Origin of the sequence: Streptomyces sp. VTCC 41912, assembly GCF_045799175.1 — a bacterium.
Classification (GTDB): Bacteria; Actinomycetota; Actinomycetes; order Streptomycetales; family Streptomycetaceae; genus Streptomyces; species Streptomyces albulus_C.
In genome coordinates, this window is sequence record NZ_JBJMAB010000020.1 from 1 (window position 1) to 113,004 (window position 113,004).

The window sequence follows — 113,004 nt, forward strand, 5'->3', positions numbered from 1 at the left end:
CATGTTCAGCCGCGGGAACGCCACGTCCGGCGCGCCGATCTGCAGCGGCATGATCCAGTTCGCGAACCCGGCGAACAGCGGCGTCGCGAACATCAGCAGCATGATCGTGCCGTGCATCGTGAACGCCTGGTTGAACTGTTCGTTCGACATCAACTGGTGCCCTGGCCGGGCGAGTTCGGCGCGCATCAGCAGCGCCAGCAGGCCGCCCACGCAGAAGAAGGCGAAGGCGGTCACCAGGTAGAGCGTGCCGATGGTCTTGTGGTCGGTGGTCGTCAGCCACTTCACCGGGTTCCGCGGCGCGGCGGACCGCGCCGCGCCGTGCGGTCGCGCCGCGGACCCGGCCGCCGGTGACGACAGTGCGGGGAGCTTCATGCCCCGTTGGTGTCCGGCTCGCCGTGGGGCGTCACTCCGGGCGGGCCGCCACCGGGGTGTGAAGGGTCACCCCGGTGGGGTGTGAAGATCCAGACGTTGCCGGACACAGGGGTTCCATGAGCACGGACGACGCCTTCGCCGAGGCCTATCGCGCGCACTACTGGGCGGTCAGCCGCTTCGTGGCGCGCCGGCTGGACGCCCCGGCACACGAGGTCGAGGAGGTGGTGGCGGACGTCTTCTCCATAGCGTGGCGGCGCCGGGCCGAGCTCCCCGACCCGCCGCTGCCCTGGCTGTACGGAGTGGCCCGCAACTGCCTGGCCAATACGGTCCGCGGGATCGGGCGCTACCGGCGACTGCTGCACCGGATCGGCAACCACGAGGCGGCGCACGGCCGGCAGACCGTGCAGAGCCCCGACGCCGAGCGGCCCGGCTCCTGGGTGCACGAGGCACTGGACCGGCTCCCCGCCGGCGACCGGGAGGTGCTGCGGCTGACCGCCTGGGAGGAACTGACCGTCGAGGAACTGGCGGTGGCCCTCGGCTGCGGCCGGAGCGCGGCGGCCATGCGGCTGCACCGGGCCCGGCGCCGCCTGCGCACGGAGATCGACCGCACCCGGACCACCGTGTCCGCACGAGCAGGAGGCGACGGCAATGCGTGACGAACTGGAGCTGCTGCGCGCGGCCAACCCGGTGCCGGCCGACGAAGGCCGCTGGCGGGACCGCCCGTTGGACGCCACCGCCGAACGCGGTCTGAACCGCCTGCTGCACCAGAGCCGCACCCGACGGGCCCGCCGCCGCCTGGTGCTGCGCGCCGAGGCGGCGGTGCTGGCGCTGGTCGCGGTGCTCGCCTTCACCCTCACCGACGCGGGCAGCAGCCCGGCCGTCGCGGCGCCCGCCGCCCTGGTGCCGCACGCCGCCGCTGCCGAGCCCTCGCTGGCCGGGCTCGCCCGCATCGCCCGGGCGCGGGCCCGGACGGCCGGCCCGGCCGACGGTCCGCGGCGCGGCAGCCACCTGCAGAGCTGGACCCTGTCCATGGGGACCGGCCCGGACACCGCGTCCCCGGTGACCGTCCCCGAGGAGCGCATCACCCGGTGGAACGCCGACGGCAGCGGCTCCGAACTGGTCGTCGCCACCGACCCGCAGCACCCGGGCCGCCCGATCATCCACGATGCCGACGGCCGCTGGCGGACCGTCAGCGACGGCAAGGTGCTGCACCGCGCGACGTATCCGCCAGGGTCGGGCGCACCGCACGGTGGCCTCGCCGCCCGGACGAGGCCACCCACCGACCCCGCGGCGCTGCGCGCGCTGCTGACCTCCCTCTACGGGGCGGCGAACGACGACGGGGCGGCGACCGTCCCGCAACTGCTGATGGCGCTCTCGTCGTTCCGCCAGGAGTGGACGCCGGGCCCGCGGGAGACCGCGGCGATCGTGGAACTGCTGGCGGACACCGGGGGGCTGCGGCCGGCCGGTGCGGTCACCGACCGACTGGGCCGGCGCGGGCAGGCGTTCGTCCACGACGGGCCCGACGGCGCGATGGACGCCACCCGCCAGATGGTGATCCTCGATCCGCGCACCGGCCAACTGCTGGGCACGGAGATCACCTTCACCAAGGACCTGCCCGACTTCCGGATCACCGCGGGCGAGGTGATGTCGTACGAGGCGTGGATGCCGTGAGGCGGGCGCTTCGCGGGGAGGGGCGGCGGCCCGAGTGGCGGGACGCCCGCCCCTGGCCGATCCTGGAGGAACGCGACGATCCTTCGGCGCGGTGGTGCGCGACGCACCGCCGCGCCGTTTCCGTGGGCTCCGCGGGGCCGCCCCCGAGAGCGAATCGTCGCGCTCCGCATCCTCACGTGCCGTTTCCGTATGCGAACGCGCACCCTCCCCCACCCCCGCTCGCGCGTGACGCGGACCACAATCCACCTGCGGTTGCAGCCAATCCCCGCGAGATGGATCACAAACGACACCCCGGCGAGAAAGTTCGCGGATGCACGTTTGCCCAGCGAGGAGAGGGTAGACGAGCGACTGTGCAGCCATCCGCACACTGTCCGTGATGACCTGGTCTGCCCCTATGGTCGTCCTTTGCCCCTCCACGCCATGGCGGGAGCATGCCCTTGTAGTCGTCCCAGAGAGCGCAGGCGAGCGAACACGTGCCGACGCAGTCCCCCCTCGCACCCGGGTCCCGTAAGGGCGTCGGCAAAGACTCCGACGCCGCCCCCGAGCCGCGGCAGACGGCCTCCCAGCAGCAGACACCGGGCGAGGTGACCGTCGTCGACCCCGCGATGGTGAAGCGCGCGGTGTCGGCGGCCGCCCTCGGCAATGCGATGGAGTGGTTCGACTTCGGCGTCTACAGCTACATCGCGGTCACCCTCGGCCACGTCTTCTTCCCGTCCGGGAACCCGACCGCGCAGCTGCTGTCGACCTTCGGCACCTTCGCCGCGGCCTTCCTGGTGCGCCCGCTCGGCGGGATGTTCTTCGGCCCGCTCGGCGACCGCATCGGCCGCCAGAAGGTCCTCGCCATCACCATGATCATGATGGCCGCCGGCACCTTCGCCATCGGCCTGATCCCGTCCTACGCCATGATCGGCGTCGGCGCACCGATCCTGCTGCTCCTCGCCCGCCTGGTCCAGGGCTTCTCCACCGGCGGTGAGTACGGCGGCGCCTCCACCTTCATCGCCGAGTACGCGCCCGACAAGAAGCGCGGGTTCCTCGGCAGCTGGCTGGAGTTCGGCACCCTCGCCGGCTACGTCGGCGGCGCCGGCCTGGTCACCCTGATGACCGCGCTGCTGTCCACCGAGGACCTGCACTCGTGGGGTTGGCGGATCCCGTTCCTGATCGCGGGACCGATGGGCATCATCGGCCTCTACCTGCGGATGCGGCTCGAGGAGACCCCGGCCTTCGCCCGGTTGGAGAAGGAGGCGCGCGCCAAGGAGAAGGCGCGCCGCGAGGTCGAGAAGCGGATCGGGCTGCGCGAGATGATCTTCGGCCAGTGGCGCGCCATGCTGCTCTGCGTCGGCCTGGTCCTGGTCTTCAACGTCACCGACTACATGCTGCTGTCGTACCTGCCGAGCTACCTCACCTCGGAGCTGAAGTACGACGAGACGCACGGCCTGATGGTCATCCTCGTCGTCATGGTCGCGATGATGTGCGTCCAGCCGTTCGTGGGCAAGCTCTCCGACCGCTTCGGCCGCCGCCCGATCATCGCCACCGGCTGCGTGGGCTTCCTGGTGCTGTCGGTGCCGGCGCTGCTGCTGATCCGTCAGGGTTCGCTGGCCGCCGTCGCGGTGGGCACCGGCATCCTGGGCCTGCTGCTGGTGTGCTTCACCGCCGCGATGCCCTCCGCGCTGCCCGCGCTCTTCCCGACCAAGGTGCGCTACGGCTCGCTGTCCATCGGCTTCAACATCTCGGTGTCGCTCTTCGGCGGCACCACCCCGCTGGTGGTCACCGCCCTGATCGGCGCGACCGGCAACACGATGGTGCCGGCCTACTACATGATGGCGGCCGCCGTGATCGGTGGCATCGCGGTCCTGCTGATGTCGGAGACCGCCCGCAAGCCGCTGCCCGGCTCCCCGCCTGCGGTGGAGACCGAGGCCGAGGCCCGCGAGCTGACCGCGGCGGCCGCGGCCCGCTGAGCTCGCCCGCACCGTACGACGGCCGGTCGCCGGACCCCACCGAGGGTCCGGCGACCGGCCGTTCGTCATACGGCGCCACCGCGTCCGGGTGACACCGGACGGACAAGGGGAACCAGTGACACCGCTGCGCCCGTCTGTGACCCTGGCGATCGTGCGGATCGCCGGGCGCGGAACGGGAGGCCACCATGGCCGTGGCGACGGGCGGAACGACGGGGGCGGCGGGCACGGCGGCGCGCCGACGGGCGCTGTGCCTGGTCCTGGTGCTGCTGGCCGTGCAGGTGGGGTGGCTCGCCCGGCCCGCGTACGCCTGTGGCTGCGGGGCGGTGGTGCACGGCCCGGACACCACGGTGGCGGTGCACCACGAGACGTCGGTGGTGCAGTGGGACGGCGGCACCGAACGGATCGCCATGAGCCTCACCGTCGACGGCACCGCCCCGGACGCCGCCTGGATCATGCCGGTCCCGCACCGCGCCACCGTACGGCTGGGCGACCCCGAACTCCCCGACGAACTCGGCGAGATCACCGCCCCGGCCGTCGAACTCCGGCACCACTTCTGGCCGCGCGGCGGCGACTGGCCTTTCGAGGCGGACTTCGGCGGCTCGGTCTCCGCCGCCCCGCCGCCCGCGGACCCGTCGGTCGGCGTCGTCGGCCGCGAACGGCTGGGCCCGTTCGACGTCGCCCGCCTGACCGCCGCCGACCCCGGCGCGCTGCGCGGTTGGCTCACCGCCCACGGCTTCCGCCTGCCCCCCGCGCTGGCCGAGGCGCTCCGCCCGTACGTGGCGCAGCGCTGGGAGTACGTGGCGGTCCGGCTCGCCCCCGCCGACCAAGGCACCCCCCTCACCGGCACCCTGGACCCGCTCGTGCTGTCCTTCGCCTCCGACCGCCTCGTCTACCCGATGCGGCTGTCCCGCCTCGCCACCACCCCGCAAGCGCTGAGCCTGTACCTCCTGGCCCCGCACCGGATGGCCCCGCGCAGCGCCATCGGCGGCGCACCGGCCCGCGTCGTCTACGCGGGCCGGATCCGACCGCAGGACGTCGTCCGCGACTTCGCCGGCCCCGCCCCCGTCTTCCTGACCGCCCTCGACCAGGACTTCCCGCAGCCGCACCGCATCAGCGGCGACCACGAGTTCCGCCGCACCGCCGCGGACACCCCGTACCGGCGGGTGCGCCAGGTCGACACCCTGCTGACCGTCGGCGGCATCCCCCTCTGGATCCCCACCGCGGGCGCGGCCCTGCTCCTGCTGATGGCGGCCACCGCCGCGCTGACCGCCGGCCGCCGTCGCCGCGGTCCGGCGGTCCCCACGGTGCGGCCCCCGATGCCGCCGGGCTGACCGACCCGCCGTGGGCGGCGGCGCGGCTACAGGGCCCGGTCGAGGACCTCCGCGATCACCGTGTACGACACGATGTGCGCCCGGGTCGGGTCCCCGAGGGGCGGGAACGGCGTCTGCCGCCCGTCCTCGTCGTGCCAGACGCGCCCCGCCACCAGTTCCGCCGCCATCTGCCGCGCGTAGTCCCGCGCCGCCTCCAGCCGTGCCCTCGGGGCGTCCTCCGCCCCGTCAGCGCCTTCCGTGTTCCCCGCGCGTGCCTCGGCCACGTTCCGCTCCTCCCTGTCGCGTCCCTGTCACGTCCGTGTGCGGGCCCCGGACCTCCTTCGAGGGGCGGGCGGTACCTGTCCGGCCGGGCCGCCCGGTAACCGTCACAAATCAGCCGACCCGTCCGACGCCCCCGCTGGCGGACCGTCGACCGGCCCGCGCCCGTGCGGATCCGCGAGCACGCTTCGATAGGGTCTTCTGACCGCTGTTACTGACCACCGTTGAAAGGATCTGACATGGGTGTGACCAGGGAAGTCATCAAGGCCGGGGACGGCAAGAATTTCCCGAAGGCCGGTGACTCGATCACCATGCACTACACCGGAACGCTGGAGAACGGGCAGAAGTTCGACTCCAGCCGCGACCGGAACGAGCCGTTCGTCTGCGACATCGGCGTCGGCCAGCTGATCCAGGGCTGGGACGAGGGCGTTCCGCAGATGTCGCTGGGGGAGCGCGCGAAGCTCGTCATCACCGCGGACTACGGCTACGGCCCGCGCGGCGTCCCCGGCGTCATCCCGCCGAACGCCACCCTCGTCTTCGACGTGGAGCTGCTCGCGATCAATTGATCGACCGGCGGCCGGTGGGGGCGGGCCGTGGGCCGGGGAGCGGTGACCCCCTGGTCGACGGCCCCACCGGCCGGCTCCGCGCCGAGAACCACACGGGAAGCCGCGCCAGACGCGCCTGGGTCTTGCGCACCCCGTTGGGCCGTGCTTTGGTAACCCGCCCCGGGAAACCGAACGTGCCTGGAATCGCGGGGCGGAAACCCCGGCCACCTGAGGCGGGGGGCTGACTCACGCCTCATGACTCATGGCTCACCCCTCAGCTACCATCTTCCGCTTCGGCGTGCTCGGCGGCCGCCTTTTCGCGGAATGCCTGGAGTTCGTCCATGAGGGCATCGACGTTCCGCGTCACCTCCTTGGCTTCGTCGATGGTCAGGAAGCCGACGTCGAGCCGGTATGTGAAGTCCCGACCGTTCACCTGCACGACGCCGATGTTGGGGAAGTCGACGGCGAGACGAAGAAAGGCGTTGACGAAGTCGGCACCGACTTCCATCGCCGCTCTGTGATCGGCCATTTCGAAGTAATCGGTACCCACCTGGCTCACGAGGGCGCGGGATACCGGCGGCGTGTTCATCATGGTGACCTTCCTGTACGAGTTCATACCGGGGGGGATCTTGTACGCGAGAGCTACCGGGGTCGCTCCCTCGTGGGGGCCTTCACATTTCGGGTTCGCCAGACAGAAATAGGCGTTCCCGCCGCAGGGCCGGCACCCTGATCCGAGCAGCACCGTCACGGTCACGCCGGAAAGGGAGGGGTTCACCCGAAGGATCCGGCCCGTCACTTTTCCCCGACCGCCACACCCGCGGCATTGCAGATGAGGGCCGGGGCGGGTCATCGAACGAGGAGGAGGGACACGGCGGGCACCGCCGCGACTCCCATCACCAGCGCGAACACGCTCCCACCGATCCGTCCGCCGGGTGCACGGCGCGTTCCGTGGCGAGTCATCGTCCGCACCTCCGGCGGGCGTTGTCGTCGCGCACACGGGGCCGGAGGTCACGCAGGACGCGGGAGTCCCGGTGGCCGTCGGGCCGCTGGCGCCGCGACTCGTCACCGTCAACCGTGCGCGTCGCCTCGGGGCAGGTCGCACCGCCGCAGCGACAAGGGGGGTAGTTCAGCACGGACTGGATCAGCACCTCGCCGGGCTCGGAGAAGACGTCAGGCATGGTTCACCGGCCGTCGCGACCGTGCCTCAACACCCCTCAAAGTAGGGCGGGTTGGAACGGTGCACGCCCCGCGCGGAACGTCAAGCGGCAGGCGCGCCCACTTGCTGAACCAGACGGCTGCCGGCGGGGGTTGAGCGGTGTAGGCACTTACAGGCATGACCACTCCTCTCCGTAGCGATTCCACTACTGGGAGGTTCAGCGTGGAGCAAGCCTGGGCATCCTTCAACTTGCTGGAAGAGAACGAAGGACGGTGAACAGGTCTTGAATAAGAGGACGTTGAACCCGGATGCGTCCCTTCAAGCGGCCTACGGAGCGCGTTTACGCAGCATGCGGGAAGCGCGAGGGTGGACCCAAGAGGAGCTAGCCGACCGCACGGAATATTCCGCAGTGCATATTTCGGCAGTCGAAACTGGACGGAAGCCTCCGACTCTTCGCTTTTCGCGTAGTACAGACAGGGCGTTTGGCCTTGTAGGCACAGCCGATACGTTCGAGCGCCAGTTCCGCGAAATCACGAACGGCAACCTGCTGGAGGGCTTCCCGGAGTACGTCAAGTACGAGGGCCGGGCAGCAGAGATCCGACTGTACGAAATCGGGATCGTCCCCGGACTGCTTCAGACGCCGGAGTATGCACGGGTACTGGCAGACAGCGCCCTGCGGCGGGGAACCATCACAGCCGAACAGGCGGAAGAACGAGTCGCGTTCCTGGCGGAGCGGCAGGCAGCTCTGGAGCGGCCCCGCCTCCCCACGATGCTGGTGGTGATGGATGAGAGCTGCGTCCGCAGACAGGTCGGCGGCCCCGAGGTCATGCGCGCTCAACTTGACCAACTGGTGCAGTTCGCCGAGCTGCCGAACATCGTGCTTCAGATCGCCCCGTACGCCATAGGGGAGCGTCGCACCTTTGACCTTCCAATGAACTTGCTGACGATGTCGGACCTGTCTGTCGTCGCGTACGCGGAATCCCAGTTGCGGGGGCACCTTGAGCGCGATACGGCTGCCGTGCTGCCCCTGCTGACGGCCTACCATCAGTTGCAGGCCGAAGCCCTGCCCCAGGCGGCATCGGTGGCCATGATCAATGAGGCACGAAAGGGCACCCTGTGACGACCGACTCCCCCCGCTGGTTCAAGTCCTCCTACAGCAACAACGGCGGTAACTGCGTCGAGATCGCCGCCAACGTCCCCGGCATCGTCCCCGTCCGCGACAGCAAGGACCCGCACGGCCCGCAGCTCTCGCTCACTCCGCAGGCGTTCGCCGACCTGATCGCCTTCGCCAAGACGCACGGCTGAGCCACCACCAGGCCACCCCGCTGCTCCCGCCACTCCGGAGTAGCGGGGTCGCGCTGCGGAACGAGGCACCCCTCCACAACGCTGTACCCACGCTTCGAAAGGGCACCCCGTGACGACCGACCCTCCTCGCTGGTTCAAGTCCTCCTACAGCAACAACGGCGGTTCCTGCATCGAGTGGGCCCCGGAGCACGCCTGGCGAACTGGTGACTTCCTGGTCCGTGACAGCAAGGACCCGCACGGCCCGCACCTGACTCTGACCGCCGACGCCTTCGCCGACCTGATCGCCTTCGCCAAGACGCACGGCTGAGCCACCACCAGGCCACCCCGCTGCTCCCGCCACTCCGGAGTAGCGGGGTCGCTGCTCTCGCGCGCGGGCCGGAACGACCCGCCGCGGCCTTCACACCGCTTTGACCGGCCCGTGTAGGAGACTGCACGCAACTGGTCAAGGTTGTGCGGCCAGTCAGCGTCCGTCTGGTGAGAGGTGCCTTGTGCCCAGCGTGGTAAAGATCAACGTCCTGACCGTCCCGGCCGAGCAGCGGGAGACGCTGGAGCAGCGCTTCGCCTCCCGTGCGCACGCGGTGGAGAGCTCGGACGGCTTCGAGTGGTTCGAACTCCTGCGCCCCGTCGAGGGCACCGACAACTACCTGGTGTACACCCGGTGGCGGGACGAGGAGTCGTTCCAGGCGTGGATGGAGGGGCCGATGAAGGCCGCTCACCAGGGCGGCGGCGACCGGCCGAAGCCGGCCGCCAGCGGGTCCTCGGTCTGGTCGTTCGAGGTCGTCCAGCAGGCCGCGCCGAAGGCCGAGTAGGCCCGCGCCGAACGGCCCGGCGGGGACGGCCCGCGGCGGCGCACCGCCCGTGCGGCGGGCGGTCGCCCCCCGGGCCGGCAAAACCGGTTGCGCCGGGCGTCGCCGCGGCGTGACATGACCGTCATGAGCGATGCCGCCGCCCCGTCCTGGACCGTCAGCACCGAACCGCCCGCATCGCCGGTGGCGGTGGCCCTGTTGCGCGCGTACTACGCCGATGTCGCCGACCGGTACTACGTGTTGCACGAGGGGCGCCGCTCCACGCCGCAGGAGATCGACGAGGGCGTGGCCGCGTACCCGAGCGACGCGCTGCTGCCGCCGCACGGGGTGTTGCTGGTGGCGCGGGACGGAGGCGATGAGCCCGTGGGGTGCGCCGGGGTGCGGCTGTGGGACGCCCGGACCGCGGAGTTGAAGCAGGTGTTCGTCCGGCCCGCCCGGCGGGGGCGGGGCGTGGCCGGGCGGCTGCTGGAGGCCGCGGAGGCCGCCGCGGTCCGGCTGGGCGCGGAGCGGATCCGGCTGGACACCCGGCTTGACCTGACGGAGGCCGTCGCCCTCTACCGGCGCCGCGGCTACGTCGAGATCGCCCCGTACCACGACGACCGCTACGCGGAGATCTTCTTCGAGAAGCGGCTGGTGGGGGCGGGTACGCACGCCGCGGGGTGACCTCCAACCACCCCGCCGCGGCCGGTCACTTGGTGAGGTCCGGCGGGCGCGGCGGGGCGGCGGCCGGGGTGCGGGGCAGCGGTGGGCGGGCGTCGCCGTCGTGCGGTTCCTCGTCGTCCGAGCCGCACAGCTCCGACGTCAACTCCCGGACGAGGTCGGTGAGGTCGGTGGGTCGGTCGGTGGTCCACCAGTCGCCGAGCAGCTCCGCCAGCGACGCCTGACGGGCCTCGGAGAGCCGTCCGGCGGCGGCCCGGCCGTCGTCGGTGAGCAGCAGCGTCAGCCCCTCGCGCCGGGCCAGGCCGCGTTCCTCGATCTGCCGGACGCCCTCGGTGATCACGCCCAGCGGCACCCGGCTGCGCTCCGCCAGCAGCGCCGGTTCCACCGAGCCGCAACGGAGGATGCGCAGCACCAGCCAACTGGCCGCCGGTTTCAGGTCGAGGCCGGCGCGGGCGGTGATCTTCTCGTAGATGTCCTTGCGGCCCGCCGCGCTGCCCAGTTTGGACAGTGCCCGGGCGACCTCCTCTCGGGAGGACCGCTCGACGGGGTTGGAACACAGGACCTCGCTGGTGTCGGGGGCCATGACGCTGCCGCGCAGCGGCTCCTCCTTGAGGAACCAGGCCAGGGCGAAGGCGACCAGGACGACGGGGACGGCGTAGAGGAAGACGTCGGTGATGGAGGAGGAGTAGGCGCCGAGGACGCCGGCGGCCTGCCCGGGCGGCAGTTTGGTGATCGTCCGCGGGTCCTGGGCGATCGCCGTCGGGGAGACGCCGGGCGGCAGGGGCTGCCCGGCGAGGACGTCGGCGATCCGCGGGCCGAGCCGGTTGGCGAAGAGCGTGCCGAAGATCGAGACCCCGAACGAGGCGCCGATGGAGCGGAAGAAGGTGGCACCCGACGTGGCCACCCCGAGGTCCTCGTAGGGCACGGCGTTCTGCACGATGAGGACCAGGACCTGCATGACCAGGCCCAGCCCGAAGCCGAAGACGAAGAAGTAGGTGCTCATCAGCGCGACGCCGCTGGTCGGGTCGAGTTGGTGCAGGAGCAGCAGGCCGAGCGCGACCACCGCGGTGCCCGCGATGGGGAAGACCTTGTAGTGGCCGGTGCGGGAGACGATCTGCCCGGAGGCGGTCGAGGACAGCAGCATGCCGAACACCATCGGCAGCATGTGCACGCCGGACATCGTCGGCGAGACCCGCTGCACGACCTGGAGGAACGTCGGCAGGTACGTCATCGAGCCGAACATCGCGAAGCCGATCACGAAGCCGATGACCGCGCAGAGGGTGAAGGTGCGCGAGGTGAACAGGCGCAGCGGGATGACCGGTTCCGCGGCCCGGCGTTCGACGACGACGAACGCGGCGAGCAGCACCACGCCGAGCCCGGCGAGCAGGGCGGTCTGCCAGGATCCCCACGGGTAGCTGACGCCGCCGAGCGAGGTCATCAGGACGAGGCAGGCGGCGACCGCGGCGATCAGGGCGGTGCCCAGGTAGTCGATCCGGTGCGGGGTCCGGCGTGCCGGGATGTGCAGCACGGCGGCGATGACGGCGAGCGCGACGATGCCGATGGGGACGTTGATGTAGAAGACCCAGCGCCAGCTGAGGTGGTCCACGAACAGCCCGCCGAGCAGCGGTCCCAGGACGCTGGTGCCGCCGAACACGGCGCCGAACAGCCCCTGGTACTTGCCGCGTTCGCGGGGCGGCACGATGTCCCCGACGATCGCCATGGACAGCACGATCAGACCGCCGCCGCCCAGGCCCTGCAGGGCTCGGAAGCCGATCAGCTCCCCCATGTTCCGGGCGAGGCCGCAGAGCACCGAGCCGATCAGGAAGATCACGATGGCGGCCTGGAACAGCTTCTTGCGGCCGTACTGGTCGCCGAGCTTGCCCCACAGCGGCGTCGCGGCCGTGGACGCCAGCAGGTAGGCGGTGACCACCCAGGAGAGGTGGTCCAGTCCGCCGAGGTCGCTGACGATGGTGGGCAGCGCGGTGGCGACGATGGTCTGGTCGAGTGCCGCGATGAGCAGCCCGAGCAGCAGCGCGCCGATCGCGACCAGGACCGTGCGTCGCGAGCGGTCCTCGCCGGGAACGGCAGGAGCAGCGGTGTCCTGCGCCATGAGCGTCGTCTCCCTCGTCTCCGGCCCAACTGCCGGCGCCGGCGCACCCGCCCACGGGCGGGACGGGGCGCGCGGCGGGCCGGGCCGTCGTCTGGCGTCCTTCGCTTTCTGCACTTCCTTCGTTTTCCTTCACTCCATCGTGGGCGTTTCCGCGCGAAACGGCCCGCTGAGCGCCCGCCGGCCGGCCGCCGCCCCCGGGGCGGCGCGACGGACCGCGGGCGGGCAGACGGGGCCCGGAGCGGGGGACGGGACGGGCCGGACCGGGCGATGCCGGGCGGACGGCGCCGGAAGAGGTCGCGCGGATGTCGTGGAGCGCCTGCGGGCGGGGGTGGGCGCTCTGCATAATCGGCTGCCGGTTCGCGCCTCCAGAGAGGGGACCCTTCGTGACGGCAGCAGCCACCTGCCCGCACTGCTTCGCCCCGGTACGCGGCGACAGGCGGCCGACCTGCCTGTGTGCGGCGGCCGAGGCGGAGGACTTCGACCCGCTGCGCTTACGGCCGTACGTCTCGTTGCCGGACCAGGACGGCGCCGGGCCGGACGGGGCGGCGGGCGGCGCCCCGCCCGGCGACGCCGGAGCCGGTTCCGGCCTCGGTGACTGGGGGCGGCCGGACGCCTTGGAGGACTTACCCGGCGTGGACGCCGCGGTCCACCGGGCGTCCCGCCCCGCCGGCCCCGCGTCCCAGACGTTCCGGGCGTCCGGACCGGGCCCCGCCGATCCGCCGGTCGCCCCCCTCGCCCCGGAGCGCGCCGCCGGGCCGCCCGCCCCCACGGGGCGGCGCCGCGGCCGGCCGGCCCTTCTGGCCGTCACCGGTGCCGCGGTGGCCGCCGCGGCGATCGCGCTCGGCACCGGGGTGCTCCACGGCGGCGACCGCGACCGGGCGGCGCCCCCGGACGGCGGCGCGATCGCCCCCACCGCGGCCCTCCCGACCACCGCCGGGCCCACCCGTTCCGCGCCGGCCCCCGAGCGTCCCGCGCCCGCCACCTCGCGTTCCCGGCACCCCGGGGCGACCGTTGCCCCGCCCCGCCCGCCGACCCCGCCGCCGTCCCCGGTGCGGGCGTCCGGCAGCGTCGCGGTGCCGACGGGCGACGTCGCCCCCAGCGCGCCGCCGAGCGGACCGATCGTGCTCCGCGAGGGCTCCAGCGGCCCGGAGGTGGTCGAGCTCCAGGGGCGGCTGCGGCAGGTGGCGCTCTATACGGGGGCGGCGGACGGCCAGTACGGCGCGGCGGTGCGGGACGCGGTGGCGCGGTACCAGCGGACCTACGGGGTGCACGGGGATCCGGACGGCGTCTACGGGTCCGCGACCCGTGCGTCCTTGGAGGCGCGCACCCCGCAGCCGTGACCGATCGGTGGGCCCGGCGGGCCTGGTGGACGCGCCCGGTTCGGCGTCCGCGTCCGTGCGGCGCGCGCCGTCGGAGGGCTCCTCGAAGGGCGACATGTCCCCCGGGCCGTGACGAATCCCATGCCGTTCGGAGGCGAGAGCGGTTGGCGGTGGCCCACTCCTCTTTGTATCGTGAGAAAACAAAGTGGTTCCGCCCGCACTCCCTGACCGGCGGGCGGGACCGCTTGTGTCCTTCCGCCCCCTGACAGCGCAGCTGCCAGCCCCACCGCGCCCAGGAGCCCGCCGATGCCGGCCACCACCACGCTCATAACCCGCGCCCTGCTGCTGGACATGGACTCGACCATCGTGAACTCCGAGGCCGTCGTGGAGCGCTGTTGGCGGCGCTGGGCGGTCGAACAGGGACTGCCGGCCGAGGACGTGCTCCAGGTCGTCCACGGGCGCCAGGGCTGGGCCACCATGGCGGCGCTGCTGCCGGACCGCCCGATGGAGCAGAACCTGGCCGACAACCGGCGGATGCTGGAGCAGGAGACCGCCGACGTCGAGGGCGTGGTGCCGGTGCCCGGCGCCCCCGCCTTCATGGCCGCCCTCGCCCGGCTGCCGCACGCCCTGGTGACCTCCGCCGACATCGCGCTGGCCGAGGCCCGCATGGGCGCGGCCGCACTGCCCATGCCGCAGGTGCGGATCACCGCGGAGTCGGTGAGCGCCAGCAAGCCGGACCCGGAGGGCTTCCTCAAGGGCGCCGCCGAGCTGGGCTTCGCACCCGAGGACTGCCTGGTCTTCGAGGACTCCGAGGCGGGCATCGAGGCCGGCCGGGCCGCCGGCATGCGGGTCGTCGGGGTCGGCGAGCGGGCCGCCCGGTTCGCCCCCACCGCGCACGTCCGCGACCTCACCCAGATCCGCGTCGAGGCGCTGGTGGACGGCGGGATCGCGGTCCGCATCAGCGCCTGAGGCCCGCACCGGCGCCCCTGTCCGGCCCGGACGGCCGCAAGCCGCCGGGCCGTCGGCGTGCCCGGGGTCGGGGCCGGGAAGCGCCGGCGGCGTCAGCGCCCCGTCGGCACGCGGTGGATCCGTCCGCGGGCGATCAGCTCCAGCACCACCGCGCACGCGACCGCCTGCACGGCCAGGAGCGCGACCAGGACGAAGAGTTGGACCGCGCCGGCCTGCACGGGCGAGGCGCCGCCCAGCAGCATGCCGACGAACGCCCCGGGGAGGGTGACCAGCCCGACCGTCCGGGTCTGGTCGAGGCCCGGCAGCAGGGCGTCCGACGCGGCGGGCCGGGCCACCTCCATCCGCGCCTCCCGGTCCAGTAGCCCGAGGGCCAGTCCGGCCTCGAACTCCCCGCGCCGCAGCTCCAGTTGGTCCAGCGCACGACGCCCGGCGAGGACGGTCGCGGTCAGCGCGCCGCCGATCAGGATGCCCGCGACCGGGATCACGGCGAGCCCGCGCGGCGGCAGCAGGCCGGTGAGCAGCAGCACCCCGACGACGGGAAGGACGCCCGCGGCGATCGGCGCCGCGGCCCACCACCAGGTGCGGTTGGCGGTGATCCGCCGGCCCGCCGTGCGGACCGCCACCGCGCACATCAGGAGCAGGAAGCACAGCAACGCGGGCAGGACGTGCACGACCCAGCCGATGAGGAAGGAGACGGCGGCGAGTTGCACCGCCGCGCGCACGCCGGCGAGGGCGATGGCCCGGGCGTGGCCGAGTCGGGCCAGCGCGGCGACGGCCACCGCGGCGAGCAGGAGGACGCCGAGGACGACGCCGAGGACGGGATTGACCGGCAGCAGCACCCGACCACTGTAGGCGGGGGGGGACGCCCGAACCCTTGAAGTGACGTGCACATGTCGCCACGCTGTCACCCGGAGCCCATGCGCCGGCAACCCCACGCGCCCACCATGGGCCCGAGCGCACGTCAACTTCCCCCCATCCCAAGGGAGTTCCGATGCCACTGGGCTACGCGCGTCGCGTGTCCTTCATCGCGGCCACGACCGCCGCCCTGACCTGCACCCTCATCCTGAGCGGACCGCCCGCCCAGGCCGCCCCGCCCGCTCCGCCGAGTGCCGCCACCGCGCGGACCTACCTCGGGCAGCTCAAGGAGCAGGCCGAGGGCCCCCAGGACGGCTACAGCCGCGACAAGTTCCCGCACTGGATCGACCAGGGCAACAGCTGCAACACCCGCGAGGTGGTGCTCAAGCGCGACGGCAGGAACGTCCAGCAGGACGGCAGCTGCGCCGCGGTGAGCGGCACCTGGGTCTCCGCCTACGACGGGGCGACCTGGACCCAGGCGTCCGATCTGGACATCGACCACGTCGTCCCGCTGTCGGAGGCGTGGAAGTCCGGCGCCGCCCAGTGGACCACCGCGCGCCGCCAGGAGTTCGCCAACGACCTGGCGCACTCCCAACTGATCGCCGTCACCGACGACGTCAACCAGGCCAAGGGCGACAAGGACCCGGCCGAGTGGCTGCCGCCTAAGGCGTCGTACCACTGCGAGTACGCCCGGATGTGGGTGTGGGTCAAGCACACCTACGGGCTGACCGCGGACCAGGCGGAGAAGGCCGCGCTGAAGAAGATCCTGGACGGCTGCTGAGCCGTCGGGCGGGGCACCGGGCACGGCGCCTCGGACGGTTGCGGAGGGTTTTGGGCGGGTTCCCGGCCCGATGCGTCCGTTGCCGGTGAAGCGCCGATGCGGTGCGGTTCGCCGCCACCGGCGCCCCGCCCGCCTGGGATTCCGGCCGAATCTTTTGCGCACCCGGGTGCCGTGGCGGCGCCTCGGACGGTGATGATGGGGCGCACATTTGCCGTCGTCCGCCCTTCGACGGCCGGAGCGCTGTCCCGCGCGCCGGTCGTCCGCCGCCCCAGGGAGAGCCGCTCGTGGCCGCCGCCCACCCCGCCGACCGTCCCCCCGCCCGCCTCGCCGTCGTCGGGGCGGGTCCGCGCGGGACGAGTGTCCTGGAGCGGATCTGCGCCTCGGCCGCCGAGCTGGCGCCGGGCACCCGGCTGACCGTCCACGTCATCGACCCGGCCCCGCCCGGCGCCGGCCAGGTGTGGCGTTCCGACCAGCCCGCCGACCTGTTGATGAACACCGTGGCCTCACAGGTCACCCTCTTCACCGACGCCAGCGTGGAGTGCGCGGGGCCGATCCGCACCGGGCCGAGCCTGCACGACTGGGACGGGTGCGACGTCGGACCGGACGACTATCCGGGGCGCGCGCTGTACGGCCGCTACCTGGAGTGGGTCTTCCGGCACACGGTGCGCACCGCCCCCGACGGGGTGCGGGTCGTGGCGCACCGGGCCCGCGCGGTGCGCCTGGCCGAGGCCGCCGACGGCACCCAGGCGCTCACCCTCGACGACGGTCGGACGCTGTCCGGACTGGGCGCCGTGGTGCTGGCCCAGGGCCACCTGCCGACCCGCCCGGACGCCGGCCAGCGGGGCCTGGCCGACCACGCCGCCACCCACGGCCTGCACTACCTGCCGCCCGCCAACCCCGCCGACCTCACCGCCGAGTTGGCGGCGCTGCCCGCGGGCCGCCCGGTGCTGCTGCGCGGCCTCGGGCTGAACTTCTTCGACCACCTGGCGCTGCTGACCGCCGGCCGCGGCGGCCGGTTCACCACCGGTCCCGACGGCGCCCTGGCCTACCGGCCGTCGGGGCGCGAGCCCCGGTTGTACGCCGGCTCGCGGCGCGGCGTGCCGTACCACGCGCGCGGTGACAACGCGAAGGGCGCGCACGGCCGGCACCTGCCGCTGCTGCTCACCGCGGACGTGATCGCGGCGTTCCGCAAGCGGGCGGACGCCGGCGACCCACCGGACTTCCTGACGGAGGTCTGGCCGCTGGTGGCCAAGGAGGTGGAGGCGGTCTACTACGAGGCGCTGCTGGCGCGCCGCGCCACCGGCCGCGGCGGCCTGCCCGACGCCGAACGGGACCGCTTCCGGGAACGCTTCCTGGGCAGCGCGCACCGCGACCCCGGCGAGGCCGCGGTGCTCGACGCCTTCGGCCTGGCGCCCGCCGACCGCTGGGACTGGGACCGGACCACCCGGCCGTGCCCGACGGGGCCGTTCGCCGACCGGGCCGCGTTCCGCGCCTGGCTGCTGGAGCGCCTGCGGGCCGACGTCGCGCACGCCCGGCAGGGCAACGTGGCCGGCCCGGTGAAGGCGGCCCTGGACGTGCTGCGGGACCTGCGCAACGAGCTGCGGCTGATCGTCGACCACGGCGGCCTGGCGGGCGCCTCCCGCCGCGACCACCTGGACCGCTGGTACACCCCGCTGAACGCCTTCCTGTCGATCGGGCCGCCGCGCCGCCGGATAGCGGAGATGACGGCCCTCGTCGAGGCGGGGGTGCTGGAGGTCGTCGGCCCCGGCATGGAGGTCCGGGCGACCGGCGCGGACGGGACCGCGCCCGGTTTCACGGCCCACTCCCCGGCCGTCCCGGGCTCGCGCGTCACCGCCGGGGCCCTGATAGAGGCCCGGCTGCCGGAGCCGGACCTGCGGCGGACCGGGGATGTGCTGCTGGCCGGGCTGCTGGCGGACGGCGGCTGCCGGCCGCACGCCGCGGACGGCTACGAGACCGGCGGCCTGGACGTGTCGCCGAGCCCGTACCACCTCATCGGGGCGGACGGCCGGCCGCATCCGCGGCGGTTCGCGGTCGGGGTACCGACGGAGGGCGTGCACTGGGTGACGGCGGCGGGGGCGCGCCCGGGGGTGGGTTCGGTCACGCTGGCCGACACCGACGCGGTGGCGCGGGCGGCACTGCGTGCCGCAAAGACCGCCTCAAATCTCATTGGTTCGGACCAATAGCTCCCGCTTTCACGCGGAATGTTGAACTTGCAAGCATTAGTTAGGTGCGCCTAATCTACAGGACCCCGTGGGCGCGACGTCCCCCGCGCCCGCACACGTCCCCGAAGTCCTAGGAGTCACCTCATGTCCGCTCCCCTGAACTCCTTCACCCAGAAATCGACGCCGCACGCCCTGGCGCTCTTCCGCATCGTCGTCGGGCTGCTCTTCACCTGCCACGGCGCGGCGTCGCTCTTCGGCGTCCTAGGCGGCGCGATGGGCACCGGACACGCCGCGCCGACCGGCACCTGGCCCGGCTGGTACGCCGCGGTCATCCAGCTGGCCGGCGGCCTCCTGGTGCTGCTGGGCCTGGGCACCCGGGCGGCGGCGTTCGTCAGCTCCGGCTCGATGGCGTACGCCTACTTCACGATGCACCAGCCGCACGCGCTGTGGCCGCTCCAGAACGGCGGCGAGGCGGCCGCGATGTTCTGCTGGGCCTTCCTGCTGATCGTCTTCACCGGCCCCGGCTCCTGGGCGCTGGACCGGCTCTTCTCCAACGGCTCGGCGCAGGAGCCGGCGCCGGTCGCCGAGCGCGCCGCGAGCACCGTCTGACGTCCGCACCGACGACCGGGCCCGGGCCGGGGCGGGACCGCTTTCCCGCCCCGGCCCGGGCGCACTTTTCGGCCAGGCGTACGCTGTATGGCTGTAGTGCCGCCCCTGCCGCGCCGAGCGACGTCGCGGCGGGGTCCGGACCGGGAGCAAGACGTTGGTGGAGAGCCTGGGGTCGCTGAGCGGCACCCCCTGGGTGTACGTGATCGTCGGCCTCTCGGTCGTCCTCGACGTCTTCGTCCCGATCCTGCCGAGCGGGGTCCTGGTGGTCACCGCGGCCACCACGGCCGCCGGCTACGGCCCCGCCGCCGATGTCGCCGCCTCCGTCCCGCACGGCAACCACCTGGCCGAAATGGCCTCCCTGGTGCTCTGCGCGGCGTCCGCCTCGGTCCTCGGCGACCTGGTCGCCTACCGGCTGGCCTGGCGCGGCGGCGACCGCTTCGACCGCGCCATCGGGCGCTCCCGCCGCTTGGCCGCCGCCCAGCAGCGCCTGGGCACGGCGCTCACCCGGGGTGGCGGCGGCATCGTCGTACTGGCCCGCTTCGCGCCCGCCGGACGCTCCGTGGTCAGCCTGGGCGCCGGCGTGGCGCACCGGACGATCCGCGAGTTCCTCCCCTGGTCGGCACTGGCCGGCCTGGCCTGGGCCGCGTACAGCGTCAGCCTGGGCTACTTCGGCGGCCACTGGCTCGGCGCGTCCTGGATGAGCACCGCCCTCTCCGTCCTGGCGCTCTTCATAGCGGGCTCGGTCGCCGTGTACCTCATGCGGCGCCCGGAGCGCGAGACCGCCACGCACTGACCGCCGGCCGACACCCCGGGAGCGACCTACCCGCCGCCGCCCTCCGTGTCGGCGTCGTCCGCCGGGGTCTCCGGCACCACCGCGACCGGACAGACCGCGTGCAGCAGCACCGCGTGCGCCACCGACCCCAGCCGCGGGCCGACCGGCAACCGGCGCCGGTGCCGGGCCACCACCACCAGATCGCTCCGCACGGACGCGGCCACCAACTGCCCCGCGGCGTCCTCGGCCCGCAACTGCACCGCCACCTCCACCCCGGGGTGGCGCGCCCGGTGCGGGGCGAGCGCGTCCGCCAGTTGGAGGGCGAGCGCGTCCTCGTACTCCGGCTGCGTGGACTCGTAGACCGCCGCGTACTCGAAGGCGGGCGGCAGCAGCATCGGCCAGGTGTAGCCCGAGACGACCCGGAGGCGGGCGCCCCGGCGCTCGGCCTCGGCGAACGCGAAGCCGATCGCCGCGGGCTCGTCGGAGGCGGCGTCCACCCCCAGGGTCACCTGTCGGTCGGCCGGCGGCACCGCCTCGCCGTCCGGCCCCCGCTCGGTGCCGGCGCGGTCCGGGCGCGGCACCACCACGACCGGGCAGGCGGACCGGGCGGCGCAGGCCAGGCCGTTGGAGCCGAGCAGCAGGCTGGCGAACCCGCCGCGGCCGCGCGAGCCCAGCACGAGCAGCTGCCCCTCGGCGCCGAGCGCGGGCAGCAGGGTGTCGGCCAGTCCACTGAGCGCCCGGAACTCCACCTCCGGCAGCGCGGTCAGGAACGGCCGGTCCGCGAGACCGGCCAGCACCGCGTCGCCGCCCCGTTCACCGGCCGCGGCCCGCTCGGCGGTGGCGTACGGCCACACGTGGACGACGCGCAGCGGCGCCGACCGCGCCCGGGCCGCGTCCGCCGCCCAGCGCAACGCCCGCTCGCTGTCCGGGGATCCGTCCACACCGACGATGACCGGCGAGGTGCCCATACATGCCTCCACCCATGAACCGTTGAGGACCGCGTACGTCTTGTTATGCCTCGGTGCGCGGGGCTAAGCATCGGTACGTACGAGTACACCCGAGTGCGTCCGCTTACGCCGCCGTACGACCCATCCTGCCCCGGCGCCGACGGAGCGCACAGGGACGAAGGTCCCGGCGCCGGCACCGAGTAGAGTCGAACGTCCCCACCCCGCCCCTCCCCGCTCCCGGCGCGGATCCGAACCACTGACACGAGGCACTCGCGGTGAACCACCCCCCGGTCGTCGAATGGACCGAGGACGACCAGGTCCGTACCGCCCGTTGGCGTTCCGAGAACGGCGCCCGGCCACCCCGCCGGATCGTCATCGCGGACGACCGCACCCGGGCCGACGAGGCGTACCGGCTCGCCTGCGAGGGCACCGCGCTGCTGTGGCGCGGCGACTTCCACAACGCCCGCCAGCTCCTGACCGCGCTGGCCCGCCGGGTCGACCGCCGGCCGCGCAAGGCGCCGCCCGCCGACGCCACCCAGGCGTTCCACCTGCACCGCGCCGCCCAGAACCAGCGCGCCCGCGTCCTCGGCATGCTGCTGGTCCCCCTGGACGCGGAGCTGGCCGTGCCGCTGCACCGCGCCCCCGACGTCCGCGAGGCGTGCGCCCGGGCCTTCGGCCCGCCGCAGGAGGTGGCCGGGCCGCCCGCCGACGCCCCCACCGACACCGCCGGCACCGCCGGCACCGCCGTCCTGGTGTCCCTGCGGGAGCTGCTCGGCGTGATCGGCGCCAACGAATGGCGCCGCAAGGGCGTGGAGATCCCGGCCCTCGGCGGCGACCGGATCCACCCCCACTACGGCGTCTTCTCCCCGGCCCGCGGCGAGTACGTCGACCTGGTCGCCGAGGCCCCGCTGCCCGGCCGGGAGCTGGCCTTCGACATCGGCACCGGCACCGGCGTGCTGGCCTCGGTGCTGGCGCGCCGCGGCGTGCGGCGGGTGATCGCCACCGACCAGGACCCGCGCGCCCTGGCCTGCGCCCGGGAGAACACCGCCCGGTTGGGCGTCGCGGACCAGGTGGAGATCGTCGAGGCCGACCTCTTCCCGGCCGGCCGCGCCCCGCTCGTCGTGTGCAACCCCCCGTGGGTCCCCGCCAAGCCGACCTCCCCCGTGGAGCACGCGGTCTACGACCCCGGCAACCGGATGCTGCACGGCTTCCTGGGCGGGCTCGCCGACCACCTGACCCCGGGCGGCGAGGGCTGGCTGATCCTCTCCGACCTCGCCGAACACCTCGGTCTGCGGCCGCACGCCGAACTCCTCGACGCGTTCGCCGAGGGCGGCCTGACCGTCCTGGACCGGCTCGACATCGCCCCCCGCCACCCGCGCGCCCAGGACGCCGCCGACCCGCTCCACGTGGCCCGGGCCGCGGAGGTCACCTCCTTGTGGCGGCTGGGCGCGGCGGACTGACGGGGTAGCGCCCACAGGGGCGCCCACCCCGCGGAACCGGGCCCGACCGCGCCCGAACTCCGCCCCTCCCGGCCGCCGTTGTTGCCCGACGGCCAGCGGGGCCCGGACCCCGGACGGCGGCGCGGACGCGCTCGACGTCGGCCGGCGGACGCCGTCGTGGGCGGGCCGGGGAGGCGGGCAGGGGAGGCAGGCCGGGGGCGAAGAGGGGCACACCGGCGATGCCGCCGGCCGCACACCGGGCGGAATCGGACGCCGGCCGCCCGGCCTCCCCGACCACCGGGCGAGCACCCCCGCCCATCAGGCACGATGGACCCATCATGAACCTCGACGACCTCGTGGCCCGGGCCCGCCGGCTCGCCGCTTCGGCGACGCCCGGCCGGCGCCGGCTGCTCGGCATAGCCGGGCCGCCGGGCGCCGGAAAGTCCACCCTCGCCGTCCGACTCGCGGCGGAGCTGACCGGCCAGGCCGTGCTCGTGCCGATGGACGGCTTCCACCTCGCCGAGGCGGAGTTGCGCCGCCTGGACCGCACGGACCGCAAGGGCGCGCCGGACACCTTCGACCCGGCCGGCTACGCCGCCCTGCTGACCCGGCTGCGCTCCCCGGAACCCGGCACGCCCGTCTACGCGCCGGCCTTCGACCGCCGCATCGAGGAGCCGGTCGCCGGCAGCATCCCGGTCGCGCCGCACATCCCGCTCGTCATCACCGAGGGCAACTACCTCCTGCTGCACTCCGACCCCTGGGCACGGATCCGCGAACTGCTCGACGAGGCGTGGTACATCGAACTGGACGCCCAGGAGCGGGTGCACCGGCTGATCGACCGGCACGAGCGGTTCGGCCGCCTGCGGGTCGACGCCGAGGACTTCGTCCGCACCTCCGACGAGGCCAACGCCCGCCTGGTGGCGGCCACCCGCCCCCGCGCCGACCTCGTCGTCTCCTTCACCGACGACGAGGCGCCGCCCCCGCTGGACGACTGACCCCGCCCGACTCCGCCCCGCCACACGGCACTTCACCGACCGACGCCGGCGCCTCAACACCCCTTCCGAAATGACATCGCGGATGTCATCATGACAGCAAGGGTGTCATCGGGGTGAAGGGGAACGGGACATGAAGGGGGCTGAGGGGACCATGGGGCGAGACGCGAGGCGGGACACCACGGCGGCCGTAGCAGGAGCTGCTGAAGAAGCCGGAGAAGCCGGAGAGACCGAAAAGGCCGAAGCAGCCCAGGAAGTCGGAGAAGAAAGCGGGGATTCCGCAGGGGAAGCCGCACAGGGGGATGTAGGCGGGGGTGCGCACGGGGGTGCGCACGGGGCTGCGGAGACCGCCGAGGAGCTGCTGTACGACGTCATCCGGCGGCTGCGGCCGCTGCAACGGACGATCGTGCGCGCGGCGGAGCGCACGCTGGACGGCACCGGCCTGACCGCCGGCGAACGCACCCTCCTCGACGCGCTGCGCGCCCACGGGCCGCGCACCGTGCCGCAGTTGGCGCGCTCCCTCGACCTGGACCGCCAGCCGGTGCAGCGCTGGGTGAACCACGCGGCGGAGCTGGGCCTGGTCGTGACGACCGCCAACCCCGCGCACCGCCGCTCGTCGCTGATCCGGCTCACCGACGAGGGCACGGCGATGATGCGCGGGGTCCAGGAGGCCGAGGCGGGGAAACTCCGCCGCGGGCTCGCCGACCTGTCCGCCGGGGAGGTCCGCACGGCGCTGCGGGTGCTGGACCGGATCGGTGAGGAATTCCGGCACTTGGCGGACGGCTCGCGCGTTCCCCCGGAGGAAAGCGGCGATCCCGAAGAGCGGGACACCGCCGCCCCGGTCACCGCACAGGTCCCCATACCGTCTCGAACGGGTCACCGACCAGCGGTGCCCACCCGTCCGACCGACCGCCCCACGCGCACAGAACGGCCCGCAGAATGACCCACGACTTCCAGGCATGGTCCGAGATCGACAACGACACCGTGCCGGTCGACGACGGCGAGCTGTTCTACGAGTCGGCCGGCTCCGGCCCCGCGGTGGTGCTCCTGCACGACGGGATGCTCGACCAGCACATGTGGGACGAGCAGTTCGCCTGGTTGGTCAACTCCGGGCTGCGGGTGGTCCGCTACGACTTCCGCGGCCACGGCCTGTCCTCCACGGTGGCCGGCGACTGGGCCAACCACGACGACCTGGTGACCCTGCTGGACGCACTCGACATACCGAGCGCCGTCCTCGTCGGCCTCTCGCACGGCGCCCGGGTGGCACTGGACACCGCGCTCGCCCACCCCGACCGGGTCACGGCCCTCTTCCTCGCCTCCCCCGGCATCAGCGGTCGCGCCTTCACCGACCCCTTCCTGCTGGAGCACATCCGGGAGCAGGTCGCCGCGATCGACGCACCGGACGGCGTCGAGCGGTTCGTGGAGCACTTCCTGCGGATGTGGGTGGACGGGCCGCACCGCACGCCGTCCGTCGTGCACCCCGGCTTCCGGGAGCGGATGCGCGCCTCCGCGTCCGCCAATGTCGAGGTGCATGCCGACGGTGCGGGCGCCGGCATGCCCCTGGAGGTCGGCGCCTTCGACCGCCTGGGCGAGATCCGGGTGCCGACCACCGTCCTCGACGGCGACCTCGACTCCTCCGACATCTCGGCGAACGCCCACGCCATAGCGCTCGCGGTCCCCGGCGCCCGCCGGATACGCGTGCCCGCCGCAGGCCACATGGTCAACTTGGAGAACACCCCGCTCTTCGACCACGAACTGCACACGTTCCTCTCCGCCCTGGCCCTGTGATCCGAGCCGCCGGCACCCGGTGGCGGCCCGCACCGGCCACCGGGCGTGGCCGGTTCTCACCGGTGCCCGCTACAGTGACCGGGCCGTGGTGCTCGGGAAGACCGGTGCTGGACCTCGTGTCCGAAGCCGGCGCGGCCCTCGCCACTGTGATCGGGGAGTTTCCGCCCCTCTGCGTGCGCGCCCAGCGCGCGCACGGCGCCACTGACCGCAGCCTGCGGCCGGGAAGGCGGGGCGGACGCGGGCACCCGTAAGCCAGGAGACCGGCCACGGCATCTCACGAAATCATCCACGAGGTGCTGGAGCGTGATGGCCGGATGGCCCTGTCCACTGATACCCCGGACGATTCCCCTTCGTCCCGCAAGTCCCCCCTCCTCGGCATACCCGGCTCCCCCGGGTCGTTCCGCTGGCAACGTCGCGACACGGTCCGCACCGCGGGTCTGATGGCCGTGATCGCGGCACTGCACGTCGTCGCCTTCGGCGTGCTCTTCCTCCTGGTCGTGCCGGGCCACTACACCGTCGGCAGCCAGGTGTTCGGTGCCGGGCTCGGCATCACCGCCTACACCCTGGGCATGCGGCACGCCTTCGACGCCGACCACATCGCGGCGATCGACAACACCACCCGCAAGCTGATGGCCGACGGCAAGCGGCCCGTCTCGGTGGGCTTCTGGTTCGCCCTCGGCCACTCCAGCGTGGTGGTCGTGATGGCCGCGCTGGTGGCGGGCGGCGCCCAACTCGCCGGCACGCTGATGAGCGACGGCTCCCGCGCGCACCAGACGCTCGGCCTCGTCGGCACGACCGTCTCCGGCACCTTCCTGTACCTCATCGCGGCCCTCAACCTGGTCGCCCTGCTCGGCATCCTGAAGGTGTTCCGGGCGATGCGGGCCGGCACGTACGACGAGCGGGAGCTGGAAGCCCAGTTGGATTCCCGCGGCTTCATGAACCGCATCCTGGGGCGGCTCACCAAGTCCATCAGCCGCCCCGGCCAGATGTACCCGCTGGGCTTCCTCTTCGGGATCGGCTTCGACACCGCGACCGAGGTGACGCTGATGGTGATGGCGGGCAGCGGCGCCGCGGCGGGCCTGCCCTGGTACGCGATCCTCTGCCTGCCGCTGCTGTTCGCCGCCGGGATGAGCCTGTTCGACACCCTCGACGGCACGTTCATGAACTTCGCGTACCAGTGGGCGTTCGCCAACCCGGTGCGCAAGGTCTACTACAACCTCACCATCACCGGGCTGTCGATCGCGGTCGCGTTCCTCATCGGCACCATCGAGCTGGTGACCGTCCTGCACGACAAGCTCGGCCTCGACGACCCGCTGACCGGCGGGATCTCCTCGCTCGACCTGAACAACGTGGGCTTCGTCATCGTCGGCCTGTTCGTCGTGGTGTGGGCGGCGGCGCTGGCGTACTGGCGGCTGGGCGGCGTCGAGAAGCGCTGGGTCGCCCGCGCCGAGGACCCGCCGGCCACCGCGGACGCCCTCCCGGCGCCCCGCACGCAGGGGCCCGACGCCCCCTAGTCCCGGCCCCCGCACCCGCACCCGCACCCGCACCCGCGGAACGCCACGACCGCGTGGCGCGGCCGTCCCCACTGCCCGTGGGGAACGGTCGCGCCACGCGGTCGGTGCGCGTGCGGGCCGCGCCTCAGGTGGCCGAGCCGGCCGCCGCGCCGGTCAGCAGGTCCGGGCCCCAGCGCTCCAGCGCCGCCGCCAGGTCGAGCGGCCGCAGCCGGTCCGCCTCGTCCGCGCCCGGCCAGTCCGCCCGGGGCACCCGCCACATCACCTCGAACTCGTTGCCGTCCGGGTCCCGGGCGTAGAGCGACTTCGAGACCAGGTGGTCGGTGGCGCCGACCAGCGCGCCCCGCTCCCGCAGCCGCGCCGCGATCGCCGCGAGGTCACCGAGGGTCCCGACCTCCCAGGCCAGGTGGTAGAGCCCGATCCGGCCGTTTTCCGGCCCCGGGGCATCGGGGCCCACCGCGAACAGGCCCAGGTCGTGGTCGTTGTCCGAACCGGGCGCGCTCAGGAAGGCCGCCCGCCCCGGAATCTCCACGTCCACCGTGAACCCCAGCACCTCGGTGTAGAACGCCACCGACCGTGCCACCTCGCGGATGTACAACACCGCATGGTTCAGCCGCCGAACCGCCATCACGCCTCCACTCTTCCGTCACGCCGCACGTCGCTCCCCCGCCGTTCCCCCGTCGTTGCCCGCCGCCACGGCCCGGACCGCGCCCGTGCCCCGGCGGCCCCCGGCGTCACTTCCGGATCAGCAGCGTGGCCGCCGCGAGCACCACGCTCAGGACGAGCGCTCCCACCCCGTAGGCCAGCCGGTGCGCGCGCAGGCCCGGCAGGAAGCGGTCGACGGCGTAGCGGCCGGGCCCGGTCAGCGCCAGCGCGGCCGCGCCGGTGGCGAGCAGCAGTTCGTACTCCACGCCCTCGGGCGCGAAGAAGCCGCCGCCCCACTTCACCGCCAACGCGTTGATCATCGTGCCGACCACCGCCGCGCCGGCGAGCGGCGTCAGCAGGCCGAGCACCAGCCCGAGCCCGCCCAGCGTCTCGGTGAGCCCGGCGCACACGGCCATCGCCTTGCCCGCCGGGTAGCCGCTCGCCTCGAAGAACTTGCCGGTCCCGTCGAGCCCCGGACCGCCGAACCAGCCGAACAGCTTCTGGCTGCCGTGCGCCGCCATGGTCAGCCCGAGGACCAGCCGCAGCAGGAGCAGGCCGACGGCGTAGCCGTGCGGAGAGGGGGCGTTCCGCACCGCGCCGCCGAGCCGATCGAGACCGGACATGCTGTGGGGGGTTGTCATGACAAAAACTCATTCCTCTATGTCGCGTGCCGGAGCGACCGCACCGCGCGACGCATCCACTGCACCGCGCGACGGACCGGCCGATCGCATCGCCGGCCGAGCACTCCTCAACAATTTACTTGAAAGTTCAAGTCATTCCCACCCTACACATCCCCCCAGAAACACCAAAGGCCCCCGATCGGTACGGATCGGGGGCCGAGGAAAGCGGCCGCTGCCCACCACAGCGGCCCGCCGGGCTGCTCAACCGGCCAGGAGAAACCCGGCGAAACCACCGTCGGTCCGGTGGACGAGGTGCACCACGCCCTGGGCCTTCAGCGGAGCCTTGAGGTCGGGGCCGGACCGGCCACGGGAAACACCGGTACGGCCATCGGCGCCGACAAACGCTCACGGCCGGCTCCCCCTCCGCCGCACTGCGCCGCCATGTGCGCCGACATGCCCCCGGACCCGCCCAGGTCGAGCAGCATCACGTCATGGAGGTCGGCGCCCGTTCCCCACGGCCGCGCCTCGCCGGCCTTGCGGTACCCCCACGCCCGGTAGGCGGCCGTCGCCGCTTCGCTGCCCGGGTGGACGTTCAGCAGCACCCGCTCGGCCCGAATGCCGTCGAGCAGCGTGGCGTGCAGACGCCGCGCGATGCCCTGCCCGCGCCACGGTCCGCGCGCGGCGAGTTCCATCAGCCCGAAGGTGCGGCACCCGTCCTCCCGTCGCACTCCTCGGGCACCGGCTCGGTCAGCTCGTCCCACCAGCCCGTGTCGGCGGCGAGCGGGTGACCGTACGCCATGCCGACCGGCTCGCCGCCCCCGCCGCGCGCCAAGGCGGCGCGGAACGCGGGCTTGCGTACCTGGGAGGGGAAACGGCGGAAGGCGGCGGCGACGTCGTCCTCGGACTCGCCGTAGGGAGGCTCGGCGAACGCTTCGCCATAGATCACCCTGAACGCGAACTCGGCCCGCCCCGCGGCCGATCCGTCCACGCCCTCCACCACGACGGCCCCCTGCTGCGCCATGTGATGCCCCCTCCGACACCCCCCTCGCCGCGTCCGCCATCCTCCCCGGCGGCGACGCTCCGGGACCGGACCGCGTCACACGGAAAACCACTTCGGCGTGCTGCTCGGAGTCGACTGGGGTGGCGGAAATCGGCCCAGGCGGTGCGCAGTTGCTCGTACTCGGCTTGCTCCTCGGGCCGGAGCGCACGTCCGGCGCGGGCGGCCATGAACGCGGGGTACGGCGACGGCGCCCCGAACGACGAGGCCGAGGAATGCCTCGCCGCTTCCCCACCCCACGACAGAGGCTTCCTCCTGCTGTTGCCAACCGGCGCCGGGTCAGCTCTGGATGGCGATGACCAGTTGTGGCAGCACCCTGCCGGCGATGGAGCCAGAGCGGGTGGTTCCGATACGCGTTGCGCCCATCGCGCGGTAGAAGGGCTCGGCATTGGGGTCGGCGTCGATCGTGAGTCGGGCGAACCCCAGCTCACGTCCGGCGGCGACGGTCCGTTCAAACAGCAGGCGGCCGATTCCCTGGCCGATGGCCTGGGGCTCGACGAACATCATGCCCAGCGTGCCGGTGGGCGGCTCTCCCTCAAGAGTCGTGAATCCCAGGACGTGACCGTCCCTGTCAGCCACCATGGCGCGCCTCCGTGCGACCTCCCCCGCATCAACAGTGAGTTCGTCCTTGCACGCGTCCAGGAACTCGGCGTCGTAACCCCAATGTGCCTTGGACCGCAGCGCCAGGTCACTGAGGATCTTGGCCTCCGCCGCCCTCGCCGGCCTGATCAGCACGCTCATCCACGTCCCCCGATCAAAGGTGAGTCCCGATCTTCGCACCCGGCAGGCGTGCGGAAGAAGTACGCGACGGTCCGCGGCTCGACGGGGCGGGCGTTCGCCCCCACGACCAGGCGGCCGCCGATGCCCCACGGCTGCGCCACCCTGCTCATCGCCCGCCGATGTCCCGCCGCGCGTCGTGAGGGAGATCCTGGGGCACTCGCAGATCGCGGTGACCATGAACGTGTACACCCACGTTTCGGAGGACTCGCGACGGGAGGCGGTGGGGCACCTGGACCGGCTCCCGCGGCGTCGGCGGGGGGCGGGGGCGTCCGGAGAGTGGGGACTGCCGTCGAGTTCCACCGTCAACGCCCCCGTGGAGAGGTCTCCGCGGGGGCGTTTTGGCTGGTGGGCACAGACGGATTTGAACCGCCGACATCTGCTTTGTAAGAGCAGCGCTCTACCGCTGAGCTATGCGCCCCGGTCGAGCCGACAGACTACCTTGCCGTGGGGCCGGGACCGCAAACCCGTGATCAAGGGGTGGAACCGGGGCGGTGGGGCGTTCGCGGGTGGGTGGTCGTGGGGTGGTGGGGTGCGCGTGAACTCACCGGTCGGGATGTTCGTTGGGGTGGGTGGGAGAATGACAGCCGGTCCTGGGGCGATCCGATCGGGAGAGGGATGTGACGGCGACACACATGCAGCCGCAGCCGCGGCCGTCCGGGCGGGGGATCCGCCGTCGCACCCGCGGGGGCCAGGCGCGCCGGGCGGTCCGGGACGTGGTGGGGCTGGTCCTGCTGCCGTTGCCGCTGCTGGTGGCGGTGGCGCCGATGGCGTTCGCCGGGGGCGGGACCCGGCGCTGGTTCGGGCGCGGGGAGAACCAGCGGGCCGATGCGCAGGCCGCCAAGGACGCCGCGGCGGCGGCGTTCTACGAGCTCGACAGCACCCACCGGGACCTGCGGATCTCGGTGGAGACGATCACCGCGGTCGACGACTCCCAGCGGGCCCGGCAGGCCGCCGTGGAGTACGAGAGCTTCGGACAGCGGATCGACCAGGTCAGCCAGGGGTACATCACGGCGGTCGACTCCCATGACCTCGACCGCGACGACGTCGACGGTGCCGCGCTGGCGCGGGCCCGGGCCGACCTGACCCGGGCGCGGGAGGAGCTGGAACGGGTCCGCGGGGAGCTGGACTGGTTCGCGCAGAGCCTCACGCCGTTGCTGCAGAACGCCGAGACGCAGCTGGCGCGGGTGGCTCCGGCCGTGGAGCAGGCCCGGCAGGCGCTGCTGGCGGCGAGCAACGCGCTGGACGCGGTGCGGGGGCAGGGCTTGCGGGCGGACGACCTCGCGGCCCGGCTGGCGGCGCTCGGTCCTGAGCTGACCAAGTTGAACCAGGGGGCCGGGCAGCACGGCGTGCCGGCCACCATCCAGCGCGCGGAGGAGGTGCAGCGGCAGGCCGGGGCGATCCGGTCGGAGGCGGAGCGGCTGCCGGCGACCGCCGCGGAGATCGACAAGCGGCTGGTGTCGCTGCGCACCCGCGCGGAGGCCATCACCACCCGTGCCCAGCAGGTCGCCCCGGTCCTCAGCGAGCTGCGGCGGCGGTACAGCGCGGCCTGCTGGCAGGACCTCCAGAACGTGCCGGAGCAGGCGGTGGAATCGGTCGGGCGGGCGCGGGCCGCGCTCCAGGAGGCCGGGCAGGCCCGCACGGAACAGCGCTGGGCGGACGCCACCAGTCGGTTGGCGACGGTGCGGGCGCTGCTCAACACCACCGACGAGGCGGTGTCGGCGGCCGGGGACCGCCTGCGGCGGCTGGACGCGGTGGCGGCCGACCGGCAGCAGGAGGTCGAGCGGACCCGCTTCGCCGTCCGGGACGCGCAGCGGCTGGCGATGTCCGGGCGCAGCACGCCCGACCCCCGGCACGCCGGGCCGTTGGACGAGGCGGTGGCCCGGTTGGACCGCGCGGTCCAGGGGCTGGAGGGCCGGCATCCCGACTGGTGGCACTTCCTGACCGAGACCGAGGCGGTGCGGGAGACGGCGGCCCGGGTGGTGCAGGAGATCCGGGACGAGCGGGGCGGGACGACGACCAGCGGTCGCTGAGGCGGCGGGAAAGCCGAGGCAGGCGGGGCGGCGGGAAAGCCGAGGCAGGTGGGGCGGGGCGCCGGACCGTCTCCCGGGCGGCGCCGGGGGGCGCCGGGACGCCGGTCACGGCGGGTGGTCGGCCCGTCCCCGCAATGGCATGAAAGGCCCACGTGTCGGATGCTGGAGTCCTGAGTGAGTACGGCCCAGGCGGCTCATCTGCGCGAAGGAGGCCGGACATGGCTGCTACCGGTGCACCTGGCCACGTGCTGCACAAGCCCGCGAACCCCCTCCGCCGGTTCAGGAGGCGGCGTGCCCAGATCAACGAGCACCTGCCCGTCGACCACCGGCTGAGCCGGGTCTACCGCATCGGCGCGGGCGTGATGGGGCTGGTGCTGGTGGCGTTCGGCATCCTCGGCCTGACCCACCACATCGGGTTCTTCGACACCGGCGGTGCGACCGCGGCCGGGTTGAACACCAACGGTTCGCTCAGCGTGCTCTCGATCGTCGTCGGTGCGCTGCTCATCGCCGGCATGGTGATCGGCGGGAACTTCGCCTCCACCCTCAACATCGTGCTCGGCGGGCTGTTCCTGCTGAGCGGGTTCGTGAACCTCGGGCTGTTGCAGACCGACGCGAACTTCCTCGCCTTCAAGATCCAGAACGTGCTCTTCAGCTTCGTGGTGGGGCTGTTGCTGCTGGTGTTCGGGATGTACGGACGGGTCAGCGGCGGTCTGTCGCACGACAACCCCTACTGGCGCGCCCGGCACCCGGAGGAGGCCGAACGCTTCGAGCGCGGGGAGTTGCACCCGGTGTCCGGGATGACGGCCGGACGGCAGTCGGCGCGGGTGCGGATGCAGGGCGCCTGGCACGGCGGGCAGGGCTCGCTCGGCCCCGGCACCAGCCGCACCGGCCCGCACCCCCGGCACACCGGTGCGCAGTCCGAGGCGAGCCCGGCGGCGGGCGCCGGCGCGGCAAGCGCCGGGAAGCCGGGCGGCGCGCCCCCGGCCGGTAGCTCCGAGGAGTTGTGAGGCGGGCCGCTCGTCGACGGACCGCCGGCCGGGCCGGCGGCCCAGGGCGTACGGGGCGCACCGCGGGGCGGACAGCCGCGCGGTGCGCCCCGGCGGTTGCCGGGGCGGGCGGCCGACGCGGGGAGCAAGAAGGGGGTAGGAGGAAGAGGGCGGGGAGCCAGGGCGTACGGGGCACCGGGGAGTGACCATGGAGCAGTTGGGGAATTCCGCTTCGCCCGCGGATCACGGGCGGCACGGCTCGGCCGTCGAGGCGCTCGCCAAGCGGATCTGCGAGGGCAACTACGGCGAGGGCGACGTCCTCACCGCGCCGGAGCTGATGGCGGAACTGGACGTCAGCCAGACCGTGCTGCGCGAGGCGGTCAAGGTGCTGACCGGCAAGGGGCTGCTCGCCACCCGGCAGAACCACGGCACCTACGTCCGCCCCCGGGAGGAGTGGAACCTCCTCGACTCCGACGTGCTGCGCTGGAAGCTGGCGGCCGGCGCCTCGTCCGACTTCTTCGCCGACGTGCTCGAACTGCGCCGGTCCATCGAGCCGGCCGCCTCGGCGCTGGCCGCGGAGCGCCGCACCGACGACGACCTGGAGGCCCTCGGCGCCGCGCTGAGCGCGATGGCCGCGACCGAGGACGACCCGGTGCTGCTCATCCGCGCCGACGCCTCCTTCCACACCGCGATGCTGCTCGCCTCCAACAACCGCTTCTACGCGCAGATGCACCGGGTGATCGTGCCGGTGATCATCCAGCGCGGCCGGGACGTGTACGCCTCCGGCGGCTCCTTCACGCATCCGCACGCCGTGCACGCGGCGGTCGCCGAGGCCGTGCGGGACCGGGACGTGGACGGGGCGTACATGGCGATGCTGGAGCTGCTCGACAAGTCGGCGCGCGAGCACCCGTAGGCCGCCGCCGGTCCCGTCCGGTGGGCCGGGCCGGGCGACCAGGCCCTAATCTGTGGCCATGCCCCGTTACGAATACCGCTGCCGCCCCTGCGGGACCACCTTCGAGCTCGACCGGCCGATGGCCGAGTCGTCCGCGCCGGCCGTCTGCCCGGACGGCCACCAGGACACCGTGAAGCTGCTGTCCGCCGTCGCCGTCGGGGGGACCGCGGCCGCCCCCGGCCCGTCGGGCGGCGGGGGCGGCGGCTGCTGCGGGGGCGGCTGCTGCGGCTGATCGCGGCGCCGGCCCGCGGGCTAGCGCTTGCGGGCCAGCGTCACGCCGTCCGCGACGGCGAGCAGCACCGCGTCCGTGCGCGCGTCCTCCAGGACGTGGTCGTTGAACTCCCGGATGGCCAGGGCCGGTCCGGTCACCGCGGGGTCGGTGACCTCGCCGTGGTAGAGGACGTTGTCCGCGACGAGCAGGCCGCCGGGCCGCAGGCGCGGCACCAGTTCCTCCCAGTAGGCGATGTAGCCGCCCTTGTCGGCGTCGAGGTAGACCAGGTCGAGGTGCGGTTCGGTGGGCATCGCCCGGAGGGTCTCCAGGGCGGGCGCGATCCGCAGCCGGATCCGGTCCGCGACGCCGGCCTTCGCCCACGCGTCGCGACCGTAGGCGGTCCACTCCTCGGAGACGTCGCAGGCGGTCAGCGTGCCGTCGGCGGGCAGCGCCCGGGCCATGGCGAGGGTGGCGAAACCGGTGAACGTGCCCACCTCGACCACCTGCCGGGCCCCGATCAGGCGGACCAGGAAGGCCAGCAGTGCCGCCTGCTCCGGAGCCGACAGCATCCCGGCCGCGTCCGGGAAGCGCTCTCTGGTGACGTCCGCCAGCTCCTGCAGCGCGGGTTCCAGGGGTGGGTTGTGCGCCAACACGTAGTCGTACAGCTCCGCTGTGAGCGGGGCGCTCTTGGGCTCGGCCACGGGGTCTCCTCCCAGTCGCCGGCAGCCTATTGCCGGCGACCGGGCGGCGTCATCAGGCACGCCCCGGGTCCGTGACGCCGGCCAGGAAGGCGCGGGCGATCAACTCGCCGGCGGCCACCCCGCGCTCGCGCAGCGCCGTGACGTGCGGGGCCCGCCAGCCGGTGTCGGCCAGTTCGCCGTGGCCCGGTCGCCAGCCGCGGTCGGCGGCCAGCAGCAGGTCGGTGTCGAGCAGCGAGTCGCCGGCCGCGAGGATGCCGGTGGCGCCGGTGCGGCGGGCCACCTCGGCCACCGCGGCGCTCTTGGTGAGCGGCTGGGGAACGGCGTAGAGCTTGCGGCCCTGGAGGGAGATCGTCCAGCCGCGCGGCTCCGCCCACGCGGCGAGGTCCTTCACCCAGCTCTCCGGCAGCAGCGACCGCTCCACCACGAGGTAGGCGAAGAGGTCCTCGGCGGTGCGTGCCGTGCGCAGCCAGGCCGGGTCGGCGGTGCGGACCAGGTGGGCGCGGACCTCGTCCAGCGGCGCGCACCGGGCGGCGAGCCGGGCGGCGACGGTGCGCTGCCAGTCCGGGTCGGACTCGCCCCGGACGAGCAGGTGTCCGCCGTTGGCGCAGACCGCGAACTCCGGGGGCGGGCCCGGGAGGTGGATGCGCCGGTACTGCTCGCGGGTGCGGGTGGTGGCCGGCACGAAGGTGGTGCGCTCGGCGAGCTCGGTGAGCAGCGCGGCGGCCGTCTCCGTCAGGTAGGACAGCGGCCGGCCCTCGTAGACCTCGACGCAGAGCAGCCGGGGGGCCGCCGCGTCCTCGCCGGTGAGGTACAGCGCGGCGGCCGAGTAGATCAGGGTGCGGTCGAGGTCGCTGGCGACCAGCGGTGCGGGGACGGTCATCAGCAGGCCACCGCCTTGCCGTCGGCGCCGGTGGCGCCGCGGGTGAAGCGGGGGTGGATCAACCCGACGCAGGTGTAGGGGAGTTCGTCGACCTCTTCGACGGGGACGCCGCGTTGCTCGGCCAGCAGGCGGACGTGGTCGAGGTCGCTGCCGGCGCCGCGCCGGGCGAGGATCCGCCACGGGACCCGGCGGAGCAGGACCCGGGTGGTCTCGCCGACGCCGGGTTTGACGAGGTTGACGTCGTGGATGCCGTACTCCTCACTGATGCGTTCGACGGCCGCCCAACCCTCCCAGGTCGGGGTGCGGTCGGTGGCCGCCAGCGCCCGGACGTCGGCCGCGACCGCGTCGGCGACCTCGTCGAACCGGGCGGCAACGGTGTCCAGGAACGTCGCCGACAGGTCGCCGTCGGCCAGTTCGCGGTAGAACTTGGCGCCGTGGAAGTCGTCCGGCCCGACCAGGTCGGTGCGGAGCACGGTGCGTGAGATCAGCCCGGAGACCGTGGAGTTGAGGCAGGCCGACGGGATGAGGAAGTCGTCGCGGGTGCCGTAGGTCGTCACGCAGCCGCCGGGGTCGGCGAGGACCGCGATCCGCGGGTCGAAGCCGGGCAGGTCCGACAGGCCGGCCAGCGTCCCGGCGAGCTCCCGGGTGATGGCGCCCTTGCCCGTCCAGCCGTCCACGAAGACCACGTCCGCCGGGTCGTGGTGGGCGGCGAGCCAGCGCAGGGCGGTGGTGTCGATGCCCCGGCCGCGGACGATGGAGACGGCGTAGTGCGGCAGGTCCAGGCCGTGCGCGTGCGCGGCCCAGCGGCGCATCAGGACGCCGACGGGGGTACCGGCCCGGGCCAGCGAGACCAGGACCGGGCGCGGGCCCCGCTCGGCGAGGACGGTCTCGGTGACCGTCCCGACCGCGCGGGCGATCCGGCCGGCGGAGGTGCGCAGCGCGGCGTGGAACAGCTCCTGGTACTGGACGCTGGGCTGGTACTCGACCGGCAGCGACTCCGCGTAGTGGGCGCCGCCGCGCTGGATCGCCTCCTCGCGCTCCTCGGTCGGCGCCTCCAGCGTGACGTCGGACAGGTCCTGGAGCAGCCAGCCCACCTCGTCGGGGGCGTAGGAGGAGAAGGCGGGGCCGCGCAGCGGGCCGGGCAGCGGGCCGGGCAGCGCGCCGCGCGGGGTGCGGGACGGCACGACGGCCAGCAGCAGCCGGTCGGTGTGGCCGGCGAGCCGGTCCAGGAGGCCGCCGGGGGCGTGGAGTTCGGGGCGGTCGCCGGCCGAGTCGACGACCGCGACGACGGCGTCGAAGCGGCGCTCCGGGTCGCTGCCGGGGGCGACGTTGTACGCGTAGCGCTCTCCGGGGCCGTCGGCCGGGTCGTCGTGGGCGGGGAACGCGAGGCAGGTGCGGATGGCGTAGCCGGGGTCGTCCACGGCGAGCACCGGGGAGCGGGTGGTGGTGGAGAAGTGGACGGTCGCGCCGTGCTCGGCGAGCAGCGCGTCCAGGGCGCCGGCCAGCCGCAGCGGGGCGTACATCAGCTCCTCGTTGCCGAGGACGAGGACGCGGCGGGCGTCGCCGAGCTGCGCCGCGATGCGGGCGGCCATGGCGGGGAGCCGGTCCTCCAGGAGCGCGCGGTGGGCCGGGGTGAAGCCGTGGCGTCCGCCGTCGGGCAGTCCGGCGGGCCAGCCGAGGTCGACGCGCACCGGGCGCGGGGGCGCGGACCGGGCGTCGCCGGGGGGCGCGGGCGGCTCCCCGTGGGCGGCGACCAGTTCCCGACCGCGGTCCAGGACGTCGTCGGGCAGGTGGACGCCGCCGCCGGCCAGGGCGACGAGGTCGACGCGGGCGCCGAGTTCGGCGGCGAACTGGGCCAGCCGCGCGCGGTCCGCGGCGGAGCGCATGTCCACCAGGGCGACGACGACGTACCGCCGCCGCGGATGGCGGGCGTGCAGGGCGCGGAGGGTGTTGAGGACCGTGCGCCCGGTGGAGAACTCGTCGTCGACGAGGACCAGGGGGCCGTCGCCGGCGAGCAGGGCGCCGTCCTCGGGCAGCAGCAGGTGCGCGGTGGCGTGGCTGTGCTCCTCCTCGAAGCCGGCGGCGTGCGGCACACCGGGGACCGGGCGGCGGGTGGAGTGCAGGTACGGCGCGAGCGCCAGCCCGTCGGCGACCGAGTGGCCGAGCCCGGTGGCGGTCTCGGCGTAGCCCAGGACGACGGCGCGGGCGGCGTCCTCGTCGCCGAGCAGGGCGCGGACCCGCCGGCCCAGCCCGACCCCGGCGCCGTGCACCACGTCCGGGCGCTGCGGCACGTGCTTGCCGAGCACCTTGGAGACCAGCAGGTGGGCCCGCTTGGGGTTGCGCCGCAGCGCCAGCCCGAGCAGGTCCGGCAGCTCGTCCCCGCCGTGCAGCGCGACGCCGAGCCGTTCGGCGACCCACTCTCCCGTCCACACCACGTGCCGTGTCTCCTGCGTCATCGCGTCCGTGTCGTCGTTCATGCCGTTGCTCTTGCCGTTGGTCGTTCGGTGGTCATGTCGTTGGTCGTGCGGTGATCGTGCGGTGGTCGTGCGGTCGTCTTCGCCGGGGTCGGGCGCGCCGCTCGGTCCGGTGGGCCGCCGCGCTCAGGCGGCGGGCACGCTCGCGGTCAGCAGCTCCACGAAGCCGACGTCCTCGCGGGCCACGCCGAACGCCTCGGCGCGCAGCAGCGTCCGCTCGGCCCAGGCCCGGTGCGGCTTCACCTCGTTCATCTTGTTGGTGTACGAGGAGCGCAGCACCCCGCCGTCGCCGCGCTCCGGCCGCAGGATGTCGGTGGCGTCGCAGTACTCCTCGTGGCTGACGACGGACAGGGCGTGCACCGGGGCGACGTGCGAGGGGTGGATGCAGGTCTTGCCGGTCAGGCCGTTGGCGCGGTCCAGCTCGATCTCGCGCAGCAGGCCGTCCATGTCGTGCTCGATCAGGGTGGTGCGCAGCTCCTCGGCCTGCCCCAGGAACGGGCTGCGGCGCAGTTGCGGCTTGAACATCCGCTCGTGCAGCCGGAAGTACTCCCACACCGGCCCGGTGACGGTGAAGCCGGTGCCGTCCGCACGGCCGAGGACGTTGACCACGTCGGCGATGACGGAGGCGACGATCTGCACGTCGTAGGCGGTCATGTCGGGGGCCCGGCGCAGCCCGTAGGCGGAGCAGAAGTCGGTGACGCCGAGCCGCAGGGCGAGGACCCGGTCGCGGTGGTCGTCGACGGTGCGGGCGATGCCGGCGAGGGTCGCGGCACGGCTCTCCAGGTGGAGCAGTTGCGGGGACTCCAGCACCGGCATGGCGAACAGCCGCCGTCCGCAGGCGGTTTCGGCGTCGGCCAGCGCCTCCAGGAAGGGCGCGCCGCGCTCCGCCGTGAACTTGGGAAGTACGAATCCGGACAGTCTGCGCACGGCCGGGCCCAGGCGGCCCACCAGGTCCGGTATTTGGCCGGGTTCGCGGACCCGGATGAAGAGCAGCGGAAGGTCCTCGCCGCCGTCGGCCGCCGCGTCGAGCAGGGCGAACTGCCGGACGAGGTTCCGCTCGCCGGCCGCCACGTCGCCGTCGCCTATGGAGTCCTCCAGGCACAGCACCATGGACGTGACGCCGCGGGCGACCTGCTTGCGGACGTCGGCGGCGAGGTGGGGGCGGGTGGCGGGGCTGTAGAGCGTGGCACCGAGGGCGACCGCGAGCGTGCGGGCCGGGGAGTCGGCGGTGAACTCCACCGGCTCCCTGTGGAACAGCGTCTTGCGGATGTCGGGCGCAAGATGCCCAAAGTGACGCATGCAACTCCCCGTCTAGAAGCGGGACCCGGGCGCCCCCGCCGCATCTCGCTGTCTGGATCCAGCCGGTAATCGTACGTGTGTGGGGGTCCGGAAAGTTCCCGCGGACGTGAAAATCTCGCCACCGTCCCGCCCCCGCGACGTGACCGCCGGGTGTCCGGGAAGCGCCGTGCCCGGCCCCCGCGTTGTGGCCGCCACCGGAGGGAAGGCAGGATTGCGGCATGACGCACGCGATGCTGAAAGGGTCGAACGTACCCCTCGACGCCACGGCCGTGAGAGCCGTGTTGCGCTGGACGCCGGGCGCCGGCGTCCCCGACGTCGACGCCTCGGCCCTCCTCGTGGGAGCGGACGGGCGCGTGCGCTCCGACGAGGACTTCGTCTTCTACAACCAGCCGCGACACCCCAGCGGCCTGGTCCGGCACCTGCCCAAGTCCCGGCTGTCCGAGTCCCTGACCGACACCATCGAGGCGGAGCTGACGCCGCTCGACGCGTCGGTGGCCCGGGTGGTGCTGGCCGCATCCTCGGACGGCGGCCCGTTCGCCGGCGTGACGGACCTGCGGGTGCTGCTGTACGACGCGACGACGGACGGCACGGAACCCCTGGCGGTCTTCGACGTGATGCCCGAGACGGGCGAGGAGACCGCGCTGATCTGCGGGGAGTTGTACCGCCGCGGCGACAGCTGGAAGTTCCGGGCGCTGGGCCAGGGCTACGAGAGCGGGCTGATCGGCCTGGCCACGGAATTCGGCATCTCGGTGGACGAGAACGACCCGCCCACCAGTCGGACGGCCCGCGCGGCGCAGGAGGCGTCCACCGCCCACCCGCCGACCGCCGACGCGCCCTCCCCCGAGGCGTCCAGCGCCCACCCGCAGGGCGAGGACCCCACCGCGGCCGTCGAACGCCCCGCCACCCCGCCGGGCCCCGCCCCGTCCGGCCCGGTCTCGCCGCCGCCCGGCGCCTGGCCCGAGGAGGCCGGCGGCCCCCGGTCGGATCCGGAGGCGGTCACCCAGCACGTGCCGGACGGGATGCCGGAGCCGTTCTCCGCCGCCCCGCTGCCGCCGGCCCCGACCGGCGGCTACGGCTACCCGGCCAACGTCCCGCCCCCGCCGTCACAGCCCCCCGCCCAGACCGGCGCCCACGGCTACGGCTATCCGGGCCCGCCGCCGCAACAGCCGCCGTACGCGCCGCAGCAACCGCCCGCCTACGGCTATCCGCAGCAGCCGGTCCCGGCGTACGGCTACCCGGCGCAGCCGCCGCAGCCGTTCGTGCCCGACCCGGCGTTCGTCCTGCCGCCCCAGGGGCCGCAGTTCCAGCGCCGCTGACGCACCGGAAACGGCCGGGGCGCCGGGCCCGCACACACGTCCCGACGCACCGGCCGCACCGAACGTCCCCCGAGCCCCTCGGTCCGTCTCAGACCTTCGACTTGTAGCCGCGGCCCCACTGGAGACCCCAGCCGTACATCCGGTCCAGCTCGGCCTGGAAGCCGTAGACGTACTTCACCTCGCGGCGCACGGTCAGCCCGTCCTTGCCGTTCTCCAACATGAAGATGGCGCAGGACCGGGCCTGCGGCGCCCGCTCGTCCAGCTTGACCTCGACCCGCGGCCCGCTGCTCGGGTAGAGCGTCACCACCGCGTGCGTGCGGTCGAACGCCGGGGTCCCGTCGTAGATGTAGACGAAGATCAGCAGCCGCTTGATCTCGTCGCGGTGGTCCAGGTTGACGTACAGCGTCTCGCCGGAACCGGAACCGAACCGGTCGTCGCCGCTGAGCTTGACGAACGGCGCGGCGTTGAGGTCGCCGAGGAAGTCGCCCAGCGGCTGCACCACGCCCTTGCTGCCGTCCGCGAGCTCGTACATGCAGGCCAGGTCGAGGTCGACGTTGACCACGGCCGGGCCCTGGGCCTGCACGATCTCGGGCCGGAAGAGCTTGCTCGGGTTGCGCAGCAGACTGCCCGAGCGCTGCCCCCGCTCACCGAAGTCCGAGGTCCTCATCTGCCAGCTCAGGTTGACCCGCAGATGGCCGTTGGCCGCCCCCTGCTTCGTCAGCGAGACGACCGGATTGCGCTTCGTCAGCTCGACGACGTACGACGCGCCACCGCCGTCGAACTTCGGCGCGTTGCCGCGCCACATGTTCCCCAGGAACGACACTGTGCCCACCCCCTCGTTGTGGCCCCTACCGGTGCGGGGCGGCCAGTGGGTGTGTGTCCCGTGGCCGCCCCGCAGAAAAGCGTTCCTCAATCAGAGGTCCGTCACACTCCGGACGTCACTTCCGACTGCGCCGACGACTCGGCCCCCGGCTTGCCCTCGCGCCGGTTGCGCAGCACCGACGAGCCGAAGGACAGCCCGATCAGGACGATGCCGACCAGGCCGGTGATGACCTCGTTGATCTCGTAGCGGATCGTGACGAGCAGGATGACGCCCAGCGCGCCGATGGCGTAGTGCGCACCGTGCTCCAGGTAGACGTAGTCGTCCAGGGTCCCCTTGCGGACCAGGAAGACGGTCAGCGAGCGGATGTACATCGCGCCGATGCCCAGACCCAGGGCCATCTCGAAGATGTCGTTGGTGATGGCGAACGCGCCGATGACACCGTCGAAGGAGAACGAGGCGTCGATGACCTCCAGGTAGAGGAACATGAAGAACGCGGCCTTGCCGGCCAGGCCCACCGCCGCGCCGGTCCCGCCGCCCTTCTTCTCCACCGCGGCCGGCTCGGCGCCGTCCTCGGCCGCCTCGTCTTCGTCCTCGTCCTCCAGTCGGCCTTCGAAGTAGCCGGAGATCCCGCCGACGACGAGGTAGGTGATCAGGCCCGCGATGCCGGAGAGCAGGACCGTGGTGGTCTTGTCCCCGCCGCCGTGCGCGGCGTGCGGCGCCACCGTCATGGCGCTGACCAGCAGGACCACCAGCGCGACGATGATGGAGAGGGTGTCGAGCTTGCCGATCCGGGCGAGCGGCTTCTCGATCCACGACAGCCACTTGTAGTCGCGGTCCTCGAAGATGAAGTCGAGGAAGATCATCAGCAGGAAGACGCCGCCGAAGGCCGCGATGGCCGGGTGGGCGCTGGTGACCAGTTCCTCGTAGTGCGCCTTGTTGTTGACGGCGAGCTGGACCGCCTCGATCGGCCCCATCTTCGCGGTGATCGCGACGATGACCACCGGGAAGACCAGCCGCATGCCGAACACCGCGACGAGGATGCCGACGGTGAGGAAGATCTTCTGCCAGAAGGCGTTCATCTTGCGCAGGATGCCGGCGTTGATGACCGCGTTGTCGAAGGACAGCGAGATCTCCAGGATGGACAGGATCCCGACGATCGCGAGCCCCTGCCACCCCCAGAGGACGCCGGCCAGGCCGAGGCCGAGCACCGTGATGGCGAACGACCAGCCAAAGGTTTTCAGGAGCACTGCCTACCCAATCCTTCGCTGTGTGGGTCCCCCGCGCGCAGTGCGCGGCGCTTTACGAAACGTTGACCCCGAAGTGTAGAGCGATGACTTTCCCGCCGGCGCGCTCGGCCCCTGCCCGTTCACGGAGCCGCAGGTCCGGCCCGCGTGCGACGTCTTCGACGGCGGCGGGGCGGCGGATGGGCCACCCGCCGCCCCGCCGAGCACCGAGCGCGGGCGGCTGGCCCTCTTTGTCCCCGCACCGCCGACCGAGCGGCGCCGTCGACCGGCTACGAGACGTTGACCCCGAAGTCCAGGGCGATGCCGCGCAGGCCGGACGCGTACCCCTGGCCCACCGCCCGGAACTTCCATTCGCCGTTGCGGCGGTAGACCTCCCCGAAGATCATCGCGGTTTCGCCGGCGGCGTCCTCGCTGAGGTCGTAGCGGGCGAGTTCGCTGCCGTCGGCCTGGTTGAGGATCCGGATGAAGGCGTTGCTGACCTGCCCGAAGCTCTGGCCCCGCAGATCGGCCTCGTGGATCGAGACCGGGAAGACGATCGTCTCCACGTGCTCGGGGACCTGGGTGAGGTCGACGAGGATCGTCTCGTCGTCCCCGTCCCCTTCACCGGTGAGGTTGTCACCGGTGTGCTCCACGGAGCCCTCGGGACTCTTGAGGTTGTTGTAGAAGACGAAGTACTCGTCCCCCAGCACCCGGCCCGACGCGCACAGCAGCGCGCTGGCGTCGAGGTCGAACGCGGCTCCGGTCGTGGACCGCGCGTCCCAGCCGAGACCGACCGTGATCTGCGCGAGGTTCGGAGCCGCCTTGGAAAGGGAGACGTTGCCCCCCTTGGCGAGCGTGACGCCCATGGTGTTCGCTTCCTCCCCGGTATCGGTGCGGGGCGCGGCGCACGCCCCGGAAACGCACCCGGCGCCGCACTCCCCGGACGGGGGCGTACGGCGCCGGACGCGGTCGCGCCGTGCGCTCAGACGTTGACGCCGAAGTCCTGCGCGATGCCGCGCAGGCCCGAGGCGTAGCCCTGGCCGATGGCGCGGAACTTCCACTCCGCGCCGTTGCGGTACAGCTCGCCGAAGACCATGGCGGTCTCGGTCGAGGCGTCCTCGCTCAGGTCGTAACGCGCCAGCTCGTTGCCGTCGGCCTGGTTGACCACGCGGATGTAGGCGTTGCGCACCTGGCCGAAGCTCTGCTGGCGGGTCTCGGCGTCGTAGATCGACACCGGGAAAACGATCTTGTGGACGTCGGCGGGGACACCGGCGAGGTTCACCTTGATGGCCTCGTCGTCGCCCTCGCCCTCACCGGTGGTGTTGTCACCGGTGTGCTCGACCGAACCGCACGGGCTCTTGAGGTTGTTGAAGAACACGAAGTTCTGGTCGTTGGCGACCTTGCCCTGGTCATTCGTCAGCAGGGCGCTGGCGTCCAGGTCGAAGTCCGTACCGGTGGTGGTACGCGCGTCCCAGCCCAGACCGACGAGAACGGCGGTCAGATTGGGGGCTTCCTTCGTCAGCGAGACGTTGCCGCCCTTGCTGAGGCTGACTCCCACGAGTCCTCCCGTAGATTCGAGGGGTACGTCATGATGTGCGCCCCCATCGTGCATGGCATCGGATCAACGATTTGATCCTAGTGACCGGTTCCCGCCGAATGCAGATAACGCACATGGATCTTGACGGATGTCCGCCCGGGCGCCCCGCACGCCGCGACGCACCCCGAGGGCCGCGCCGGACCTAGAGGGCTTCGAGCGCCTTGACGTAGTCGTTCAGGTCCCGGGCGTCGGGCAGGCCGTTGACGATCGTCCAGCGCACCACGCCCTCCTTGTCGATGACGAAGGTGCCGCGGACCGCGCAGCCCTTCTCGTCGTCGAAGACGCCGTACGCGGTGGAGACCTCGCCGTGCGGCCAGAAGTCCGACAGCAGCGGGTACCCGAGGCTCTCCTGGTCGGAGAAGACCCGCAGCGAGAACGGCGAGTCGTTGGAGACGGCCAGCAGCTGCACGTCGTCGTTGACGAACTTCGGCAGCTCGTCGCGGAGCGCGCAGAGCTCGCCGGTGCACACACCGGTGAAGGCGAACGGGTAGAAGAGCAGGACGACGTTCCTCTCACCGCGGAAGTCGGAGAGCCGCACCAGCTCGCCGTGCTGGTTCCGCAGCGCGAAATCCGGGGCTTCGGTGCCGACCTCGATCGCCATGGGGCTGCTTCCTTCCCGCCTCACTCTGTCCTGGACGCAGACCACCCTACGCGCCGGCCCGCAGGGCCGGCGCACCGCGCCTGAACTGCGCCGAGCCCCTTCCGGAGGGCTCCGGAAGGGGCTCGGCGAGGACGTGAGGTGAGACGGCCGGTCAGCGCTTGGGCGAGATCAGCCGGCTGCCGGTCCAGTCCTTGCCGGCGTTGATGCTCCGGGTCTGCGACAGACCCGAGGTCTGTGCGGCCTCGTTGATGTCGCTCGGCTCGATGTAGCCGTCGCGGCCCGTCTTGGGCGTCAGCAGCCAGATCTGGCCGCCTTCGTCGATCAGACCGATGGCGTCCACCAGCGCGTCCGTGAGATCACCGTCGTCGTCTCGGAACCACAGGACGACGACATCAGCGACGTCGTCGTAGTCCTCGTCCTCGAGTTCCTGGCCGATGATGGCCTCAATGCCTTCGCGGAGCTCCTGCTCGACGTCCTCGTCGTAGCCGATCTCCTGGACCACCTGTCCGGGCTCGAACCCCAGCTTGGTCGCAGGGTTGGTCCGCTCCTCCGCGTGGTCCGCGGTCGCGCTCACGGATTGCCTCCTGTCATGTTTCGGAAAGTACTCGTGGACTCCGCGCGTGCGCGGAGCATTGGCCGTAGTCCACACGTGCCGGGCGGATCGCGCAAGTACCCGGCGGTCGAGACCGCCGAAACGGTGACGATCGACGGGCCCAGCGCCGTGGCCCGGCCCCCACCAGGACACCATGAAGTGATACGCACCACAGCATTGTGCCGGGTATATGGGGTAGGCGGGAAGGAATGGCCTCCGCGCAGGGTATCGGAGCGGCGTGACTCCCCCGGCCGGAGCTGCCCGGCCGCACGCCGCGGCCGTTCGAGTTGGGCGTATGGTTGCGATTTGGCCGACCTCAGGACTCGGCCCCTTCCGCGCCCTCTCTCCGCGGGTGGTTACCCACCGGTAGAGGTGACGTATCCCAGTGGCTCGGTACACGATGGAAGACGGCGCGATACAAGGCACAGACAGCTTTCGTCCCCGTGCGCAGCGGCAGTAGCAGGCAGAGCACGACACGAACCCGACACGAAGGAACAGCGTGGCTTCCGGATCCGATCGAAACCCGATCATCATTGGCGGCCTTCCCAGCCAGGTCCCGGACTTCGATCCCGAAGAGACCCAGGAATGGCTCGACTCGCTCGACGCGGCCGTCGACGAGCGAGGCCGGGAACGTGCCCGCTACCTCATGCTCCGCCTGATCGAGCGCGCCCGCGAGCGGCGGGTGGCCGTGCCCGAGATGCGCAGCACGGACTACGTCAACACCATCGCGACCAAGGACGAGCCGTTCTTCCCGGGCAACGAGGAGATCGAGCGCAAGGTCCTCAACGCGACCCGGTGGAACGCCGCCGTGATGGTCTCGCGCGCCCAGCGCCCGGGCATCGGGGTCGGCGGCCACATCGCCACCTTCGCCTCCTCCGCCTCGCTGTACGACGTGGGCTTCAACCACTTCTTCCGCGGCAAGGACGAGGGCGACGGCGGCGACCAGGTCTTCTTCCAGGGCCACGCCTCCCCCGGCATCTACGCCCGCGCCTACCTGCTGGACCGGCTCAGCGAGGGCCAGCTGGACGCCTTCCGCCAGGAGAAGTCCAAGGCCCCCGACGGCCTCTCCAGCTACCCGCACCCGCGGCTGATGCCGGACTTCTGGGAGTTCCCGACCGTCTCGATGGGCCTCGGCCCGCTCGGTGCGATCTACCAGGCCCGGATGAACCGCTACATGGCGGCCCGCGGCATCGCCGACACCTCCAAGTCGCACGTGTGGGCCTTCCTCGGCGACGGCGAGATGGACGAGCCGGAGTCGCTCGGCCAGCTGTCCATCGCCGCCCGCGAGGGCCTGGACAACCTGACCTTCGTCGTCAACTGCAACCTCCAGCGCCTGGACGGCCCGGTCCGCGGCAACGGCAAGATCATGCAGGAGCTGGAGTCGCAGTTCCGCGGCGCCGGCTGGAACGTGATCAAGCTGGTCTGGGACCGGAGCTGGGACCCGCTGCTGGCGCAGGACCGCGACGGCATCCTGGTCAACAAGCTCAACACCACCCCCGACGGCCAGTTCCAGACCTACGCCACCGAGACCGGTGCGTACATCCGCGAGCACTTCTTCGGTGACGACCACCGACTGCGCGCGATGGTCGAGAACATGACCGACGATCAGATCCTGCACCTGGGCCGTGGCGGTCACGACCACCGCAAGATCTTCGCGGCGTACGCGGCGGCCAAGGCCCACAAGGGCCAGCCGACCGTGATCCTGGCCCAGACCGTCAAGGGCTGGACCCTCGGCCCGAACTTCGAGGGCCGCAACGCCACGCACCAGATGAAGAAGCTGACGGTCGAGGACCTCAAGCGCTTCCGCGACCGGCTGCACCTGCCGATCCCGGACAAGGACCTGGAGGACGGCCTGCCGCCGTACTACCACCCGGGCCCGAAGTCCGAGGAGATCCAGTACATGCACGACCGCCGCCACGGGCTGGGCGGTTACGTGCCGACCCGGGTCGTGCGCGCCAAGCCGCTGGAGCTGCCCGGCGACAAGGCGTACGCCACCGCCAAGAAGGGTTCGGGACAGCAGAAGATCGCCACGACCATGGCGTTCGTCCGCATCCTGAAGGACCTGATGCGGGACAAGGAGATCGGCAAGCGCTTCGTGCCGATCGCGCCGGACGAGTACCGCACCTTCGGCATGGACGCGTTCTTCCCGTCGGCCAAGATCTACAACCCGCTGGGCCAGGTCTACGAGTCGGTGGACCGCGAACTGCTGCTGGCCTACAAGGAGTCGCCGACCGGTCAGATGCTGCACGACGGCATCACCGAGGCCGGCTGCACAGCTTCGCTGATCGCCGCGGGCTCCGCCTACGCCACCCACGGCGAGCCGCTGATCCCGGTCTACGTCTTCTACTCGATGTTCGGCTTCCAGCGGACCGGCGACCAGTTCTGGCAGATGGCCGACCAGCTCTCCCGCGGCTTCGTGCTCGGCGCCACCGCCGGCCGCACCACGCTGACCGGTGAGGGCCTCCAGCACGCCGACGGCCACTCCCATCTGCTGGCCTCGACCAACCCGGCCTGCGTCGCCTACGACCCGGCCTTCGGCTACGAGATCGCGCACATCGTCCGGGACGGTCTGCGCCGGATGTACGGCGAGACCGCCGACGGCAAGCCGGGCGAGGACGTCTTCTACTACCTGACCGTCTACAACGAGCCGATCCTGCACCCGGCCGAGCCGGCGGACGTCGACGTCGAGGGCATCCTCAAGGGTCTGCACCGGATCAAGGCGGGCGAGAAGGGCGAGCACCGGGCCCAGATCCTCGCCTCGGGCGTCGCCGTGCCGTGGGCCGTGGAGGCCCAGCAGATCCTCGCCGACGAGTGGAACGTCAAGGCCGACGTGTGGTCGGCGACCTCCTGGAACGAGCTGCGCCGCGAGGCGGTGGAGGTCGAGGAGCACAACCTGCTCCACCCGGAGGAGGAGCAGCGCGTCCCGTACGTGACGCAGAAGCTCCAGGGCGCCGACGGCCCGAAGGTCGCCGTCTCGGACTGGATGCGTTCCGTCCCGGACCAGATCGCGCGCTGGGTGCCCGGCACCTACCAGTCGCTGGGTGCCGACGGCTTCGGCTTCGCGGACACCCGCGGTGCCGCCCGCCGCTTCTTCCACATCGACACCCAGTCGATCGTGCTGGGCGTGCTGACCGAGCTGGCCAGGGAGGGCAAGGTCGACCGCTCGCTGCTCAAGCAGGCCATCGACCGCTACCAGCTGCTGGACGTGACGGCCGCCGACGCGGGTGAGGCCGGCGGCGACGCCTGACCCCTCCGCGGCCGTCCGCCGCACCGTCTCCCCCGCGCCCCCCGACCGGCGAAGCACGCCGGTCGGGGGGCGCGGTGCGTCCGCCCGGGACGGACCGCTCAGTGCTCCCACAGCTTGAACGCCCTTACCTGGTACGGCGAACGGGGCACCCAGCTGCCGCCGCCCGGATAGGTGTCGAACTCGCCGGTCTCGGCGCAGACGGCGCTCTGGTAGGTGGTGACCGGGCGGCCGGTGCGGTTGGCGAGCGAGGCGGCGGTCGTCCCCTCGGGGAGGGTCACGCAGCTCTCGATGTCGGTGCCGGACAGTTCGTGGGTCTGTCGCCGGCCGCCGAAGTCCGGCTTCGACCACAGGCACAACTGGCCGGCCGAGCAGTCGCCGGACGCGGCGGTGCTGCGGCCGCCGCCGGCCGCGTGGGCGACCGGGGCGCCCGCGGACCAGGGCGTGGCGAGCGTCGCGGCCAGCGCGGCGAGGCCGGTGACCAGTGCGGTGCGGCGGACCGTGCGGGACGTGCCGGACGTGTGGTGGCGCATGAAGTCGCTCCCCCGTGTCGGGCCGTGGCGGGGCGCGCGGGTCTCGGCGCGGGCCACGGCGGTGGTGTCCGCGGCGGGCCGGTGCCCGTCGCGGCTTCGGGTTCGAGCGTGCGGCGGAGCGGGCGGCTCCGCCAAGCCCGGCGCGGATGCTCCACCCGGATCAGGGAGGTGGACGACGCCCAGGGCCTGAACGCACCGGTCGGTGCACGGAGTTGACGTGCCGGGGCGGGCGCGGATGGGGCGCGGAAACCGTTCCTCGCGGGCGCGGCAAGGGGCGCGGGCGGGCCCGTCGGCCAGGAGGAGGGGACCGGGCCGCTCGGTTCCCGGTTCGCGTCATCCGGATGAGGGATGTGGCCCCACGGCGGAGGCCAACTGCGGCTTGGGCGGCGGCGGTTGCCGACGACGGTCGAGGGCGGGAGGGGGGTTGACGGCGGCGGGCCGTCGCGGGCCCGGTCGAAGGCCCGGAAACGCGAAGCGGCGCGCGACCGGCCGAGGGGGTGGTTCGGCCGGTCGCGCGCCGCTGGGGCGGACCGGATGACGCCGCGGAACTCCGTGGCGCCGAAGGTCAGATGTGGCCGACGCCGGCGCCCGCCGCAGCGTTCGCCCCGCGCTTGGTGAAGAGCGCGACGACGGCGGCGAGGACCGCCACGCCGCAGGCGACGGAGAAGGCGAGGCCCATGCCGGAGACGAAGGTGTCGTGGGCGACCGCGACGATCTTCTCGGCGAACGGCTTCGGGGTGCCCTTCGGCACCGGGGCGATGCCCGCCGAGACGGCGTCGGAGACCAGGGACTGCTTCTCGGGCGGCAGCGGCGGGAGGCCGGCCTTCTGCCAGTTGCCCGGGAGGTCGTGGTCGACGCGGGAGGCCATCACGGCGCCGAGCACGGCGGTGCCCAGGCTGCCGCCGACCTGCATCGCGGCCTGCTGCAGACCGCCGGCGACGCCGGAGAGCTCCAGCGGGGCGTTGCCCACGATGACCTCGGTGGCGCCGACCATGACGGGCGCGAGGCCCAGGCCGAGCAGGGCGAACCAGACGGACATCGGGCCGGTGGTGGTGCCGGCGTCCAGCCCGGACATGCCGTACATCGCGACGGCCGTGATGACCATGCCGCCGACCAGCGGGATGCGCGGGCCGAACTTGGTGATCAGCACGCCCGCGAGCGGCGAGCCGACGATCATCATGCCGGTCAGCGGGAGCAGGTGCAGTCCGCTGTCGACGGGGCTCATGCCGTGGACGTTCTGGAGGTAGAACGTCACGAAGAACAGGCCGCCCATGAAGGCGAAGGCCATCAGCACCATCAGGACCGTGCCGGCGGTCAGCGGCACCGAACGGAACATCCGCAGCGGGATCAGCGGCTCGCGGACCTTGCTCTCCAGGACGGCGAAGAGCGCGAAGAGGACGACCGCGCCGATCAGGAAGCCCCAGGTGGTCATGGAGCCCCAGCCCCATTCGGTGGCCTTGATCAGCGGCCAGATGAGGCAGAACATCGCGCCGGACAGCAGCACGATGCCGGGGACGTCGAAGGAGCGGGGGGCGTTCTCCGCGCGGTGGTCCTTGAGGATCACCAGGCCGAGGACGAGGGCCAGCACACCGACCGGCACGTTGATGAAGAAGACGGACTGCCAGTTGACGTGCTCGACGAGCAGTCCGCCGACTATCGGACCGCCGGCGGTCGAGGCGCCGATGACCATGCCCCAGATGCCGAGGGCCATGTTCAGCTTCTCCGCGGGGAAGGTGGCGCGCAGCAGCCCCAGCGCGGCGGGCATCAACAGCGCGCCGAACACGCCCTGGAGCACGCGGAAGACGATGACCAGCGTGACCTGGCTGGAGAATCCGATGGCGGCGGAGGCGGCGGCGAAGCCGACGATGCCGATGAGGAACGTCTGGCGGTGCCCGAAGCGGTCGCCGAGCTTGCCGGCCGTGATCAGCGCGACGGCCAGGGCGAGCATGTAGCCGTTGGTGATCCACTGCACGTCGGCGAGCGAGGCGTTGAGGTCCGACTTGATGGCCGGGTTGGCGATGGCGACGATCGTGCCGTCGAGCGCCACCATCATCACGCCGATGGCGACGGAGAAGAGAGTCAGCCAGGGATGGCCCCGCAACCCCTTGCGAGGCTCCGGTACGGGAAGTTCCGGTGCGACGTCGGCGACCGGGGTCTGAGAGCTCATGTTTCGAGGCTAATGTCAGCAACTGACAGTTGACAAAATAATTCATGAGTCGGTAACTGTCATTTAGCTCACAGGTATCCTGATCAGCGAGAACTCCACGGAAAGGCGGCGCAGGATGGCGGACCCGACGCCGCAGACACCCCCCACCGGGCTGCGCGAACGCAAGAAGCAGCGCACCCGGGACGCCCTGATCCGCGCCGCGCTGGAGCTGTTCACGGAGCGCGGCTACGAGGCGACGACGATCGACGAGATCGCCGAGGCCGTGGACGTCTCCCAGCGCACCTTCTTCCGGTACTTCGCCAACAAGCAGGACGTCGTCTTCGCCGTCCAGGACATGGTCGAGGCCCGCTTCCTCCAGGAGCTGCGCGCGCGACCGGCGGACGAACCGCCGCTGTCGGCCCTGCGCGGCGCCGTGTTGACCGCCTGGGACGACATCGGCGACGCCATCGCGTCGGTGATCCCGGTGGACCTGCACATGCGGGCGTTCCGCATGATCGAGTCGACGCCGGCGCTGATCGCGGCGCACCTGCGGCGTTCCACCGAGTTGGAGGAGCAGATCGCCCAGCTGATCGCCCGGCGCGAGGGGTTGGACGTGGACGTCGATCCGCGGCCGCGGGTGTTGGTCGCCGCGTTCAGCGGGGTGATGCGGGTGGCCGGGAAGGTGTGGGGCGAGGGGCACGACTGCAGCGTCGCGGGCATCCGGGAGTTGACGCGGTCCTATCTGGACCACATGGGGCCGGCGATCGAGACGGACTGGCGGACGGGCCGGAACCACTGAGGCCGTCGCCTCCCTCCGCACACGCCCGCGACCGGCGGTGACGACCTCCGTCCAGTCCGTGACCGGCTCTTTCCGTTCTTTTCCGAACGTGACGGGGTCCGCACGACTAGCTTTCGGACCGCTTTGCGATCTGTCCGATTCCTCACAAATACCCTGCCCGAAACGTGAGATGGCTCACGGGTGTCCGCGGGTGCCCTTCGCGTCTCCTAGGGTGGCCCGCGGTGACTTCTTTCTCGGGCTTCGGCCCCTCCTCCGGTTTCCTCCAGTCCACCGTGTGGCGAGGTTCGCTCGCTCTGCTGGTGGTGTTCGTGATGCTCGCCCTGACGGGGTGGACGGCCATCAGAAACACCAAGGAGGACGCCAACCCGCTGGCCACCGCGAGAGCCGCCTGGCGGCACGCCACCTTCCACGGACGGCCGCTGCCCCAGCCCGACGCCGCCCCGGCCACCCTGCGCGCCTTCTTCTCCTCCCTCAGCCAGGCAGAGGGACGGCAGCTCGCGGCCCGCTACCCCCTCGTCGTCGGCAACATGGGCGGCGCCCCCGTCACCCTCCGCTACGACGCCAACCGGATGGCGATCGACGCCGCCCGCAAGGTCGAGAAGCGGCGCATGGGCGATCACCGGCTCACCCCGGTCGGCCGCCAGGAGGCGAGCCGGCTGATGCACCGCCTGGCCTCGCTGATGAGCCCCGAGCGCCAGATCCTGGCGTTCGACCCGGCGGGCGACGGCCGGGCCGCGGAGGTCTTCGGCGACCTGCGCACCGCCGACCGGGTCTCCGTCGTGGTGCCCGGCGTCGACACCAACCTGTCCACCTTCGAGCGCACCGCCAAGGCGACGGCCGCCCCCGTGGGCATGGCCGAGTCCCTGTACGCCGCCGAGCGGACCGCCAGTCCCGGCGCCCGTACCGCGGTGATCGCGTGGGCCGACTACACCACGCCGTCCGGACTGGGCGTCGAGGCGGCCACCGGGCAGCTCGCCCAGGCGGGCGCGGTCCGGCTGCGCGCCCTGGTGAACGCGCTGCCGTCCGCCGACTCCGTCTCGCTGTTCTGCCACAGCTACGGGTCCGTGGTGTGCGGCCTCGCCGCCCGGGACCTCCCCGACAACGTCACCGACATCACGGTGGCCGGCAGCCCCGGCATGCGGGCCGGGAGCGTGGCGGGGCTCGGCACGCACGCCCGGGTCTGGGCGATGCGGGACGCCGACGACTGGATCCAGGACGTGCCGTACCTGGAGGTCGGCGGGCTCGGCCACGGTGCCGACCCGGTCGATCCGTCCTTCGGGGCCCGGGTGCTGTCGGCGCAGGGCGCGGCCGGCCACGCCGGGTACTTCGCGGGCGGCACCCAGAGCCTGCACAACTTCGCCCTGGTCGGCGTGGGTGACCTCGGGTCGGTGGACTGTGCCGCCACCGACCCCCGCTGCAGCGCGGACCTGGCCTGACGGCCGGCCCGCACTGGCGGTTGCCGCGGGTACGGCCCGGCGCCCGGGGACGGGCCGTGCCCGCGGGAACCGCACCCGCACGAAGTGACGTGAACAGGGCAGGGAGACCCCCGATCGACCGGGGTCCCGTGACACGCGCAGCGCTGGCGTCCGGAAGGGGGACGGGCGGGCAACCACCCGCTTACGATGAGCCACATGGGTGATGTGCTGGCCGGTTTTCACGCCGTCTGGGAGTTCGACTCGGACTCCGTACTCATCCGCTTCGAACGGGGGATCCGCAAGCCGAAGCTGTTCCAGGCACTCGGCGAGCGACGCATTCCGTACGAGGCGCTGAGGACCGTCGAGGTCTCCGCGGGCAGGCGCGGCACCGTGGTGCTGCACGCCGTGCCGCGATGGGGCGCCGATCCGCTGATGGAGGTGGCCGACGGGCAGTTGAAGGAGGACGCCGATCCGTACCGGCTGGTGCTGCCGGCCGAGCGCGAGTTGCTGGCCTCGTACTACGCCGACGCGCTGTCCAGCGCGCTGGACCCCGCCGCCGAGGAGCCCGCGGACCGGTTCCTGGTGACCGCGCCGGACCCGCCGCTGCACTTCAAGGCGTACGACGGCAAGGCGTCGTTCGACGGCCGGGCGGTGGCCTTCCGGTGGTTCTGGACGGGCGCGTCGTCGGCGAAGTGGAAGAGCGGCGACCAGACCTTCGCCGTCGACGCGCTGGCCGGTGTGGAGTGGCGCTCGCCGGAGGTCCTCAACGGCCATCTGCGGCTGCTGGAGCGCGATGCCCCCGAGCCCCGGACGGGCGAGGCCGACCAGGACCCGGCCGCGGTGGTCTTCGGGCTCGGCTACGGCCCGGTCCACGAGTCCCTGCCGTTCGCGGCCGCCGTCCTCCAGGCCGTGCGCAGCGCGGAGAAGGCGCCGGACGCCGCGGAGCGGGCACCGGTGCGGCGCCCCGGGAGCACCGGCCGGGCCCCCGCGGACATCGCGGACCGGATCCGGCACCTCGGCGAACTGCACGGGGCGGGGCTGCTGACGGACGACGAATTCAGCACGAAGAAGGCGGAGTTGCTGGCCGAGCTGTAGCGCGGCGCGCCACCGGCTCCCCGGCCGGCGCCCGACGGCGCTCCGGCCCGCCGGCCTCGGCGTCATACCGTGGTACGGGGCACAAGCCCGCACCACGGTATGACGCCGAGGTGTGCGCGGTCCGCTTACATTGATCCCGCGATGTCCACACGATCCCTTCCCCCCGAAGACGAACCGACCGGCGACGACGGGCGCCGACCGGTCCGCACCGCCGCGCTGCGCGCCGCCCGCCACGTACTGCGGGCCGCGCGCTCGGCACTGCGCGTGCTCGCCACCGAGCTCGGCACGCCGACCCGCCCCGGCACCCCGCTGTTCGACAGCGCGCGCGGACGCTGGGTGCGCCGACTGCCGTACGTGGTGGCGTTCGGGTTCGCGGTGTCGCTGCTGCCGTCGGGGGCCAACGTCCTCGGCAACGACTACGGCGTGGCCGGTGGTCTGGCCGGTGCGCTGGCCACCGCGCAGAGCGTGCCGCTGCTGCTCGCGGTGACCCGGCCGTTGCAGGCGTGGTGGGTGATGTTCGCGGCGAACGTCGTCTGTGCGGTGGTGCTGACCGGCGTCGACGGGGTCGCGGGCCGCCCGTGGCCGTGGCCGCCCACGGTGATCGTCGGCTATCTCGCGCTGATGATGGCGCTGTCGGTGCGCGAGCGCCGGCGCACCCTGATCGCGGTCTGGCTCACGACCGGGGTGGCGGGGGTGCTCTTCGACGCGGTGGCGCCCGAGCGCAGCCAGAGCACCTCGGTGTTGATGTTCGTACTGTCCGGTGTGGTGCTGCTGCTGGGCGCCGCCCTGCGGGAACGGGGCGACGCCCAGCGGAAGTTGCAGGAGCAGGAGACCATCAGCGAGGCGGAGCGGGCCCGGCGCACCTTGTTGGAGGAGCGCACCCGGATCGCCCGCGAGCTGCACGACGTGGTGGCCCACCACATGTCGGTGATCACGGTCCAGGCGGACAGCGCGCCGTACCGCATCAGCGGGATACCCCAGGAGGCCCAGGAGGAGTTCGGGGCGATCGCGACGAGTGCCCGCGAGTCGCTGGCCGAGATGCGCCGGCTCCTCGGGGTGCTGCGCAGCGAGGAGACCGAGCGGCAGGAAGGCCCGGGCCCTGAGCGGGCCCCGCAGCCGGGCATCGGCCAGCTGGCGAAGCTGGTCGAGGCGACCGTACGGGCCGGTGTGCCGGTGGAGTTGGTGCTGCCAAAGGAGCCGGTGGCGCCCGAACCCGCGGTGGACCTGTCGGCGTACCGCATCGTCCAGGAGGCGCTGGCCAATGTGGTGCGGCACGCCCCGGGCGCGCCGACCCGGGTGTCGGTGACGACGACCGGCGACGGCGCGCGGCTGACGGTGCTGGTGGTCAACGAACGCCCCGCCCCGCCGATGTCCGCTCCGCTGGAGACCAGCGGCACCGGGCACGGCCTGGTGGGGATGCGGGAGCGGGTGCGCCTGGTGGATGGCACGCTGGACACCGGGCCGCTGCCCGGCGGTGGCTTCCGGGTCGCCGCCCAACTCCCGCTCTCCGCACCGATCCCACCGTCCGGCCCCCACCCAGTGAAGGACTCCGACGCCCCATGACGACCCGCGTGATCATCGTCGACGACCAGGCCATGGTGCGGGCGGGGTTCGCCGCGCTGCTCGCCGCGCAAGCCGACATCGACGTGGTGGGTGACGCGGCGGACGGCGTGCAGGGCGTGGAGTTGAGCCGGCGGCTCCACCCCGACGTGGTGCTGATGGACGTCCGGATGCCGGAGATGGACGGGCTGGAGGCGGCCCGTCGCCTGCTCGATCCGCCGGTCGGGGTCGTCCACCGCCCGAAGGTGCTGATGCTGACCACCTTCGACGTCGACGACTACGTCTACGAGGCGTTGCGCGCCGGCGCCTCCGGTTTCCTGCTCAAGGACGCGCCGCCGGCCGACCTGATCTCCGCGGTCCGGGTGGTGGCGGCCGGCGAGGCGCTGCTCGCGCCGTCGGTGACCCGCCGGCTGATCGCCGACTTCGCCCGGCAGCGGCCGGAGCCCCGCACGGACCGCACCGCACTGCGGCTCAACGGCCTCACCCCGCGCGAGACGGAGGTCCTGGAGCTGATCGCCCGCGGGCTGTCCAACCAGGAGATCGCCGACCGGCTGGTCCTCGCCGAGCAGACCGTCAAGACCCACATCGGCCGGGTGCTCGCCAAGTTGGAGCTGCGCGACCGCGCCCAGGCCGTGATCTTCGCCTACGAGTCGGGACTGGTCTCGCCCGGCGCGCGCTGATACCGCCGTCTCGGGTTGTCCCCACCGGCCCTTCGGGTTAGCCCCACCCTCCCCGACGGGACAGCCCCCGGCTCCTCCTCCGCGGGGACGACCGCCGGCCCGGACCCCCTACCCCGGTATCACCCGGGAGTTGGCTCCGCGGTGTGACGCCGCGTCACCCACCGGCTTCCTACCTTTCCCTCTGCCACACCGCTGGAAGAGGGAGAGACCACCATGACCGTGCTGCGGAGCGCCGCCCGGCGCAGCAAGCGGACGCTCGCCGCCGCCGTCCTCGCGCTGACCGTCGTCGCGGGGACCGGCGGCTGGGCGGCCGGCTCCGCGCAGACCGCGGTCACCGGCCCGGCCCCCGGCGCCGCCGCCTGGCGCGCCGACCACGCGCTCGGGATCCCGCTACCGGATCCGGCGAGCGCCTCCCCCGCCGCGGTCGCACGGTTCTTCGCCGGACTGACCGACGCCCAGCAACGGGCGCTCGTCGCCCGGCACCCGCTCACCGTCGGCAACCTCGACGGGGCGCCGGTCGCCCTGCGGTACGCCGCCAACGCCCGTGCGCTGCGCGCGGAACGGGACCGCGAGCTGGCCCGCACCACCGACCCGTCCGGCACCCTCCAGGACCACCAGCAGGCCGCGCGGACGGCCGCACGCTACGCCGCGCTGCTCGCTCCCGGCCGCCGGATCCTCGCCTTCGACCCGCGCGGACGCGGCCAAGTGGCCGAAGTGCAGGGCGACTTGGCGTCCGCGCAGCACGTCGCGGTGATCGTGCCGGGCTCGGACATCGACCTGTCGACCTTCGACCGCACCACCGACCGGTACGGCACGCCGACCGGCATGGCCGCGTCGCTGCGCCGGCAGATGGCCGCCGAGGCGCCGCAGGTGCGGACCGCGGTGATCGCCTGGGTCGGGTACACCACCCCGGTCGGCCTCGGCCCGGACGCCGCGACCGGCCGGCTCGCCGAGGCCGGCGCGCCCCGGCTGAACCGCTTCCTGGCCGGCCTGGCCGCCACCGGCGCCCCCGCCCCGGCCGTGCTGTGCCACAGCTACGGGTCGGTGGTGTGCGGCCTGGCCGTCCCGCACGCCGGCCGCGGTCGCCTCGCCGACCTGGTGGTCTTCGGTTCGCCCGGGATGCGCCGGGACGACGCCGCGCAGCTGCGCACCACGACCCGGGTGTGGGCGGCGCGGGACGCCTCCGACTGGATCGGCAGGGTCCCGCACGTCGAACTGCTGGGGCTCGGGCACGGCGCCGACCCCACCGATCCGGCGTTCGGCGCCCGTCGGGTCCCCGCCGAGCGGGCCCAGGGCCACACCGGCTACCTCGCCCCCGGCACCGACTCGCTCCGCAACTTCGCCGCGATCGCCCTGGGGCGCTACGGCGACGTGCACTAGCCGGCCGCGTCGTCCGCCGGGGCGCGACCGGCGTCGCCGTCCCCCGCAGGTGCCGCCCCAAGGCTCCGAGGCCCGAAAACCCCGAGGCCGCCCCGCCCCGCACCTCCTCGACCAAGGACGCCCCATGACCACCGAGAGCCCCGTTCCCGTCACGAGACCCACCAGCCGCGCGGATCGCCCCCGCGCCGCCCTGCCCGCGCTCCGCGCCAGGGCCGGCGCCGCCGTCCGCGCCCTCGACGCCCGCACCCCGGCCCACCGCGACCGGGCCCTGGACGGTCTGCGGGCGCTGGCCCTGCTCTCCGTCCCCACGGGGCACTGGCTGCTCGGCGGCTTCACCCGGGACGCCGACGGCACGCTGCACAACGCCAGCCCGCTGACCACGCTCGGCTTCCTCGCCCCGGCGAGCTGGCTGCTCCAGATGCTCGGCGTCTTCTTCCTGGTCGGCGGGCACGCCTCGGTGCTGTCCCTGCGGCGCAGCGCCGCCCTAGGCGGCTCCACAGCGGGGTGGTTGGGCGGCCGGCTCGCCCGGTTGGGCCGCCCGGTGCTGGGCGTGACCGCCGTCTGGGCCGCGCTGGTCCCGCTGCTGCACGGCCTGGGGGTGCCCACCGCGACGCTGCGCACGGGGGCCACGCTGGTCATCCAACCGCTGTGGTTCGTCGGGATCTACGCCGTGGTCACCGCGCTGACGCCGCTCTGCGCCGCGGCCGCCCGCCGGGCGGGCCTGTGGAGCGCGGCGGTGCTGCTGGTGTCGGTCGCCGCCGTGGACGTCCTGCGCTACGGGCCGCTCGCCGCGGCCGTGCCGTCCTGGTTGGGCCTGGTGAACCTGGTGCCCGGCTGGCTGTTCGGCTACCAACTCGGCGTCTGCTGGGGCGAGGGGCGGCTGGGCCGGCCCGCCGCCCGGATCCTGCTGGTGGGCGGCGCCGCGCTGTTCGCCGCGCTGCTGCTGTTCTTCCACTACCCGGCGAGCATGGTGGGCGTCCCCGGTCAGGACCGGGTCAACTCCCACCCGCCGTCGCTGCTGGTGCTGGCGCTGGCCGCGGCCCAGTCCGGTGCGGCGGTGCTGCTGCGGGACAAGCTCGCGCGACTGCTGCGCCGGCCCGCCCTGTGGGCGCCGGTGGTCGTGATCAACCTGTCGGCGATGACGATCCTGTGCTGGCACCAGACGGCGATGTTCGCGGCGGCCCTGCCGGTGTCGGCGGCGGGCGCCGTACCGGGCCTGACCGCCGTGCCGGACACGCTCGGCTGGCTCGCGGTGCGGCTGGCGTGGCTGCCGGTCTTCGCCGTCCTGCTCGTCCTGATCGGGTCGGTGACCCGCCGCTTCGAGGCGCCGTGGACGGGGGTCGGCGGGGCCCGGCGGGCGAGCGCGGCGGTGCTGGCCGCGGCCTTCGCGGTGTTTGCCCTGGGGTACGCGTGACGGGCGCGGGGCGCCGCGTCGGACCGGCAGGGTCCGCCACGGCGCCCCGGGCGCTCCGCCGGCCGGTGCTACTCGCGCCCGGCCGAGGTGAACCGCATGTCGGCGTAGCGGTCGCCCGCCACCTTGCCCGCGATCGGCTCCAGCAGGGCGAGCTGCTCCGCGGTCAGCTCGATCCGGGTCGCGCCGGTGTTCTCCTCGACCCGGCTGCGCTTGCGGGTGCCGGGGATCGGGACGACCGTCAGCCCGCGGGTGGCCGACTGCTGCTGCACCCAGGCCAGCGCGATCTGGCCGAGGGTGGCGCCGTGCGCGTCGGCGACCGTGCGGACCGGCTCCAGCAGCGTGGCGTTGGCGGCCGCGTTGTCGCCGGTGAAGCGGGGCTGCTGGCGGCGGAAGTCGTCGGCGGTCAGTTCCTGGTCGGCGTGGACGAACGAGCCGGTGAGGAAGCCGCGGCCGAGCGGCGAGTAGGGCACGAGGGCCACGCCGAGCTCGGCGGCGGCCGGCACCACGCCCGCCTCGATGTCCCGGCTGAACAGCGACCACTCGGACTGGACCGCGGCGATCGGGTGCACGGCGTGCGCGGCCCGCAGTTCGGCGGCGGTCACCTCGCTCAGGCCCAGGTGCTTGACCTTGCCCTCGGCGACCAGCTCGGCCATGGCGCCGACCGTCTCCTCCAGGGGGACGCGCACGTCGCGGCGGTGCATGTAGTAGAGGTCGATCTGTTCGACGCCCAGGCGCCGCAGGCTGCCCTCGATGGCCTGGCGGACGTAGGGCCGGTCGTTGCGGATGGTGCGCCTGGTGGGGTCCTGCGGGTCGTTGGCCAGCGCGAACTTGGTGGCCAGGACGACCTCGTCGCGGTGCGCCCGGAGGAAGGGGGCGATGAACTCCTCGTTGTCGCCGTCGCCGTAGACGTCGGCGGTGTCGTAGAGCGTGACGCCCAGCTCCAGCGCGCGCTCCAGGGTGGCCCGCGCCTCGCCGGCGTCCTCCGTGGGGCCGTAGGCCCAGCTCATGCCCATGCAGCCGAGGCCCTGGACACCCACCTGCGGGCCGTCGGCGCCCAGCCGGACAGTGTCGATCTTCGTGTCGTTCGCCATGAGAACTTCAGACCCTCTCGGACGCCCGCCGGGCGTCGGCGTAGATACCGATCTTGTAGTCGAGGACGTCGGCGGTGCTCTCCAGCTCGGCGATCCGCTGCCGGACGTCCTCGCGGTGCCGGGTGAGCAGCTCCTCGCGCTCGGCGAAGGTCCCTTCGCCCTCGCGCACCAGCTCCGCGTACCGGACCATGTCCGCGACCGGCATGCCGGTCAGCCGGAGCTTGCCGACCAGATCCAGCCAGTCCAGGTCGCGGTTGGTGAAGCGGCGCTGCCCGGTGTGCGTCCGGTCCACGTGCGGCATCAGGCCGATCCGCTCGTACCAGCGCAGGGTGTGGGCGCTGAGTCCGGTGTGCTGGGCCACCTCGCTGATGGTGTACCGGTCGCGACCGGCCGGCCGCGGGTAGTCCCCGCGGGCGGTCCCGCAGCCCCGGAGCGTCGCCGGCCGCGGCCTGGGGCACACCGCCTCCGGCAGGCCCGCCACCACCGTGCCGCTGGTCACCGGTTCGCTCTGCGTCACCGTCATGCCGCGTCTTCCCCCTCGTCGTTCCCGGGTGCGCCACCGCCCCCGATGCCGTGGCGCACCGGACGTCGTGCCGGGCGCCTCTCGACGTCCTCAACGCTAAAGAGTTGGAGTGCACTCCAAGCAAGCACCGGCGGCGGGCAGTCTTGACCGGAATTTGAAGGCGTTCGGGCACCCCGTAGGCTCGGGCCCATGCAGAGCCTGGGGATGATCGAGAACTGGCCGGTGCCCACCGCGGCGGCCGCCGTCGTACGGGCCGATGGCTCGGTGGTCGGATCGTACGGCCCGCTGGAGCACCGCTTCCCGCTGGCGTCGGTCACCAAGCCGCTGGCCGCCTACGCGGCGCTGCTGGCCGTCGAGGAGGGCGCCGTCGAGCTGGACGAGCCGGCCGGCCCCGAGGGCTCCACGGTCCGTCACCTGCTCGCCCACACCTCGGGGCTGGCGTTCGACGAGGCGCGCCAGGTGGCCGCCCCCGGCACCCGGCGGATCTACTCCAACGCCGGTTTCGAGGCGCTCGGCGACCACCTCGCCAAGGCCACCGACATCCCGTTCCCCCAGTACCTGCACGAGGCGGTGCTGGCCCCACTGGGCATGGCCTCCACCGAACTGGCCGGCTCCCCGGCCAAGGACGGCGTCTCCACCGTCGCGGACCTGGTCCGCTTCGCGGCCGAACTCCAGGCACCGCGCCTGCTGGCACCGCAGACCCTCGCGGCGGCGACGCGGGTGGTCTTCCCGGGCCTGACCGGGGTGCTGCCGGGCTACGGCCACCAGAAGCCCAACGACTGGGGCCTGGGCTTCGAGATCCGCGACGGGAAGGCCCCGCACTGGACGGGCGCCGCCTCCTCGCCGCGCACCTTCGGGCACTTCGGGCAGTCCGGAACGTTCCTGTGGGTGGACCCCGTGGCCGGGGCGGCCTGCGTGGCGCTGACCGACCGGAACTTCGGCCCGTGGGCCGTCGAGACCTGGCCCGTCCTGACCGACGCGGTCCTGGCCGAGCTGGCCGGCAGCAGCTGAGGCCGGCCGCGGAGCCGGCACCCGGTCTGCCCCGCAGCTCACCCGTAGACCGGCTCCGCCCCCATCTCCCACACCAGACACTCCGCGCCCTGCGGCGCCACCAGGTCCAGGCCGTGCGCCTCGCTGATCCGCGCCGCGTCCCCGGCCGCCAGTTCCTCGCCCCCGAGCCGCACCTCGCCCCGTACGACGTGGACGTAGACCCGCGCGGCAGCCGGGACGGCGGTGCGCCCGCCCGTCCCGAGGCGGCACACCCGCAGCGTGGCGCCGGCCCGGGCCAGCGGCAGCGGCGTGCCCTCGGCGACGCCCCGCACCACCGCGTACTCCGGCTCGCCACCGGGAGCGAGGGGCGTCAGCCACATCTGCACGAAGCGCAGCGGCACCGGGCCGTCGTTGCGCTCCACGTGCCGGACCCCGCCGGCGGAGCTGAGCCGCTGGAGGTCGCCGGGGCGTACGGTCGTGGCACGGCCCGTCGAATCGCGGTGGGTCAGCTCGCCCTCGACGACCCAGGTGACGATCTCGGTGTCCCGGTGCGGGTGCTCGTCGAACCCGGCGCCGGGTGCCAGGCGCTCCTCGTTGCAGGCGACCAGCGCGCCGAAGCGCAGGTTGTCCGGGTCGTAGTGGGGACCGAAGGAGAACGCGTGCCGCGACTCGATGCCGGCGGCCTCGTCACCGCCCCGATAGCGCTCCGCGCCCCTGCGCACCTGAATCATCGGGCCACCGTAGCCCCACCGCTCCACCCCCTCATCCCGATAGGGCAGGCTTGGTCCCGTGTCTGAACCCGCATCGCGCGACGCGCACCCGCACTCCGCGACCCTCCGGCGGCTGGAGAACTCCTCCGGCAAGCTGGCGGCCGCAGCGATCTCCCGCATGGACGCCACACTGCCGTGGTACCGCGCGATGCCCCCGGAGAACCGTTCCTGGATCGGCCTGGTGGCACAGGCCGGCATCGCCGCGTTCACCGAGTGGTTCCGCCACCCGGAGACGCCCCAGGCGATCAGCACCGACGTGTTCGGGACGGCGCCGCGCGAGCTGACCCGGGCGATCACCCTGCGGCAGACGGTGGAGATGGTCCGCACCACGATCGAGGTCATGGAGACCGCGATCGACGAGGTCGCGGCACCGGGCGACGAGTCCGTGCTGCGCGAGGCGCTGCTGGTCTACGCCCGCGAGATCGCCTTCGCCACCGCCCAGGTCTACGCCCAGGCCGCCGAGGCGCGCGGCGCGTGGGACGCCCGCCTGGAGTCCCTGGTGGTCAATGCGGTGCTCTCCGGGGAGGCCGACGAGGGCGCCGTCTCCCGGGCCGCGGCCCTCGGCTGGAACGCGCCGGAGCACGTGTGCGTGGTGCTGGGCACCGCCCCGGACGGCGACAGCGAACTGACCGTCGAGGCGATCCGGCGGGCCGCCCGGCACGCCAAGCTCCAGGTGCTGACCGGCGTGCTGGGCAGCCGGCTGGTGGTGATCGCGGGCGGCTCGGACAATCCGGTCAAGGCCGCCAAGGCCCTGATCGGGCCGTTCGCCGCAGGTCCCGTGGTGGCCGGTCCGGTGGTCGCCGACCTGCTCGCCGCGACCCGTTCCGCGCAGGCCGCCGCCGCCGGGCTGCGGGCCTGTGCGGCCTGGCCGGACGCCCCCCGGCCGGTGCTCGCGGACGACCTGCTGCCGGAGCGCGCGATGGCCTCGGACCCGGTCGCCCGCGAGCAGCTGGTGGAGGAGATCTACAGACCGCTGGAGGAGGCCGGTTCGGCGCTCCTGGAAACACTCAGCGTCTATCTGGAGCAGGCGAGCAGCCTGGAGGGCGCGGCGCGGATGCTGTTCGTCCACCCCAACACCGTGCGCTATCGGCTGCGACGTGTGACTGACGTCACCGGCTGGTCGCCGTCCGACGTCCGGTCCGCATTTACGCTGCGTATCGCCCTGATCCTGGGGCGTCTCGCTGACGGTGAGGCTCAACCCTAGACTTTTGTCGAACACCAACAATTCCCCCGATGGTTCTTCGTCCCTGTCCCCACGGGCGGGCGGGACCTCCCACAAGAGAGAGTGTGAGGGTGCTCGTACTCGTCGCTCCCGGCCAAGGCGCTCAGACGCCCGGCTTCCTGATCCCCTGGCTCGACCTCCCCGGGGTCGAGGACCAGCTTCGCGAATGGTCCGCGGCCATCGACCTGGACCTCGTCCACTACGGCACCAAGGCCGACGCCGACGAGATCCGCGACACCGCGGTGGCCCAGCCGCTGCTGGTGGCCTCCGCCCTGGTCTCGGCGCGCCAGCTCTTCCCGCACACCGACGACCTCGTCGCACGGGTCGGCGCGACGGCCGGCCACAGCGTCGGTGAGCTCGCCGCCGCGGCCCTGGCCGGCACCGTCTCCGACGCCGAGGCGATGACGCTGGTGCGCCGCCGCGGACTGGCGATGGCCGAGGCCGCCGCCCTCACCGAGACGGGCATGGCCGCGCTGCTGGGCGGCGACGAGGACGTCGTCCTGCCGCACCTGGAGAAGCTCGGCCTGACCGCGGCGAACGTGAACGGCGCCGGGCAGATCGTCGCCGCCGGCACCGCCGAGCAGATCGCCACCCTGGTGGAGAACAAGCCCGAGGGCACCCGCCGGGTCGTACCGCTGAAGGTGGCCGGCGCGTTCCATACTCACCACATGGCACCCGCCGTCTCGGCCCTGGAAGCCGCCGTCACCGCGTTGTCGCCGGCCGACCCGCGCACCCGCTACGTGTCCAACAAGGACGGCCAGGCGGTCACTTCCGGCCAGGAAGTGGTGCAGCGACTGGTCGGCCAGGTGGCCAACCCGGTCCGCTGGGACCGCTGCATGGAGACCTTCCAGCAGCTCGGTGCCACCGCGCTCATCGAGGCCGCTCCCGGCGGCACCCTCACGGGCCTGGCCAAGCGCGCCCTGCCCGGAGTGAAGACGCTCGCCCTGAAGACGCCCGACGACCTGGACGCGGCCCGTGAGCTGATCACCAACGCAGCGGACGCCGCGCCCGCAGCATCGGCCGAATAGGAGTCCGCAGCGCATGACCTCGAAGATCAAGCCTTCCAAGGGCGCCCCGTACGCACGGATCATGGGTGTCGGCGGCTACCGCCCGACCCGTGTCGTGCCGAACGAGGAGATCCTCAAGCACATCGACTCGTCCGACGAGTGGATCCGTTCGCGGTCGGGCATCTCCACGCGCCACTGGGCGGGCCCGGACGAGACCGTCGCGACCATGGCGGTCGAGGCGTCCGGCAAGGCCATCGCGGACGCCGGCATCACGCCCGAGCAGATCGGCGCGGTGGTCGTCTCCACCGTCTCGCACTTCAAGCAGACCCCGGCCATCGCGACGGAGATCGCGCACCTCGTCGGTGCGGGCAAGCCGGCCGCGTTCGACATCTCCGCGGGCTGCGCCGGCTTCGGCTACGGGCTGACGCTGGCCAAGGGCATGGTCACCGAGGGCTCCGCCGAGTACGTCCTGGTGATCGGCGTCGAGCGGCTCTCGGACCTGACGGACCTCGAAGACCGCGCGACGGCCTTCCTGTTCGGCGACGGCGCAGGCGCGGTCATCGTCGGCCCGGCCAAGGAGCCGGCGATCGGCCCGACGGTGTGGGGCTCGGAGGGCGACAAGTCCGAGACCATCAAGCAGACCCTCTCGTGGGACGTGTACCGCACCACCCCGACCCCCGGTGGCGACGGGCCGGAGCAGCGTCCCGCGCCCGAGGCGGTCCGCTACCCCGCCATCACCCAGGAGGGCCAAGCGGTCTTCCGGTGGGCGGTGTTCGAGATGGCGAAGGTCGCCCAGCAGGCGCTGGACGCGGCCGGGGTCAGCCCGGACGACCTGGACGTCTTCATTCCGCACCAGGCCAACATGCGGATCATCGACTCGATGGTGAAGACTCTGAAGCTGCCGGAGAGCGTCACGGTCGCCCGTGACGTGGAGACCACCGGCAACACCTCGGCCGCCTCGATTCCGCTCGCCATGGAGCGGCTGCTGGCGACCGGTCAGGCCAAGAGCGGGGACACCGCGCTGGTCATCGGCTTCGGGGCGGGTCTCGTGTACGCCGCGACGGTCGTTACTCTCCCCTAGGCAAGATCTGCGCAGCCCGGCACCGAGCACGAGGGGCCGGCCGCTGCGGGACCTTCACCGCTTCACCGTAAAACAAGCAGTTTCCCGCTAATCGAAGGAGCGCCATCATGGCCGCCACTCAGGAAGAGATCGTCAAGGGTCTCGCCGAGATCGTCAACGAGATCGCCGGCATCCCCACCGAGGACGTCCAGGTGGACAAGTCCTTCACCGATGACCTGGACGTCGACTCGCTGTCCATGGTCGAGGTCGTCGTCGCCGCCGAAGAGCGCTTCGACGTGAAGATCCCGGACGACGACGTCAAGAACCTCAAGACCGTCGGTGACGCGACCGACTACATCCTCAAGCACCAGTCCTGATCTGGCGCAGCGCATGTCGCCACCCCGCGGTGGCGCCGTCGATTCAGACACCTCTACCCGTGGAGTAAGAATTCCCGTGAACGCGACCAATCGCACCGTGGTCGTCACCGGTATCGGCGCAACCACACCGCTGGGTGGCGACAGCGCTTCGACCTGGGAGGGCATGCTCGCCGGCCGGTCCGGCGTGAGCCCCCTGGAGCAGGAATGGGCAGCCGACCTGCCGGTCAAGATCGCCGCGCAGGCGGCGGTGGACCCCGGCGAGATCCTGCCCCGCCCGCAGGCCCGCCGACTGGACCGCTCGGCGCAGTTCGCGCTGATCGCGGCCCGTGAGGCGTGGGCGGACGCCGGCTTCACGGTCAAGGCCGGCGAGCCGGACGCGGCCGCCGGGCCGGCCGGTTCGGTCAACCCCGACCGGCTGGGCACCGTCATCGCCTCCGGCATCGGCGGCGTGACCACGCTGCTGGGCCAGTACGACGTCCTCCGCGAGAAGGGCGTCCGCCGGGTCTCGCCGCACACGGTGCCGATGCTGATGCCCAACGGGCCGTCGGCCAACGTCGGTCTGGACGTCAACGCGCGCGCCGGTGTGCACACCCCGGTGAGCGCCTGCGCCTCCGGCTCCGAGGCCATCGGCTACGCCATCGAGATGATTCGCACCGGTCGTGCCGACATCGTCGTCGCGGGCGGTACGGAGGCGGCCATCCACCCCCTGCCGATCGCCGCGTTCGGCAACATGATGGCGATGTCGAAGAACAACGACGACCCGCAGGGCGCCTCGCGTCCGTTCGACAGCGGCCGCAACGGCTTCGTCCTCGGCGAGGGCGCCGGCGTGATCGTCCTGGAGTCGGCCGAGCACGCCGCCCGGCGCGGCGCCCGGGTCTACGCCGAGGCGGTCGGCCAGGGCATCTCCGCCGACAGCCACGACATCGTGCAGCCGGAGCCGTCCGGCAACGGCATCGCGCACGCGCTGCAGAACCTGCTCGACAACAGCGACCTCGCCGCGTCCGAGATCGTGCACGTCAACGCGCACGCCACCTCGACCCCGCAGGGCGACCTGGCGGAGCTGAAGGCGCTGCGCAAGGTCTTCGGCGACGACGTGGACCACATGGCGGTCTCCGCCACCAAGTCGATGACCGGCCACCTCCTGGGCGGCGCGGGCGGCGTGGAGACGGTCGCCACCATCCTGGCGCTGTACCACCGGACGGCCCCGCCGACCATCAACGTGGAGAACCTCGACCCCGAGGTCGACGCGGACATCGTCCGCGGCGAGGTCCGGGCCCTGCCGGCCGAGGGCCGGATCGCGGCGCTGAACGACTCGTTCGGCTTCGGCGGCCACAACGTGGTCCTCGCCTTCCGCACGGCCTGAGGCCCCACCAGGCCGCGCCTGACGCAGGCAGTACGCGGGCCCGCCCGGTCACGACGACCGGGCGGGCCCGCGTGCGTCCGGACGGGCGGTCAGTCGTCGAAGCTGGCGAAGTACGCGGCAATGCCGTCCTCGTCGCCGTGGCCCTGGGCCTCGGCGCGGCGGAAGCGCTCCGCGGTCGCGGCCGCCAGGTCCATCCGGACGCCGGAGGACCGCCCGGCCTCGCCGATCAGCCGGGCGTCCTTGCGGGCCGCGGAGACCGTGAAGCTCGGCGCCAGATCGCCGGAGAGCAGCAGGTCCGACTTCATCCGCAGGTAGGGCATGTCGAGCGAGCCGCCGGCGATCGCCTCCAGGAACTCCCGCGGGTCCACGCCCAGCCCCTTGGCGAGCGCCAGGGTTTCACCGGTACCGCCGATGATGGTGAGCACCCAGCTGTTGACGACCAGCTTGAGCCGGCTGGCGGCACCGCCCGCGGCGTCGTCGCCGACCCACTGGGTGCGGCCGCCGACGATGTCGAAGACCGTGTCGGCGCGTTCGCGGAGCTCGGGTGCACCGGCGGCGAGGACGATCAACTGGCCCTTCTCCGCGGGTGCCTTGGTGCCCAGTACGGGGGCGTCCACGAAGCGGAGGTCCTGTTCCGCGGCGAAGCGCACCAGCGGTTCCAGGGCGGCGGGCCCGACGGTGCCCATCTGGAGCCAGAGGGTGCCGGGGGCCAGTCGCGGGGCGGCCTGGCGCACGGCGTCGAGCGCGGCGGGCCCGTCGAGCAGCATGGTGAGGACGACGTCGGCGCCGTCCACCGCCTCGCCCGGGGTGTCGGTGACCCGGACCCCGTCGGCGGCCAGCGGCTCGGCCTTGGCGCGGGTGCGGTTCCAGGCGCGGACGTCCAGCCCGGCGCGGGCGAGGTTGCGGGTCATCGCCGCGCCCATGATCCCGGTGCCGAGGACGGCGATCGCGAGGGTGTCGGAAGTGGTGTTGTCGACCATGGCCGCACGCTAGGACCTGGAGCGCACTCCAGGTCAACCGTGCGCCGTGTGTCGCGGAACGACACCGGCACGAGGCTCCGTACGGGCGTGTGCGGGGCGTCTCAGACGACCTGGTGGAGCCAGCGGACGGGGGCGCCCTCACCGGCGTAGCGGAAGGGCTCCAGCTCGTCGTCCCAGGGCTTGCCGAGCAGCTTGGCGACCTCGGCGGCGAGTTCGGTCTCGCCGCGGGCGGAGCGGGCGACGGCGGCCCGCAACCGGTCCTCGGGGATGAGGATGTCGCCGTGGATGCCGGTGACGGCGTGGAAGATGCCGAGGTCCGGGGTGGAGCTGTAGCGCTCGCCCTCCGCGCTGGTGCACGGCTCGGCGGTCACCTCGAAGCGCAGCAGGTGCCAGCCGCGCAGCGCGGAGGCGAGCTTGGAGGCGGTGCCGGCCTCGCCCTGCCAGGAGAACTCGGCTCTCCAGGTGCCGGGCGACGCCGGCTGGCGGATCCAGTCGAGGTTGACGCGCACCCCGAGGACGCCCGCCACCGCCCATTCGACGTGCGGGCACAGCGCTCGTGGAGCGGAGTGGACGTACAGGACTCCACGTGTCGTCACCGGGACCTCCCGTGCGGATCGAGGTTCGCCTTCCCCAGCGGCCTCGTGCCCGTTCCGGTCGCGGCCGGGACAGCTGTCGACATTCTGCCCCAGTGATCACTTCGGCACCAGCATGCGAGGTGACCTACAGTAAACACCATTAGGCGGAAATTGCCGCAAAAGGGACAGGAAATGACGTGTTGTAATTTGTCTGTGCTGACTGGACGTGCCACTTCGGGTCACCGCCCGGCAGGCACGGGGCAAAGCTACCGCGCGGTGCAGGACCGGAAGTGACGTACCGTCGGTACCCGAAGAGATATCACTCGCACGCCGGAGGGGACAGGGGATGACGACGAACGATCGACCCGCCCGCCCCCGGCGTCCCCGCCCGGCGACCCGTGCCGCCCTCGCCTCGGCGATGGTCTGCGCGCTGCTGGCCACCCTCGCCGCCTGCGGTGACGGCTCCGCCCCGCACGGCCGCGCCGCGGTCAAGCCGAGCGCGAAACCTACGCCCGTCTGGCGGACCGACCCCGCCTCGATCGCCGCCCTCGGCGACTCCATCACCGTCGGCTTCGACGCCTGCACCGTGCTCTCCGACTGCCCCGAGGTCTCCTGGTCCACCGGCACCAGCCCCAAGGTCAAGAGCCTGGCCCGGCGGCTGCTGCCGAAGGACGCGGCCGCGCACAGCTGGAACTACGCCCGGACCGGCGCCCTGATGAGCGACCTGCCGCAGCAGATCACCGCGGCGGCGGCCCGCCGGCCCGAGTTGGTCACCGTCCTGATCGGCGCCAACGACGCCTGCCGCAGCGACGTCCGGGCGATGACCTCCCCCGCCGCCTTCCGCGCCGGGTTCGAACGGTCCATGAAGACCCTGCGGCGCGCCCTGCCGCGCACCCAGGTGTACGTCGCGGCCGTGCCGGACCTGTTGCGGCTGTGGTCCGAGGGGCGCAAGAACCCGCTCGGCAAGCAGGTGTGGAAGCTGGGCATCTGCGGGTCGATGCTGCGCGACCCGGACGACGTGACGAAGCCGGCGCAGGACCGGCGGACGCTGGTCCGGGAGCGGGTGATGGCGTACAACGAGGCGCTGGCGGAGGTCTGCGCCGAGGACCAGCTGTGCCGGTTCGACCGGTCGGTCTTCGACTACCGCTTCACCGGGCAGCAGTTGAGCACCTGGGACTGGTTCCACCCGGGGCTTCAGGGCCAGCAGGAGCTGGCGGAGCTGGCCTTCAAGACCATCACCCGCAAGGAAGACCCCCCGAAGGACGAAGCGGCCTCCACCGGATGAGTCGGCCCCGGGCCGGCCCGACCCGGCCGGCCCGACCCGGTCTCGGGGGAACCCCTAAGGGCGACGGGGCGGTGGTCATACCGTGCGGTGACGGCGAAGGTCATACCGTGCGGCGACGTGGACGGGGTGGGGGCGCGGGACGATGAAGGTCGAGCGGATGCCGCTCGGTACCGCACCGTCACCACTGCCTCGGGGGAATCACCATGGCCCGACTCCGCGCCGCCCATCTCATCCTGCCCTGTGCGGCCCTGACCCTGCTGACGACCGGCTGCTCCCTGGTCGTCGGCGGCCCGCGCACCACCGCCGAGCGGACGTACGGCGTCGACGGCGCGGTCAGCTCGCTGTCGGCGACGAGCCACGGCGGCAACATCGAGATCGTGCCGGTGGACGCCGGCGGCGCCGTCAAGGTCACGGAGAAGGTGACGTACGACGGGTCCAAGCCGAAGACCACGCACACCCTCAAGGACGGCCGGCTGACGCTGACCGCCGAGGAGTGTGCGATGGGCCAGCACTGCGAGGTGGCGTACCGCGTGCTGCTGCCGCGCACCGCCTCCGTCGACCTGCACACCAGCGGCGGGGACGTCACGGTCCGCGGCGCCTCCGGCGGGATCACCGCGGACACCAGCGGCGGCAACATCACCGTCGAGGACACCAAGGCCCGCACCGCGAAGGTGAAGACCAGCGGCGGGGACGTGGAGATGACGCTGGGCGCGGTGCCCGACGACGTCTCGGGGCGGACCAGCGGGGGCGACGTCACGCTCCGCGTCCCGAAGGGCACCTACGCCGTCGACGCGGAGACGAGCGGCGGCAGCCGCAAGGTGTCCGTCGGCACGGACGAGGGCTCGGCGCACAAAATATCCGCCCGGACCAGCGGTGGCGACGTCTCGGTGCTCAGCCAGCCGTGATCTGCGCGGTCAGCCGGACGTCGGCGCTGCTGCGGGCCGCCGCGACGGTGTAGCGGCCCGGGATCCGGCGCCAACCGCCGTCCGGTTCCGACCAGATCTCGAAGGCGCGCCCCGGCAGCGGGATCTCGGTCTCCACGCTCTCGCCGGGCCCCGCCTCGACGGTGGCGAAGCCGGCCAGCCAGCGTGCCGGGCGCTCCGGCGCGCCGGGGGCGTCGCCGGCCGGCGCGAGGTAGATCTGGACGACCTCGCGGCCGGGGCGGTCGCCGGTGTTGCGCAGCCGCACCCACACGGAGTCGGGGGTGGCGTCCAGGGACTCGTACTCCCAGCGGGTGTAGCCCAGTCCGTGGCCGAAGGGGTACGCGGGGGCGGTGGTGGTGCGCTGCCAGGCGCGGTAGCCGATGAACACCCCTTCCGCGTAGGGGAGGGTGCCGTCGGTGGGGGTCACGGTGGAGACCGGGGCGTCGGCGAGTCGGGCCGGCCAGGTGGTGGGGAGCCGGCCGCCCGGTTCGTGGTCGCCGAGCAGGACGTCCGCGAGCGCGGCCCCGGCCTCCTGACCGGGGAACCAGCTCAGCAGCACCGCCGGGACCTCCTCGCGCCAGGGCAGCTCCACCGGGGAGCCGGAGTTGACCACCACGACGGTGCGGGGGTTGGCGGCGGCGACCCGGGCGACCAACTCGTCCTGCCGGCCCGGCAGCCGGAGGTCGGTGCGGTCGAACCCTTCCGACTCGACCTCCTCGGTGGTCGCCACGACCACGATCGCGACGTCCGCCCCGGTCGCCGCCCGGACGGCCGCCACGATCTCGGCGTCTCCGTCGAGCTGTGGTTCGCCGTGGCCGAGGACGAAGTTCAGAGCGTCCATCCCTTCGCCCAGCCCGAGGCTGTGCGGCACGAAGCGCAGGGTGAGCGCCACCTCCTGATCGGCGGTCAGCTCCACGGCGATCCGGTGCTCGGCAGGCTGCATGAACGCCTCGAAGGGGTCGGTGCCCGCCGCCCCGGCTCCGTCGCCGTCGAAGAGGACCCGGTCGTCCAGGGTCAGCCGGAGCCGGCCGGCGCCGGCCACGGCCAGGGTGTGGGTTCCGGTGGTCCGCGGGGTGAAGCTGCCGGTGAGTTCGACGGCGTGCAGCTCCTGCCGGGTGACGCCGTCGGGGAAGCTGCCGAGCACCTGGACCTTGCCGTCGAACTGCGGCGTCTCGGTGAGCAGTCGGCCCTCGGCGGTGAGGTAGCGGGCGTGCAGGGTGAAGCCCTCGCGGGCGTGCGGGACGCGGGTGCGCGGGTCGGCACCGGTCGCGAAGACGACCTCGACGTCGTCGGGCAGGGCCGCGCGCAGGCCCGCGAGCGGGGAGACGATCTGTGCGGGGAAGACGGTCGCCGAGCCGCCGCCGAGGACGCGGGCGTCGCGGGCGGCCGCACCGATCACGGCGACCCGGCGCAGGGCGGCGGCGTCGAGCGGCAGGATCGGGCGGGCTGCGCCGCCGGGCGCCGCCACCGGTGCGTTGCGCAGCAGGACGACGGCGCGGCGGGCCAGGTCGCGGGCGACGGCCCGGCCGTCGATGCCGTGCGGGACGTCGGACGGGGCCACCGCGGGCGGCACCCCGTCCAGGCAGCCGGTCCGGGCGGCGAGCAGCAGCACCCGGCGGACCGCGGCGTCCACCTCGGACTCGGCGACCTCTCCCGCGCGGACGGCTGCCGCGAGCGGGGCCCCGAAGACGGTTCGGGGCCCGGGCATGGCGATGTCCAGGCCGGCGCGCAGGGCGCGGACGGTGTTCCGGGCCGCCGTCCAATCGGAGACGTTGCAGCCGTCGAAGCCCCAGTCCCCGCGCAGCACCTCGGAGACGAGGTGGTGGTGTTCGGTCATCGTCGAGCCGTTGACCTGGTTGTAGGCGGTCATGATGCCCCAGGGGCGGGCGTGGGTGACGATGTGTTCGAACGGTGCGAGATAGAGCTCGTGCAGCGGGCGCGGGGCGATGCGGTTGTCGACGGTGAAGCGGTCGGTCTCGGCGTCGTTGCCGACGAAGTGCTTGACCGTGGTGCCGACGCCGCCGTCCTGCACGCCCCGCACGTACCCCGCCCCGATCACCCCGGTCAGCAGCGGGTCCTCCGCGTAGCACTCGAAGTGGCGGCCGCCCAGCGGTGAGCGGTGCAGGTTCACGGTCGGCGCGAGCAGCACGTGGACGCCCTTGCGGCGGGCTTCCTGAGCCAGCAACCGGCCTGCCCGGCGGGCCAGTTCCGGGTCCCAGGTGGCGGCCAGGGCCGTGGGGCTGGGCAGCGCCACGGAGGGGTCCTCCGCGCTCCACTGCCGTCCGCGGACGCCGATCGGCCCGTCCGACATCACCAGCGACCGCAGCCCGATCGCGGGGACGGCCGGCAGGCTCCACATGTCCTGCCCCGAGAGCAGCCGTGCCTTGGTGTCCAGGTCGAGCGCGCCCAGGGCCCGTTCCACCACGGCGGCGTAGTCGTGGGGCGCGGTGTCGGCGCGGGGGTCGGCGGAGGTGCGGGGTCCGGGCTCGGTGTGGCGGGCGGGCGACTGGTCGGTCATGTGCGGCGCTCCCTTGCGTGGACGTGCGGACCCCCTGGCCGCATTCTGACCCTCACACCGAGCAGAAGGTAGGCATTGTTATTCTTCTGTTATTCATGCGTCGTGGGCGTCGGAGGGGCGGGGCCGGAGGGTTAGGCTCGGTCGGTGAGTGCACGAGGGCAGGACGCGGGCCGCGGTGCCCGGCGGACCGGCGGCGGGCGGGAGGTGCAGCGCGCGGAGCGGCGGGCGGCGATCCTGGAAGCCGCCATGGAGCTGATCGCCGAGCGCGGCTACCGCCGGACGTCACTCGCCGCCGTCGCCGAGCGCGCCGGACTGACGCAGCAGGGGCTGCTCCACCACTTCCCGACCAAGGAACTGCTGCTGGTCGGCGTGTTGGAGGCGCGCGACCGCTGGGACGCGGCCGCCGCGGCGTCCGGCTCCTGGCGCACCGGCACCCTCGCCCAACTCGTCGACTACAACGCCACCCGCCCCGGCATCGTCCAGGCGTACACCGTGCTGTCCGCCGACAGCGTCACCGAGGACCACCCGGCACGCGCCTTCTTCGAGGCGCGCTTCCGGGGCGTGCGCGAGGCGCTGACCGGGGCGCTGCGGGCCGAGTTCGGCGAGACCCTGCCCGGCGGCCTGACCCCGGAACGGGCGGCCCCGCTGCTGGTCGCGGTCATGGACGGGCTCCAACTCCAGTGGCTGCTGGATCCGGAGCGGGTCGACATGCCGGCGGCGTTCCGGGACTTCCTGGGGCTGCTCGGCGGCGGGGAGGCGCAGGAGGGCGACGGCGGCACGGCGCCGTAGCGCGGGGCGGGCCCCGGGGCGGGGGCGGTTGTCCACAGGCCGCCGCGGGCGGGAGGGGCGGCGGGCATCATGGAGGAATGATCGTTGCTGCCGCACAATTCCCCTCCGTACCGGGCGACATCGCCGCCAACGCCGCGCGGATGGCCGGCCTCGTCACCGAGGCCGGCGAGCGCGGTGCGGGGGTGGTGGTCTTCTCCGAGCTGGCCCTGACCCACTACGACCTCGGGCCGATAGCCGCCGATCCGGCAGCGCTGACGGTGCTTCCGGACGATCCTCGGCTGGCCCCCGTGCGCGCGGCATGCCGCGCGGCCGGCGTCGCCGCGGTGGTCAACGCCCCCGGTCGCAGCGGGGCGGACGGGGCGAAGCCCACCATCGCCACCTTCGTCTACGGGCCGGACGGCACCCTGCTCACCCGCTACGACAAGCGGCACGTGGCCGAGGGCGAGAGCGCGGTGTTCGCACCGGGCACCGCGCACGGCCGGTTCACGCTGGGCGGGATCCGCTTCGCGCTCGCCACCTGCTTCGACAACTCCTTCGCCGAAGTGCCGGAGCGGGCCGCGGCCGACGGCTGCCGGGTGTACCTGTCCAGCGCGTTCCACGGCGACGGCGAACGGGTCGCGCGGTACGCGGAGTTGGCGCGCACGCACGGGCTGCACGTGGTGCTCGCCAACGGCATCGGCGTCGGGAGCCCCGGTCCGGGCGCCGGGCTCAGCGGTTGCTGGCTGCCGTCCGGCGAGCGGGTGGCGGCGGCGTCCGCCGGGCCGGACGGGGAGGGCGCACAGCTGGTGCTGAGCGACGTACGGGACGCGATCACGCTGATGGCCGACCCGGCGGTGGCCGCGGTGCCGGTGCGGGAGTGCGGCGAGCCGCTGGTGGACGTGCGGGACGCCGCGCCCGGACTGTCGGTGGACGGACTCAAGGCCGGAGCCGACGGCGCGGCCGGGGAGGGAGCGTTCGCCCACCTGCGGGAGGGGGTGCTGCGACGGCTGCTGGCCGCCCAGGAAGCGCTGCCGGCCGGGCTGCGGCTGCAGTTCGTGGAGGGGTACCGGCCACCGGCCCTCCAGCGTCGGTACTTCGCGCAGTACGCGGACGAGCTCCGGGCCGCCCACCCCGACTGGGACGCGGCACGGATCCACCGCGCCGCCAGCCGCTACGTGTCCCCGCCGGAGATCGCCCCGCACAGCGCGGGCGGCGCCGTGGACCTCACGCTGGTCACGGCGGACGGCGACGCGGTCGACATGGGGACGCCGATCAACGCCTCCCCCGAGGAGAGCGGAGGCGCCTGCTACACCTCCGCACCGGAGCTGACGCCCGCCGCCCGCGCCAACCGCCGGATCCTGTCCGCGGCGCTGCGCGGGGCGGGCCTGGTCAACTACCCCACCGAGTGGTGGCACTGGTCCTACGGCGACCGCTACTGGGCGCTGGCGACCGGCGCGGAGCACGCGCCGTACGGCCCCCGGGAGCTGGGCGCCGAGCCGGCGGCCCGGTGCTCCGACGGCGTCACGCACGAGGGCGGGGCGGCCGCTGCGCACGGCGCGGGGGCCGAGCGGTGAGGCACGGACGGGGCCGACGGGGCGGTGCGGCGTGGTGGTCAACCACCGTGCCGCGCCGTCCCGCCGGCCCCGTCCCGCGCGGGCGGTTACGGCTGCTCGGGCAGTTCCGGCAGCCGGGCCAGATCCTCGGCCGTCGGGTACGAGGGCTGCGCGCCGGGCTTGGTGACGGCGGCCGCGCCGACGCGCACCGCGAAGCGAGCCGCGTCGGCCAGGGCGGCGCCGCCGGCCAGCCGGGTGGCCAGCGCACCGGTGAAGGCGTCGCCGGCGCCCGTGGTGTCCACGGCCTCGACCCTGACGCCGGGCACCGTGGTCGTCCCGGAGTCGTCCAGCACCAGCGCGCCGTCGCCGCCGAGGGTCACCACGACCGAGCGGGCGCCCCGCTCACGCAGGGCGGCCGCCCACTCGGCGGGGGTGCCGTCGCTGCGTCCGGACAGCTGCCGGGCCTCGTGCTCGTTGACCACCAGCGGATCGGCCGCCGACAGCAGTGCGCGGTCGAGGTCCTCGGGGGTCGGCGAGGGGTTGAGGACGACGCGGGTGCCGGCCCCCTCGGCGGCCTCGGCCGCCGCCCGCACGGTCTCCATCGGGATCTCCAGCTGGAGGGAGAGCACCGTGGAGGCGGCGATGACGTCCTGGGCGGCGGCCACGTCCTTCGGGGTGAGCGCGGCGTTGGCGCCCGGCGAGACCACGATGCTGTTGTCGCCGTCCGGGCTGACGATGATCATCGCGGTGCCGGTGCGGGCGTCCGCGTCCACGATGACGGGCGCCACGTCGGTGCCCGCGGCGCGCTGGGCGGCGAGCAGCAGCTCCCCGTAGGCGTCGCCGCCGACCCGGGCCAGCAGCGCGGTGCGCCCGCCGATCCGGGCCGCCGCGGCCGCCTGGTTGGCGCCCTTGCCGCCGGCCGACTCCACCAGGTCCGTGCCGAGCACGGTCTCGCCCGCTCCGGGGCGCCGGGTCACCCGTACGGTCAGGTCCGCGTTGGCCGAGCCGACCACCAGGACGTCGTACATGCGCCGTTCCTCTTCTCTGTCCGGGCGTCGTTCTCTCGTGTCCATACGCCGTTCTTCCGTTCCTTCCTGCGTGCCGCCGCCGGGCGGCCGGGTCAGCCGCCGAAGCGGGCGGCGTTGGCCGCCGTCACCAGCACGACCGGCACCTTCACCGTCCGGGGCAGCCGCTCGCCGCGGGCCGCCTTCAGCGCCCAGTCCACGGCCTGCTTGCCGAGGAGTTCGGGCTGCTGGGCGACGGTGGCGGTCAGGGTGCCGGCGCGGACGGCGCCGACCCCGTCCGGGGTCCCGTCGAACGCCACCACCTTGACGTCCTTGCCGGCGCGGGCGCCCAGTGCCTTGGAGGCGCCGAGTGCCATCTCGTCGTTGGCGGCGAACACCCCGCCGATGTCGCGGTGTGCCTGGAGCATATTGGACATCACGTCCATGCCCTTGGTCCGGTCGAAGTCGGCGGGCTGCCGGGCGACGACTTCGATGCCGGGGTACTGCTTGATGCCCTCCTCGAAGCCCTGGCCGCGTTCACGGGCGGCGGAGGTGCCGGGCTGGCCTTCGAGGAAGGCCACCTTGCCCTTCCCGCCGAGCGCCTCGGCGAGGGTCTTGGCGGCGAGCCGGCCCCCGGCGACGTTGTCGGAGGCGATGGTCGAGCCCACCTGCCCGCCGTTGACGCCGCGGTCGATGGAGATCACCGGCACCTTGGCCCGGTTGGCGACGCCGACGGCGGGGACGGCGGCGTCGGAGTCCACCGGGTTGATGATGGCGGCCTTCACCTGCTGGCTGGTGAAGGTCTCCATCTGGTTGATCTGCTGCATCGGGTCGTTCTGCGCGTCGGTGATGTTGATGTGCAGTCCGCGGGCGTCCGCCTCGGCCTGCGCGCCCTTCTTGATGCCGACGAAGAACGGGTTGTTCATCGTGGACAGGGCCAGCCCGAGGTCGGTGTTGCCGCCGCGGTCGCAGCCGGTCAGGACGAGGGCGCCGACCGCGAGGGCCGCGCCGAGCAGTGCCGTGCGCCGCTTCATCGCGCGCTCCTGCGCCGCAGGGTGTCCAGGAGGACGGCGAGCGCGATCACCAGACCGGTGGCGACCTGCTGCCAGAAGGCCGAGACGCTCAGCAGGTTGAGGCCGTTGCGCAGCACGGCGAGGATCAGGGCGCCGATCAGGGTGCCGGACGCCTTGCCGGAGCCGCCGGAGAGGCTGGCGCCGCCGATCACGACGGCGGCGATGGCGTCGAGTTCGTAGCCGCTGGCGGCCTGCGGCTGGGCGGAGGTGAGCCGGGCCGCCAGCACGATGCCGGCGACGGCGGCGAACACCCCGGACAGCGCGTAGATCACGAGCTTGCGGCGCTTGACGTCGATTCCGGACAGACGGGCCGCCTCCTCGTTGCCGCCGATCGCGAACATCGCACGGCCGGAGTAGGTCCGGGCCAGGACCAGTGCGGCGATCAGCCCCATCGCGATCATGACGAGGACGGGCACCGGCAGCCAGCCGCCGAGGGTGTCACCGAGGGCGTTGACCGCGTCGGGGAAGGGGATCGGCGTGCCGCCGGAGAGGACCAGGGCCAGGCCGCGGCCGACCGACAGCATCGCCAGGGTGGCGATGAAGGCGGGCAGTCGGCCGTAGGCGACCAGGGCGCCGGAGAGCAGCCCGGCGGCCGCGCCGACCGCGAGGCCGAGCAGCACCGCGAGCCAGACCGGCAGTCCCTCGTTGGTGGCGGCCCAGGCGACGACGGTGGCGGAGAGCGCGGCGACCGAGCCGACCGACAGGTCGATGCCGGCCGAGACGATCACGAAGGTGACGCCGAAGGCCAGGATCGCGGTGACCGACGCCTGCACGCCGACGTTGAGGAGGTTCTGCCCGTTGAGGAAGTCCCGGGACAGCACCGCCATCACCACGGCCAGGGCGATCAGGCCGCCGAGCGGACCGTTGCGCAGCACGGCCCGGGAGAACCACGGCCCGAACCCGTCCGGGGCCGCTCCCCCGCCCGCCGCCTTCGGGGCGGCTGCTGTCTTCACGTCAGCGGACATCGGAGCCCTCCATCGCGCTCTCGTTGGTGTGCGTGCCGTCCCCGGTGCCGTGCGGGGACTGGAGCGCCAGCTCCATCACGGCGTCCTGGGTGGCGTCGGCGGCGGGGAGTTCCCCGGTCAGCCGGCCCTGTGCCATCACCAGCACCCGGTCGCTCATGCCCAGTACCTCGGGCAGGTCGCTGGAGATCATCAGCACCCCGCAGCCGGCCGCGGTCAGCTCGTTGACGAGCTGGTAGATCTCGACCTTGGCGCCGACGTCGATGCCGCGGGTCGGTTCGTCCAGGATCAGCAGCCGGGTCTGCGCCAGCAGCCACTTGCCGATGACGATCTTCTGCTGGTTGCCGCCGGAGAGGGTGCGGGCGGACTGCCCCAGGCCGCTCATCCGGACCTTCAACTGCTCGGCGACGGCGGCCGCTTCGCGTCGCTGACCGCGCCGGTCGACCAGCCCGCCGCGGGTGTCCCGGTCGAGCCGGGCCAGCGTCAGGTTGTCCTGGAGCGAGGCGTCCAGGACCAGCCCATGGCCCTTGCGGTCCTCGGGCACCAGCCCCAACCCGGCCCGCATCGCGGCCCGGACGTCGCCGCGCACCAGCCGGGCACCGGCCACCTCGACGGAGCCGGCGTCGTAGCGGTCCACGCCGAAGACGGCGCGGGCGACCTCGGTGCGGCCGGCGCCGACCAGTCCGGCCAGCCCCACCACTTCGCCGGCCCGGACCTCGAAGTCGATGCCCTCGAAGACCGGCCGGGCCGGAGCGCCGCCGGTCGTCCTGGCACCGTGCCGGGTCAGGCCCCGCACGCGCAGCAGGGGCGAGCCGGGCGCGTCGGAGCGGCGGCGCGGGTACTGCTCGGCGATGTCCCGGCCGACCATCAGCCGGATCAGTTCCTCCTCGCCGGTGGCGGCGGGCACCTCGTCGATCGAGCGGCCGTCGCGCAGGACGGTGACCCGGTCGCCGAGGGCGCCGATCTCGTCGAGGTGGTGGGTGATGAAGATGATGCCGACGCCGGCCTCGCGCAGTTCGCGGACGATGCCGAAGAGCGTCTCCACCTCTTCGGACGTGAGCACCGCGGTCGGCTCGTCCATGATCAGGATGCGGGCGTCGAGGCTGAGGGCCTTGGCGATCTCCACCATCTGGAGCCGGGCGATGCCGAGTTCGGCGACCGGGGTGTCCGGGGGGACGTCGAGCCGTACCCGGCGCAGCAGGTCGGCGGCGCGGGCGCGCATCGTCTTCTTGTCGATCAGGCCGAGCGCGGTGCGCGGTTGGCGGCCCAGGAAGACGTTCTCGGCGACGGTCAGCCCGGGGACGAGGTTGAACTCCTGGTAGATGGTGGCGATGCCGAGCCGCTCGGCGTCCTGCGCGGAGCGGATCTGCACCTCGCGGAGCGCGTCGGGCTCGCCTTCCCCGGTGTTCGCCGCGGGACGGCCCGCGCCCCCGGCGACGAGGATGCGGCCGCTGTCGGGGCGGTGGGCGCCGGAGAGCATCTTGATCAGGGTGCTCTTGCCGGCGCCGTTCTCGCCGAGCAGGACGTGCACCTCACCGGCGCGCAGGGTCAGGTCGACGCCGTCCAGTGCGCGGACGCCGGGGAACGCCTTGGTCACCCCCTCGACGCGCAGCAGTTCGCGGCCGCCCGGTACGTCGTCGTTGACGCCGGTCATGCGCTGCCCCTCTCTCCTCGGTGGGTTCCTCGGTTGGCGGGTGGTGTCCGGGCGCGGCGCCCGGACGGTGGTGCTTCGGTGGGCCCCGGCGGGGCGGGGCGGGCTGGCTGGTAGGACCGGTGCGTTGCGGTGCCGGTGGGGCGGGTGCGGTCAGGGGGTCGGCGGTTCGCCGCAGGAGCGGCGCGGCACCAGGTGGGCGGGCAGCAGCACGTCGGGGGCGGGGCGGCCCTCGATGCGTGCCAGCAGGGTCTGCACGGCGGCCCGGCCGAGGTCTCGGGTGGGCTGGGCGATGGCGGTCAGCGGCGGGTCGGTGTGCGCGAACCACGGCACGTCGTCGTAGACCACCAGCGCCACGTCGTCCGGGACCCGCAGGCCGCGGGCGCGGAGTTCGTCCATCGCACCGAGCGCCATGAGGTTGTCGGTGGCCAGGACCGCGTCGGGCGGCTCGGGCAGGTCCAGGAAGTCGCGCATCACCCGGCGGCCGCCGCTGGGTTGGAGGTCGGGGGTGGCACCGACGCGCTCGTCGGGCAGGGCGATGCCGTGGTCGGCCAGGGCGGCGCGGAAGCGTTCCAGGCGCTCGTCGCCGGTGGGGGTGCCGGCCGGGGCGACGATGATCGCGGGGCGGCGGCGGCCGAGCGCGGCGAGGTGGGCGGCGAGGTCGGTGAGCGCGGCCCGGCCGTCGGCGCGGACGCAGGGGGCGTCGATGCCGGGGACGGTGCGGTCCAGCAGGACCAGCGGGGTGCCGGAGGCGACGACCTCGCCGAGCATCGCCGAGCCGGTGCCGGCGGAGCTGACCAGCAGGCCGTCGATGCGGCGGTCGAGCAGGGTGCGGATGTAGTCGTCCTGTTGGGCGGGGCGCTCGCCGGCGTTGCCGATGACGAGGCTGTAGCCGAGGCCGCGGGCGGCGTCCTCGACGGCGTCGGCCAGTTCGGTGAAGAAGGGGTTGGTGAGGTCGCTGATCACCAGGCCGAGCGTGCCGGTGCGGGCGGTGCGCAGGGCGCGGGCGACGTTGTTGGGGCGGTAGCCCAGCGCCTTGACGGCGGCGAGCACCCGCTCGCGGGTCTCGGCGACCGGGCTGTTGCCGTTGAGGACCCGGGAGACCGTGGCGACGGAGACTCCCGCCCGCTCCGCCACGTCCTTGATGTTCGCCATGGCTCCGTCGCCGTCCTGTCGCTCTGTCGCTCTGCCGTCCCGCCGCTCACGCGGGTGCGTCGTGTAATCGATTACGCGTCACGCGTGAGGGCTACGAAATCGATTACACGGCGGTTGCGTCAAGACTCCGTCGCTGTGGCCTGCGTCACGACGGACGGTCGGCGGGGCCGCGGAACGGGGGCGGGAACGGCGAAGGGCCGCACCCCCTGACGGGATGCGGCCCTCGTGCCACCGGTGCCGAAGGCGGCCGGTCAGGTGCCCCGGCGGCCCGAAGTGCCTCAGGCGACGGTCAGCGTGACCTCGATGTTGCCGCGGGTGGCGTTGGAGTAGGGGCACACCTGGTGCGCCTTCTCCACGAGGTCCTTGGCGGTGGCCGCGTCGACGTTGGGGATCGAGGCGACGATCTCGACGGCGAGGCCGAAGGCGCCCTCGGGGGTCTTGCCGATGCCGACCTTCGCGGTCACCCGGGAGCCGGAGACGTCGGCGTTCTCACGGCGGCCGACGACGCTGAGCGCGCCCTGGAAGCAGGCGCTGTAGCCGGCCGCGAAGAGCTGCTCGGGGTTGGTGCCGGCGCCGCTGCCACCCTGCTCCTTGGGCGGGTTGACGACGACGTCGAGCTTGCCGTCGTCGCTGGCGACGCGGCCGTCGCGGCCGTTCTCGGCGGTGGCGACGGCGGTGTAGACGACGTCGACGGTCTGGATGGACATACCGATCCTCCTGTGGTTCGCCGCGACTCGCGCCCACTCATCGCGACGGCTTGTCGCTGAGCCTAACGGGCCGCGGGGCGAGGACGGGAGGCGAGTCTCACAGTGCGGAGCCCGGGCCGGTCGGTGCACCGCGGTGAGGGGCGCCTGCCGGCAGCCCCGCCACCCGGGCCACGCGCTCCCCGCCGCCTCCGCGACCAGGCGAGGGCGGCTGGGCCGCGGGGCCGCGGGGCCGCGGGCGGAAGCGTCCGGCAGGGTCCGGGCGCCCGCCCGGACCCTGCGGTCCGCCGGGCCTCAGTCGGCCAGGCTCACGATCATCTTTCCGGTGTTGGCGCCGCGGAGCAGGCCCAGGAACGCCTCGACGCCGTTCTCGATGCCCGCGACCTTGGTCTCGCTGTACTTCAGCTCGCCGGAGCGGATCCAGGCGGAGACCTCCTCGACGAACTGCGGCTGCAGCGCCTGGTGGTCGCTGACCAGCAGGCCCTCCAGGCGGAGGCGCTTGCCGATCACCAGGGCCAAGTTGCGCGGGGCGGGGCTCGGCTCGGTGGCGTTGTACATCGAGATCATGCCGCAAATGGCCGCCCGGCCATGGACGTTGAGCGCGCTGATGGCGGCTTCGAGATGGTCGCCGCCGACGTTGTCGAAGTAGACGTCGATGCCGTCGGGGGCGGCGGCCTTGAGCTGCTCGGTGACGTCGCCGTTCTTGTAGTTGAAGGCGGCGTCGAAGCCGTACTCCTCGGTGAGCAGGCGGACCTTCTCGTCGGAGCCGGCGGAGCCGATGACCCGGGAGGCACCCTTGAGGCGGGCGATCTGGCCGACCTCGCTGCCCACCGCGCCGGCCGCGCCGGAGACGAAGACGGCGTCGCCCTCCTTGAAGTCGGCGACCGCGAGCAGGCCCGCGTACGCGGTCAGGCCCGGCATGCCGAGGACGCCGAGGTAGGCGGTGAGCGGGGCGAGCGAGGCGTCCACCCGCGCGGTGCGGGCGGCGTCCACGACGGCGTGCTCGCGCCAGCCGAGGCCGTGCAGGACGTGGTCGCCGACGGCGAAGCCCTCGGCGCGCGAGGCCAGAACCTCACCGACCGCGCCGCCGTCCATCGGCTGGTCCAGCTGGAAGGGCGGGACGTAGGACTTCACGTCGTTCATCCGGCCGCGCATGTACGGGTCGACGGAGAAGTGGAGGTTCCTGACGAGGATCTGGCCGTCACCGAGCTCGGGCAGCGCGGCCTCGCGGAGCGCGAAGTCGTCGGGGGTGGGCCAGCCCTGGGGGCGGGCGACGAGGTGCCATTCGCGGCTGGTGGTCGGCAGCGGTGCGGACATGAGCGTGATCCTCCAAATGCTTCAGATGCTGAAACAATCATGCGTCTGAATATTTCAGGTTGTCAAGCAATTGGGTATCCTGGTGTGTATGACTGCACGCCCAGACCCGCTGACCGTCGAGGTGGTCGATCTCATCGGCACCGTCGTCGCCCGCTTCCACGAGGAGTACGAGCGGGCCGCGGCCGAGCACTCCCTCACGGGCGCCCAGGCGCGACTGCTGCGGCTGCTGGCGATGGAGTCGATGCCGATGCGCAAGCTCGCCCAGTGCCTGAAGTGCGAGCCGTCGAACGTGACCGGCATCGTGGACCGCCTGGAGTCCCGTGGCCTGGTGGAGCGGCGCCCCGATCCGTCCGACCGCCGGGTCAAGCTCGCCGTGCCGACCACCGAGGGCCGGGCGACGGCCGAGCACCTGCGCACGTCGTTGGACTTCGCCCGCGAGCCACTGGGCCGGTTGACGGCCGCCGAGCGCACCCTGCTCAAGCAACTGCTCCAGCGGATGCTGGGAATGGGGGACGCACCCGAGGGCGGCGGGTCGGCCGAGGGGCCCGACCGCAGCGGCGCGTGACGGGGCCGGTCGTGGAATTGGCCCAGGAAGGCCGTGGCCGAGTGTCCCGGCGGACCGGGCCGGTGGCGGCTTAATCTGGACCGCATGACGCACCAGAGCCCCGCCCGCCACACCGTCGACTTCTACTTCGACCCCATCTGCCCGTTCGCCTGGATCTCCTCGCGCTGGATCCTGGAGGTGGAGCACCTCCGGGACATCGACCTGCGGTTCCGGGTGATGAGCCTGTCCGTGCTCAACGAGGGCCGCGCGGACCTCCCCGAGAAGTACCGCGAGCTGCTGGACGCCGGCTGGGGGCCCGTGCGGGTGTGCATCGCGGCCGCCCAGGAGCACGGCGAGGAGGTGCTGCGCGACCTGTACACGGCGCTCGGCACCCGCATCCACAAGGACGGCCGGGAGGACACCGCGACCGTCATCGAGGAGGCGCTGGCCGAGGTCGGGCTCCCCGCCGAGCTGGCCCGCGCCGCCGAGCAGGACACCTACGACGACGCGCTGCGCAAGAGCCACCACGAGGGCATGGACCCGGTCGGCGAGGACGTCGGCACGCCCACGCTCCACATCGACGGGGTGGCCTTCTTCGGGCCGGTCCTGATGGCGATCCCCCGGGGCGAGGACGCGGCCCGGATCTTCGACGGGGCACGGCTGCTCGCCGGCTACGACCGGTTCTTCGAGTTGAAGCGGACCCGCACCGGGGAATTCGACTTCAGCTGACCTCGGTTGACGGTGACGGGCGCGGCGGCCCCGTGGTCGCCGCCCGTCCCCTGCCCCGCGGCCGGCGCGGTCCGCACACCGCGCAGCGGCACGGGCCCCAGGACCGCGGCGGGGCGGGTGGGGTCAGCGGGGCGTGCGGGGTGCGCGTCGGGGCCTCGGACCGCACCGGGGCCCGGAGCCGTCAGAGCGGGTTGAGGCGCGCCTTGAGCAGGCAGAACTCGTTGCCCTCGGGGTCGGCGAGGACGTGCCACTGCTCCTCGCCGGTCTGGCCGATGTCGGCCGGGCGCGCGCCGAGCGCCAGCAGGCGTTCGAGCTCGGCGTCCTGATCGCGGTCGGTGGGGTTGACGTCGATGTGCAGGCGGGGCTTGCCCGGCTCCGGCTCGTCCCGGCGGCTGAGGATGAGCGTCGGCTGCGGGCCGCCGAACCCTTCGCGCGCCCCGATCTCGATGCAGTCGTTCCCTTCGCGATCGAGCACCACGAAGTCCAGGACCTCGCACCAGAACCGCGCCAGCACCTCGGGGTCGCGGCAACCGAGCACGAGCTCACTGATCCGACATGCCATCGACGAAACCTGCTCTCAGGGTGGGAACGGATGCGGCGGTCGCGCACGGAGCCCTGGGGGGTCCGCGGACGGAACGCGTTCGAGACCGTACCGGGCGAAGCACTCGGGTGCGAAGGGTTTTCCCGGGTCCTCGCGCCGCCCGACCTGATCGGCGGAAGGGGCCGCGGGCGCACGGTGGGGGAGCTGGCTTCGGCGGCGCCCTGGGGTGTGGGGGAACGGATCCCCCAGGGGTCGGGCGCGCCCCCTGCGGGGCCACAACGCCGGGGCGGGCGTGGGTGTTCCACGATCGGCGCGACGCGTGGGGCAGGCCCGCCGGGGCGCGCCGTCGGGGCGGTGTACGGGGCAGCGAGGGCGGTGCACGGGCCGGCGAGGGCGGTGCGTCGGCGGGTGGCTATCCGAGTTTCCCGCGCAGGCGTTGGGCGCGGAGGACCAGTTCGAGTTCGAAGCGGCGGTCCGGGTCGTCGACGTCGTCGCCCCACAACTCGCGGATCTGGCGGAGGCGGTAGCGGACGGTCTGCGGGTGGACGCCGAGCCGGGAGGCGATCTCGGGGGCGCCGCCGCGGGTCTCCAGCCAGGCGAGGAGGGTCTCGGCGAGCCGTCGGCCGTGCGTGCGGCCGCAGTCGTCCAGAGGGGCCAGCCGGCGGCGGGTGAGGTCCTCGATCAGCTCGCCCGGCGGCAACAGCACCAGCGCCTCGGTGTGCTCGGTGCACTGCAACAGCTCGCCCGCGGGCAGCAGCCCGCGCTCCATCAGGTCGACCGCGGAGGTCGCCCACCGCAGCGACTTGCCGGCGTCCAGCAGCGGTACGGCCGGGCCGATGGCGCCCGACCAGCCGGCCGCGGCGCGGGCCAGCAGTTCGCGGCGGCCCGGGGCCTCCGGCTCCGGCACCACCAGCCGGGGCCGTTCGCACTCCATGTCCAGCAGGATCCCGTCGGCCACCGCCGGCGCCACCGCCCCCCGGTCCGGGCGCAACAGCACGGCCACCGCGACCTGTTCGGGCAGCGGCCAGCCGATCAGGTGGGCGCGTTCGGCGAGCAGCGGACGCGGGTCCCCGTGGTCCGGTGCGGGCGCCGGCCCCCGTGGGGACGGCGGAGGAGAGGCGGGCGGGGGCGGACCGCCGGGTTCCAGGGGCGCGTGCGCGGTGGCGTCCCGGTGGCGGGGGCGCCCTTCGTCGGCCGTCGGGACCGGTTCCGCGAAGAGTTGGTCCATCAGCCGGCGCTGCATCCGCAGGCGTTCGCCGGCCTGGCGGGCGGCGGCCTCCGCGTAGCCGCGGACGGATTCGGCGACCAGCCCGTCGAGGTACTCGAAGCCGGACTCGGCCAGTTCGTACATCGCGGGCGCCGGAATGGCGACCTGCTGGCCGATCTCCGCCAGCCGGCGCCAGGCCAGGCGCACCCCCAGCCGGTAGATCGCCTGGAGGACGTCCAGGCTGCGGCCCTGGATGCCCTCGCCGCGCCCGAACTCCTGGAAGACCCGCGGGTGGACGTGCGGCCGGTCCGGGCCGGCGGTGAGATGCCCGACGAAGTGCTCCAGGGACTGGCGGATGCCCACCAGGGCCCGCGGCTCCCCCGACTCGTCCGGGACCAGGGGCAGTTGGGGGTATTCGCGGCGGATCTCCCGGAAGATCTCCTGTGCCAGCGCGGGGACCTCCTGAAGTGCCAGGGCGGCGAACCGGCGCACCTGGGCGGACGGCACCTCCCGCCACGCCGAACGGACCGCGGTCACCACGGCGGCCGCCCCTACGCGCCGGGCCGGCCGAAGGTCACCAGGGGCACGTTCGGCTGCTCGGGGGTGGATTGCAGGGCGGCGACGATGCCCAGCGCGGCGCCCACGGCGAGGGCGGTGGCGGCCAGCGCGGTCAGTGCGGCGGCGAGCGTGCGGTGCATGGCGCGGCGATCCCTTCGTCGGCAGCGGGTACCGGGAGGACGGCGCGGGCCGGTACCGGAGAGCGGCACGAGGAGCGCGTCGACGGGCCCGCGGCCGCGGGTCGGGCGGCCCTGCGGCTCCGCGGCCCGCGTCGGGCAGGCGGCTCGGGAGACCGGCGTCGGTGCCGCGTTCCCACCGCGCGGCGCCGCTTCGGTCACGGTGCCTGCCGAGTGTGGAAGGGCATTGACGCGCTGTCAAGGGTTCCCTTACGTTCCCGGCCCATGGCGCCGCGTCGCGGCGCCGCACGTGCACCAGGGCGTGTTCCCCTCACCGCTTCCAGGAGTGCTCGTATGCGTCGTTCCAGGCTTCCCGGCCGTCCACCGGTGGTCCCCACGGCCCCCACCCCCACCACCCCCACCACGCCCACCGCCCGCACCGCTGCGCCGCTCGCCCTGGCCCTCCTGGGTGCGGGCGTGTTCCTGCTGGTGCTGGCCCCGCTGCTGGCCTGGTACGTGACGCCGCGGGCCGCGGTCACCCCCGTCGACGTCGACGTCACCACGGTCTTCACCGGCACCGGCAGCTACTTCGACACCGGGGCGCTGGCCACCCGGGACCGGCAGCGGATCACCGTCACCCGGCATGTGCTGGGCGACGTCACGGCGAGCGAGCGGAGCGGGCGGGCCGTGTGGGACGTGTCCACGACGGTCGACACCCCGGCCACGCTGCCCCTGGCGGATCCGCGCCGGTCGTTCCAGTGGACCACCGGTCGCTGGGTCACCGACCGGCGCAGCAACGCCCCGGTGCACTGCTGCGGGGAGGGCCCCACCCGCTTCGACGGGGACGCGTACCTCAAGTTCCCGTTCGCGGTGCAGAAGAAGACCTACCGCTGGTGGGACGACACCCTCGGCGCGGCCGTGCCGCTCCGCTTCGCCGGCACCGTGCAGTTGTCGGGGATCACCGGCTACCGCTTCGCCGGGACCGTGCCGGCGACCCGGACCGGCACCCGGCAGGTGCCCGGGCGGCTGGTCGGCCGGCCCGGGCAGGGCCAGATCCAGGCGGAGGAGTGGTACGCCAACACCGGGATCGGCCTGGTCGTCGAGGAGCGCACGGGCCGGATCGTCGACGCGTCGATCTCGCCGGTCAAGACGCTGCGGGCCCCCGGCGCGCGGCGCGACGCGGTCGTCCTGCTGCGGGCCCGGGGGCTCGCGTTCACCCCCGCCACCCGTCGGGCGCAGGTCGCCCTGGCGCGGGCCGACGGAGCGAAGCTGGTCCTGGTCGGGCGGACCCTGCCGGTGACCGCCGGGGCGGCCGGTGGGGTGCTGGCGGTGGCCGGCGGTCTGCTGGTGGCCCGGGGCGGGCTGCGGGGCGGGCGACGCAACGGCCGCTGAGGCGGCGGGGAAGCGCCCGGTGAGGTGGCCGATTCTCAACGGCGTGCGGAGCGGGCGGGCGGGACCGGTGCGGATTTTGTCACCCCGGTGAGTAGCCGCGGCCCCGCCCGGCCGCGAACACTGTGCCTCCCAACCGGAACACGCCCCGCACCGGGCCGTCCCCACACGGCCCGCCGACCCCGCACCCTCCGCACGCCCCGCTCGCCCCGTACAACTCAGCACGACCCGCACGACTCAGCACGCAGTACGTCCCCCACCACAGGTACCGCACCCTGAGACGAGTTGGATCGCTCATGCCGCAGCGCGTCCCCCCTTCCCCACCGCTGCCCGGCGCGTTCCCCGCGCCCGCCGGGCCCGTCCCGCACCGCCCCCCGGCGCTGCGCCCGCCGGCCGCGGCCGACGCTCCGGCCGCTCCCCCGGAACCGGCCGCGGGCGCCGCCCCGCTCCCCCGCCGGATCGTGTTCCTGGCCCGCCGCGACCTGGGCAACCCCGCCGCCGGCGGCTCCGAGTTGCTGGTGGACCGGATCGCCGAGGGCCTCACCGGGCACGGCCACCAGGTGACCCTGTTGTGCGGCGGGCCGACGTCCGAGCGCGGCTACCGCGTCGTCTCCGCCGGCGGCGACGCCGGCCACTTCCTGCGCGTCCCCCGGCAGGTGACGCGCACGGCCGGCGGCTGCGACCTGCTGGTCGAGGTCTGCAACGGCATGCCCTACCTCGCGCCGCTGTGGCACCGCGGCCCGACCCTGTGCCTGGTCAACCACGTCCACACCGACCTGTGGCGGATGCGCTACCCGGCCCCCGCCGCCCGGCTCGGCCGCCGCCTGGAGCACTGGGCGCTGGCCGGCACCCACCGCGGCAACCTGATGGTCGCGGTCTCCGACTCGACCGCCGCCGCCCTGCGGGACCTCGGCGTCGCACCCGACCGGATCCGACTCGTCCACAACGGCGTGGAGGAGCCCGGCCCGCTCGTCCCCGAAGCCCCCGAACCGCTGTTCCTGGCCATGGGCCGGCTCGTCGAGTACAAGCGGATCGACCTGCTGCTGCGGCTGTGGGAGCGGGTCCGACCGGTCACCGGCGGCCGGCTGGTGATCGTCGGCGACGGCCCGGAACGCGCCCGGCTGACCGCGCTGGCCGGCCCGGACGTCACCTTCACCGGCCGGATCTCCGAACAGCGCAAGCACCAACTGCTGTGCTCCGCATGGCTGTTGCTGCACCCCTCGCTCGTCGAGGGGTGGGGCCTGGTGGCGATGGAGGCCGCCGCGCGCCGCACCCCCACCCTCGGCTTCGACATCCCCGGCCTGCGGGACTCCGTCGAGGACGGCACCACCGGACTGCTGGCCCGCGGCGAGAGCGCCTTCGCCGCGCACTGGTGCACCCTGGGCCTGAGCGCCCGGCGGCGGCACGCCCTGGGCGCCGCGGCGGCCGACCGCGCCGCCCGCTTCAGATGGAGCCGGACCGTCCGCAGCTTCCGGGCGGTGGCCGCGGAGGCGTACCTCCAGCCGTCCCCCGGGCGGTGACCGCCCCGTGCGCGACCCCTCGCTGCGCAGGTCCCTCGCCCTGTTCCGGGCCTTCCTGAACGAACCGACCGACCCCGACCACTGCTACCGGCTGCTCGCCCAGGACGCCGCCGACCAGATCGAACGGTACGCGCCGCTGCACGGCGCGGTCGTCGCCGACGTCGGCGGCGGCAGCGGCCACTTCACCGAGGAGTTCCGCCGCCGCGGCGCCCACGGCTACCTCTTCGAGCCCGACACCGCCGAACTCACCGCCCGCGGCCGGCCCCCCGGCGGCGCAGTGCGCGCCGACGGCTACCTGCTGCCGCTCGCCGACGGCACCGCCGACGTGTGCTTCTCCTCCAACGTCCTGGAGCACGTGGCCGACCCGCAGACGTTCCTCAGCGAACTGGTGCGGGTCACCCGCCCCGGCGGGCTGGTCTACGTGGCGTTCACCAACTGGCTCTCCCCCTGGGGCGGCCACGAGACGGCGCCCTGGCACTACGTGGGCGCCGAACGGGCCCGCCGCCGCTACCACCGGCGCACCGGCCGCCCCGCCAAGCACACCCTCGGCGAGAACCTCTTCGCCGTGCACGTCGGGCGCACCCTGCGGCAGGTCCGCGCCCGGGACGACGTCGCGGTCGTCACCGCCCGCTCCCGCTACGCCCCGTTCCTCGCCGAGACCATCCCCCGCCTCCCCGGCGTCCGCGAGATCGCCACCTGGAACCTCCTCCTCATCCTCCGGCGGTTGCCATGACCCAGACGCTGAAGATGTCCCCGTCCCCCGGAGCCCCCGACGCCGGCGGTCCCCAGGCCACCGCCCCCGCCCCACCGCCCGACGCCCCCCGGCGCAGGCGCTGGCTGCTGGCGTTCTGGGCCACCGTCCTGGTCGCGTTCCTGGGCCCCTCACCGGGGAAGATGACGTTCGAGACGAAGCTGGGGGTGGCCACCGACCCGTGGCGGTTCCTCACCGACCTCGGTCATCTGTGGCACGACCGGGCCGGGTTCGGCGGCCTCGCCGACCAGTACGTCGGCTACGCCTTCCCCTCCCTCCCCTACTACGGGGCCGCGCACCTCGTCCACCTGCCCGTCTGGCTCGCCGAACGGCTGTGGATGTCGCTGATCGTCACCACCGCCTTCTGGGGCGCGCTGCGCCTCGCCGAACGGTTCCGCGCCGGCACCCCGCCCACCCGGCTCCTGGGCGCGGCCTGCTACGCCCTGTGGCCGGCGTTCACCCTCGTCATCGGTTCCACGTCCGCCGCCGCGCTGCCGGGCGCCCTGCTGCCCTGGGTGCTGCTGCCGCTCACCGACCACCGGCTCGGCGCCCGCACCGCGGCGGCCCGTTCGGCCCTGCTGGTGCCCTGCATGGGCGGCGTCAACGCCGCCTCCACCCTGGCGTCCCTGCTGCCCGCGCTGCTGTACCTGCTCTCCCGGGCCGGGCCGCGCCGCCGCGCCCTGCTCGCCTGGTGGCTGCCGGGCATCGTGCTGGCCACCGCCTGGTGGGTGGTGCCGCTGCTCCTCCTGGGCCTGCACGGCGAGAACTTCATGCCGTTCATCGAACAGGCCGACACCACCACCGGCACCATGTCCGCCACCGAACTGCTGCGCGGCGCCGGCAACTGGGTCGGCTACCTCAACTTCGGCGAACCCTGGCTGCCCGCCGGCTGGACCCTGACCGGCAACGCCGTCGCGGTCGCCGGCTCGGCCCTCGCCGCCGCCCTCGGCCTGGCCGGCCTGGCCCGCCGCGACCTGCCCGAACGCCGCTGGCTGCTGCTGACCGTGCTGACCGTCGCACTGATCACCCTGGCCGGCTACGGCGGCGCCCTCGGCGGACCACTGCACGGCCCCTGGCAGGACTGGCTGAACGGCTGGCTGCGCCCGTTCCGCAACATCTACAAGTTCACCCCCGGCCTCGGCCTGGCGCTCGCCCTCGGCATCGCCCACCTCCTGGGCACCGCCCGCTGGGCCGGCACCGGGCGCCGCGGCACCCGCCTGCCCACCCGGCGGCTGCCCGCCGCCCTCACCGCGCTCCTCGTCCTGCCCGCCCTCGCCCTGCCCTACCTGGGCGGCACCGTCCTACAGCCCGGCGCCTTCCGCCAGTTGCCCACCTACTGGCAGCAGACCGCCGGCTGGCTCAAGGACCACACCCACGGCAGCCGCGCCCTGGTCGTCCCCGCCACCGCCCACGGCCTGTTCACCTGGGGCTCCCCCATCGACGACCCCCTCGACGTGCTCGCCCGCTCCCCCTGGGCGCAGCGCGACTTCGTGCCGTTCGGGACGCCCGGCTCGCGCCGTGCCCTGGACGCCGTCGAACAGGCCCTGCTCACCGGCGCCGACGTCCCCGGCCTGCGCGACTACCTGCACCGGGCCGGCATCCACGACGTCGTCGTCCGCAACGACCTCGACCCCGACCAGATCGGCTACGTCCCCCCGCAGACCGTCAAGCGCACCCTGGAGGCGTCCGGCTACCGCAAGGTCGCCGCCTTCGGACCGCTCACCACCGGCGGCCGGATCCCCACCGAAGCCCCCGTCCAGGTCCAGGGCCTCTACCCGCGCCAACGCGCCGTCGAGGTCTACCGGCCGCAGGGCGTCCCGGAGCCCGGTCCCGTCACCGCCCCCGCGGCCGCGGACACCGCCCGGCTCAGCGGCGGCCCGGAAGCCCTGCTGCAACTCTCCGCCGACCCCGCGCTGCGCGACCGCGCCACCGTCCTGGCCGGCGACCCCCACCCGGGCGTCAGCACCCCGCCGCTGCAACTCACCGCCGACGGACTGCGCCGCGCCGACACCCGCTTCGGGCTGGTCAACAGCAACACCTCGTACACCTACACCGCCGACGAGAGAAACCTCCCCGGCAGCGTCCAGGACCCCGGCCGACCGCCCCGGCAGATCCTGCCGACCGCCGGCACCGACCACCAGACCACCGCCGTCCTGCGCGGCGCCGCCTCGGTCACCGCGTCCTCCAGCGGCAACTGGCTCTTCCACCTTCCGCAGTACGACCCGGTCAACGCCTTCGACGGCAACCCCGACACCGCCTGGGCGGAGGGCAGCGCCGGCAACCCCGTCGGCCAGTGGATCCGCATCGCCTTCGCCTCCCCCACCACCCTCCCCGCCCACCTCCGGGTCACCCCCCTGCCCGGCGACGGGCTGCGCGCCGCCCCCACGGCCGTCCGCATCCAGACCGACCGCGGCAGCGCCGACAGCACCCTGCGCCCCGACGGCTCCCGCCAACAGGTCAACGCCCCCGCCGGCAAGGCGACCTGGCTCCAACTCACCATCACCGGCTCGCAGTCCCCACGCGCCGGGCTCTCCGGCGCCGGCTTCACCGACATCGCCATCCCCGGCGTGCAGGTGACCCGGATGCTCCAACTCCCCACCGACGCCACGCACTCCGACGCCCCCGCCGAGGTCGTCTCCCTCCACCGGGGCAGCGACCCCGGCGGCCTCTCCCCGGTCTCCGCCGAGGTCGGCCTGCACCGCCAGTTCAGCACCGCCCGCACCGCCCCGTACTCCGTCACCGGCACCGCGCTCGCCGTCCCCGGCCCCGCCCTCGACCGGCTCCTCGACAAGGTCGCCCCCGAGCAGAAGGACCGCATCACCGCCACCGCCGACTCCACCAGCTTCGGCTTCGGCCAGTCCCTCAGCCCCCGCAACCTCGTCGACGGCGACCTGACGACGGCCTGGATCGCCGGCGCCAAACCCACCATCCACCTGCGCTGGCCCGGCAAGAAGAAGATCGACCAGATCGTGCTCGCCGCGGCCGGCGGCATCTCCACCCGCCCCGAACAGATCCAACTCAACTCCCCCTACGGAGCGGCCACCGCCGGCGTCGACGACAACGGACTGGCCCGCTTCGATGCGATCACCACCGACCGCCTCGACATCACCATCAGCAAGGTCAAGGAACTCACCCTCAGCAACCCCGTCGCGGGCCAGGCCCTCCAACTCCCGGTCGGCCTCAGCGAGGTCTACCTCCCCGCGCTCGACGCCTACCGCACCCCCCGCCCGGCCCCCGGCGAACGGTTCTCCCTCCCCTGCGGCCAGGGGCCCGTACTCGCCGTCGACGGCATCCTGTACGCGACCGAGGCCGGCGGCACCGTCCGCGACCTCACCGACCGCCGCCCCCTCACCGTCCACCCCTGCGGCCCCGCCGTCCGCCACGGGCAGCTGCTGATGCGCGCCGGTCAACACCGCGTGGAAGCCGGCGACCAGGGCCCGTTGGCCCTCACGGACGTCACGCTCAGCCGGGGAACGACGACCGCCGGCGCCCGCGCCCCGGGCGACAGCCGGTCGGCGGGCCCCTCCGTGCGCTCCGCGCCCGCCCCGGCCCGGACCGCCACCGCCCGGCACTGGACCGGAGACCACCGCACCGTCGCCCTGGGCGCCGGCCCGGCCGCCTACCTCCAACTCCACGAGAACGCCAACGACGGCTGGCACGCCACCCTCGACGGCCGGGAACTCACCCCGCTGCGCATCGACGGCTGGCAACAGGCGTTCCTCGTCCCCGCCGGCGCCGGCGGCACCGTCGAACTCACCTACGCCCCGGCCACCACCTACCACCTGGGCCTCATCGGCGGCGTCCTGGGCCTCGTCCTGCTCCTCGGCGCCGCCCTGATCCGCCGCACCCCCCGCACCCCACCCCCCGCAGCACAGCAACCGCCCGCCCCGTCCTGGGCCGTGGGCGCGCTCGCCCTGACCGCGGTACTGGCCCTGGCCGCCGGCCCGTACGCACTGGTCGTCCTGCCCCTGGCCCTGTTGGCGCGGCTCCGGCCACGGGTGCTGGCGCCGCTGGCCGGCGCCGCGATGCTCGCCGCCGGCATCACGGCCGCCCTCGGCGCCGGCCACCCGGTCGCCGAGCGCCAGGGCGCCTTCAGCCCCCTCGCCCAGGCACTGGCCCTCCTGGCCCTCGCCGCTGCCGTCATCACCCTGCCGACGGCCACGCCCGAAACCGCCGGCACCGACGACGGGACTGACGACGGGACCGGCACCGCACCCACCGTCCCCGGGGCCGGATCCGTCGCCGCCGTCGCCGGATCCGCCGCCGTCGCCGGGGCGGAAACCGGGGCCACGCCGCCGGACACGCCAGCTCCATCGCCCACCGGCACACCACCACGGCCCGCGGATGCCGGACCTCCGTCCACCGGACGGGAGGACACCCCACGATGACCGCCCGGCTCCCCTTCCCCCTCGTGGACGAGATCTCCCGGCACTGCCTCCAGGACGACACCCCGGAGACCGTCCACATAGAGGTGCACCTCCCCGGCCGGCTCCACCACGAGGGCCTCCGCACCGCGTTCCACCAGGCCCTCGCCCGCCATCCGCGCGTCCTCGTGCGCCAGTTGCCGCCCCGCTGGTGGCACCGCCACTACACCTGGCAACTCGCGCCCGCACCGGACGTGGACCCGGTCGCCTTCCCGCCGCCCGGCCCCGACGCCCTCACCCGGGCCCGGACCCGCGCGCTCACCGACTGCCCACCCCTGGACGCCGCACCCCCCGTCCGCCTGGAGGTCATCGACCCCCCGCACACCACCGACGCCCCCCAGCCGACCGCTCCCACCGGCACCGTGCTGCTGCTCACCCTCCACCACACCGCCCTGGACGCCCCGGCCGGCCTCCGCATTCTGGCCACCACCGCCGACCTGTACCGCGAGGCAACACAGTCAGGGCCCACGCCACCACCGCCCACGCCACCGCCGCCCACGCCACCGCCGCCCACGGCACGAGCGCCACGACAGCAGGCGCGGAGCGAAGTGCGGGGAGAGCGGCGAGGAGAGGGGCGGACGGAGGCCGAACGGGCTGAGCGCGCTGAACCCGCCGAACGCGCTCAACGAGTCGCATCCCCAGCCCCAGCCCCATCGACTCCGTCGACCCCATCGCCCCCATCAGCCCTTTCAGTCCCATCGCCCCTATCGCCCGCACCATCCCCCTACCGCCCCGGGCCCCTCACCCGCCCCGCCCGCCTGGCCCCCGACCACACCGCCACCACCGCCGCCCCCCACCGCTCGACGCCACGCTCCCCCAGGCCCGGCAACGGAATGCTCCTCGCCGTACTCCCACTCCCCGCCCGCCCACACCACACCCACAGCACAGAGCACTCCCCGCCCTCCCCCCACACCGTCAACGATCAACTCCTGGTCGCCACCCACCTCATGGCCACCCACTGGAACGCGCTGCACGACCGCCCCGCGGCCCCCGTCATCGTCACCATGCCCATCGACGACCGACCACGAGGCCCCCACATGCCCATCGGCAACGGCACCCGCCTCACCCCGGTCGCTTTTCCCCCCACACCCAGCCGCAGCACCGCCCGCCCCCAAGCCCCCGCCCCCACCGTCACCCACCTCCTGCACCACACCGCGACCCGCACCCGCGCCCTGAAGTCCGCCACCCTGGGCCCCCAACTCGGCTTCCCATCCGCCGCCTTGACGTCCCTCCCGCTCCCCGTCGGGGCGCGGCGCGCCCTCACCCGCGCCCTCCGCGCCCTCGCCGCCCCCTGGACGCCCACGGCCCTGCTCTCCAACATCGGCCGCGTCCCGTACCCCCTGGACTTCGGCGACACGGGAGGCCGGGCGACCGCGGTGTGGTTCTCCGCCCCGGCCCGGATGCCGCGCGGCCTGAGCATCACCACCGCCACGACCCGCGACGGCGACCGCATCCACCTGGCGCTCCGCTGGTCCCGCGCGCTCCTCGACGACGCGGCCGCAGCCCGGCTGCTCGCCCTCTTCCGCACCTCCCTCGCCACCACCGCCTCGGCCACCACACCGCCCCCACCGGTGGGCTCCGCCCCACGGACCGAAGGAGGCGGCACCCCATGACCGCCCTGCGCGACTTCTACGAGAACCCCGCGGTGCCGGTCGCCTCCGGCGACGCCCGGACCAGGCGCCAGGCCCGCCTCCTGGCGCGTGCCCTCGGCCCCGTCCGCGCCGGCGCCCCGCCCGCCACCGTCTTGGACATCGGCTGCGGCGACGGCACCGCCGCGGCCACCGCCGCGGACGTCCTCACCGGCCACCGCGTCGTCGGCGTCGACTGGTCCCAGGACGCCCTCCGCCGCGCCGCCACCCACCTCGGGCACGTCGTCCGCGGCGAACTCACCGACGGTGGGCTGCCGTTCACGACCGGCTCGGCCGACGCGGTCCTCTTCAGCGAGGTCATCGAGCACCTCGTCGACCCGGACGCCGCACTGGACGAACTGCGCCGCGTCCTGCGCCCCGGCGGCCACCTCCTGCTCTCCACCCCGAACCTAGCCGCCTGGTACAACCGCGGCCTGCTGCTCGCCGGCGTCCAACCCGTCTTCTCCGAGGTCAGCCTGCGCGGCATCCACGGCCGCCCCGGAACCCACGTCGTCGGCCACCTACGCCTCTACACGGCCCGCGCGCTCCGTGCCTTCCTCACCGCGTCCGGGTTCGATGTCATCCGCATCGCCGGCGCCCCGTACCACGACGTCCCCCGCCCCCTCCGCCCGCTCGACCGCGCCGCCTGCCACACCCCCTCCCTGTCCTCCATCCTCCTGGCCCACGCCCGCCCCAGATACGCTCCGTAATCGAACCGGGAACAAAACTACATTCCGTAATCGTTGCCGAAACAGCAAGGAAAGAGGCCCCCGCAAGGCCCACCCGAATCCGCCCCGACCCCCAGCCGCCCAGAACGCCACCCCCCAGCCACCCCGAACGCTCCCCTCAGCCGCCCCGAAGCCCTCCCGAAGTCACCCCAAGCCATCCCAAGCCATCCCGAGAGGAGGTAGGCCAATGCTCTGGTGGGGCGTGGCGTCCGCACTCCTCGCCAACGTCCTGTACAGCACCGGCTTCGTCCTGGAGAAGCGCGCACTCGCCACCCTCCCCGCCCTCACCACCCGCCGCCCCGCCCAACTCGTGCGCCACCTCCTCAGCAGCCCGCTGTGGCTCGGCGGCTCACTCGCCCTGGCCGCGGGCTTCGGCGCCCAACTCGCCGTCTACCGCACCCTCCCCATAGCCGCCGCCCAAGGCATCTTCATCTCGGGCCTGGTCCTGCTGCTGCTCATGTCCTCCATGGTCCTGGGCGAGCGCACCAGCGGCCGGGAGCGGCAGGGCATCGCCGCGATCCTGCTGGCGCTCGTCCTGGTCGTCGCCTCCCTCCGGCACGACGACGCCCGCACCATCGCCCGCACCGCACCACCCACAACCCTCCTCGCCCTCGCGATACCGTCCCTGGCCATCGGGCTGCTGCTGTACCGCTCGGCGGAACGGCGCGCCCGGCGCCGCCACCGCCGACCGACCGCAGGCGTCCCCTACGGCGTGGCCGTCGGACTCCTCTACGGCGTCAGCTCGCTGGCCATCAAGGGCGCCTCCGGCCTGCTCGACCTCCACGACCTGCCGGCCGCCGCGGCAGCACTGCTCCGCTCGCCCTACCCGTACCTCCTCCTCATCACCGGCACCACGGGGCTGGTCCTGTCGCAGACGGCCCTGCAACGGTGCCGCGCCTCGGTGATCGTCCCCGTCTGCACCACCGTGACCTGCGTCTTCACGGTCGCCTGCGGCACCATCGCCTTCGGCGAACCCCTACCCGGCGACCCCGTGCGCCTGGCCCTGCGACTGGGCGGCATCGCAGTGGCACTGACGGTCCTCCTGACCCTGCCCCGCCACGAAGCCCCCGCCGCCACACCCGCACCGTCACCGCACGGCCGGCCAAGCCTGGCGCCCACGCACCCACACCCGCACCCGCACCCGCACCCGCACCCGCACCCCAGCCTGCCCGCACCATCCGCCCCTCGCCCGACCGCGCCCCCCTCCGGTCCCTCTCGCCCTGTCAGTCCCTCTAGCCCCTCCAGTCCCGCCAGCTCTTCCGAAAGAGCGCCGCTCGCATCGAGGTCGGCACCCAGGCTCGCTCCCCCAGCCGCACCGCCACCCGACGCCCGCATCTCAACATCCCTACAGACAAACGCAGTTGGGACAGATGGGGATGCAGACGCGACCGCAGAGAGGGAGATGGGGCTGGGAACGGGTCCGGGAACAAAGCCGAGGCCGGGTCCGGGGCTGGGAACGGAGCCGGGAACGACGCCGGGTCCGGTTCCGGGAACGACGAGAGACGAAAGGAGAGACGAGAACACAAGGACAAGGAAGGCAAGGACAAGGAAGACCCGGAGCACCACTCACGAGCTCCACGCCCCGCAACGCACAAGACCCGAGCCATGAACCAGGCACCACCTGCGCCCCGTGCACCCCTCGCACCCCTCGCAACCGAAAGCACAAACCACGAAGGGATTGACCAATGACGGAGTGGACCGAGTTGATCGAGTTGACGGAGTCGACGGAGTTGGCGGAATCGACGGAATCGACGAGGTTGGTCGAGTCGGCGGAATCGAGCGACGGCCGCATCGGGCACAGCAGGGTCGATCACGGCAGGGTCGATCACGGCAGGGTCGATCACGCGGTGCCCGCCGGACACGCGCGGCAGGCAGGGGGCGAGTCGTGAAGGCGGACGATGCGCTGTTGAGGATCCTCGCGTGCCCGATCGACAAGGGCCCGCTGGCGCTGCTGGCCGCCGAGGGGGCGCTCTACAACCCGCGGCTGCGGCGGCGCTATCCGATCCTCGACGGGATTCCGCAGTTGCTCCCGTCTTCCGGGGAGCAACTCTCGGACGCGGACCACGAGCGCGCCGTGCGTCAGATCGAGGAGGCCGCGGAAGCCGAGGCGGAAGCGGAGGCGGAGCAGACGGAGGGGGCAGGGTCGTGACGCTGGCGGCGCGGGTGGGGCCCTGGCTACCGGGGCGGCTGGTGTCGGCGCTGGCGGCCGGGCTCTACCCGCGCTTCGAACCGGAACTGGGCCGACTGCACGACCTCTGCCCCGCCGGCGGCACGGCCGTGGACGTAGGGGGGTGGTACGGCCCGTGGACCCGGCGCCTGGCCCGGCACGCGGACCGGGTCGTCACCATCGAGCCCGTCCCCCATCTGGCCCGGGTGCTGGCGTCTGTCACCCCCGCACACGTCGACGTCATCTCCGCCGCCGCCACCGACCACACCGGGTGCGCCACGCTCTGGCTCCCGCCCGGTGGCCGGGGCGACCGCGGGGTCTCCTCCCTCGTACGCCGTGATGTGCACACCGCCACCCTGGACGTCCCCTGCCTCCCTCTGGACACACTGGACCTCACCACCGTCACCCTCATCAAGATCGATGTGGATGGCGGCGAACTGGCGGTCCTACGCGGCGCAGCACGCACCATCGAGCGCGAACGACCCGCCCTCTTCATCGAATTGGAGACCCGCATCCAGCCGCTCGCACCCGTTTTGGAGTGGACCGCCGCCCGCGGGTATCGCGGCTGGGTCCTGCCGCATGACCGCTGGCTGCCGCTGTCCGACTTCGATCTGCCCGCCCATCAGTCCCGCACCTCCCACGTCGCCGAACACGGTCTGCTGCGGCGCTCCCTCGCCCCGCACCGCCGTTACGTCAATTCCGTCCTCTTCCTGCCCGACGGCCTCCGCCCGGGCCCCGTACGCGCCCCACGCACCCCACGCGCCGCGCACACGTCCCGCACCCCGCGCACCCCGCCGGCCCCCGCCCCCGCGCCTCCCCCCGCCGGCATCCACGACCATGTCCATCATGACCCCCGCCACTGACAACGCCCCGCCCGCCGGCTCCGGCACCCCCTCCGACCTGCCAGGACCCCTCGCGTTCCAGCTCGTGCTGCTGCGCCGGATGGCCGACCACCAACCGGTTCTCGTCGAGGACGCGCTCCGCCAACTGGGCGTCACGCGCGCGCAGATGCGCGAGGCCAACCGCCGCTGGCAGGCACGGATGCACAACCCGCGGGCACGCGCCGGCCTCCAGCCGTACCGGGCGCTGCTGGGCACACCCGAGGCCACGGCCGCCCGCCGCATCGGCGACCTGACCTGCAAGGCGCTGACCTGGCCCGTCCCGCTCTGGCCGGACCTGCGGTTCGAGGTGCTCACCGCGCCCGGAGGTAGCGTCTGGAACGCCTGGCTGGTCCGCGCCCCCGGCGCGCCCGCCCCGGACCTCCGCACGACCGCGGACCTCGTGCCGTGGTCCTGCACGGTCGACGAGGTCGCCCGCGCCTTCGCCCCGGCCCGCCCGATGGAGGGCAGCGCCCCCACCCGCTGGCGCCTCGCCTGCACCGCCCCCGGCCCGGACGGTCCGCCGCAGGACGTCATCGCGGAATTCGCCTGGGGCCTCTACCAACGCCGAGCGGAGCCCACGAGCACCGGCCCCACCACCACGGGAACCCCGTAGCCATCGGCTCCGCCGTCTCCAGCAGCTCCAGCAGCTCCAGCAGCTCCGACAAGCCTCGTAGCAGCGATGCCGCCGAAGTCGCACCGTCACTGACTGACCGAGTAACTAACTGACTAGGCATCACATCACTGCGCCCAAGCGTCTGATGTCACCCCATCAGATGCACCACGCGTCCACGAGCCCAGGGCCCCACGATCCCGCGGCAACACCCCCGCGACCACAACCCCACGCCCTACACCCCACCCCCCGAACACCCCCTGAACAGGCCAAAAAGCCTCTCGCCCCACCCCCCTCTCCCCCCTCTCCCCGCCCCCGTCCCCCGAGCGGACGCGCTCAACAGGCGGGCGTCGGTGCGGGCCACGAGGATGGCGCACGAGCGCTTACGTGCGGGCGCTCGTGCCCAGATACCGGCCCACCGGGGACGTTCACACCGGCCCATCGGGGAGGAATCCACCATGACCATCAGCCTCGCCCAACTGCGGCGCTGCTCGGCCGCCGTCGACCTCGGCGCGGCCCGGACCAGGGTGTACGTCAAGAACCAGGGGCTGGTCGTCGACGAACCGACCGTCGCCGCGGTCAACACCCGTACCGGGTCGATGCTGGCCGTGGGCGCCCAGGCCGAGCTGATGGACGGCCGCACCCCCGACTACATCCGCGTGGTGCGGCCGGTCTCCAACGGGACGGTCGTGGACATCGACATGGCCCAGCGGCTGCTGCGCCACCTGGTGGGCGACAAGTTGCGCAAGACCTGGCGGCGGCGCCCCACGATGCGGGCCGCGGTCTGCCTGCCGTACGGCAGTGAGCCGCTGGCGCAGCGGGCGGCGGTGGAGACCCTGACCGGGCTGGGTGCCCGTCGGGTCGAGCTGGTCGACACGCTGGTCGCGGCGGCCGTCGGCTGCGGGCTCCCGGTGGAGCAGCCGGAAGCGACCATGATCGTGGTGTGCGGTGCGGGTACCACGCAGGTCGCGGTGCTCTCGCTCGGTTCGATCGTCGCCGCGGAGACCGTTCCCGTGGGCGGCAACGCCATCGACCACGCGGTGATCCAGCACCTCCGGTTGCACCACGAGTTGATGCTGCCGAACCAGTCCGTGCGCCCGCTGCACCTGATGCTGTCCGGGGACGGCGAGCTGACCCCCGGTTCCACGGAGGTGCACGGGCGGGACGTGGTCAGCGGCCTCGCCCGGTCCGTGCACGTGGACACCGAGCGGGTGCGGCGGGCCATCATCACCCCGTTGACGGCGATCCTCGACGGCATCGGGGCGGTGCTGCGCCGCTGCCCGCCGGACCTCGTGGCCGACCTCGGCGAGCGCGGCATCATGCTGGCGGGTGGCAGCGCGCTGATCCCGGGGCTGGAGCCGATGATCCACGAGGCCACGTCGATGCCGGTGCACATCGCGGACCAGCCGGGGACCTGCGCGGTGCAGGGGCTGGGCGCCATGATCGAGGGCAAGGTGCAGCCCCTGCACCTCGACCCGATGGCACCGTGACCCCGGTCCCACTTCCGGTCCCACTTCCGGTCCCGCTCCCAGTCCCAGCTCCAGAACCAGAACCAGAACCAGCCTGAGCCCGGCCCGAACCGCACCGCACCGCACGAGAACTGGCCCCGCTCCCGCTACAGGCTCCGGGCGTTCCAGGCGACGACCGCGGGACGGTCGTGTTCGGTGCCGAGGACGCCGACCGCGCCGGTACCGAAGGTGAAAAGTCCGCCCGCGGAGGCCGGAAGGCCCAGCCGGCGGGCGGTCAGCACCCGCAGGAAGTGGGCGTGGCCCACGAGTGCCACGTCCCCCTCGTCGCCCTGGTCGTCCTCGTCGCCCGTGAGGTGGGGTGCGATCAGCGCCAGTACGCGGTCGGCGCGCGCGCCGACCTCCTCGGGCGACTCCCCGGGGTGCTCGGCCGGTCCCGGAGCGACGCCGTCGTCGAAGAGGTACCAGTCGGGTCTGCTGCGGTGGATCTCGGCGGTGGTGATGCCCTCGTCCCCGCCGTAGTCCCATTCCCGCAGGTCGTCGAGGACGTGCGGGGTGGGCAGCCCGGCGAGTTCGGCGGTGCGCAGGGCCCGCTGCATCGGGCTGGCGTAGACCCGGGCGACCTTCCGGCCCGACAGCAGCGGGCGGAGGGCGCGGGCCTGCTCCTCGCCGTCGGTGGTGAGCGGGAGGTCGGTCCAGCTGGTGTGCCGGCCGTCGCGGCTCCACTCGGTCTCGCCGTGGCGGACCAGCAACAGCTCGCTCACTCGCCTTACGCCTGCTCTCCGCTGCCGGCCTGTCCCTGCTGCCCCTGCTGGTCCTGCTGGGCCTGGGCCTCGGCGACCGAGGCGCGGACCTCGTCCATGTCGAGGGCGCGGGCCTGGCCGATGACGTCCTCCAGGGCGGCCTCGGGAAGCGCGCCGGGCTGGGCGAACACCGCGATGTTCTGCCGGACGATCATCAGGGTGGGGATGGAGCGGATGTCGAAGGCGGCGGCGAGCTCCGGCTCCTTCTCGGTGTTGACCTTGGCGAAGACCAGGTCACCGTGCGTCTCGGACGACCGCTCGAACACCGGCCCGAACTGCTTGCAGGGGCCGCACCATTCGGCCCAGAAGTCGATCAGGACGAAATCGTTGCCGGAGACGATCTCGTCGAAGTTTTCCTTGGTGAGCTCCACGGTGCTCATATACGCGCTTCCCTACTTACGGGCCGTCGTGGCTTCGGCGGGTGACGCCGGCGCCTCGGGGACGGCTGTCGTCTGTGGCTGGTTTCGGCTGTTCGGTTGGTTCGTTGCGGTGTACGACGCTACGGCGGGCCTGGTGGCACGCCGCACGCGGGCGCGGTCCGCCCGGCACTCCTCCGTTACGGCCGCTGTCACCACGTTCGTGACAGTTTCCGTAACAGCAGCACCCCGTACGGTATTCCGCACACCGCACCGCCCGGCTCCCCTGCCCAGGCCGAGCCGCCCTAGACGTGCCGTGGCCGAGATCACCTGCCCGGGCCCGCGTGACGGGGCTCAGCTGTCCGGCAAGCGCCCGCCGGCGCCGCCCCGCTCGCGCGGGACCGGCGGAGCGCCGGGTCGCCGCCGCTCGGCCCGTCCGCCCGTACTGCCGCGCCCCACCCCCCGCCCTACGATGGACGGGGGGCCGCTCCGGAAGGAGGCGTCGGCCCGATGGACGCGACGGACACCCGCGTCGACGAGATCGCGGACGGGATCTACCGGATCTCCACGTTCGTGCCGGACGTGGCCGCGCCGGCCGGCTTCACGTTCAACCAGTTCCTCATCGACGCGGAGGAACCGCTGCTCTTCCACACGGGCATGCGCCACCTCTTCCCGCGGGTCTCGGAGGCCGTCCGCCGGGTGGTGCCGCTGGACCAGTTGCGCTGGTTGGCGTTCGGGCACGTGGAGGCCGACGAGTGCGGCGCGATGAACGAGTTCCTGGCCGTGGCTCCGCGCGCCCAGGTGGCGCACGGGCTCCAGGGTTGTCTGGTCTCGCTCGACGACCTCGCCGACCGGCCGCCGCGCCCGTTGGCGCACGGCGAAACCCTCGACCTGGGCGGCAAGGAGGTGCTGCGGCGCCGGGTGCTGCACCTCAACACCCCGCACGTGCCGCACAATTGGGAGGCGCGAGTGCTGTTCGAGGAGACCACCGGCACGCTGTTGTGCGGGGACCTCTTCACCCACCTGGGCAACGGCCCGCCGGTCACCGACCACGATCTGGTGGAGCCGGCGCTGGACGCGGAGGAGGTGTTCCGCCAGACGTCGTGCCTGACGGCGGCGGTGGAGACGCTGCGTTCCCTGGCCAGGCTCGCGCCCTCGACGTTGGCGGTGATGCACGGCTCGTCGTACGGGGGTGACGGGGCGGCGGCGCTGCGCGCCCTGGCCGACGGCTATCAGGAGCGGTTCGGCCCGGAGCGGGAGTTCGCCGCCCGCCCGAGTGCGCTGGCCGGCGCCAGCGCCCCCCAGGGCTGACGGCCACCCCTCGGGCGGGCCGTCGCGGTCGTTCGTCCGGGCCGGTGGAGGCGTTGTCGAGCGCGTCGCGTCGGGATGTCGCGGTGGCTGCGTCGTGGCGCGCAGCGGTCTGTGGCGGCGGCTAGCATCGCTGAAGAGACCGCCAAGAACGGAGTGTTCATCTGTGCGTCAGCTGCGCGTAGGCGTCGCCATCTTGACCATGGGAAACCGCCCCGCCGAACTCCAGGAGCTGCTGGATTCGGTGGCGAAGCAGGACCTTCCGGCGACGCACATCGTGGTCGTCGGCAACGGCTCGCCGCTGCCCCCGCTGCCCGAAGGCGTCACGGGCGTGTCGCTGAGCGAGAACCTGGGGGTCTCCGGTGGCCGGAACGTCGCCCTGGACGAGCTGCGCAAGCTCGGTGACCTGGACGTGGTGGTCGACCTCGACGACGACGGGCTGCTGATCAGCCCGGACGTCTTCAGCCGGCTCGCGGAACTGTACGAGCAGGACCCGAAGTTGGGGATCGTCAGCTTCCGCATCGCCGACGAGCTGGGCCGCACCCAGCGCCGCCACGTGCCGCGCCTACGGGTCGGCGATCCGCAGCAGGGCGGACTGGTCACGACGTTCCTCGGCGGCGGGCACGCGTTGTCCGTGCCGATGCTGGACCGGACCGGCGGCTGGCCGGACGAGTTCTTCTACGCCCACGAGGAGACCGATCTGGCCTGGCGGGCGTTGGACGACGGGTGGCACATCCGCTACGCGCCGGAGATGGTGCTCCAGCACCCGTACACCTCGCCGACCCGGCACGCGGTCTACCACCGGATGGTCGCCCGGAACCGCGTGTGGCTGGCGAAGCGCCACCTGCCGGCGGTGCTGGTCCCCGTCTACCTCGGCGTGTGGGCGGGGCTGACGGCCGTCCGCAGCCCGTCGGCGGCGGGTCTGCGGGCGTGGGCCGCGGGCTTCGCCGAGGGCGTCCGGACCCCGTGCGGACGCCGGCGGCCGATGCGCTGGCGCACGGTGTGGCGCATGACGCGGCTGGGGCGCCCCCCGGTCATCTAGCCGGACGTGCGGCACCGTGCACAGGAAAGGCCCCCGCGTTTTCCCGCGGGGGCCTTTCCTGTCTTTCTCGCCGTGTGCCGTCAGGCCAGATCGTTTCTGCGCCAGGGGCTGTGGTGGGGCGGGTGGGACTCGAACCCACGGCCGACGGATTATGAGTCCGCTGCTCTAACCGGCTGAGCTACCGCCCCTCACGGCGCGTCGCGCACATTTGTGCGCGCCGTCTGCCGCAGCATAGCCGCTCATACGATCTGCTGCCCGTGCGGGCTGCCGTCGGGCGACCTTGCACGCCCAAGAGGACTTCGATCACCGGGGATTCGGTTCCCGGGCACAAGAAAAAGGACCCCTTTCGGGGTCCTCGTTCTCTTGCTCCCCCGACTGGACTCGAACCAGTAACCCTCCGGTTAACAGCCGAATGCTCTGCCAATTGAGCTACAGGGGATTGAGCTCCCCCGACTGGACTCGAACCAGTAACCTGCCGGTTAACAGCCGGCTGCTCTGCCAATTGAGCTACAGGGGATTGCTCTGCTTGCCTCGAATGCATCGCTGTCCGGGGCTCCGGACGGCGTGCGCTCGCTGCGACACATACATTAGCGCAAGCAGGGGGGTGCTCCGCCAATCGGTATCGCCGGAGGTCGCCGCGGGCGGCCCGGGTGCCGGTGGGCAGGTGCCCAGCCCGGCGTCCGGTGCCGGCCGGCACCGGACGGGAATCGAGCGGCAAGGGAAAGGTGGAGCGATGCGCTACCGGCTCACGTTCATCGCGGGACTGGCGGTGGGATATGTGCTCGGCACCCGGGCCGGGCGGGAGCGGTACGAGCAGCTCCGCAAGAGCGCCCAGCGGATCGCGCAGAACCCGGCGGTGCGCAACACCGCCGAGTCGGCCGCGCTGACCGGGCGGCAGGCCGCGTCGAAGGCGTTCGTGACGGTGTCGACGAAGGTCGAGGGGCGGCTGCCCGCGCCGGTCGCGGAGCGGGTGCGGTCGTTGCGGGAGCAGCGGGCGGCCGACGACGACGAGTGGGGCACCAGCAATACGTGAGGTCGGGGCCCCGGTGGGCAAACCCTGACTCTTTCCCTATGGGGCTCATGGGGCATCATCTGGGGCCATGGGGATAGTCGCCGGGTTGGACAGTTCGTCCGAGAGCACACGGATCGTGGTCTGCGACGCGGACACGGGTGCCGTGATCAGGCAGGGGTACGCGCCGCACCCCGTCGAGAAGGGGCCTGAGGTCGATCCGCAGGCGTGGCTGATGTCACTCGGCGAGGCCGCGGGGAACGGACTGCTGGAGGGCGTGCAGGCCATCGGGGTCGCGGCGCAGCAGAACGGGTTGGTGCCGCTGGACGCCGAGGGTGCTCCGGTGCGGCCGGCGCTGGTGGGCAACGACAAGCGGGCGCAGAGTGCGGCCGCGGACCTGGTGGACGCGCTGGGCGGGCGGATGGCCTGGGCGCAGGCCGTGGGGTCGGTGCCGCAGGCGCAGCACCCGGTGACGAAGATGCGGTGGCTGGCGCGTGCCGAGGCGGCGAACGCGGCCCGGATCGTCGAGGTCATGACGCCGCACGACTGGCTGGCCTGGCAGTTGCTGGGCCGGCCGGCGCGGCGGACCACGGACCGGGGCGGGGCCTCGGCGACGGGCTACTGGTCGGCGGCGAGCGGTGCGTACCGGTCGGATCTGGTGGAGCTGGCGCTGGGGCACCAGGTGCGGCTGCCGGAGGTGCTGGGCCCGTCGGGGACGGCGGGTTTCACGCCGGAGGGGCTGCTGATCTCGGCCGGGACCGGCGAGACCATGGCCGCGGCCTTCGGGCTGGGTGTGGGTGTCGGCGACGCGGTGGTGTCGCTGGGTGCCTCGGGGTCGGTGTTCGCCGTCCACGAGGAGGCGCTGGCGGACCCGACCGGGACGATCACGTCGCTCGCGGACGCGACCGGGCGGCACCTGCCGGTGGTGCACACCACCAATGCGGTGCGGGTGCTGCGTGGTGCGGCGGAGATGTTGGGGACGGATCTGGCGGGGCTGTCGGAGTTGGCGTTGGCGTCGTCGCCGGGTGCCTACGGGATGGTGATGCTGCCGTATCTGGAGGGGGAGCGGACGCCGCATCTGCCGCACACGGCCGGGTCGTTGCACGGGATGCGGCGGGAGAGCATGAAGCCCGAGCACGTGGCGCGGGCGGCCGTGGAGGGCATGCTGTGCGGGCTCGCGGACGCGTTGGACGTGTTGCGGGGCCGGGGGGTGGCGGTGCGCCGGGTGTTCCTGCTGGGTGCGGCGGCGGAGCTGGGTGCGGTGCAGGCGGCCGCGCCGGGGCTGTTCGGGGCGCAGGTGGTGGTGCCGCAGCCGGCGGAGTACGCGGCGCTGGGCGCGGCCCGGCAGGCGGCGTGGGCGTGGCAGGTGGCGCACGGGACGGCCGCGGACGGCGGTGGGGGGTACCCGGAGCCGCCGCAGTGGCCGGCGGCGGCGAGCCAGGTCTTCGAGCCCGGTGAGGAGCTGCCGGTGTGGCAGGCCGTGCGGCAGCAGTTCACGGCGGTGCGGGACGAGGTCCATCCGGGGGCGTTCCAGCGGGAGGGCTGAGCGGCGGGCCGTCGGGTCAGTCGAGGTAGCCGCGGAGCTGGTCGGCGAAGGCGTGGTCGCGGAGTTTGCCGAGGGTCTTGGACTCGATCTGGCGGATGCGTTCGCGGGTGACGCCGAAGATCCGGCCGATCTCCTCCAGGGTGCGGGGGCGGCCGTCGGCGAGGCCGTAGCGGAGTTGGACGACCTTGCGTTCGCGTTCGCCGAGGGTGGAGAGGACCGCGTCGAGGTGTTCGCGGAGGAGGAGGAAGGCCGCGGATTCGACGGGTGAGGCGGCGTCGCCGTCCTCGATGAGGTCGCCGAGGGCGACGTCCTCCTCCTCGCCGACGGGGGCGTGCAGGGAGACCGGTTCCTGGGCCAGTCGCAGGACGTCGGTGACGCGTTCCGGGGTGAGGCCGAGGTGGGCGGCGACGTCGTCGGGGGTGGGTTCGCAGCCGCGTTCCTGGAGCAGGCGGCGTTGGACGCGGACGACGCGGTTGATGAGTTCGACGACGTGGACGGGGACGCGGATGGTGCGGGCCTGGTCGGCGAGGGCGCGGGACATGGCTTGGCGGATCCACCAGGTCGCGTAGGTGGAGAACTTGTAGCCGCGGGCGTAGTCGAACTTCTCGACGGCGCGGATCAGGCCGAGGTTGCCCTCCTGGACGAGGTCGAGCATGGTCAGGCCGCGGCCGACGTAGCGTTTGGCGACGGAGACGACCAGGCGCAGGTTGGACTCGATGAGGCGGCGTTTGGCGATCCGGCCGCGGACCACCAACGTGTCGAGGTCGTGGGCGAGTTGGGAGTCGAGGTCGGGGGTGCGGGTGAGTTTCTCCTCGGCGAAGAGGCCGGCTTCGACGCGGCGGGCCAGGTCGACTTCGTCGGCTGCGGTGAGGAGGGGGATCCGGCCGATCTCGCGGAGGTACTGGCGGAAGAGGTCGGAGGAGGGGCCGCCGGTGTCGGCGGGGGGTGCGGGGTCGGGGGCTTCTGTGGCGTCGGGGGTTTCCGTGGTGTCGGGGGCGTCGGCGGTGGGCGTGGGGGCCGGTGGGGTGGCGGGTCCGGGCGGGTCCGGGGGCTGCTGCGCGGCGAGGAGTTCGACGGCGGGGGGTTCGGCCTGCTGTGGCACGGTGACCGGGGTGGCGTGCAGTCCGGTATCGGGTGGGGCGGCCGGTGCGCCACCGGCAGGTGCGGCGGAGAGGGTCCGGGTCTGCACGGGGGCGACCTCCAGGGTGATCGCGGCTGGGGCGGCACGAGGACCGGGGCGGAGGCGGCCGGGCCGCCTCGGTCGCCCCGCGTCGCGAGCGGCTGCGCGGGGGCGCACGGCCCGTACGACGGCGCGTGCGGCCGGATGCGCCGCGCTCCGGGACTTACGGCACCGCTCCTCAGTGTGGAGTACGACACATGTCCGCCACGAGGGGCGTGCGGGCACTTTCTGAGTCCGTTCCGTGACCGCATGGCTACCGGGAGGTGCCGGTGGAGGGCGGCGGGGGCCCTGGGGCGGGTGGGGCGGTCGGGCGGGGTGGTTCAGAGGGCGGCGGCGCCGCGTTCCCGGAGGGACTGGCCGTACTGCTGGAGGACCCAGAGTTCGTTCTGGACGGCGGTGAGTTGCTCGGGGTCGGCGCGGGGGCCGAGGCGTTGGAGGGTGCCGCGGATCTCCATGACGCGCTGGTTGACGGCGGCGAGGCGGACGGCGACGAGTTGCACGCCGGCGTAGACCTCGTCGGGGTCGCGGCGGGTGTGGAGGGGTTCCACGGCCAGCTCGGTGACCATCGCGCGGACGGTGTCGTCGGGGGCGGCGTCGCGCACCCGGGTGAGGAAGTCGCCGTCGGCGGAGCCGGTGGTGGCGCCGCCGGCCTCCTCGATGCACTGGCGGACGACGGCGTACGGGGGGGCGGTGAATTCGTCGGCCCCGTAGGCGTCGAAGGCCGGGGAGACCAGGTCGGGGCGTTGGAGGGCGAGCTTGAGGAGTTCCCGTTCGACGCGGTGGGCGGGGCTGCGGAGGTTGAGGGCGGGGCCGCCGGCGCCGGGTGCGGGACGCTGCGGCTCGGCGGCGGAGGGTGCCTCGCGGCGCTGCGGGCGGCCTTGGCCGGGGCCGCCGTCGCGGCCGCGCTCGCGGGCCCAGCGGGCGAGTTGGGAGACCCGGCGGACGACGAACTGGGTGTCGAGGATGCCGAGGATGCCGGCGAGTTGGACGGCGGACTCGTGCTGGATGGCGCTGTTCTTGATGCGGGCGACGATGGGGGCGGCCTCGTCGAGGGCGGCGGCCCGGCCGACGGGGGTGTCGAGGTTGTGCCGGGAGACGACGTGGCGGAGGGCGAACTCGAAGAGCGGGGTGCGGGATTCGACGAGGTCGGCGACGGCCTGGTCGCCCTTGGCGAGGCGGAGGTCGCAGGGGTCCATGCCGCCGGGGGTAATGGCGATGGAGGTCTCGGCGGCGAACTTCTGGTCGTCCTCGAAGGCGCGCAGGGCGGCCTTCTGGCCGGCGGCGTCGCCGTCGAAGGTGAAGACCACTTCGGAGCCGGAGTTGTCCATCAGCAGCCGGCGGAGGATCTTGATGTGGCCCTCGCCGAAGGCGGTGCCGCAGGTGGCGATGGCGGTGGTGATGCCGGCGAGGTGGCAGGCCATGACGTCGGTGTAGCCCTCGACGACCACCGCGCGGTTGGTCTTGGCGATCTCCTTCTTGGCGAGGTCGATGCCGTAGAGGACCTGGGACTTGCGGTAGAGGGGGGTCTCGGGGGTGTTGAGGTACTTGGGGCCGTTGTCGTCGTCGCGGAGTTTGCGGGCGCCGAAGCCGACGACCTCGCCGGAGATGTCGCGGATGGGCCACATCAGGCGGCCGCGGAAGCGGTCGATGGGGCCGCGGCGGCCTTCTTGGGAGAGGCCGGAGAGGATCAGTTCCTTGTCGCTGAAGCCGCGGCCGCGCAGGAAGCGGGTGAGGTGGTCCCAGCCGGCGGGGCTGTAGCCGACGCTGAAGTGCCCGGCGGCGTCCTGGTCGAAGCCGCGGTCGGCGAGGAAGGTTCGGGCGATGACGGCCTCGGGGCTCTCCAGCTGCTCGGTGTAGTACTGGGCGGCGGCCTTGTGGGCCTCGACGAGGCGGGTGCGCTCGCCCTGCTGGCGGCCGGGGGTGTAGCCGCCCTCCTCGTAGCGGAGGGTGATGCCGGCCTGGGCGGCGAGGCGCTCGATGGTCTCGGCGAAGGAGAGGTGGTCGATCTTCATGACGAAGTCGACGGTGTCGCCGCCCTCCTGGCAGCCGAAGCAGTGGTAGAGCCCCTTGGCGGGGCTCACGTGGAAGGACGGGGACTTCTCGTCGTGGAAGGGGCACAGGCCCTTGAGGTTGCCGCCGCCGGCGTTGCGGAGCTGGAGGTACTCGGACACGACGGCGTCGATCGGGACCGCGTCCCGTACCGCCTTCACATCGTCATCGTTGATCCTGCCTGCCACGAGTGA

General features: G+C 73.4%; 100 protein-coding genes, 4 tRNA genes, 3 pseudogenes and 1 riboswitch. Of the genes and pseudogenes, 62 read left to right on the top strand and 45 right to left on the bottom strand.

The features are described from left to right. Window positions 1–372: cbb3-type cytochrome c oxidase subunit I (locus ACJ6WD_RS24980; protein ID WP_407616532.1), on the bottom strand; the 372-nt coding region annotated here is incomplete at its 3' end. Between the two features lie 116 nt (window positions 373–488). On the opposite strand from ACJ6WD_RS24980, the gene ACJ6WD_RS24985 reads away from it, so the two are divergent. The 4 genes from ACJ6WD_RS24985 to ACJ6WD_RS25000 all read left to right on the top strand — a co-directional run bounded on the left by ACJ6WD_RS24985 (window position 489) and on the right by ACJ6WD_RS25000 (window position 5,329). After that, on the top strand, window positions 489–1,028 hold the full coding sequence (locus ACJ6WD_RS24985; RefSeq protein ID WP_016573959.1) for an RNA polymerase sigma factor: 540 nt from the start codon (window positions 489–491) through the stop codon (window positions 1,026–1,028). Next, a complete protein-coding gene (locus ACJ6WD_RS24990) occupies window positions 1,021–2,043 on the top strand; it encodes a CU044_5270 family protein (protein WP_407616533.1) in 1,023 nt (340 codons plus the stop codon). Before ACJ6WD_RS24985 ends, ACJ6WD_RS24990 begins: the two co-directional genes overlap by 8 nt. A gap of 473 nt (window positions 2,044–2,516) precedes the next feature. Further along, window positions 2,517–3,998 (top strand): glycine betaine/L-proline transporter ProP, encoded by a 1,482-nt coding sequence (proP, locus tag ACJ6WD_RS24995; RefSeq protein WP_376447842.1) that lies wholly within the window; start codon window positions 2,517–2,519, stop codon window positions 3,996–3,998. A 185-nt stretch (window positions 3,999–4,183) separates the two neighbouring features. Beyond that, complete coding sequence (locus ACJ6WD_RS25000; protein ID WP_407616534.1) at window positions 4,184–5,329, top strand: DUF2330 domain-containing protein; 1,146 nt, start codon at window positions 4,184–4,186, stop codon at window positions 5,327–5,329. 26 nt (window positions 5,330–5,355) lie between these two features. Here ACJ6WD_RS25000 and ACJ6WD_RS25005 read toward each other — a convergent pair whose 3' ends face one another. After that, window positions 5,356–5,592: a hypothetical protein gene (locus tag ACJ6WD_RS25005; RefSeq protein WP_233660852.1), complete on the bottom strand. Its 237-nt coding sequence runs from the start codon at window positions 5,590–5,592 to the stop codon at window positions 5,356–5,358. A 234-nt stretch (window positions 5,593–5,826) separates the two neighbouring features. Between ACJ6WD_RS25005 and ACJ6WD_RS25010 the strand changes: the two genes are divergently transcribed. Further along, window positions 5,827–6,153 carry an FKBP-type peptidyl-prolyl cis-trans isomerase gene (locus ACJ6WD_RS25010; RefSeq protein ID WP_016573954.1) on the top strand — a complete coding sequence of 109 codons (327 nt, stop codon included), beginning with the start codon at window positions 5,827–5,829 and terminating at the stop codon, window positions 6,151–6,153. Window positions 6,154–6,406: 253 nt separating this feature from the next. On the opposite strand, the gene ACJ6WD_RS25015 is transcribed toward ACJ6WD_RS25010, so the two are convergent. Next, window positions 6,407–6,724, bottom strand: a complete 318-nt coding sequence (locus tag ACJ6WD_RS25015) for a hypothetical protein (RefSeq protein WP_038519061.1) — start codon at window positions 6,722–6,724, stop codon at window positions 6,407–6,409. Window positions 6,725–7,571: 847 nt separating this feature from the next. Here ACJ6WD_RS25015 and ACJ6WD_RS25020 point away from each other — a divergent pair. The 5 genes from ACJ6WD_RS25020 to ACJ6WD_RS25040 all read left to right on the top strand — a co-directional run bounded on the left by ACJ6WD_RS25020 (window position 7,572) and on the right by ACJ6WD_RS25040 (window position 10,062). Next, window positions 7,572–8,408 carry a helix-turn-helix transcriptional regulator gene (locus ACJ6WD_RS25020; protein ID WP_038519064.1) on the top strand — a complete coding sequence of 279 codons (837 nt, stop codon included), beginning with the start codon at window positions 7,572–7,574 and terminating at the stop codon, window positions 8,406–8,408. Beyond that, window positions 8,405–8,593, top strand: coding sequence for a DUF397 domain-containing protein (locus ACJ6WD_RS25025; RefSeq protein WP_038519067.1), 189 nt, complete (start codon window positions 8,405–8,407; stop codon window positions 8,591–8,593). The genes ACJ6WD_RS25020 and ACJ6WD_RS25025 overlap by 4 nt, the downstream gene beginning before the upstream one ends. 109 nt (window positions 8,594–8,702) lie before the next feature. Then, the gene (locus ACJ6WD_RS25030; RefSeq protein WP_233660853.1) at window positions 8,703–8,900 is read left to right on the top strand and encodes a DUF397 domain-containing protein; all 198 of its coding nucleotides are present in this window, start codon (window positions 8,703–8,705) and stop codon (window positions 8,898–8,900) included. Window positions 8,901–9,081: 181 nt separating this feature from the next. After that, window positions 9,082–9,402, top strand: a complete 321-nt coding sequence (locus ACJ6WD_RS25035) for an antibiotic biosynthesis monooxygenase (protein ID WP_233660854.1) — start codon at window positions 9,082–9,084, stop codon at window positions 9,400–9,402. Between the two features lie 114 nt (window positions 9,403–9,516). Beyond that, entirely contained in the window at window positions 9,517–10,062 is a 546-nt protein-coding gene (locus ACJ6WD_RS25040) for a GNAT family N-acetyltransferase (RefSeq protein WP_376447208.1), read from the top strand. Between the two features lie 25 nt (window positions 10,063–10,087). Here ACJ6WD_RS25040 and ACJ6WD_RS25045 read toward each other — a convergent pair whose 3' ends face one another. Continuing rightward, entirely contained in the window at window positions 10,088–12,169 is a 2,082-nt protein-coding gene (locus tag ACJ6WD_RS25045; RefSeq protein ID WP_233660856.1) for an MFS transporter, read from the bottom strand. A 383-nt stretch (window positions 12,170–12,552) separates the two neighbouring features. On the opposite strand from ACJ6WD_RS25045, the gene ACJ6WD_RS25050 reads away from it, so the two are divergent. Together ACJ6WD_RS25050 and ACJ6WD_RS25055 are read left to right on the top strand one after the other, a co-directional pair. Beyond that, a complete protein-coding gene (locus tag ACJ6WD_RS25050; RefSeq protein ID WP_407616535.1) occupies window positions 12,553–13,509 on the top strand; it encodes a peptidoglycan-binding protein in 957 nt (318 codons plus the stop codon). A 285-nt stretch (window positions 13,510–13,794) separates the two neighbouring features. Continuing rightward, entirely contained in the window at window positions 13,795–14,457 is a 663-nt protein-coding gene (locus ACJ6WD_RS25055) for an HAD-IA family hydrolase (RefSeq protein ID WP_044375110.1), read from the top strand. A gap of 92 nt (window positions 14,458–14,549) precedes the next feature. Here ACJ6WD_RS25055 and ACJ6WD_RS25060 read toward each other — a convergent pair whose 3' ends face one another. After that, a complete protein-coding gene (locus ACJ6WD_RS25060; protein WP_233660858.1) occupies window positions 14,550–15,296 on the bottom strand; it encodes an ABC transporter permease in 747 nt (248 codons plus the stop codon). Window positions 15,297–15,448: 152 nt separating this feature from the next. Here ACJ6WD_RS25060 and ACJ6WD_RS25065 point away from each other — a divergent pair, with 152 nt between their 5' ends. The 4 genes from ACJ6WD_RS25065 to ACJ6WD_RS25080 all read left to right on the top strand — a co-directional run bounded on the left by ACJ6WD_RS25065 (window position 15,449) and on the right by ACJ6WD_RS25080 (window position 19,678). Next, window positions 15,449–16,093: an HNH endonuclease family protein gene (locus ACJ6WD_RS25065; protein ID WP_233660859.1), complete on the top strand. Its 645-nt coding sequence runs from the start codon at window positions 15,449–15,451 to the stop codon at window positions 16,091–16,093. Between the two features lie 284 nt (window positions 16,094–16,377). Beyond that, the gene (locus tag ACJ6WD_RS25070) at window positions 16,378–18,297 is read left to right on the top strand and encodes an FAD/NAD(P)-binding protein (RefSeq protein ID WP_331248428.1); all 1,920 of its coding nucleotides are present in this window, start codon (window positions 16,378–16,380) and stop codon (window positions 18,295–18,297) included. Window positions 18,298–18,420: 123 nt separating this feature from the next. After that, window positions 18,421–18,885 (top strand): DoxX family protein, encoded by a 465-nt coding sequence (locus ACJ6WD_RS25075; RefSeq protein WP_407616536.1) that lies wholly within the window; start codon window positions 18,421–18,423, stop codon window positions 18,883–18,885. Between the two features lie 154 nt (window positions 18,886–19,039). After that, on the top strand, window positions 19,040–19,678 hold the full coding sequence (locus ACJ6WD_RS25080; RefSeq protein WP_037633540.1) for a DedA family protein: 639 nt from the start codon (window positions 19,040–19,042) through the stop codon (window positions 19,676–19,678). A 26-nt stretch (window positions 19,679–19,704) separates the two neighbouring features. On the opposite strand, the gene ACJ6WD_RS25085 is transcribed toward ACJ6WD_RS25080, so the two are convergent. Then, the gene (locus ACJ6WD_RS25085) at window positions 19,705–20,625 is read right to left on the bottom strand and encodes a universal stress protein (protein ID WP_376558574.1); all 921 of its coding nucleotides are present in this window, start codon (window positions 20,623–20,625) and stop codon (window positions 19,705–19,707) included. A 254-nt stretch (window positions 20,626–20,879) separates the two neighbouring features. Here ACJ6WD_RS25085 and ACJ6WD_RS25090 point away from each other — a divergent pair, with 254 nt between their 5' ends. From ACJ6WD_RS25090 to ACJ6WD_RS25110, 5 genes are all read left to right on the top strand, one after another. Then, window positions 20,880–22,064: a methyltransferase gene (locus ACJ6WD_RS25090; protein WP_407616537.1), complete on the top strand. Its 1,185-nt coding sequence runs from the start codon at window positions 20,880–20,882 to the stop codon at window positions 22,062–22,064. 317 nt (window positions 22,065–22,381) lie between these two features. After that, on the top strand, window positions 22,382–23,038 hold the full coding sequence (locus ACJ6WD_RS25095) for a nucleoside/nucleotide kinase family protein (protein WP_020929849.1): 657 nt from the start codon (window positions 22,382–22,384) through the stop codon (window positions 23,036–23,038). A gap of 151 nt (window positions 23,039–23,189) precedes the next feature. After that, complete coding sequence (locus ACJ6WD_RS25100; RefSeq protein ID WP_407616538.1) at window positions 23,190–23,978, top strand: MarR family winged helix-turn-helix transcriptional regulator; 789 nt, start codon at window positions 23,190–23,192, stop codon at window positions 23,976–23,978. Then, window positions 23,975–24,823: an alpha/beta fold hydrolase gene (locus ACJ6WD_RS25105; RefSeq protein WP_233660866.1), complete on the top strand. Its 849-nt coding sequence runs from the start codon at window positions 23,975–23,977 to the stop codon at window positions 24,821–24,823. The genes ACJ6WD_RS25100 and ACJ6WD_RS25105 overlap by 4 nt, the downstream gene beginning before the upstream one ends. Before the next feature lie 69 nt (window positions 24,824–24,892). Next, a riboswitch (cobalamin riboswitch) is annotated at window positions 24,893–25,107 on the top strand. Window positions 25,108–25,137: 30 nt separating this feature from the next. Then, entirely contained in the window at window positions 25,138–26,337 is a 1,200-nt protein-coding gene (locus tag ACJ6WD_RS25110) for a HoxN/HupN/NixA family nickel/cobalt transporter (RefSeq protein ID WP_374206877.1), read from the top strand. Between the two features lie 124 nt (window positions 26,338–26,461). Here ACJ6WD_RS25110 and ACJ6WD_RS25115 read toward each other — a convergent pair whose 3' ends face one another. The 5 genes and pseudogenes from ACJ6WD_RS25115 to ACJ6WD_RS25135 form a co-directional block, all read right to left on the bottom strand. Further along, window positions 26,462–26,962, bottom strand: coding sequence for a VOC family protein (locus ACJ6WD_RS25115; protein ID WP_016574623.1), 501 nt, complete (start codon window positions 26,960–26,962; stop codon window positions 26,462–26,464). 106 nt (window positions 26,963–27,068) lie between these two features. After that, window positions 27,069–27,620 carry a DoxX family protein gene (locus tag ACJ6WD_RS25120; protein ID WP_016574622.1) on the bottom strand — a complete coding sequence of 184 codons (552 nt, stop codon included), beginning with the start codon at window positions 27,618–27,620 and terminating at the stop codon, window positions 27,069–27,071. 449 nt (window positions 27,621–28,069) lie between these two features. Further along, window positions 28,070–28,620, bottom strand: a pseudogene (locus ACJ6WD_RS25125) (GNAT family N-acetyltransferase); the annotation flags it as partial. A gap of 315 nt (window positions 28,621–28,935) precedes the next feature. After that, window positions 28,936–29,397 (bottom strand): GNAT family N-acetyltransferase, encoded by a 462-nt coding sequence (locus ACJ6WD_RS25130; protein ID WP_407616539.1) that lies wholly within the window; start codon window positions 29,395–29,397, stop codon window positions 28,936–28,938. A 382-nt stretch (window positions 29,398–29,779) separates the two neighbouring features. Then, window positions 29,780–29,854 (bottom strand) — tRNA-Val (locus tag ACJ6WD_RS25135). A gap of 199 nt (window positions 29,855–30,053) precedes the next feature. Between ACJ6WD_RS25135 and ACJ6WD_RS25140 the strand changes: the two genes are divergently transcribed. The 4 genes from ACJ6WD_RS25140 (at window position 30,054) to ACJ6WD_RS25155 (ending at window position 33,636) form a co-directional block, all read left to right on the top strand. After that, window positions 30,054–31,466, top strand: a complete 1,413-nt coding sequence (locus ACJ6WD_RS25140) for a hypothetical protein (protein WP_376558878.1) — start codon at window positions 30,054–30,056, stop codon at window positions 31,464–31,466. A 218-nt stretch (window positions 31,467–31,684) separates the two neighbouring features. After that, entirely contained in the window at window positions 31,685–32,473 is a 789-nt protein-coding gene (locus tag ACJ6WD_RS25145) for a DUF4383 domain-containing protein (RefSeq protein WP_407616540.1), read from the top strand. Window positions 32,474–32,660: 187 nt separating this feature from the next. Next, window positions 32,661–33,365: a FadR/GntR family transcriptional regulator gene (locus tag ACJ6WD_RS25150; protein ID WP_376558880.1), complete on the top strand. Its 705-nt coding sequence runs from the start codon at window positions 32,661–32,663 to the stop codon at window positions 33,363–33,365. Between the two features lie 58 nt (window positions 33,366–33,423). Then, the gene (locus ACJ6WD_RS25155) at window positions 33,424–33,636 is read left to right on the top strand and encodes a zinc ribbon domain-containing protein (RefSeq protein ID WP_037633544.1); all 213 of its coding nucleotides are present in this window, start codon (window positions 33,424–33,426) and stop codon (window positions 33,634–33,636) included. 20 nt (window positions 33,637–33,656) lie between these two features. Here the strand turns inward: ACJ6WD_RS25155 and ACJ6WD_RS25160 are convergent, their stop codons facing one another. The 4 genes from ACJ6WD_RS25160 to ACJ6WD_RS25175 all read right to left on the bottom strand — a co-directional run bounded on the left by ACJ6WD_RS25160 (window position 33,657) and on the right by ACJ6WD_RS25175 (window position 38,969). Next, window positions 33,657–34,316 (bottom strand): O-methyltransferase, encoded by a 660-nt coding sequence (locus ACJ6WD_RS25160; protein ID WP_331248422.1) that lies wholly within the window; start codon window positions 34,314–34,316, stop codon window positions 33,657–33,659. A 52-nt stretch (window positions 34,317–34,368) separates the two neighbouring features. Further along, window positions 34,369–35,196: an HAD family hydrolase gene (locus ACJ6WD_RS25165; protein ID WP_233660881.1), complete on the bottom strand. Its 828-nt coding sequence runs from the start codon at window positions 35,194–35,196 to the stop codon at window positions 34,369–34,371. Continuing rightward, on the bottom strand, window positions 35,196–37,673 hold the full coding sequence (locus ACJ6WD_RS25170) for a phosphoribosyltransferase (RefSeq protein ID WP_407616541.1): 2,478 nt from the start codon (window positions 37,671–37,673) through the stop codon (window positions 35,196–35,198). Before ACJ6WD_RS25170 ends, ACJ6WD_RS25165 begins: the two co-directional genes overlap by 1 nt. Before the next feature lie 123 nt (window positions 37,674–37,796). Next, the gene (locus ACJ6WD_RS25175; RefSeq protein WP_038519091.1) at window positions 37,797–38,969 is read right to left on the bottom strand and encodes an HpcH/HpaI aldolase/citrate lyase family protein; all 1,173 of its coding nucleotides are present in this window, start codon (window positions 38,967–38,969) and stop codon (window positions 37,797–37,799) included. A gap of 218 nt (window positions 38,970–39,187) precedes the next feature. Between ACJ6WD_RS25175 and ACJ6WD_RS25180 the strand changes: the two genes are divergently transcribed. After that, a complete protein-coding gene (locus tag ACJ6WD_RS25180) occupies window positions 39,188–40,285 on the top strand; it encodes a TerD family protein (RefSeq protein ID WP_407616542.1) in 1,098 nt (365 codons plus the stop codon). Window positions 40,286–40,373: 88 nt separating this feature from the next. Here ACJ6WD_RS25180 and ACJ6WD_RS25185 read toward each other — a convergent pair whose 3' ends face one another. From ACJ6WD_RS25185 to ACJ6WD_RS25210, 6 genes are all read right to left on the bottom strand, one after another. Continuing rightward, complete coding sequence (locus ACJ6WD_RS25185; protein WP_267953362.1) at window positions 40,374–41,090, bottom strand: Tellurium resistance; 717 nt, start codon at window positions 41,088–41,090, stop codon at window positions 40,374–40,376. Between the two features lie 119 nt (window positions 41,091–41,209). Next, on the bottom strand, window positions 41,210–42,355 hold the full coding sequence (locus ACJ6WD_RS25190) for a DUF475 domain-containing protein (RefSeq protein WP_376447359.1): 1,146 nt from the start codon (window positions 42,353–42,355) through the stop codon (window positions 41,210–41,212). Window positions 42,356–42,621: 266 nt separating this feature from the next. Continuing rightward, window positions 42,622–43,197, bottom strand: coding sequence for a TerD family protein (locus ACJ6WD_RS25195; RefSeq protein ID WP_233660885.1), 576 nt, complete (start codon window positions 43,195–43,197; stop codon window positions 42,622–42,624). A gap of 116 nt (window positions 43,198–43,313) precedes the next feature. Further along, a complete protein-coding gene (locus ACJ6WD_RS25200) occupies window positions 43,314–43,889 on the bottom strand; it encodes a TerD family protein (protein WP_016573708.1) in 576 nt (191 codons plus the stop codon). 181 nt (window positions 43,890–44,070) lie between these two features. Further along, on the bottom strand, window positions 44,071–44,529 hold the full coding sequence (locus ACJ6WD_RS25205; protein ID WP_016573707.1) for a peroxiredoxin: 459 nt from the start codon (window positions 44,527–44,529) through the stop codon (window positions 44,071–44,073). A 151-nt stretch (window positions 44,530–44,680) separates the two neighbouring features. After that, entirely contained in the window at window positions 44,681–45,103 is a 423-nt protein-coding gene (locus ACJ6WD_RS25210) for a DUF3052 domain-containing protein (RefSeq protein WP_016573706.1), read from the bottom strand. Between the two features lie 517 nt (window positions 45,104–45,620). Between ACJ6WD_RS25210 and aceE the strand changes: the two genes are divergently transcribed. Continuing rightward, window positions 45,621–48,368 (top strand): pyruvate dehydrogenase (acetyl-transferring), homodimeric type, encoded by a 2,748-nt coding sequence (gene aceE, locus ACJ6WD_RS25215; protein ID WP_233660886.1) that lies wholly within the window; start codon window positions 45,621–45,623, stop codon window positions 48,366–48,368. 98 nt (window positions 48,369–48,466) lie between these two features. Here the strand turns inward: aceE and ACJ6WD_RS25220 are convergent, their stop codons facing one another. Together ACJ6WD_RS25220 and ACJ6WD_RS25225 are read right to left on the bottom strand one after the other, a co-directional pair. Beyond that, the gene (locus ACJ6WD_RS25220) at window positions 48,467–48,898 is read right to left on the bottom strand and encodes a peptidase inhibitor family I36 protein (RefSeq protein WP_016573704.1); all 432 of its coding nucleotides are present in this window, start codon (window positions 48,896–48,898) and stop codon (window positions 48,467–48,469) included. Window positions 48,899–49,463: 565 nt separating this feature from the next. Continuing rightward, window positions 49,464–51,065 carry an MFS transporter gene (locus tag ACJ6WD_RS25225; RefSeq protein ID WP_233660888.1) on the bottom strand — a complete coding sequence of 534 codons (1,602 nt, stop codon included), beginning with the start codon at window positions 51,063–51,065 and terminating at the stop codon, window positions 49,464–49,466. Window positions 51,066–51,180: 115 nt separating this feature from the next. Here ACJ6WD_RS25225 and ACJ6WD_RS25230 point away from each other — a divergent pair, with 115 nt between their 5' ends. The 7 genes from ACJ6WD_RS25230 (at window position 51,181) to ACJ6WD_RS25260 (ending at window position 59,387) form a co-directional block, all read left to right on the top strand. Continuing rightward, complete coding sequence (locus ACJ6WD_RS25230) at window positions 51,181–51,843, top strand: TetR family transcriptional regulator (protein WP_233660889.1); 663 nt, start codon at window positions 51,181–51,183, stop codon at window positions 51,841–51,843. Window positions 51,844–52,064: 221 nt separating this feature from the next. Continuing rightward, on the top strand, window positions 52,065–53,279 hold the full coding sequence (locus tag ACJ6WD_RS25235; RefSeq protein WP_407616543.1) for an alpha/beta hydrolase: 1,215 nt from the start codon (window positions 52,065–52,067) through the stop codon (window positions 53,277–53,279). 195 nt (window positions 53,280–53,474) lie between these two features. Then, entirely contained in the window at window positions 53,475–54,353 is an 879-nt protein-coding gene (locus tag ACJ6WD_RS25240) for a DUF4429 domain-containing protein (protein WP_233660891.1), read from the top strand. Window positions 54,354–54,494: 141 nt separating this feature from the next. After that, window positions 54,495–55,916: a sensor histidine kinase gene (locus tag ACJ6WD_RS25245; RefSeq protein WP_233660892.1), complete on the top strand. Its 1,422-nt coding sequence runs from the start codon at window positions 54,495–54,497 to the stop codon at window positions 55,914–55,916. Further along, the gene (locus ACJ6WD_RS25250) at window positions 55,913–56,593 is read left to right on the top strand and encodes a response regulator transcription factor (protein WP_233660893.1); all 681 of its coding nucleotides are present in this window, start codon (window positions 55,913–55,915) and stop codon (window positions 56,591–56,593) included. Before ACJ6WD_RS25245 ends, ACJ6WD_RS25250 begins: the two co-directional genes overlap by 4 nt. A gap of 213 nt (window positions 56,594–56,806) precedes the next feature. Next, window positions 56,807–57,973: an alpha/beta hydrolase gene (locus ACJ6WD_RS25255; protein ID WP_407616544.1), complete on the top strand. Its 1,167-nt coding sequence runs from the start codon at window positions 56,807–56,809 to the stop codon at window positions 57,971–57,973. Window positions 57,974–58,097: 124 nt separating this feature from the next. Continuing rightward, window positions 58,098–59,387, top strand: a complete 1,290-nt coding sequence (locus ACJ6WD_RS25260; RefSeq protein WP_407616545.1) for an acyltransferase family protein — start codon at window positions 58,098–58,100, stop codon at window positions 59,385–59,387. A 68-nt stretch (window positions 59,388–59,455) separates the two neighbouring features. Here ACJ6WD_RS25260 and ACJ6WD_RS25265 read toward each other — a convergent pair whose 3' ends face one another. Then, window positions 59,456–60,478 (bottom strand): aldo/keto reductase, encoded by a 1,023-nt coding sequence (locus ACJ6WD_RS25265; RefSeq protein WP_407616546.1) that lies wholly within the window; start codon window positions 60,476–60,478, stop codon window positions 59,456–59,458. A 7-nt stretch (window positions 60,479–60,485) separates the two neighbouring features. Continuing rightward, window positions 60,486–61,001, bottom strand: a complete 516-nt coding sequence (locus ACJ6WD_RS25270; RefSeq protein WP_331248414.1) for a MerR family transcriptional regulator — start codon at window positions 60,999–61,001, stop codon at window positions 60,486–60,488. Window positions 61,002–61,190: 189 nt separating this feature from the next. Here ACJ6WD_RS25270 and ACJ6WD_RS25275 point away from each other — a divergent pair, with 189 nt between their 5' ends. Then, window positions 61,191–62,012, top strand: a complete 822-nt coding sequence (locus tag ACJ6WD_RS25275; protein ID WP_233660898.1) for a serine hydrolase — start codon at window positions 61,191–61,193, stop codon at window positions 62,010–62,012. Window positions 62,013–62,050: 38 nt separating this feature from the next. Here the strand turns inward: ACJ6WD_RS25275 and ACJ6WD_RS25280 are convergent, their stop codons facing one another. Beyond that, window positions 62,051–62,722, bottom strand: coding sequence for a pirin family protein (locus ACJ6WD_RS25280; protein WP_407616547.1), 672 nt, complete (start codon window positions 62,720–62,722; stop codon window positions 62,051–62,053). 58 nt (window positions 62,723–62,780) lie between these two features. Here ACJ6WD_RS25280 and ACJ6WD_RS25285 point away from each other — a divergent pair, with 58 nt between their 5' ends. The 5 genes from ACJ6WD_RS25285 to ACJ6WD_RS25305 all read left to right on the top strand — a co-directional run bounded on the left by ACJ6WD_RS25285 (window position 62,781) and on the right by ACJ6WD_RS25305 (window position 67,790). Beyond that, on the top strand, window positions 62,781–63,965 hold the full coding sequence (locus ACJ6WD_RS25285) for a CdaR family transcriptional regulator (RefSeq protein ID WP_233660900.1): 1,185 nt from the start codon (window positions 62,781–62,783) through the stop codon (window positions 63,963–63,965). Between the two features lie 89 nt (window positions 63,966–64,054). Beyond that, the gene (locus ACJ6WD_RS25290) at window positions 64,055–65,011 is read left to right on the top strand and encodes an ACP S-malonyltransferase (protein ID WP_376447013.1); all 957 of its coding nucleotides are present in this window, start codon (window positions 64,055–64,057) and stop codon (window positions 65,009–65,011) included. A 13-nt stretch (window positions 65,012–65,024) separates the two neighbouring features. Continuing rightward, a complete protein-coding gene (locus ACJ6WD_RS25295) occupies window positions 65,025–66,071 on the top strand; it encodes a ketoacyl-ACP synthase III (protein WP_233660902.1) in 1,047 nt (348 codons plus the stop codon). Between the two features lie 107 nt (window positions 66,072–66,178). Then, on the top strand, window positions 66,179–66,427 hold the full coding sequence (locus tag ACJ6WD_RS25300) for an acyl carrier protein (RefSeq protein WP_016572342.1): 249 nt from the start codon (window positions 66,179–66,181) through the stop codon (window positions 66,425–66,427). Window positions 66,428–66,503: 76 nt separating this feature from the next. After that, on the top strand, window positions 66,504–67,790 hold the full coding sequence (locus ACJ6WD_RS25305) for a beta-ketoacyl synthase (RefSeq protein ID WP_233660903.1): 1,287 nt from the start codon (window positions 66,504–66,506) through the stop codon (window positions 67,788–67,790). 89 nt (window positions 67,791–67,879) lie between these two features. Here the strand turns inward: ACJ6WD_RS25305 and ACJ6WD_RS25310 are convergent, their stop codons facing one another. Together ACJ6WD_RS25310 and ACJ6WD_RS25315 are read right to left on the bottom strand one after the other, a co-directional pair. After that, a complete protein-coding gene (locus tag ACJ6WD_RS25310; protein ID WP_376444294.1) occupies window positions 67,880–68,770 on the bottom strand; it encodes an NAD(P)-dependent oxidoreductase in 891 nt (296 codons plus the stop codon). Window positions 68,771–68,871: 101 nt separating this feature from the next. Then, window positions 68,872–69,366 (bottom strand): DUF3145 domain-containing protein, encoded by a 495-nt coding sequence (locus ACJ6WD_RS25315; protein WP_016572339.1) that lies wholly within the window; start codon window positions 69,364–69,366, stop codon window positions 68,872–68,874. Window positions 69,367–69,691: 325 nt separating this feature from the next. Between ACJ6WD_RS25315 and ACJ6WD_RS25320 the strand changes: the two genes are divergently transcribed. Then, on the top strand, window positions 69,692–70,630 hold the full coding sequence (locus ACJ6WD_RS25320) for an SGNH/GDSL hydrolase family protein (protein ID WP_407616548.1): 939 nt from the start codon (window positions 69,692–69,694) through the stop codon (window positions 70,628–70,630). A 203-nt stretch (window positions 70,631–70,833) separates the two neighbouring features. Beyond that, a complete protein-coding gene (locus tag ACJ6WD_RS25325; protein WP_407616549.1) occupies window positions 70,834–71,535 on the top strand; it encodes a DUF4097 family beta strand repeat-containing protein in 702 nt (233 codons plus the stop codon). Here the strand turns inward: ACJ6WD_RS25325 and ACJ6WD_RS25330 are convergent. Continuing rightward, window positions 71,522–74,071, bottom strand: coding sequence for a glycoside hydrolase family 3 protein (locus ACJ6WD_RS25330; RefSeq protein ID WP_407616550.1), 2,550 nt, complete (start codon window positions 74,069–74,071; stop codon window positions 71,522–71,524). The two genes, ACJ6WD_RS25325 and ACJ6WD_RS25330, sit on opposite strands and share 14 nt — an antisense overlap. A 144-nt stretch (window positions 74,072–74,215) precedes the next feature. Here ACJ6WD_RS25330 and ACJ6WD_RS25335 point away from each other — a divergent pair, with 144 nt between their 5' ends. Continuing rightward, entirely contained in the window at window positions 74,216–74,860 is a 645-nt protein-coding gene (locus ACJ6WD_RS25335; protein WP_233660908.1) for a TetR/AcrR family transcriptional regulator, read from the top strand. 77 nt (window positions 74,861–74,937) lie between these two features. Next, a complete protein-coding gene (locus ACJ6WD_RS25340) occupies window positions 74,938–76,413 on the top strand; it encodes a nitrilase-related carbon-nitrogen hydrolase (RefSeq protein ID WP_376556091.1) in 1,476 nt (491 codons plus the stop codon). A gap of 86 nt (window positions 76,414–76,499) precedes the next feature. Here the strand turns inward: ACJ6WD_RS25340 and ACJ6WD_RS25345 are convergent, their stop codons facing one another. The 6 genes and pseudogenes from ACJ6WD_RS25345 to ACJ6WD_RS25370 form a co-directional block, all read right to left on the bottom strand. After that, window positions 76,500–77,420: a ribokinase gene (locus ACJ6WD_RS25345; protein ID WP_233660910.1), complete on the bottom strand. Its 921-nt coding sequence runs from the start codon at window positions 77,418–77,420 to the stop codon at window positions 76,500–76,502. Between the two features lie 92 nt (window positions 77,421–77,512). Next, a pseudogene (locus ACJ6WD_RS25350) lies at window positions 77,513–79,434 on the bottom strand (substrate-binding domain-containing protein). Next, window positions 79,424–81,085, bottom strand: a complete 1,662-nt coding sequence (locus ACJ6WD_RS25355; protein ID WP_407616551.1) for a sugar ABC transporter ATP-binding protein — start codon at window positions 81,083–81,085, stop codon at window positions 79,424–79,426. The pseudogene ACJ6WD_RS25350 and the gene ACJ6WD_RS25355 overlap by 11 nt, the downstream one beginning before the upstream one ends. A gap of 150 nt (window positions 81,086–81,235) precedes the next feature. Then, entirely contained in the window at window positions 81,236–82,237 is a 1,002-nt protein-coding gene (locus ACJ6WD_RS25360; RefSeq protein WP_407616552.1) for a LacI family DNA-binding transcriptional regulator, read from the bottom strand. A 278-nt stretch (window positions 82,238–82,515) separates the two neighbouring features. Next, window positions 82,516–82,944 carry an organic hydroperoxide resistance protein gene (locus tag ACJ6WD_RS25365; RefSeq protein WP_233660912.1) on the bottom strand — a complete coding sequence of 143 codons (429 nt, stop codon included), beginning with the start codon at window positions 82,942–82,944 and terminating at the stop codon, window positions 82,516–82,518. A gap of 291 nt (window positions 82,945–83,235) precedes the next feature. Further along, entirely contained in the window at window positions 83,236–84,258 is a 1,023-nt protein-coding gene (locus ACJ6WD_RS25370) for an NADP-dependent oxidoreductase (protein WP_407616553.1), read from the bottom strand. 88 nt (window positions 84,259–84,346) lie between these two features. On the opposite strand from ACJ6WD_RS25370, the gene ACJ6WD_RS25375 reads away from it, so the two are divergent. Together ACJ6WD_RS25375 and ACJ6WD_RS25380 are read left to right on the top strand one after the other, a co-directional pair. Next, the gene (locus ACJ6WD_RS25375; RefSeq protein ID WP_233660914.1) at window positions 84,347–84,823 is read left to right on the top strand and encodes a MarR family winged helix-turn-helix transcriptional regulator; all 477 of its coding nucleotides are present in this window, start codon (window positions 84,347–84,349) and stop codon (window positions 84,821–84,823) included. An 84-nt stretch (window positions 84,824–84,907) separates the two neighbouring features. Continuing rightward, complete coding sequence (locus ACJ6WD_RS25380; protein WP_233660915.1) at window positions 84,908–85,531, top strand: DsbA family protein; 624 nt, start codon at window positions 84,908–84,910, stop codon at window positions 85,529–85,531. A gap of 181 nt (window positions 85,532–85,712) precedes the next feature. Here the strand turns inward: ACJ6WD_RS25380 and ACJ6WD_RS25385 are convergent, their stop codons facing one another. The 3 genes from ACJ6WD_RS25385 to ACJ6WD_RS25395 form a co-directional block, all read right to left on the bottom strand. Then, window positions 85,713–86,093, bottom strand: coding sequence for a VOC family protein (locus ACJ6WD_RS25385; RefSeq protein WP_331248405.1), 381 nt, complete (start codon window positions 86,091–86,093; stop codon window positions 85,713–85,715). 391 nt (window positions 86,094–86,484) lie between these two features. Continuing rightward, complete coding sequence (locus tag ACJ6WD_RS25390) at window positions 86,485–87,819, bottom strand: helix-turn-helix domain-containing protein (RefSeq protein ID WP_407616554.1); 1,335 nt, start codon at window positions 87,817–87,819, stop codon at window positions 86,485–86,487. 11 nt (window positions 87,820–87,830) lie between these two features. After that, a complete protein-coding gene (locus ACJ6WD_RS25395; RefSeq protein WP_233660917.1) occupies window positions 87,831–87,977 on the bottom strand; it encodes a hypothetical protein in 147 nt (48 codons plus the stop codon). A gap of 330 nt (window positions 87,978–88,307) precedes the next feature. Between ACJ6WD_RS25395 and ACJ6WD_RS25400 the strand changes: the two genes are divergently transcribed. From ACJ6WD_RS25400 to ACJ6WD_RS25455, 12 genes and pseudogenes are all read left to right on the top strand, one after another. After that, complete coding sequence (locus tag ACJ6WD_RS25400) at window positions 88,308–89,345, top strand: DUF3068 domain-containing protein (RefSeq protein WP_407616555.1); 1,038 nt, start codon at window positions 88,308–88,310, stop codon at window positions 89,343–89,345. A gap of 293 nt (window positions 89,346–89,638) precedes the next feature. Then, on the top strand, window positions 89,639–90,862 hold the full coding sequence (locus ACJ6WD_RS25405) for a glycosyltransferase family 4 protein (RefSeq protein ID WP_331250102.1): 1,224 nt from the start codon (window positions 89,639–89,641) through the stop codon (window positions 90,860–90,862). A gap of 7 nt (window positions 90,863–90,869) precedes the next feature. Continuing rightward, the gene (locus ACJ6WD_RS25410; RefSeq protein WP_233660920.1) at window positions 90,870–91,595 is read left to right on the top strand and encodes a class I SAM-dependent methyltransferase; all 726 of its coding nucleotides are present in this window, start codon (window positions 90,870–90,872) and stop codon (window positions 91,593–91,595) included. Then, window positions 91,592–96,001 (top strand): alpha-(1->3)-arabinofuranosyltransferase family protein, encoded by a 4,410-nt coding sequence (locus ACJ6WD_RS25415; RefSeq protein ID WP_407616556.1) that lies wholly within the window; start codon window positions 91,592–91,594, stop codon window positions 95,999–96,001. Before ACJ6WD_RS25410 ends, ACJ6WD_RS25415 begins: the two co-directional genes overlap by 4 nt. Continuing rightward, window positions 95,998–97,650 carry a condensation protein gene (locus ACJ6WD_RS25420; protein WP_407616557.1) on the top strand — a complete coding sequence of 551 codons (1,653 nt, stop codon included), beginning with the start codon at window positions 95,998–96,000 and terminating at the stop codon, window positions 97,648–97,650. The genes ACJ6WD_RS25415 and ACJ6WD_RS25420 overlap by 4 nt, the downstream gene beginning before the upstream one ends. Further along, on the top strand, window positions 97,647–98,375 hold the full coding sequence (locus ACJ6WD_RS25425; protein WP_233661652.1) for a bifunctional 2-polyprenyl-6-hydroxyphenol methylase/3-demethylubiquinol 3-O-methyltransferase UbiG: 729 nt from the start codon (window positions 97,647–97,649) through the stop codon (window positions 98,373–98,375). The genes ACJ6WD_RS25420 and ACJ6WD_RS25425 overlap by 4 nt, the downstream gene beginning before the upstream one ends. Window positions 98,376–98,580: 205 nt before the next feature. After that, a pseudogene (locus tag ACJ6WD_RS25430) lies at window positions 98,581–99,486 on the top strand (DMT family transporter); the annotation flags it as partial. A gap of 592 nt (window positions 99,487–100,078) precedes the next feature. Next, the gene (locus ACJ6WD_RS25435; RefSeq protein WP_407616558.1) at window positions 100,079–100,282 is read left to right on the top strand and encodes a hypothetical protein; all 204 of its coding nucleotides are present in this window, start codon (window positions 100,079–100,081) and stop codon (window positions 100,280–100,282) included. Beyond that, window positions 100,279–100,542: a Trm112 family protein gene (locus tag ACJ6WD_RS25440; protein WP_407616559.1), complete on the top strand. Its 264-nt coding sequence runs from the start codon at window positions 100,279–100,281 to the stop codon at window positions 100,540–100,542. The genes ACJ6WD_RS25435 and ACJ6WD_RS25440 overlap by 4 nt, the downstream gene beginning before the upstream one ends. Further along, window positions 100,539–101,423, top strand: coding sequence for an FkbM family methyltransferase (locus tag ACJ6WD_RS25445; protein ID WP_407616560.1), 885 nt, complete (start codon window positions 100,539–100,541; stop codon window positions 101,421–101,423). The genes ACJ6WD_RS25440 and ACJ6WD_RS25445 overlap by 4 nt, the downstream gene beginning before the upstream one ends. After that, window positions 101,407–102,054 (top strand): hypothetical protein, encoded by a 648-nt coding sequence (locus ACJ6WD_RS25450; protein WP_233661656.1) that lies wholly within the window; start codon window positions 101,407–101,409, stop codon window positions 102,052–102,054. Before ACJ6WD_RS25445 ends, ACJ6WD_RS25450 begins: the two co-directional genes overlap by 17 nt. Before the next feature lie 455 nt (window positions 102,055–102,509). Continuing rightward, entirely contained in the window at window positions 102,510–103,541 is a 1,032-nt protein-coding gene (locus tag ACJ6WD_RS25455; protein WP_016571861.1) for a rod shape-determining protein, read from the top strand. Between the two features lie 125 nt (window positions 103,542–103,666). Here the strand turns inward: ACJ6WD_RS25455 and ACJ6WD_RS25460 are convergent, their stop codons facing one another. Together ACJ6WD_RS25460 and trxA are read right to left on the bottom strand one after the other, a co-directional pair. Further along, a complete protein-coding gene (locus ACJ6WD_RS25460) occupies window positions 103,667–104,281 on the bottom strand; it encodes a histidine phosphatase family protein (RefSeq protein ID WP_016571862.1) in 615 nt (204 codons plus the stop codon). A gap of 5 nt (window positions 104,282–104,286) precedes the next feature. Next, the gene (gene trxA, locus ACJ6WD_RS25465) at window positions 104,287–104,700 is read right to left on the bottom strand and encodes a thioredoxin (RefSeq protein WP_233661657.1); all 414 of its coding nucleotides are present in this window, start codon (window positions 104,698–104,700) and stop codon (window positions 104,287–104,289) included. Between the two features lie 486 nt (window positions 104,701–105,186). On the opposite strand from trxA, the gene ACJ6WD_RS25470 reads away from it, so the two are divergent. After that, on the top strand, window positions 105,187–105,987 hold the full coding sequence (locus ACJ6WD_RS25470) for an MBL fold metallo-hydrolase (protein ID WP_331250011.1): 801 nt from the start codon (window positions 105,187–105,189) through the stop codon (window positions 105,985–105,987). 163 nt (window positions 105,988–106,150) lie between these two features. Beyond that, a complete protein-coding gene (locus tag ACJ6WD_RS25475; RefSeq protein ID WP_016571865.1) occupies window positions 106,151–107,026 on the top strand; it encodes a glycosyltransferase family 2 protein in 876 nt (291 codons plus the stop codon). A gap of 111 nt (window positions 107,027–107,137) precedes the next feature. Here the strand turns inward: ACJ6WD_RS25475 and ACJ6WD_RS25480 are convergent. The 3 genes from ACJ6WD_RS25480 to ACJ6WD_RS25490 form a co-directional block, all read right to left on the bottom strand. Beyond that, a tRNA-Ile gene (locus ACJ6WD_RS25480) sits at window positions 107,138–107,214 on the bottom strand. A 178-nt stretch (window positions 107,215–107,392) separates the two neighbouring features. Then, window positions 107,393–107,465 (bottom strand) — tRNA-Asn (locus ACJ6WD_RS25485). 5 nt (window positions 107,466–107,470) lie between these two features. Beyond that, window positions 107,471–107,543, bottom strand: a tRNA-Asn gene (locus tag ACJ6WD_RS25490). A gap of 216 nt (window positions 107,544–107,759) precedes the next feature. Here ACJ6WD_RS25490 and ACJ6WD_RS25495 point away from each other — a divergent pair. After that, window positions 107,760–108,059 (top strand): hypothetical protein, encoded by a 300-nt coding sequence (locus ACJ6WD_RS25495; protein WP_016571866.1) that lies wholly within the window; start codon window positions 107,760–107,762, stop codon window positions 108,057–108,059. Between the two features lie 67 nt (window positions 108,060–108,126). After that, complete coding sequence (locus ACJ6WD_RS25500) at window positions 108,127–109,581, top strand: FGGY family carbohydrate kinase (RefSeq protein ID WP_016571867.1); 1,455 nt, start codon at window positions 108,127–108,129, stop codon at window positions 109,579–109,581. A gap of 16 nt (window positions 109,582–109,597) precedes the next feature. On the opposite strand, the gene ACJ6WD_RS25505 is transcribed toward ACJ6WD_RS25500, so the two are convergent. Continuing rightward, window positions 109,598–110,770 (bottom strand): RNA polymerase sigma factor, encoded by a 1,173-nt coding sequence (locus ACJ6WD_RS25505; protein WP_407616561.1) that lies wholly within the window; start codon window positions 110,768–110,770, stop codon window positions 109,598–109,600. A 311-nt stretch (window positions 110,771–111,081) separates the two neighbouring features. Next, the gene (gene dnaG, locus ACJ6WD_RS25510) at window positions 111,082–112,998 is read right to left on the bottom strand and encodes a DNA primase (RefSeq protein ID WP_233661659.1); all 1,917 of its coding nucleotides are present in this window, start codon (window positions 112,996–112,998) and stop codon (window positions 111,082–111,084) included. Between the last annotated feature and the right edge of the window lie 6 nt (window positions 112,999–113,004).

Coding starts and splice junctions, on each gene's coding strand:
- ACJ6WD_RS24985 (WP_016573959.1), top strand. CDS start 489: ATGAGCACGGACGACGCCTTCGCCGAGGCCTATCGCGCGCACTACTGG.
- ACJ6WD_RS24990 (WP_407616533.1), top strand. CDS start 1,021: ATGCGTGACGAACTGGAGCTGCTGCGCGCGGCCAACCCGGTGCCGGCC.
- ACJ6WD_RS25000 (WP_407616534.1), top strand. CDS start 4,184: ATGGCCGTGGCGACGGGCGGAACGACGGGGGCGGCGGGCACGGCGGCG.
- ACJ6WD_RS25010 (WP_016573954.1), top strand. CDS start 5,827: ATGGGTGTGACCAGGGAAGTCATCAAGGCCGGGGACGGCAAGAATTTC.
- ACJ6WD_RS25015 (WP_038519061.1), bottom strand. CDS start 6,724: ATGATGAACACGCCGCCGGTATCCCGCGCCCTCGTGAGCCAGGTGGGT.
- ACJ6WD_RS25040 (WP_376447208.1), top strand. CDS start 9,517: ATGACCGTCATGAGCGATGCCGCCGCCCCGTCCTGGACCGTCAGCACC.
- ACJ6WD_RS25045 (WP_233660856.1), bottom strand. CDS start 12,169: ATGGCGCAGGACACCGCTGCTCCTGCCGTTCCCGGCGAGGACCGCTCG.
- ACJ6WD_RS25055 (WP_044375110.1), top strand. CDS start 13,795: ATGCCGGCCACCACCACGCTCATAACCCGCGCCCTGCTGCTGGACATG.
- ACJ6WD_RS25065 (WP_233660859.1), top strand. CDS start 15,449: ATGCCACTGGGCTACGCGCGTCGCGTGTCCTTCATCGCGGCCACGACC.
- ACJ6WD_RS25075 (WP_407616536.1), top strand. CDS start 18,421: ATGTCCGCTCCCCTGAACTCCTTCACCCAGAAATCGACGCCGCACGCC.
- ACJ6WD_RS25085 (WP_376558574.1), bottom strand. CDS start 20,625: ATGGGCACCTCGCCGGTCATCGTCGGTGTGGACGGATCCCCGGACAGC.
- ACJ6WD_RS25095 (WP_020929849.1), top strand. CDS start 22,382: ATGAACCTCGACGACCTCGTGGCCCGGGCCCGCCGGCTCGCCGCTTCG.
- ACJ6WD_RS25100 (WP_407616538.1), top strand. CDS start 23,190: ATGGGGCGAGACGCGAGGCGGGACACCACGGCGGCCGTAGCAGGAGCT.
- ACJ6WD_RS25105 (WP_233660866.1), top strand. CDS start 23,975: ATGACCCACGACTTCCAGGCATGGTCCGAGATCGACAACGACACCGTG.
- ACJ6WD_RS25110 (WP_374206877.1), top strand. CDS start 25,138: ATGGCCCTGTCCACTGATACCCCGGACGATTCCCCTTCGTCCCGCAAG.
- ACJ6WD_RS25115 (WP_016574623.1), bottom strand. CDS start 26,962: ATGGCGGTTCGGCGGCTGAACCATGCGGTGTTGTACATCCGCGAGGTG.
- ACJ6WD_RS25120 (WP_016574622.1), bottom strand. CDS start 27,620: ATGACAACCCCCCACAGCATGTCCGGTCTCGATCGGCTCGGCGGCGCG.
- ACJ6WD_RS25130 (WP_407616539.1), bottom strand. CDS start 29,397: ATGAGCGTGCTGATCAGGCCGGCGAGGGCGGCGGAGGCCAAGATCCTC.
- ACJ6WD_RS25145 (WP_407616540.1), top strand. CDS start 31,685: ATGGCTGCTACCGGTGCACCTGGCCACGTGCTGCACAAGCCCGCGAAC.
- ACJ6WD_RS25150 (WP_376558880.1), top strand. CDS start 32,661: ATGGAGCAGTTGGGGAATTCCGCTTCGCCCGCGGATCACGGGCGGCAC.
- ACJ6WD_RS25155 (WP_037633544.1), top strand. CDS start 33,424: ATGCCCCGTTACGAATACCGCTGCCGCCCCTGCGGGACCACCTTCGAG.
- ACJ6WD_RS25165 (WP_233660881.1), bottom strand. CDS start 35,196: ATGACCGTCCCCGCACCGCTGGTCGCCAGCGACCTCGACCGCACCCTG.
- ACJ6WD_RS25170 (WP_407616541.1), bottom strand. CDS start 37,673: ATGAACGACGACACGGACGCGATGACGCAGGAGACACGGCACGTGGTG.
- ACJ6WD_RS25175 (WP_038519091.1), bottom strand. CDS start 38,969: ATGCGTCACTTTGGGCATCTTGCGCCCGACATCCGCAAGACGCTGTTC.
- ACJ6WD_RS25180 (WP_407616542.1), top strand. CDS start 39,188: ATGACGCACGCGATGCTGAAAGGGTCGAACGTACCCCTCGACGCCACG.
- ACJ6WD_RS25185 (WP_267953362.1), bottom strand. CDS start 41,090: ATGTGGCGCGGCAACGCGCCGAAGTTCGACGGCGGTGGCGCGTCGTAC.
- ACJ6WD_RS25195 (WP_233660885.1), bottom strand. CDS start 43,197: ATGGGCGTCACGCTCGCCAAGGGGGGCAACGTCTCCCTTTCCAAGGCG.
- ACJ6WD_RS25205 (WP_016573707.1), bottom strand. CDS start 44,529: ATGGCGATCGAGGTCGGCACCGAAGCCCCGGATTTCGCGCTGCGGAAC.
- ACJ6WD_RS25220 (WP_016573704.1), bottom strand. CDS start 48,898: ATGCGCCACCACACGTCCGGCACGTCCCGCACGGTCCGCCGCACCGCA.
- ACJ6WD_RS25225 (WP_233660888.1), bottom strand. CDS start 51,065: ATGAGCTCTCAGACCCCGGTCGCCGACGTCGCACCGGAACTTCCCGTA.
- ACJ6WD_RS25230 (WP_233660889.1), top strand. CDS start 51,181: ATGGCGGACCCGACGCCGCAGACACCCCCCACCGGGCTGCGCGAACGC.
- ACJ6WD_RS25240 (WP_233660891.1), top strand. CDS start 53,475: ATGGGTGATGTGCTGGCCGGTTTTCACGCCGTCTGGGAGTTCGACTCG.
- ACJ6WD_RS25245 (WP_233660892.1), top strand. CDS start 54,495: ATGTCCACACGATCCCTTCCCCCCGAAGACGAACCGACCGGCGACGAC.
- ACJ6WD_RS25250 (WP_233660893.1), top strand. CDS start 55,913: ATGACGACCCGCGTGATCATCGTCGACGACCAGGCCATGGTGCGGGCG.
- ACJ6WD_RS25255 (WP_407616544.1), top strand. CDS start 56,807: ATGACCGTGCTGCGGAGCGCCGCCCGGCGCAGCAAGCGGACGCTCGCC.
- ACJ6WD_RS25260 (WP_407616545.1), top strand. CDS start 58,098: ATGACCACCGAGAGCCCCGTTCCCGTCACGAGACCCACCAGCCGCGCG.
- ACJ6WD_RS25265 (WP_407616546.1), bottom strand. CDS start 60,478: ATGGCGAACGACACGAAGATCGACACTGTCCGGCTGGGCGCCGACGGC.
- ACJ6WD_RS25270 (WP_331248414.1), bottom strand. CDS start 61,001: ATGACGGTGACGCAGAGCGAACCGGTGACCAGCGGCACGGTGGTGGCG.
- ACJ6WD_RS25275 (WP_233660898.1), top strand. CDS start 61,191: ATGCAGAGCCTGGGGATGATCGAGAACTGGCCGGTGCCCACCGCGGCG.
- ACJ6WD_RS25280 (WP_407616547.1), bottom strand. CDS start 62,722: ATGATTCAGGTGCGCAGGGGCGCGGAGCGCTATCGGGGCGGTGACGAG.
- ACJ6WD_RS25295 (WP_233660902.1), top strand. CDS start 65,025: ATGACCTCGAAGATCAAGCCTTCCAAGGGCGCCCCGTACGCACGGATC.
- ACJ6WD_RS25300 (WP_016572342.1), top strand. CDS start 66,179: ATGGCCGCCACTCAGGAAGAGATCGTCAAGGGTCTCGCCGAGATCGTC.
- ACJ6WD_RS25310 (WP_376444294.1), bottom strand. CDS start 68,770: ATGGTCGACAACACCACTTCCGACACCCTCGCGATCGCCGTCCTCGGC.
- ACJ6WD_RS25320 (WP_407616548.1), top strand. CDS start 69,692: ATGACGACGAACGATCGACCCGCCCGCCCCCGGCGTCCCCGCCCGGCG.
- ACJ6WD_RS25325 (WP_407616549.1), top strand. CDS start 70,834: ATGGCCCGACTCCGCGCCGCCCATCTCATCCTGCCCTGTGCGGCCCTG.
- ACJ6WD_RS25330 (WP_407616550.1), bottom strand. CDS start 74,071: ATGACCGACCAGTCGCCCGCCCGCCACACCGAGCCCGGACCCCGCACC.
- ACJ6WD_RS25340 (WP_376556091.1), top strand. CDS start 74,938: ATGATCGTTGCTGCCGCACAATTCCCCTCCGTACCGGGCGACATCGCC.
- ACJ6WD_RS25345 (WP_233660910.1), bottom strand. CDS start 77,420: ATGTACGACGTCCTGGTGGTCGGCTCGGCCAACGCGGACCTGACCGTA.
- ACJ6WD_RS25355 (WP_407616551.1), bottom strand. CDS start 81,085: ATGACCGGCGTCAACGACGACGTACCGGGCGGCCGCGAACTGCTGCGC.
- ACJ6WD_RS25360 (WP_407616552.1), bottom strand. CDS start 82,237: ATGGCGAACATCAAGGACGTGGCGGAGCGGGCGGGAGTCTCCGTCGCC.
- ACJ6WD_RS25365 (WP_233660912.1), bottom strand. CDS start 82,944: ATGTCCATCCAGACCGTCGACGTCGTCTACACCGCCGTCGCCACCGCC.
- ACJ6WD_RS25370 (WP_407616553.1), bottom strand. CDS start 84,258: ATGTCCGCACCGCTGCCGACCACCAGCCGCGAATGGCACCTCGTCGCC.
- ACJ6WD_RS25375 (WP_233660914.1), top strand. CDS start 84,347: ATGACTGCACGCCCAGACCCGCTGACCGTCGAGGTGGTCGATCTCATC.
- ACJ6WD_RS25380 (WP_233660915.1), top strand. CDS start 84,908: ATGACGCACCAGAGCCCCGCCCGCCACACCGTCGACTTCTACTTCGAC.
- ACJ6WD_RS25385 (WP_331248405.1), bottom strand. CDS start 86,093: ATGGCATGTCGGATCAGTGAGCTCGTGCTCGGTTGCCGCGACCCCGAG.
- ACJ6WD_RS25395 (WP_233660917.1), bottom strand. CDS start 87,977: ATGCACCGCACGCTCGCCGCCGCACTGACCGCGCTGGCCGCCACCGCC.
- ACJ6WD_RS25400 (WP_407616555.1), top strand. CDS start 88,308: ATGCGTCGTTCCAGGCTTCCCGGCCGTCCACCGGTGGTCCCCACGGCC.
- ACJ6WD_RS25405 (WP_331250102.1), top strand. CDS start 89,639: ATGCCGCAGCGCGTCCCCCCTTCCCCACCGCTGCCCGGCGCGTTCCCC.
- ACJ6WD_RS25415 (WP_407616556.1), top strand. CDS start 91,592: ATGACCCAGACGCTGAAGATGTCCCCGTCCCCCGGAGCCCCCGACGCC.
- ACJ6WD_RS25420 (WP_407616557.1), top strand. CDS start 95,998: ATGACCGCCCGGCTCCCCTTCCCCCTCGTGGACGAGATCTCCCGGCAC.
- ACJ6WD_RS25425 (WP_233661652.1), top strand. CDS start 97,647: ATGACCGCCCTGCGCGACTTCTACGAGAACCCCGCGGTGCCGGTCGCC.
- ACJ6WD_RS25435 (WP_407616558.1), top strand. CDS start 100,079: ATGACGGAGTGGACCGAGTTGATCGAGTTGACGGAGTCGACGGAGTTG.
- ACJ6WD_RS25450 (WP_233661656.1), top strand. CDS start 101,407: ATGACCCCCGCCACTGACAACGCCCCGCCCGCCGGCTCCGGCACCCCC.
- ACJ6WD_RS25455 (WP_016571861.1), top strand. CDS start 102,510: ATGACCATCAGCCTCGCCCAACTGCGGCGCTGCTCGGCCGCCGTCGAC.
- trxA (WP_233661657.1), bottom strand. CDS start 104,700: ATGAGCACCGTGGAGCTCACCAAGGAAAACTTCGACGAGATCGTCTCC.
- ACJ6WD_RS25470 (WP_331250011.1), top strand. CDS start 105,187: ATGGACGCGACGGACACCCGCGTCGACGAGATCGCGGACGGGATCTAC.
- ACJ6WD_RS25495 (WP_016571866.1), top strand. CDS start 107,760: ATGCGCTACCGGCTCACGTTCATCGCGGGACTGGCGGTGGGATATGTG.
- ACJ6WD_RS25500 (WP_016571867.1), top strand. CDS start 108,127: ATGGGGATAGTCGCCGGGTTGGACAGTTCGTCCGAGAGCACACGGATC.